The sequence below is a fragment of the Amycolatopsis sp. NPDC051372 genome (assembly GCF_040682095.1).
Lineage (GTDB): Bacteria > Actinomycetota > Actinomycetes > Mycobacteriales > Pseudonocardiaceae > Amycolatopsis.
On sequence record NZ_JBFBAF010000022.1, the window covers coordinates 73415 to 181600 of the forward strand.

Here is a 108186-nt window from a genome sequence, read left to right on the forward strand (position 1 = left end):
TTGACGCTGGCCTCGTGCTCGTACGCGCTGGCGCTCACGTTGAAGAGCGAGGAGTCGTTCCCCGCGCTGCTCAACGCCGTGCTCATGCCGCTGCTCCTGCTGTCCGGGATCCTCATCCCGATCACGGCCGGGCTGGCGCCGAAGTGGCTGTACACGATTTCGCAGATCAACCCGTTCCGGCACGTGGTGGACGTGGAGCGCAACAGCTTCCGCGGCGACTACTCCATGGACGCGTTGTTCACGGGCAGCGTGGTGGTGCTCGTGATGGCCGTGCTCGCGATCTGGTGGGGCACACGCACGTTCCAGCGGGAAAACGCCTGATCGGAGGCTGGACACGCCGGGGTTTCTTCGGTGCGGCGTCGCGTTTGCCGACGTAGGGTGGCCTTTCACTTCACCGGACGTGGGGCTGGCGCAGCGTGACCGAACCGGAGAGCGAGCGTGGGCTCACCCTCACCCATCGCGAGCAGGTGCTCGATTGGGCGGCGGTGCGCGCCGCCGACGTCCGCTTCGCGTCGGTCACGATCAGCGAGAACGTGAACTGGCGCGACCCGGGCGCCGAACGGATGCTCACCGCGGCCCAGCACGCCGGCCTCCACACGGGCGCGCGCCACTTCGCGCGGCCGGGCGCCGTGCACGACCAGGCCGACCACTTCGTGCGGACGGCGAGCAAGCTCGGGGCTTTCGCGCCCGGGTCGTTGGCGCCCGCTCTGGAGGTCGACGCCTTGAGTGTCGACGATCGGTTCGTGAAGGCGTGGATCAAGCACGTGCGCCACGCGGCCCGGATCCGCCGCGTGCTCGTGTACGCCGGCCACGACTGCTGGGCCCACCGCCTGCACCCCGACCGCTGGGCCGACCCCGACGTGGTGCTCTGGCTCGTGCGCCACAACGGCATCCCCGGCCGCGCCGGCTGGTTCCACGCGCGACTGGGGTTGCACCAGCACGCGTTCTCCGCGCTGCCGGGCGTGGCGGGACCGGTGGCGCAGGACGCTGTGGTCTATCCATTCACGATGTCTGACGTACTGCTTTGAATTTCTTGCCGGGGGCGCTTGGCAAGATGTGTGGGTGCGCTTCTCCCGACAGCGGCTGGCGACGGACGTGACACCTTCACGGGCCGTGGTGCTGTTGTCCGCGTTTGCTGCTTCGCGGGGGTTTCCGGAGCCGGCGGCGTTGTGCGGGTCGTGGTTCGGGTCCGCGGCGGTGGTGGCGCCGTTTGTGGGGGTGTCTTCTTCTCCGTTTCCGGTGGGGTTCTCTCTTGATGCACCGGCGGGGGGCGTCGGGGGTGGGTGGTTCGGGTATCTGTCTTACGACTCGGCGGATCCTTCTGGCCGCTCCACGGGGGTGCCTGCTTCTGCGTGGGGGTGGGCGGATCACGTGCTGCGGTGGGATCTTTCCGGCGACTGCTGGTTCGAGTCGTTGGCGGATGATCCTGCGCCGTTGTTGTCCACTGTGGAGCAGGCGTTGGGCGGGCCTGCTTCGCTGTCGTGGGCGGCTTCCACGTTGGAGCGCCCTTCGGCTGCTTCGCATGAGCAGGCGGTGAAGTCGTGCGTTTCCGCGATTGAGGCCGGGGAGCTTTTTCAGGCGAACATCTGCACGCGGTTCACGGGAACTTTTTCGGGCTCTGCCGCAGCTTTGTTCGCGGAGGGCGTACGCCGGTTGTCGCCTACGCGGGCAGCTTTTGTTGCCGGCGACTGGGGTTCCGTGGTGTCACTGTCGCCCGAGCTGTTCCTGGCACGGCACGGACGGCAGGTTGTTTCCGTGCCGATCAAGGGGACTTTGCCGCGTCGGGGCCCGGCTGACGACGGCAACGCCCTGCTGCTGCGGCAGTCGGCCAAGGACGTCGCCGAGAACGTGATGATCACCGACCTGGTGCGCAACGACCTGGGGCGGGTGTGCGCGGTCGGGAGCGTAGTGGTGCCGTCGTTGCTGACGGTGTCGCCGGCGCCCGGGGTGTGGCATCTGGCGTCCACAGTGGAGGGCGTGTTGCCATCCGGTGTTTCGGACTCTGCTTTGTTGGCCGCGACTTTCCCGCCAGGCTCAGTCACGGGGGCGCCGAAGATCCGGGCTCTGGACGAGATCACTTTGCTGGAACCGGCAGCGCGCGGCGTCTACACGGGCGCAGTCGGGATGCTGTCTCCGGTGGCCGGGCTCGAGCTGAACGTCGCCATCCGCACCTTCGAGATTTCGCCGTCCGGGCAGATCTCCCTCGGCGTCGGCGGCGGTATCACGGCCGACTCGGACAGCGCGGCGGAGTGGCAGGAGTGTCTTCACAAGGCTGCGCCTCTGGAAGCTCTCCTGGCCACTCCACCTGCGGTTTAGCTCACTTGCGGGGATCCAGCAGGAGCTTACCGACCGTGCCGCGGGAGCGGAGGGCTTCGTGGGCCGCGCGGGCGTCGGCGAGGGCGTACTCGCCGCCGGCGATGGCTTTGAGCTTGCCGTCCTGAATCAGGGTGAAGAGCTCAGTCAGGGCGGTGCCGAAGACGTTGCCGGGCAGGCGGAAGACGTGTGGCAGCCACATGCCGGTGACGGTGGTGCTGTGGCCGAGCAGGTTGCGCAGCTCGACAGGCTTGGGCTGCTGGCGGCCGGCCATGCCGTAGAACGCGAGACGGCCGAACGGGGCCAGCGCCGCGATGCTCTGATCCGTGGTCGTGCCGCCGACCATGTCGAGGACGATGTCGATGCGCTTGCCGCCGTTGGCCTGCATGAGCGTCTCGGTCATGTTCTCGGCTCGGGAGTCGACCGCGACGTCGGCGCCGAGCTCCAGTGCGAGGTCACGCTTCTCCTCGCTGCTGGCCGTCGCGATGACCCGCCCCGCGCCCCACACCTTCGCCAACTGCACCGCGATCGACCCGACCCCGCCCGCCGCCGCGTGGACGACCACGGACTCACCGGGCTGCAGGTGGGCGTTCTTGCGCAGCAGGATCCACGCGGTCGCACCCTGGACCAGCATGGACAGCGCGTTGAGATCATCGACGCCCTCGGGCACCTCGAACGCCATCGCCTCCTCGGCGACGGCCTTCTCCGCGTACCCACCCCCACCGTTGAGCAGCGCGACGACCCGCTTCCCGTCCTGCGTCCGCCCGACCACCTCGCCGCCCGGCACCAGCGGCAACTTGCTCGGCGCCAGATACGAGTTCTCCGCCTGATGCGTATCCGCGTAGTTCACCCCGACGCGATCCACGTCGATCAGCACCTGCCCGGTTTGGGGCGTCGGCTCCGGCAGCTCGACCGGGGTGAGGACCTCGGGACCGCCGAACTCGGTCACCTGCACAGCACGCATGGCTTCTTCTTTCGTCGTCGGGTGATGAGACATTCTGCCAGATGTCTCATCGGTGCGACACTCCGTGGTAACGTCTCACCTCATCGACACGCCCTTCCCCTCCCGCCCGGACGCGGCTTCCGCGTTTGCCCTGGCGCGCTCGTGGTTCGCCGCGGGCCGCCGCGTCGACATGCGCGAACTGGCCCTGGCGCTCGGCGTCTCCCGCGCCACCCTCCACCGCTGGGTCGGCAGCCGCGACCACCTGCTGGCGGAGATCTTGTGGGCCGAGACTTCCCTGGTGTTCAACGCCGTCACCTTCACCGGCCGCGGCGGGGCCGGAGTGGCGGATGCCATCGGTTCGTTTGTTTCGACGGTCAACTCGTCGCCGGCCTTCCGCGCCTTCTTGCAGCGTGAACCGGAACGGGCGTTGCGACTTTTGACCACCAAGGCGAGCGTGGTCCAGTCGCGAACCATCGCTCAACTCCTCGACCTCCTGACAACGGAAACCTCAGCAGGCCGGTTGACTCCCCCATTGCCGCTGCCGGACCTCGCCTACGTCCTCGTCCGCCTCGGCGAGTCCTTCATCTACACGGACGTGATCACCGGCGAAGAACCCGACGCAGAGAAGGCGCGGGCTGCGGTGTCCGCGTTACTCAGCTGACCGGCGCCGGTCACAACTGGCCCTTTTGCCGCCAACGACCGAAGCCTTTGGCCAGTCGACCTTCGAGCTTCCCGTCTTCATCGGCACTTCGACCAAGACCGGCTTCGGCCCGAAACACGCGGTCGATTTCGTCCCGCAGCAACGCCGTGAACGACGGCCACCCATAGGACGGCGCCTCTTCACCTTTGATGTACCGGACAACTTCCGAGCCGGCCGCGTGCGGGCCTCCAACGACGTAGAACTCGCAATCCCGGCACGTCCCGACCACAACGAGGTCATCGGCACGCGCGACCCGACCGCGAAGCGACGGGAGCTCGTCAAGCGCTTGTCTCTTGATGCCGAGGATGTGCGGATAGAACAGATCGGCGTCCTCGAACAACAATCCGCCGGCTCGACGCCCCATGAGGGACAGGAACCTCCGCCACTCGCGCGGAAGCTCGGCGACGCTCTGATCGCGCCTGACCTCTTCGACCTCGGCATCTGACAGGCCGACGACGCCGGCATTCCCATACCGATCACGCAGGAGGCGCGCCATAGCATCGACGTCGGTCAACGAACCTCCCCGCACGCCGTGAACTAGTCCATAACCTGCCCGCGAGCCACTGGGAACGAAGCCGATCGCCGCTCGACCGACGTCACTTCCGAGAAGCGACCACAGCGTCATACAGGTCCTTTTTAGACACCCCAGCCCCCTCCGCCACCTCGGCCGCCACCACCTTCAGCCGCTCCCCGGCCGCCACCCGGGCGGAAACTTCGCCCACGAGGTCCGAAACCGACACCTCCGGCGCCACAGCCCCCTCAAGCACCACGGTGATCTCACCCCGCACCCCATCCGCCGCCCACTCAGCCAACTCACCGAGAGTGCCCCGTTTGACCTCTTCGTACGTCTTCGTCAGTTCACGACACACCGCAGCCCGGCGAGAAGGCCCCAAAGCCGCGGCAGCATCAGCCAAAAGAGAACCCACGCGGTGCGGCGACTCGAAGAACACCACCGTCCGCGGCTCCGACGCCAGCGAAGTGAACCACCGCGAACGCTCCCCCGGTTTGCGCGGCGCGAAGCCCTCAAAACAAAACCGGTCACACGGCAAACCGGACAAAGCCAACGCAGTCGTCACCGCAGAAGGGCCAGGCAGACAGGTCACCGGGATGTCCGCCTCGACGCAAGCGGCGACCAGGCGGAAACCAGGGTCCGAGACCGACGGCATGCCGGCGTCCGTGACCAGCAGCACCGTCGACCCCGAGTGCAGTGATTCCAGCAGTTGGGGCAGGCGCGAAGTCTCCACGTCCTCGTAGAACGACACCACGCGGCCGGAAACGGTGGCGCCCAGGGCGGAAGCCAGCGAGCGCAGGCGGCGGGTGTCTTCTGCGGCGATGACGTCGGCGGAGCCCAAGGCGCTGACCAGGCGGGCCGACGCGTCGCCCGGGTCGCCGAGGGGGGTGGCGGCCAGGACGAGCCGGCCGGGCGGAGTGGACATGCACGTGAGCCTAACGGCCGGGGTCGTAGTATCAGGCCCCGTGACCGCGCTGCTGACCCGTCCCGACGACGAGAGCGTGCGGCCGGACCCGGTCGACGCGCTGCGTCCGCCGACCGACCGCGTGGCCACGCTGCTGGGCCGTGGCATGCCGAGCGACCGCTTGCGCGGCTGGCTCGTCACGCTGATCCTCACGGTGATCGGCGGCGTCGTGCGCCTGCAGAACCTCGGGGTGCCCACCGATCACGGCACGCCGGTGTTCGACGAGAAGCACTACGTGCCCCAGGCGGCTCAGATGCTGCGCAACGGCGGGTACGAGGACAACGCCGGCTACGAGCTCATCGTGCACCCGCCGCTGGCGAAGGACTTCATCGCGATCGGCGAGTGGCTGTTCGGATACAACGGCTGGGGCTGGCGCATCATGCCGGCGCTCGCGGGCACGCTGATCATCCTGCTCACCATCCGCATCGCGCGGCGGCTCACGCGCTCGACGCTGCTCGGTGGCATCGCGGGCGTCCTCGTGATCAGCGACGGCGTGCTGCACCTGCAGTCGCGCATGGGGATGCTCGACATCTTCATCGCGCTGTTCGTGCTGGCGGCGTTCGCGTGTGTGCTGTGCGACCGCGACCAGGTGCGGCAGCGGCTGGCGGTCGCGGTGCGTGAGGGCTGGGCCAACGAGTCGGTGTGGGGGCCCAAGCTCGGGTTTCGCTGGTGGCGCTTCGCCGCGGGCCTGATGATCGGGCTGACGTTCGGCGTGAAGTGGTCGGCGCTGTACTACATCGCGGCGTTCGGGCTGCTCACGGTGTTCTTCGACGTCGCGGCGCGGCGGGCGGCGGGTGTCGAGCGGCCGTGGATGGGGACGATCCGGCGGGACGTCGCGCCGGCGTTGTGGGCGATCGTCGCGATCCCGCTGCTGATGTACTTGGCCGCGTTCTGGGCGTGGTTCGCCAGCGAGACGGCCACCGACCGGCACTACACCGAGATCAAGGACATCGACCCCGGCCTGTTCGCCTGGGTGCCGCCCGCGTTGCGCTCACTCGGCGACTACACGCTCAACGTCCTGCACTTCCACGAGACGCTGCTGACCCCCAAGGACAACCCGCACCCGTGGGAGTCGAAGCCGTGGACGTGGCCCATGGGCCTGCGCCCGATGCTCTACTACTACGACGGCGCCGTCACCGGTTGCGGCGAGTCGCGCTGCGTCGGCGCGACGATGCTGATCGGCACGCCCGCGATGTGGTGGCTCGCGCTGCCGATGCTCGGCTGGGGCCTGTGGCGCTGGATTTTCCGCGCCGACTGGCGCTACGCCGCCGTGCTCACGGCCTACTTCGCCGGACTGCTCCCGTGGTTCACGAACATCGACCGGCAGATGTACTTCTTCTACGCCACGCCGATGGCGCCGTTCCTGGTGCTCGGCCTCGTACTGGTGCTGGGCCAGATCCTCGGCGGCGCCCGGCGCGGGTTCGAGCGCCGGGGCACCGGGCTGCTCGTCGTGGCGCTCTACACGGGACTCGTGGTGGCGAACTTCGTGTGGCTGTGGCCGATCCTCAACGGGGTGCCGATCACGACCGCGCAATGGAACGCGGAGATGTGGTTGCCTTCGTGGCGGTGAAGTAGGCGCCTGGCGGCACCCCGACGGCGCGCCGGAACGCCGCGACGAACGCGCTCGCCGTCGCGTACCCCACCCGGTGCGCGACGGTCGTCATCGGCAGGCCTTCGGCGAGCAACGGCAGCGACGCCCGCAGCCGCGCCTGCGTGCGCCAGGTCCCGAACGTCACGCGGCAGTCGCGCACGAACGCACGCGCCAGCGTCCGCTCGCTCGCTCCGACGGCGCGGCCCAGCTCGGCCAGCCCGCGTCGGTCGGCGGGATCGGCGAGCACCATCGCCTCCACGTCACGCGCCCGCGGATCCTCCGGCGACGGCACCACGATCGGCGCGACGTCCACCGGCTCCAGCACGTCGAACACCACGGCCTCGGCGCGTTCACGGGCGTCCGGCTCGGGGTTGCCCGTGAGGTACTCCAGCAGCTCACGCAGCAGCGGTCCCACCGCGACGATCCGCGGCTGCGCCCACGTGACGGGACAGCGCTGTGACCCGCAGGCGAGCGCGGACGGCAGATGGTGGCTCACGCGCCATGGCCCTTTCTCCCGGACGCCGGATAGGCGATACGCCGCTCCCACCACGGCCGGTCCGGCGGTGCGGTCGGGTTTGGCAGGGTTTTGCGCCGGACCTCGTCGTCGATCGGTCGCAGCACTGCCCGCAGTGCGGCTCGGCTGCGCGGCGGCAACGCGCGCAGCGCCTCCTCCAGCGTCCACCGGGTCCCGGGCTCGCAGCAGGGGCAGCCGAGGGTCTCGGACGAGCCGTTGCGGTGGGCGTCGCGTGCGTAACCCCGCAGGTCACGAACGGCCCGGCCGACTGCGCCGGGACGCAATTCCCTCGCCTCAACGCGATGGACGTCGGCAAGAACCCAGGGCGGCAACCCGGGGATCGTCGAGAACTGCCGGCCGCTGCGCGGTCTGACCGGCAGGCCGGCCCGGACGGACGCCGGTGGTCTACGCGCCATGACCACGCGTCCCGCGGGGCCTGCGCCGCCGCCACCAGGGCCACTCAGGCGGGGCCGAGTAGTCGAGCACGGTCCGGCGGCGCAGCTCGGCGTCGAGCGGTCTGATGAGTGAGCGCAGGGCGGCGCGGCTGGGGCGCGGCAGGGCTTGGAGGGCCGATTCCAGCGTCCAGCGGATCAGGTTCTCCCCGCAGGGGCAGTCGTCGACGCGGTGCACCTCGAGGCGCCAGGGGTTGTGGACATGCCGTCGCAGACCGCGGAGCGCGGCGGCGACGTCGCCGGGATGCAGCACCGTCGCTTCGACGCGGTGCACGTCGAGCAAAACCCAGCGCGGTAACCCGGGAATCGTGGAGAACCGGTGACACGGACGAGATCGCACGGGCAAACCGGCCCGGACGGCGGCAGGCGGTCTACGCGCCATGGCCCTTTCGAAGCGTCATGCCCCGATCATCCCACCCACCGCCACCGAATATCAGCGGTGCAGCCGCCGCGGGACGATCTGCGTCACCGGGCCGTCCGGAGACTTCCCGGCACGCGACAGCCAGCCCTCCACCTCCCGGCGCACCGCGTTCAACGTCGGACGACGACGCGGTTCCGGATCCAGCGAAGCACCCAAGATCCGCGCGTGCGCAGACCGCACCGGCAGCCGGGACACAGGCTCCGCCCGCGCAGCCGCCATCAGGGCCGCCATCGGCGTCTCCCGAGTTCCGCGCGGAGGCTGGCCGGTCAACGCATAGCTGATGGTCGCCGCGAGCTGCCAGGCGTCGGAGGCCGGGCTGGCTTGCGCGCCCATGGCCTGTTCCGGGGCGACGAAGTCGGGCGTGCCGATCATCATGCCGGTGGCGGTCATCTTGGAGTCGCCCTGGCTGCGGGCGATGCCGAAGTCGATGAGGTGCGCCAGACCGGCCGGGTCGAGGACGATGTTGGACGGCTTGATGTCGCGGTGCAGCACGCCCTTCTCGTGGGCCGCGACGAGGGCGCCGGCCATCGTGGACCAGAGGCGGCCGGCGGCGACGTCGTCAAGGGGGCCCTGGCCGTCGACGACCTCGGCGAGCGGGCGGCCCTCCAGATACTCCATCACGAGCGCGAGGCCGTCGGGCTCCTCGACGAGGTCGTACACCTTCACGCAGTTCGGGTGGTTCACCGCGGCCAGCGCGCGAGCCTCGCGCTGCATGCGCTCCTCGGTGTCGCGGTCGGGGGCGTGCGCGATCTTCAGCGCGACGGTGCGGTTGAGCTGCGTGTCGACCGCTTCCCAGACCGTGCCGAAACCGCCGTGACCGAGCCGGCGGACGCGTCGATAACGACTCCCGCCCGCGCCGCGCGAGCCGGGTGGCGGTGGGACCGCACCGGGAGCGGCGGCCAGCAACCCGGGCTCGGGTGCGGAAGCCAGCGCTGTGGCCGGGTACGGCTTGTTCATCGGAGGCGGCGGGGGCGGCGGCAGCTGCGGACGCGGCGCGGCCTGCGAAACCTCCGGACGCTCCGGCTCCCGCCGCGGCTCCGGACGCGGCTCCGGCCGGTTGATCACCGACCACGGCGGCGGCCCGACCAGGCCGACGGGGATCAACCCCAGCACGCTGAACGGCAGGAACCCGAGCCAGAAGTGCACGGCCACGTTGGCCGTCATCCCGACGCTCGCCACCGCCATCACCACGAACGGGATCCAGAAGAACCGCGACGGCCACTTCGGCCCGCGCCGGAACGCCGTGCGCGCCTGCAGCATCACGAACAGCAGCGAGCCCGCGGGCAGCACCGTGAACGCGAGCAGGTAGATCCCGAACGACAGCTTGAGGCCCTGGTTGTAGAACAGCGCCTCGTAGACGTTGCTGCCCCCACCCAGGTACGTCTTCTGCACGCCGGCGAAGCAGTAGTTGGTGCTCAGCGACGCGGCTTCGGCGTGCGACAGACCGCCGCTGCCACCAGCGTTGATCGCACGGAACGTCTCGGAGATGCCGTTGGACAGCAGCCACGGCAGCACCAGCACGGTGACCACGCCGATCAACCCGAACACGGTGAGCGTCGTCGCGTCGTAGCGGTTGCCCGTGCCCTTGCGGACGATGGCCACCACCAGCGCCCCCAGCGCGGGGAACAGCGCGACGAGCGCACCGGCTGTGGTCGTCGCCCAAACCCAGTCACCCGGGCAGAACCCCGGGCCGAACAGGGTGTGGGCGAACGAGAGCAGCGCGCTCGCGAATCCGCTCACCGCCTGGTTCCCCTCACTCTCGGTGGTCACGTGGTACCGCCACGCGGCCGAACTCCGTAGTCCAGCTTAGGACGCACGCCACCTTCGCGGGGTTGCCGGGTCAGTGGGTCGTGACCGTCGTGAAACCTGCGCGACACCCTCGCCAGGGCCATCATGAGTGACGGGTCCGGCCGACCGGATCGAGTGACGCTGTCGAGGGAGACACCGTGGGCGCTTATTCCGAGACCTACCGGCGCAGCCTGGACGATCCCGAGGGATTCTGGCTGGACGCGGCGAGGGCGATCGACTGGACGAAGCCACCGACGAAGGCCCTGGACGCCTCACGGGAACCCTTCTACCGCTGGTTCCCCGACGGCGAGCTGAACACGGCGTACAACGCGCTCGACCGCCACGCCGACGGCGGCCGCGGCGGACAGCCCGCGTTGATCTGGGACTCCCCGGTCACGGGGCAGAAGCGGCGCTACACCTACGCCGAGCTGCGCGACGAGGTGGCGGTGTTCGCGGGGGCCCTCAAGGCGCTCGGCGTGACGCGGGGCGACCGCGTGATCCTGTACCTGCCGATGATCCCCGAGGCGGTCGTCGCGATGCTGGCGTGCGCGCGGATCGGGGCGGTGCACTCGGTGGTGTTCGGCGGTTTCGCGCCGAAGGAGCTGGCGGCGCGCATCGAGGACGCGAAGCCCAAGCTCGTGCTCGCCGCGTCGTGCGGGATCGAGCCGACGCGGGTGGTCGAGTACAAGCCGATCATCGACGCGGCGCTGGAGCTGACCGAGCACCAGCCCGACCACGTCGTGGTGTTCCAGCGCGAGCAGGCGCCCGCGGAGCTCTCGGGCACGGACCTGGACTGGGTGGACCTCGTCGAGACCGCGCAGCCGGCCGATCCCGTGCCGGTGAAGGCGACGGATCCGCTCTACATCCTCTACACGTCCGGCACCACCGGGAAGCCGAAGGGCGTGGTGCGCGACGCGGGCGGCCACGCCGTCGCCCTGGCCTGGTCGATGGGTGCGGTCTACGACGTCCACGCGGGCGACACGTGGTGGACGGCGTCCGACGTCGGGTGGGTCGTCGGGCACTCCTACATCGTCTACGCACCGCTGCTGATCGGGGCGACAACCGTCCTGTACGAAGGCAAGCCCGTCGGCACGCCCGACGCTGGCGCGTTCTGGCGCGTCATCGCCGAGCACGGCGTGGAGGCGCTGTTCACCGCGCCGACGGCGTTGCGCGCGGTGAAGAAGATCGACCCGGGCGCGGCGGAGCTCAAGAAGTACGACCTGGCCAAGTTCCGCACGCTCTTCATGGCCGGCGAGCGCCTCGACCCCGAGACCTACCACTGGGCGAGCGACATCCTCGGCACGCCCGTGATCGACCACTGGTGGCAGACGGAAACGGGCTGGCCGATCGCCGCCAACCCGCGCGGCCTCGAGCCGATGCCCGTGAAGCCCGGGTCGGCGACGAAGCCCGTGCCGGGCTGGGACGTGCGGGTGCTCGACCAGGGCGGCGACGAGCTGCCCGCCGGCCGCGAAGGCGCGATCGTGATCAAGCTGCCGCTGCCGCCCGGCTCACTGCCGACGTTGTGGGGCGACGACGAGCGCTACCGCGAGGCCTACCTGTCGCGCTTCCCCGGCTACTACCTCACCGGCGACTCCGGTTACCTCGACGAAGACGGCTACCTCTTCGTGATGGGCCGCACCGACGACGTGATCAACGTGGCCGGCCACCGCCTGTCGACGGGATCGATGGAGGCCGCGCTCGCGTCGCACCCGGCCGTGGCGGAGTGCGCGGTGATCGGGGTCGCCGACGAGCTCAAAGGCCAGGTGCCGCGCGGGTTCGTCGTGCTGAAGGCGGGCGTGGACGTCGACGAAGGGCAGCTGCGCGACGAGCTCGTGGCCGTGGTGCGCCGCGACGTCGGGCCGGTGGCGGCGTTCCGCGACGTCGCCGTGGTCGAGGCGCTGCCGAAGACGCGTTCGGGGAAGATCCTGCGCAAGACCATGCGCGGGATCGCCAACCGGCGCGAGGAGCCGGTGCCCTCGACGATCGAGGACCCGGCGGTGCTCGACGCCCTGCGGGCCGTGCTGCAGCGCTGACATTTCTCCAAGACGGGCGGCGGTGCGCGGGCGCATCGTCGCCGGCATGAACGACTACCTCCACGTGGTCCACGACGGCCCGGCCGACGCGCCGCCGCTGCTGCTCATCCACGGCTCGGGAGCCACGAGCGGCTCCTGGAGCAAGGTGGTGCCGGCGTTGGCCGAGCACCACCACGTCATCCGCGTCGATCTGCCCGGCTGCGGGCGCTCGACGCCACCACCGTCGTTCGCCGTGCCGCGGCAGGCGAGCCGGCTGGCGGCGGTGCTCGACGAGCTGGGCCTCGCCCGCGTAGACGTCGCCGGGCATTCGAGCGGCGGCTACGTCGCCACCTCGCTCGCGGAACAGCGGCCCGACCTGGTGGGCTCGCTCGCGTTGATCAGCACCGGCCCGCGGCTCGACGCACTCCTGCCGCAGCCGCTCATCCTGCGGCTGCTGCTGGCGCCGCCGTTCGGCCCATTGTTGTGGCGGAGGCGTTCGGACGCGGTCATCCGACGCGGAATCGGGGCGACGATGGCCCGCCCCGTGGCCATCCCGGACGACATGGTCACCGAACTTCGCGGGACCACCTATCGCGCGTTCCGGCAGGTGCTGCACCACAACGGCGCGTACCTCGCCGAGCGGACCATGTCCGAGCGGCTGGCCGCGCTCGACGTGCCGGCGCTGGTGGTCTTCGGCGCGGCGGACCCGCGGTGGGACCCGTCGTCGGCGCACGACTACGACGCCGTGGCGCGCGTCGAGTACCTGCCGGGCGTCGGGCACGTGCCGCTCGTCGAGGAGCCCGCGAAGACCGGCGAGCTGCTGCTGGCCTTCGCGGCAACCCGCCTGTGACCCGCGACGCCTAGCGTGGTCACGTGCAGGCCTTCGACTGGACGGGCGTGGACATCGCGGGCCCGACGCGACGGCTGCCGGGCATCCGCATGGCCGGGTTCCGGCAGGCGGTGCCGGCGCCCGTCGACATCACGATGGTGGCGCACCCGGCCGTCACGGTGCTCGTGGACCTGAGCGACGGCCTCGGCTACGAGGCTTTCGGACGGCGTGGGCGCGGCAGCGTCGTCGTCGGGCTGTGTCCCGGCGAGCTTCGGGCCGCCGGCCGGATCGGCGAGTGCTTGCAGATCCGGCTCGACCCGGCCGTGGCCGCGGCGGTGCTCGGGGACACGCTGAGTGGGGCGGTCTCGCTCGAGGACGTCGTGGGCCGCGACGCCGTGCGCTGGGAGGATCGGCTGCGCGCGGCGGCGTCGTGGGACGACCGGTTCGCACTCGCGGCCGAGTTGCTGAGGCGGCGGCTGGGGTCCCGCCGCGTCGATCCGGAGGTGGCCCAGAGCTGGCGGCAGACGTTGGCGGCTCGGGGGCTCGCGCGTGTCGAGGGGCTGGCGGACGAGGTCGGGTGGAGCCGCAAACGGCTGTGGGCGCGGTTCCGGACGCAGCTCGGCATCACGCCGAAACGCGCCGCTCGCCTGGTGCGGTTCGACCATGCCGCGCATTTGCTGGCGTCGGGGCGGGCGCCTGCCGAGGTTGCCGCGGAGAGCGGGTTCTCCGACCAGTCGCACCTGCACCACGAGGTGAGGGCGTTTTCGGGACTGACGCCCGCGGCCGTCGCGGTGGCGCCGTGGCTGGCGATCGACGACGTCGCGTGGCCGGCCGCGCCGAACCGTTCGCGACGGGCGTGACGGGCGTGACGGGCGGGCAACCGGGTGCGGGAGGTCCGGGCGATCCTTTCGGCTGTTGTCCGCGGCCTGCCTAGTGGTCTATACCTCTTAAGGTCTGTCTTCTCCCCGACCGGAGGTAGTCCGTGAGGAAGAGCTTGTCCAGAGCCGTGCTGGGGGCGACCGTGCTGAGCCTCGCGGCGCTCGGCCTGCCGGCGTCGGCGACGGCCGCGACCGCCGCACCCGAACGCAGCGTCACCGACATCGTCCCACTGCCCGTGCAGGCCAAGGCCGACCCGAAGGCGAACTTCACACTGTCCCCGCTGACCGTGATCCGCGCGGGCAAGGGCACGAACCAGGTGGCCGACTACCTGCGCGGCCTGCTGCGCCCCGCCACCGGATACCCGCTGCCGGTCGTGCCGGTGAACGCCGGCCTGCCCGCCATCTCGCTCGACCTTGGTCACGCCGACAGCCGCGTGGGCACCGAGGGTTACCAGCTGTCCGTGGCGAAATCGGGCGTGACGCTGAAGGCCAACACCGCCGACGGCCTGTTCGAGGGTGTGCAGTCGCTGCGGCAGCTGCTGCCGTCGGCGATCGAGGCGAAGAGCGTGCAGTTCCGCAAGTGGACGATCGCGGGCGGCACCGTGCTCGACTACCCGCGCTTCGGCACGCGCGGCGCGATGCTCGACGTCGCGCGGCACTTCTTCAACCCGGCGCAGGTGAAGACGTACATCGACCAGCTGGCGCAGTACAAGATCAACACGCTGCACCTGCACCTGGCCGACGACCAGGGCTGGCGCATCGAGATCAAGAGCTGGCCGCGCCTGGCGACCGAGGGCGGCAAGGGCGCCGCGGACGGCGACCCCGGCGGCTACTACACGCAGGCGCAGTACAAGGACATCGTCGCCTACGCGGCGTCGCGGCACATCACGATCGTGCCGGAGATCGACATGCCCGGTCACACGAACGCGGCCCAGTCGGTGTACGCGGAGCTCAACTGCGACGGCGTCGCGGTCCCGCCGCGCACCGACACCGAGGTCGGCTACAGCTCGCTGTGCATCGACTCGCCGACGACGTACAAGTTCGTGGAAGACGTGATCCGCGAGCTGGCCGCCATCACGCCCGGCAAGTACCTCGGCATCGGCGGCGACGAGGCACACTCGACGTCCGACCCGGACTACAAAGCCTTCTACGCCAAGGTGAACCCGCTCGTCGCGAAGTACGGCAAGCTCATCACGGGCTGGCACGAGATCACGAAGTCGGACCTGCCCGCCACGGCCATGCCGGAGTACTGGGACCAGGGCGGCGCGAACCCCGACCTCGCCGCGTTCGCCGCGCGCGGCGGCAAGGTGCTGATGGCGCCGTCGAACCACGCGTACCTCGACATGAAGTACACCGAGGACACGCCGCTGGGCCAGGACTGGGCCGGTCTCGTGGAGGTCAAGGACTCCTACGACTGGGATCCCGCGACGCTCGTGCCGGGCGTCGGCGAGAGCTCCGTCTCCGGTGTCGAGGCTCCACTCTGGACGGAGACCATCCGCACCAACGACAACATCGAGTACATGGCGTTCCCGCGCCTGCCTGGCCTGGCCGAGATCGGCTGGTCGCAGCAGTCCGGACGCGACTGGGACACCTACCGCGTCCGGCTGGCGAAGCAGGCGCCGCGCTGGGTGGCGCAGGGGATCGACTTCTACCGCTCCCCGCAGGTGGACTGGAAGTAGTTCTTTGCCGAAGGGCCCCTTCCCTGGGTTCTCAGGGGAGGGGCCCTTTTTCAGCCCGCGTTGCGCATCCGCCAGCGCTTCACCGACGAGCGGATGCCGCCCGAGTACGACGACGAAAGCGCCGGCGTCGCCAGGATCTTCTCCGCGCGTTGGACTCCCGCTTCCGCGATGCGCGGCTCGAGCTGCGCGAAATTGGCGAACGCGATCAGGTGCACCTCGGCCACGGTCGGCGCCTGGGCGTCGGACTCGACCACGCGCACGGCCCCGGACGTCGGTACGCGACCCGGCCGCAGCACCCGCAGGTACCAGCCGCACCGCCCGGAGTCGATCATCGCCGGCACGAGGTCCTTGCGTCCCGTCCGCATGGCCAGCTTGAAACACGGCTGCCGCGGCTGCGACACCTGCAGCCGCGCGTCGCCCCACTCCCAGACATCGCCGATTCGCACGCGCGTCTCGTCCGCGCCGCTCACCGCGAGGTTCTCCCCGAACGTCCCGAGCTCGACGTCGAACCCATCGGCCGCCCACGCCGCGTAGTGCTGCGCGGGGTAGACGTAAACGGCTTTGTCGATCGCGCCGTGCACGCGCAGGTCGGCCTGCTCATCGCCGTCGAGGTTCAGCCGCGTGAGCTCCAGCTCGCGCGCGGCCACGCGGTCCTTGACGATCGCGCTGAGCACCGGGCGCTCCCGTCGCTGCCCGAGCACGGCGGGCCGTCCGACGAAAACACCGGCGAGTTCGAGTGTGGTCACGTTCGCGAAGCTAGCACGCGGCCCGCTGCAGGTCAGGTGCTTTTGGCCGCCGCTGAAGCCGGACCGCGAAGCGTGCCGACGCAGTGGTCGCAAACGCTTGCGCCGAGCGTCGCAGAACCTCGTCGGCACGGTCGGCACACGACCTGGCCCGACTGGTGCGATCGGCAGAATTCGGTCGTTTTGGTGGCGACACGAGCCGATTGATCTTGATTCGGGGAGTCCTGCGGTGTGGTCTGGAGCACTACTGCACGCCGGAAGGAGGGTTCCGACGATGAGACTGTGGCCCCGGCGCCGCGCCTCCCGATCTTCGCGGCGCGCCCGCGACGACATCGCAGCGCTGATGCCCTACGGCCCGTATTCCTCCGTGCGCGTCCGCGACGACTCCCTCGAGCCTGGTGCCGAAGGGCGAAACGTCGCGTATTGCTGTTTCACCGACCCCGACGAGGCAACGCGGTGCCACGCCGCGTGGCAGCAGCACGCTCCCACTCTGACGAGCGTGCTCCTCCACGACCGCCGCAGCGCTTTCGAGCCGGATGTCGAGGGCTCCTACCTCCACGCGGACGGAACACGGCACGTCGGGCTGCCGCCCGAGATCACGGCGCTGATGGCCGAGCTGGCCCCGCCGAGCGCCAAGGATCTGGCGGCCCGCCACGCCCTCGAGGCCGAGCAGGTCCTCGAAGCGGTGCGAGCGGAGAAAGCCGCGTGGGAAGCGCGGCAGCCGAAGGAAGTCGTGCTGGCCGAAGCGGGCGACGACTCCCCGATCGCGCACCACGACAAGTTCATCAAGGCCACCCGGATGACGGCCGGTGGGCAGCCCGTCGATCGGGTGAAGTTCCACTTCGCCGAGTTCACCGGCGACGAACCGGAACCGGCCATGCCCGAGCGCGGCGACACCGATGACGAGCGGCGGCGCCTGGTCTGCGACGAGTTCGACGTGGCTCGCGCGTTGTGGGCGAAGGCGGTCTACCGGCGTGAGGCCACGCCGGTGCTGCGCGCCGCCGCGTCGGCCTGGCCCGAGGTCGCCGAGGCCTTCGCCCGGATCGGCCAGGCCTGGTCGGACCTCGACGACCCACCGCACAGCTGGGAAGTCGCGGTCAAGCGCCTGCTCGATGCCCATGACCACGCGAGGCCCATCGTGGAGAACTGGGAGCACGTCCACGCCCGCAAACTGGTCACTGTCGGCGCCGAGCTGACCTACAGCTGCGGTGAGCTGACCGAGCTTCGCAAACAGCTGAGCGTCGAGCTGGGTATCGACAACATCGAGGAGTGGCACATCGGCCGCGTCGAGGACGACGCCACTGATCCGCTCAACGCCGATATCCGGGACGGGGCGAGCGTGCAGCTCGAAAACCTCATCCAGCCCCAGCGCGACCGGCTCGCCCTGATCGCCGACGTCGCGGGCCGCCTGACGGCGTGAGCACAGCGGCATCCGCGGCCGCACCGGTCCGAACCGGTGGATTCGGGAGATGGGCGGAGGGCGTCTCACCGGAATCGTTTCCTCCCACGGGAAACGGCACCGGCGCACCGGGTGTGGCCCGGACCCCGGCTTCTTCGCCGGATCCGGGCCACGCCTGCCCCCTCGGGCTCAGCCGTTGAGTGCCGCCGACTCCGCGTCACTAGCGTGCGCAGGACTTCACCGAGGCCTCGGTGAAGTCCACTCGGGAGACATCCATCAGAAGAATCCCAGCGCCTGATCGGAGTACGACACGAGCATGTTCTTCGTCTGCTGGGGATGTCGCGGCCTCGGCCTTGTTCCGGCGTTGTGTCAGGCTTTCGCCGTCTCCCGGATGGCCTCGTCGACCGAGCGGTGGACGGGCGGGTCGACGAACAGCTCGCGCAGGAACAGCCCGTCGAGGTGCTCGATGGTGAGACCGGGCTGCTTGCCGGTGAGGCCGTTCACGCGACCGCCGAGGCGGAACATCGCCCGGACGACGCCGGCGGGCACCGTGCGAACCGAGCGAGGCTTTCCGGCGGCGCCGGCCATGCGGGTGAGCATGTCCGTCCAGCGCAGGTTTTCCTCGACCACGGGGAGGTCCGCGCCCGAGCAGTCCTCGAGAGCGTCGACGGTCACGACGCCGACGCCCCGCGCACTCGTCGCCGCGCTGCCGCCCCGGGGCGCGAACAGCGGTGCCGACGACCGCACCCACTTCACCACCGGCACCGACCACTCCGGCACCCGCCCGGGCGCGACGCCGAACACGTACGGCACCTCGATGATCGCCACCGGCAGATCCGGCCCGGCCGTCTCGCGGGCGAGCTTCGCCTGCTCGATCCGGCTGCGCACGTACGGGTGCTTCGCCGCCAGGCCCCACTCGGGGTGCACGCGGTCGAAGTACGTGTAGTACGACGCGAGCACCGCCGCCCTGGTGCACCCGACCTCGCGCGCCGCCTTCAGCAGCGCGACCACCGGCGCGACGTTGCCCGCGTGCAGCCGCGGCGCGACCGGTCCCTTGTCGACCCTCCGGTCGTCGCTGCCGCCGGCGAACACCACGCCGTCGTGGCCGGCGAGGAGCTTACGCAGGTCGTCTTCCGAGGCCGTCGTGACGTCGAGAACTCGGTCGACGCCTTCGCGGGGCGTGCGGGCCACCGTGGTCGCCTCGTGCCCGCGCAGCCTCAGCTGCTCCAGCACGTGGTGCCCCAGCAAGCCGCTTCCACCCACCACCAGGATTTTCATGGCAAAGATCATCGCGGACGGGCCCGCCATGGTCCAGCGGCCTTCACCCCACCCTCACGCCGGGTCGCGGCCGCGATGCCTCTCCAGCTTCATCACCGGCGGACCGCCTCGGCCCGACGGCACGGCCACGCAAGTCGCCTTCCGACGCATCGCCGGCACCCACGCGGCGGCCGGCCACGCCCTCGGACGACGGCTGCCTCAATTCGGGTGCCGAACCGGTCTCGTCGCCTTTTTCGCCTGCGGCCACGCCCCTTCCGGGTGCAGCCGCACGACCGCGTATCCCTGCCCCGGCCGAACCGCTCTCCGAAGTTTCGCCCGCCAGGCCGCTCGGCAGAGCCCCCGGCAACCCGGCGTCCGGGTCGTTTTGCCCGGGCTCACAGAACTCCCAGCGCCTCGCCCCGGCTCATGTCCACCGAAACCAGGCGCCCCGGCGGCCTCGCCGTCTGCCAATTCCTCCGCAGCCAAGCCGTTTCCGGCCACACCCCTCGCCCCAGCGCGGTCGACCCAGCCGACACCGCCACCGGTGGTTTCCCCGCCACTACAACGTTTCCACCAGAACCGACCCCGACCCGCCCCAGCTCCCCCGCCAGAAAGGTCGCGACCATGTCCTCCTCCCAGCGCTCCCGGTACCACCGCGGCAACAGCCGCAGGACGGCTCGGTACCGTCTCTCCAGTTCCGTCACTTTCCCTCCCCGGCTACGAAGTTCACGCGTGTCTTGTCTGCCGGCCGCGCAGGCGGGCCGTCGCCGCCTCGGCGTTGGCGTGTTGGCGGGCGGCCTCGGTTGCGACCGCGTCGCCGCCTGAGCGGGTCAGGCGGTAGTAGCGGCGCAGCCTGCCCTGCAGGACCTCTTCGCGGTCGTGCTCCACGAGGCCCTCCGCGGTGAGGCGGTCGAGGGCGCCGTAGAGCGTGCCGACCTTGAGCCTCACACGCCCCTCCGACGGTTCCGCGACTTCGCCGACGATGCCGTAGCCGTGCCGCGGCTCGCCGACCAGCGCGGTGAGGATGAAGAAGACCTGCTCGGACATCGCCATGGACCCAATGTATCGCCGGACGATATATGTCGGCAAAACTGATCCGGGTGAAACTCCGGAACCCCGTGAAGAAGTGAACCTCACGTAGACACCGTCTACTAGAGTTTGATAGACAGTGTCTACAAGGTGAACCACGGGTTACGGAGATCGACATGAGCTTTCAGAAATTCGTCGCCGTCGGCGACAGCTGCGCCGAAGGGCTCGACGATCCGTACCCGGACCACAGCCAGTACCGCGGCTGGGCGGACTTCGTCGCGGGCCGCCTCGCGCAGGATGAGCCCGATTTCCGCTACGCCAACCTCGCGGTGCGCGGCCGGCGCCTCGACCAGATCATCGTCGAGCAGCTGCCGGCCGCGGAGCGCCACGCGCCCGACCTGATCGCCCTGTTCGGCGGTGGCAACGACGTGATGAGTGGCGGCTGGGACCCCCGCACCGTCGCGCGCCGCGTCGACGCCGCGATCCGCCGGTGCACGCACATCGCGCCTACGGTGATCACCTTCACCTTGAGCGACATCGCCCACCGGATGCCCTTCGGCGCCCGCATGCACCCGCGCGTGACCGCCCTCAACGACGCCATCCGCGAAGCGTCCGTGAGCTACGGCGCCAAGCTTGTGGACCTGTGGCCCGACCACGCCGCCCACGACTCGCGCTACTTCGGCCCCGACCGCCTGCACCTGTCCGAAGCGGGCCACCTGCGGGTGGCCGGCCACGTCCTGAACCGCCTCCACATCGGCCACAACGACGGCTGGCTCCAGCCGCTCCCCGGCTTCCCCGCGCGCCCGAGCCTGCGCGCGGACCTGCAGTGGTTTTGGCAGGAGGTCATGCCGGTCGCCTTCACCCGTCTGCACAACCGCCTGATCGGCCGCTCGCCCGGCGACGGCTTTTTCCCCAAGCGCCCCGACCTGCTGCCCGTCGCGTTCTCCGAAGCGCAGCTATGAGCGCCCGCCAGCGGCTGATCACCACCGCCGAGACCCTGCTCGCCGACGAAGGCGTGGACGCGGTGACGCTGCGGGGCATCGCGAAGGCCGCCGGCGTCTCCCACGGCGCGCCCCTGCGGCACTTCTCCGGCCGCGCCGAACTGCTGTCGGCCGTCGCGACGCTCGGCTTCGCGCAGCTGCTCGAACGCGGCGCGAAGCTGCCCGAAGGCAACCCGCGTGAGCGCGTGACGGCCGCCTGCCACGCGTACGTGGCCTTCGCGCTGGCCAACCCCGCGATGTTCGAGCTGATGTTCCGCCGCGACCTCATCGACCCGGCCGAACCCGGGCTTGTGGCCGCGAGCAGCGCCGTCTTCGACTACTTCGCCGACCTCGTGCGCCTCGACCGCGAAGCCGCGTACGACGACCGGCTCAAGCCCGGCACCGACCCGCGGCTCGTCGCAGCTTCGCTGTGGGCAGCGCTGCACGGGCTCGCGCAGCTGTGGCTGTGGGGCGGCCTGGCCGGCGCCAGCTTCGCACCGTCTCCGGAATCGGCCCTCGCGGTGACGCTCGACGCATACCTGGGCTGATGCTCGGCGGGGAGCAGCTCCGGGGACCTCCCCGGCCTCGGGCGCTCCCCGCCGAGCAACGCCGAATGGGTGACCATTCGCGCCAGACGCTATCCGGACGAACCGCCCGCTCGAATCCCTCTTCCGCCGCAGCCGGCGGTAAACCTTGGCGGTACGCGCCGCGCCGTACTCCGCGCCGGTCGTAGCCGACTGGGTTTCCGCCGGTCAGGCCGGTAGCTTCGCCTCCGTGCCGGTGTACGGGGTGGGGGTGGTGCGCGGGCTTCGCATGCACCCGGTGCTGGCGGACAACCTGCTCGCGGCCGCGGTCGCGGTGTTCCTGCTGGCGGGCGCGGCCGTGCGCGGCGGCGAGCTGGGCGACCGGCCGGGCGCGTTCGGGCTGGTCCTCGCGGCCGTCGGCGCCGCGCCGCTACTCGTCCGCCGCCGGTTCCCGATCGGCTCGCTGCTGGCCGTCACGGCGCTGATGGGCGCGTTCTACCTCTGCGGTTGACGCGCGACACTCGGCCAGCCCGGCATCTTGATCGCCGCGTACACGGTGTGGGCGCGCTACCCGGCGAGCAAGGCATGGCCGTCTTCGGCGCTCGCGATGGCCGCGTACGAGGCGACAATGATCGCCGGCGGCGCGTCGCACCCCGTCGGCGATTCGGTGATCGCCCTGCTGCAGGCGTCCGCGACCATCCTGATCGGACACTCCGCCCACGTCCGCGCGAACCGCTTGCGCGCCACCGCCGAACGCGCCGATCGGGCCGAACGCGAGATCGAGCTGGAGGCGCAGCAGGCCGTCGCCGAGGAACGCATCCGCATCGCGCGCGAGCTGCACGACGTCGTCTCGCACCACCTTTCGGTGATTTCCGTCCAGGCCAATCTCGCGAAGTACGTCTTCGAAACTGCGCCGGACACGGCTCGTGGCGCGCTCGACACGATCACCGGAACCACCACCGAAGCCCTCGACGAGCTGCGCCGCCTGCTCAGCGTGCTTCAGCCGCCGCGGTACGAACCCGGCGAGTACCGCCCGCAACCGGGTCTCGCCGACCTGCCCGCGCTCGTCGCGAGGCTGAGCGACGCCGGCCTTACGCTCGGGCTGCGCGTCACCGGCACGCCGCGGCCGTTGCCGCCCGGCCAGCAGTTGTGCGCGTACCGCGTGGCGCAAGAGGCCCTCACCGACGTGCTCAAGCACGCCGCCGACGCCACCGCAGAGCTCACGCCGGACTACCGCGACGAGGGCCTGCGCGTGCTGGTCGTCGACTCCGGCGGCGGGCCGCCGCCGCGCGTCAACCACGCTGACAACGGGCTGGTGGGGATGCGGGAACGCGCGCGTATGTACGGTGGCGTGATCGAGATCGGACCGCGCGAACCCGCGGGGTTCGCCATCGAGCTGACCCTGCCCTACCCGGCCACCGGGCGGACACCGGAGAACCGTCGTGACCAGTGTGCTCGTGGTGGACGACCAGGATCTCGTCCGCGCGGGCTTCGTCGCGCTGCTCGGTGCGGTGCCCGGCATCGACGTGCTCGGCGAAGCGCGCGACGGGCTCGAAGCCGTGGACAAGGCGTTGCGGCTGAAGCCCGAAGTGATCCTGATGGACATCCGCCTGCCCGGGCTCGACGGTGTCACCGCCACGGGACGCATCCTCGCCGCGGCCGGGCCGGAGAAGCCGCGCGTGCTGATCCTGACCGTGCTCGACCTCGACGAGTACGTCTACGCGGCCCTGCGCGCGGGGGCGGCCGGGTTCCTGCTCAAGGACAGCCCGCCGGAGACGTGAGGTGCCTGACCGAGCGCGAGCTGGAGGTGCTCTGGTTCGTCGGCACCGGCGCGACCAACGCGGACATCGCGGCCGAGCTGCTGGTGAGCGAGGCGACCGTGAAGACGCACCTCAACCGGCTGATGACGAAGCTCGGCGTTTCGAGCCGCGCGCAGGCCGTGGTCGTGGCGTACGAGACGGGCATGGTGCGGCCGCGCGGCTGATCACCAGCCGGCGGGCAGCGCGAGGCCGAACTCTCTGCGCAGCGCGGCTTTCGCGGCGTGCAGGCCGGCCATGCCGTGCACACCGGGGCCCGGCGGGGTCGCGCCGGAGCAGAGGTAGACACCGCTCAACGGGGTTGTGTGGGGATTCCAGCGGATGACCGGGCGGGCGAGCAGCTGCCGCAGGGTCACGGCGGCGCCGGAGATGTCGCCGCCGACGTAGTTCGCGTTGTAGTTCTCCAATTCGACCGCGGGAACCCCGCGTGACGCGAGGATCGTGTCGCCGAACCCCGGGGCGAAGCGTTCGATGCGGCGGCGGACGACGTCGGTGGCGTCGAGCGGATCGCCGTTGGGCACGTGCGCGTAGGCCCAGATCGGCTGCTTGTGCGGAAGTCCGCGGGAGGGGTCGGCTGCCATCGGCTGGGCGAGCAGCACGTACGGCTCCTCGGCGCGCTGCCCGCCGGCCACGGTGTTCTCGCCGGCGCGGACCTGCGCGGCCGTCCCTCCGATGTGGACGGTCGCGGCCCTGGCCAGCTCCGGCTCGCGCCACGGGATCGGCTCCGACACGAGGAAGTCGACCTTCGCCGCGCCCGGTCCGTAGCGCACGTTCTCGAGCGCACGACGGTAGCCGGGTGGCGCGAAGGGACCCGCGAGTTCAAGCAGGCCACGCGGGCTGACGTCGAGCAGCACGGCGCGCGTTTTCGCGAACTCCCGCAGGTCCGTGACGCGGCTGGAGGTGTGGACGCGGCCGCCGTGTGCGACGAAATCGGCGGCGAGCACGTCGGTGAGCACCTGCGTGCCTCCGCGCGGGACCGGCCAGCCGCCCGCGTGCGCGAGGTGGCCGAGCAGCACGGCGGTGCCCCCGCCGGCCAACGACGGCAGCCGACCCATCGGGTGCGCGGCGACGCCGGCGAGCAACGCGGGGGCTTCGGGACCGCGGAACAGGACCTCGTCGATGCCGGTGCCGAGTGCGACGATCCGCGGCGCGAGCAGAGCGGCGACGGACGGCCGCGGTGGCCGTCTCAGGTCGCCCAGCAGCAGGTCGGTGATCTCGGCGGTGTGCTCGACGAGCGGTCCCATCAGGCGGCGCCAGCGCTCGCTGTCGGCGCCGAGGCGGGCGCAGGTGCGGTCGAGGTCCGCGTAGGCGAGGCCGGTGCGGCGTTCGTCGACGGGGTGCCCGTACGCGACTTCAGGCCGGCACAGCTCGACGCCGTGCGCGGCGAGGTCGAAGCCCTGGAAGAACGGCGAAGCGACGGCCATCGGGTGCACAGCCGAGCAGACGTCGTGGACGACGTCGGCGTCGAACAGCCGCGCCGACCGCGCGCCCCCGCCGAGCTCCGCCGCGGTTTCGTGCAGGTCGACCGCGAGACCGGCGCGGGCCAGCAGCACGGCGGCGGCCAGGCCGTTGGGGCCGGAGCCGACGACCACGGCATCAGGGACGTCCGCGGGCGAATCCACTCACGGATCGTATCGACACGCGGGCACCCTGCCACTTGCCCGAACACCTGATCGAATATTGTCGTACCCCGCGCCTACCTTGGACCCCACGCCGGCCCGTCCGGGCCCGGCCCAGCAGGAGAGGGGGATCATGCCCGCCCACGACACGCAGCTGGAGCGCATCCGCAAGCTGCTCGCCAAGGCCGAAGACCCGGCGGTGACCGCGGAAGAAGCCGAGCTGTACAACACGAAGGCGGCCGAGCTGATCGCCCGGTACGGCATCGACAACGCGATGCTCGCCGCCGCGGGGCAGGGCTCGGACGACATCGCCGTGCTGAAGATCCCCATCGAAAACCCGTACAGCCGTGACAAGGCGAGCCTGCTCACGAACATCGCGTACCCGTTGCGCTGCCGCACGTTGCTGCACCGCGTGGGCCAGGGCGTGGACGCGGTCACGGTGTTCGGCTTCAAGTCTGATCTCGGGCGCGTGGAGCTGCTGTTCACAAGCCTGTTGCTGCAGGCGAGCACCCAGCTCACGCGCGTGCGACCCGACGACCGGGTGTTCCGAGAATCGCTCGCCGCCTACCGCCGCACCTGGCTGCACGGTTTCGCGCGCGCCGTCCACGATCGGCTGGTGCGCGCGGAGGACACGGCGGCGCGCGAGCACCCGGGTTCGGGCGGGCAGTCGGCCGAGCTGGTGGTGCGCGACCGGAACACGCTCGTGCAAAGTGCGTTCGACCGCGAATACGGCGACTTGCGCGCGGCCGCGCCGCGCCGGCTCTCCGGTTCGGGGTACCGCGAAGGCCATCAGGCGGGCACGCGCGCCACGCTCGACCCGGCCGCGCTGGCCCGGCGCAGGCAGGCCCTGCCGGTGCGTTGATCAAATTCTGGGGCTGTCCCGAGGCTTCGCGGTTTACCCTGTGAGCCATGAATGTTGCCGGTCACCTCGTCCCTCGTTCGGAGCCGCCCTCGGCTTCCGGCCGGAGAAGCGGTGCCCGGTCGTGAGCGGCGAGCCGGCCGTGCGAGTCGAAGACCTCGCGACGCGTCCGGATCTGCGCCGGCCCGCGCTGAAGCTGGGTGTGGTCGGCGGAGAGTTCCTGGCGCACGACGTGATCGGCGACCTCGCGGCGTCCGCAAGGCTGGCGGCACGCTGGCCGGAGTTCTTCTTGGTGCTGCTGGAAGACGACGTGCCGGTCGCCCGTGCGGCGGCGGTTCCCGTGGCGTATCCGACGGACGAGCGCACCGAGCTGCCCGACCACGGGTGGGACGGCGCGCTGTTGTGGGCCGCGCAGGACGTGATGGACGACCGCGAGCCGACCACGCTGGTGGCGCTGGAGGTCAACGTCGCCGAGCGCGCGCGGGGCCAGGGCGTCGCGGCGCTGGCGCTCACGGAGCTGAAGAACCGCGCCCGGCGCGCGGGGCTGTCGCGACTCGTGGTGCCGGTGCGGCCGACGGGCAAGGCGGACCACGCCGTCGAGTCCATTGTGGACTACGTGGCGCGGCGAGACGAGCGGGGCCGGCCGGCGGACCCGTGGCTGCGCAACCACGAACGGCTGGGCGCGCGGCTGGTGAAGATCGCGCCGTTCGCGATGACCGTGATCGGCACGCTGGACCAGTGGGAGGAGTGGACCGGCGTGCGGCCCGGCGACGGCCTCACGACCGTGCCCGGCGGGATCGCGCCCGTACTGGGGTCGGTGGCGCAAGACCTCGGTGTGTACGTGGAGCCGAACGTGTGGCTGGAGCACCCGCTCTGACCTCGGTTATCGTGGTGGCGTGTGCACTCGTCGGCAGGAGCTCGTGACGCCGATCTTCGGCGACCACTCCTACCGGTGTGACTTCTACGGCTGACGACGTCTTCCGTCCCCGTTCGAAGGTCACCACAACCGAAGAGGAACACAGTCATGCCTGAAACCCATCCCGCCACGGCCTGGGCTCTCAAGCACATGCCCCTCACCGCGCAGGCGGTCGCCGAACTGACCCCGGTGCTCGCCGGGAAGCGGCTGGCGATGTGCCTGCACGTCGAGCCGAAGACCGCTGCGCTCGTGACGCTGCTCGTGCGCGCCGGCGTCGACGTGCGGCTCACCGGCTCGCCCGGCACCACCCACGACGACGTCGCCGACGCGCTTGGCGAGCTGGGCGTCGCCGTGTTCACCCGCCGGGGCGACGGCGAGGCCGAACACATCCGCAACATCGAGCGTGTGCTCGACGTCGAGCCCGACCTCACGCTGGACAACGGCGGTGACCTCACCGTTTCACTCCTCGGCTCCGGCACGCCGGCGGGTTACCTCGGCGGCACCGAGGAGACCACCACCGGCGGAATCCGGCTGCGCGAAACAAAAGTACGGCTCGGCAAACCCGTGGTCGTGATCAACGACTCGCGGCTGAAGCTCCTGGTGGAGAACGAGTTCGGTGTCGGCCAGAGCGTGGTGCAGGGCTTCCTCAACGCCACCAACCTCATGGTGCCGGGAACGCGGGCCGCGGTGCTCGGCTACGGCCCGTGTGGCAAGGGCGTCGCCGACACGTTGAGCCGCCTCGGCGCGCGCGTTTCGGTCTGCGACACCGACCCGATGCGGGCGCTCGAGGCGATCCTCAACGGCCACCGCGTCGGCACTGCCACCGAGGTCGTGGTCGAAGCGCAGCTGGTGTTCACCGCCACCGGCCACCCCGGCGTGCTGGGCGCGGCCGAGCTCGCGGCGTTGCGCGACGGCGCGGTGCTCGCCGGCGTCGGGCACTTCGCGTGGGAGATCGACCGGGCGGAGCTCGACGCGCGGACCGTCCGCACCGTCGAGTACGGCGCGCCTTCGCGACGCACGGGCCACGTCCTCGACGACGGCCGCGAGATCGTGCTGCTCGACCAGGGCCGGATGCTCAACCTCACGGCCGCCAACGGGAACTCCATCCAGGCCATGGACCTCGGCCTCACGCTGCAGGCCCGCAGCCTCGCCGCCGTCGCCGCGGGTGGGCTGGCCGACGAGGTGCAGCCCGTGCCCGCGGATGTGGAGCACCGCATCGCGACCGATCTGGTCGCCGCGTTGCGCTAGCTACTTCTCCAGGCCTGGCGGCAGGAAACCGTGCTCGGACAGGTCGAACCAGTTGCCTTCCGGATCGATCGCGCGGTACTCGGCGAACGGGCGGTCCCCGCCGCGCAGCACCGGTCGGGGCACGCCCGCTTCGGCGAGCTTCTCCGCGATCGGCGGGATTTCCGGGACCTGGAAACCGAAGTGGTTGAAGCCGGTGGCGACGTCGCCGTCGAGCTGCTGCTGGATCAACGCCAGGTTGAGGTAGCCGTCGGTCACGAAGTGGCTGCCGTCGGGGTCGGTGTGAAACAGCTCCATGCCGAACTGCTCGCAGTAGAACGCGGCCATGCGCTTCGCGTCCTGCACGACGAAGGCGAGGTGACGCAGGCGAGGGCGGGTCATGCGGTGGGTCCCTTCGGGATCATGTTGTGAAAAGCGGCGATCGTCGGCTCGCCGTCGTGGCGAACCACAGCTTGCGCGTGCGTCACCACGCCGGCGGGCCCGATCTCCGACGTCGCGTGCACGAGCGAAAGCTCCGGCGAAAGGCGGCGGATCAACGTGACCTCGGCGGACAACGTGGTGCCGCGGTACGCCGCGGCGAACAGCTGCGCGTGGCCCGTCTCCACGGCTTCGCGCCCGACGAGCGCTTCGCCGCGCACGTTGACGAAGTCGACGTCGGACGCGAAGACGGAAGCGAACTGCGTTGCGTCGCCGCGGGCCCAGCCGTCGGCCATGGTGCGCCAGAGCGCGCGAATCGACTCGTTCACGCCGTCACCATCCCGACGCGCAGCGGGAGCGATTCGCAGTCGCCATTCCACGCGGCCAGCGAGTAGTAGAACTCGCCGTGCTGCCGTTCGAGATAACACACGACGTTGAGCGGCCAGCCCGCGCTGTGGAAGACGTACGCGTCCATCGGCGTCGGGCGTTCGCTGAGCGGGCGGCCGCGTTCGCATTCAGGCCCGAGGCGATGCCAGTCCGGGTGCAGGTGGACGGACCCGAGCACGTCCAGACCACGCGCGTCGGCCTCGCGGGTGATGCGCAGCAGATCGGCGGGATCCAGCCACCACGCGCGCACCGAATTCTCATACGCGGAGCCGAATTTCGGCACGATCGTGGTCGCGAACTCTTCACGCGCGCTGGGGTCGGTGACCCGCGCGTTGCGGCCGAACGCGAGGTCCGAGACGATCAGCGCGTCCTCGGCGAAGGTGCCGAGCAGCACAGCGAAGCACGGTCTCGGTTCCTCGGGCGTGATGAACGCGTATTCGATGGCTGCCGCGTCGAGGAACCGCTGCAGCACTTCGTCGGAGAACAGCACGGGAAGCGTTGTTTTCCCGATGAGCGGAACGGAGACCAGAGATGTCACGCCGGGCACCGTAACCAGGCGCGATGCGGTGTGGCCATGATCATCACGGGATCGGCCCTATTGCATCCGGCGATAATGTTTTCCCCATGCGCCTGGAAATCCGGCACCTCGAACTCGTGGTCGCGATCGCCGAGGCCGGCAGCCTGCGCAGAGCCGCGGCCCGCCTGCACCTCACGCAGCCGGCGGTGACCACGCAGCTCAAACGGATCGAGCAGTTCCTCGGCGGGCCGCTGTTCGTCCGTTCGGCCGAAGGTGTGCTGCCCACCCACACCGGCACCGAACTGGTGCGCGACGCGCAGAAAGTGCTGCACGGCTTCGACACCCTGCAACGCGCCGCGCGCCTCAACGCGCAACACGAAGCGGGCGCGCCGGTGCGCGTCGGCGGGATTCCGGCGCAGCAGTTCAGCCTGCTGGTGAACGCGTTGACGACCATGCTGCCCCGGCGCGACGTCACCAGCCGCACGATCCGCGAAACCAGCGCGCTGACGGCGTTGCTGCGCTCGGGTGAGCTCGACGTCGCCGTGATGCGCGCGTTCCCCGGCTTCCCGCTGATCCCGCCCGACGGCGTCGAGTACCGCGTGCTGCTGCGGGAACCGTTTTTCATCGGCGTCGCGGACCACCACGCCTTGGCCGCGCGCGGCGAGGTCGCGCTGGCCGACCTGGCGGGCGAGAAGTGGGTGATGCCCGACCCGGACGACAGCGGGATGAACGAGTTCTTCGCCCGCACCTGCACGTCGGCCGGCTTCGACCAGCGCATCACGCACCTGACGAACGAGGCGCACGTCGCGTTCGCCCTCACCGCCGAGGGCCGCGCGATCTGCCTGCTCTACCCCATCGGCACCGACCGCACGGGCATCTCGACGGTGTCGCTGACCGGCACCCCGCTCTACCGCGAGCTCGTCCTCGCGTGGCGCACCGACTCCCCGATCGCTTCACTGGTGGACGAGATGTGTGCCAAGATCGACGCCGGGTACCTCGCCCTGGTCGAGGACTCGCAGTTCTACCGGAAGTGGTGGCACGACGGCGGTTCCGCGTTCGCGCTGCCGCTGTGAAAATTGCCCGCAGGGAAGTTGCCACTGTGAAGTCGTCGCTGTGAAGGAGTCGCCATGCCGATCCGCGGCCTGAACCACGCCGTCCTCTGGGTCCGCGACGCCGCCCGCAGCAGCGCCTTCTACGTCGACGTCCTGGGCTTCCGCGCGGTGCACACCTCGGACCGCGCCGTCTTCCTCCAGGCCCCCGACTCCCACAACGACCACGACCTGGGCCTTTTCACCCTCCCCGACGCCACCGCGGCCCCTTCCGGTTCCGTCGGCCTCTACCACCTGGCCTGGGAAGTCCCCACCCTCGCGGACCTCCAGACCTACCTCGACGCTTTGCGGGCCGCCGGCGCCCTCGTCGGCTCTACCGACCACGGCACCACGAAAGCCCTCTACGCCAAGGACCCGGACGGCCTGGAGTTCGAGATCTGCTGGCTGGTCCCGCAGTCGCAAATCACGGACGCCGATCGCGCCCACAACGGACCTCTGGACCTCGCCACGGACGTCGCCCGCTTCGGCGCTGACACACCTGGTGAATCGGCCCGCATCCCGGCGTAAGTTCAGGCAGCCGGCGCGAGTACGTAGGAGAACCGGGGGATCACCGGAACCCACTTCTGGAAGTTGGCGAGACCGTCGACCTCCAGCGCGGCCGACACCTGCGCAAGTCCTCCTCGCCCGGGACTCCGCCGACCGTCCACTTCGGACCCGTCTTCGATGTCCGAAACGGTTTGCTGCGTAACGGTCGACCGGGGCGGCGACTCGGGGAGGGATCGGTCTTCGGTGGTCTGTTCCGGCACGAGTGAGCGCAGCAACCGGCGCAGGCTGCCCGACGACATGCCGGGCAGGACCAGCGGCAGGCTGATGATCTTCTCCAGGTCGTACTGTCGCGGCGAAGTACGGATTCACAGCCCAGCCACAACGCATGCACGATGCCCAGGCTCGCACGACACCTTCTTCCACAACCAGACCGACGCCGGCTGCATCCAGTTCGGCACCGACAAACAAACCCTCGTCGGGATCACCATCGGCTGCCATCTCACCGCCGCAACCAAGAACCTCGCTGGGGGGTCCGGGGGGGCGAAGCCCTCCCCGGGCGGGGCCTGGGGGATTGCACCCCCAGAAAACAAAACGGAGCGAGCCAGTTCGCGCTTTCAGCGAACATAACCCGCCCCGAGTGACGGTGGAGCTGAGGGGAATCGAACCCCTGACCTTCTCGATGCGAACGAGACGCGCTACCAACTGCGCTACAGCCCCCAAGGAGCGTGAGCCCCTTGTTCAGTGCTCGCAGAGCGTATCAGCTACCCCAAGAGCACCGAACTTCGGGGGTCACTCCCCGACCGCCCGGCGGTACGGGCTGGTCCCCGGCTCGTCGAGCTCCTCGAAGGCCGGGTCTTCGTCGTCCAGGTCGACCACGACGGCCTGGCGGCGGATGCGGGACATGGGCGACGGCTTGCGTTCCACGATCTCGCGGGGCGTCGGGGAGACGACCTCCAAGTCGTCGTCTTCCTCGGCGACCGGAGCCGCGGCGGAGGTCGAAGCAGCGGGGCGTTCCGTGCGGCGCGGCGCCGGGAGCGGCTCGCGAGCTTCTCGAGAGCCCTCCCGCGCATACCGCGCCATCCGCCGCTGACGGATGTCGTCTTCGATGCGGACCTGGCGGCGCAGGTAGGCGAGGTACCCGACCAGGATCACGTCGACCACGGCGTTGCCCCACCACACCACGGACATCACGAAGCCCGCGAAAGCGGCCGACGCGACGGCGAGGATCAGCAGGATCACGACGATCCGCTGGCGGAACGCGTACTTCGCCCGCGCGGCGATCTCCGCCGCCTCCGGGTCGAAGCCGCCGCGGCCCGGGCGGTAGCCGGAGGACCGGGCGCGCGATGGCTCGTCGCGCACGTCGGCGGCCGGCTGGGGCAGCGGCTCGGGTTCCGGTTCTTCCTCTTCGAGGTCGGCGTCGAGCTCCGCCTCTAGTTCGGCGAGGTCGTCCTCCACCGAAGGTTTCGCACTTTCGGACACGGCGAACTCCTCCTGTCCTTCATTGCGAGCTCCCCCGCTGCGCACGACGCGCGCTGCGAGCGCGGACGACGGCGTCCGTGCCACCTGCTGGCGCTTGCGAGCCACCATGGGCACGAGAACGACGAGCCATGCCGCGGCGAGCGCCACGATGATCAGCGAGCTGGGCATCCCCCGCACCTCCCCCGATCCTCTGCTGTAGTCACGCTAGCCACAACAGTCACACACAGGACGCAGACTCGCCGGGTTCGATCACGAAATTGCCTCACCGGATTAGGTGAATCTCACAGTATGTGGTAACGCGTGATCGGAACCGGACCCGTAGTCACCATCAGAGCAGGTCGGCGCGTCCCATGGCCACGAGCCGGGAGACGAGGCCGTCGCCGATCTCCTCTTTCGTCACGGCGAAGCAGAGGTGGTCGCGCCAGGCGCCGGCGACGTCGAGGTAGCGCTCGAAGAGGCCCTCCTGCCGGTAGCCGGCCTTGGTGAGGACACGGATGCTCGCGTTGTTCTCCGGCCGCACGGTCGCCTCGAGCCGGTGCAGGCCGGACGCTTCGAAGGCGTGATCCGTCACGAGCGCCACAGCCGCTGTCGCGACCCCGCCGCGCACGATGTCCGACGACACCCAGTACCCGATCCAGGCCGATCGCAGCGAGGCGCGGATGACGTTACCCACCGTGATCTGGCCCGCGAACTTTCCGTCGACCGTGATCGTGAACGGCAGGCACTGCCCGCGCCGCGCGAGACCCCTCAGGGCCGCCCACTGCGAGGGCCACGACCAGAACGCGTTGCGGTCGGGCCACGGCCCGATCCCCGTCGGCTCCCACTGCTCGAGGTGGTCGCGGTCGCGCAGGCGGATGCGGCTCCACTCGCCGGCGTCGCGCAGCCGCACGGGCCGCACGCTGACGACGCCGGCCGGCACGCGCAGTCCGCCGAGCTTCGCGGGCCAGCCCGGGTGGCGGCTCTCGACCGGGTACGAGTACGAGCCCACTACGCCCGCTGCGCGAGGAACGTGACCTTCACCTGTTCGCCCGCGGCCACCTCGGTGAGTTCCTCGTCCACCGTGATCAGGCAGTTCGCCTCCGCCAGCGACGCCAGCAGGTGCGCGCCCGACGTGCCGAGCGGCTGCACGAGGTACTCGCCGTTCGCCTCGTCGCGCAGCAGCTGGCCGCGCAGGTAGCCGCGCCGTCCCTTCGTCGACGTGATCGGCGACAGCAGGCGCGCGCCGACGATCCGCCGGTGCGGGTTGCGCGTGCCGCGCGCGGCGCGGATCAGCGGCCTGACGAGGACCTCGAACACCACCAGGGCGCTCATCGGGTTGCCGGGAATGAGGAACGTCGGCACGGAGTCCGGGCCGAGCCGTCCGAAGCCCTGCACCGAGCCCGGGTGCATCCCCACTCGCGTCATGTCGATGTGGCCGAGGTCGGACAGCGCGGCGTGCACCTCGTCGCCGGAAGCGCCGCCGGCGCCGCCCGCGACCACCACGATCTCCGACATCAGCAGCCGGCCCTCGACGATCTCGCGAAGCCGCTTCGGGTCGCTCGGCACGATGCCGACGCGGCTCACCTCGGCCCCGGCGTCGCGCGCGGCCGCGGCCAGTGCGTAGGAGTTGACGTCGTAGACCTGCCCCACCGACGGCGTGCGGTCGACGTCGACGAGCTCGTCGCCCACAGACACGATCGACACGCGCGGACGCGGGTAGACCAGCACCTTCGCGCGTCCGACGGCGGCCAGCAGGCCCACCTGCGCGGACCCGATGGTGTCGCCCTTGCGCACGGCGACGTCGCCGATCTGCACGTCTTCGCCCGCGCGGCGCACGTACGCGGCCGAAGGCACGGACTTGTGCACGGTGAGCTTGGCCTGGTGCCCGTCGGTGTACGCGGTGGGCACGACGGCATCGGCGAGCGTCGGCAGCGGCGCGCCGGTATCCACGCGCACCGCCTGCCCCGGCTGCAGCCGCCGCGGCTGGCGGGAGCCGGCCTGGATCTCGCCGACCACCGGCAGCTGCACCGGCTCCTCGCCGGCGGCGCGGACGTCGACGCTGCGCACCGCGTAACCGTCCACGGCGGCCTGGTCGAAGCCGGGCAGGGCGTGCTCGGCGACCACCTCCTCCGCGCACAGCAGGCCCTGCGCCTCGGAGATCGCCACGCGGACCGGCCGCGGCCGGACGGCGGCGTCCAGCGTCAGCGCGATCTGCGCGTCGACAGAGCGCAGCTCCGCCTCCACGGGTTCCGGGGCCTCTTCGGCCGGGGCAGCGTCGAGGGAGTCCGTCATGGGCGTTCGGTCCCGATCCGTTCGGTCAGCCACGTCCGTAACGATGGCCCGTATTCGGGCGTTTCAAGCGCGAAATCGACGGCGGCGCGCAGGAAACCACCCGGATTCCCCAGGTCGTGTCGTCCGCCGCGGTGCACGACCACGTGAACGGGGTGGCCTTCCTTGATCAGCAGGGCCACGGCGTCGGTCAGCTGGAGCTCGCCGCCCGAGCCCGGCTCGATCCGGCGCAGCGCGTCGAAGATCGCCCGGTCGAGCAGGTAACGTCCGGCCGCCGCGTACGTCGACGGCGCGTCTTCCGGCCGCGGCTTCTCGACCATGCCGTGAACCTGCTTCACGTCCGGGTCGTCGGTGTCGGAGACGTCGAACACGCCGTAGGGCGAGATCTGCTCCTTGGGGATGTCGAACGCGCAGAGCACGCTGCCGCCGTGCTGCGCGCGCACGGCCGACATGCGGTCGAGCACGCCGGTGGGCAGCACAAGGTCGTCGGGCAGCAGCACGGCGACGGCCTTGTCCGCGTCGGTCAGGTTCGGCTCGGCCTGCGCGACGGCGTGGCCCAGCCCCAGGGCCTGCTCCTGGATCGCGACCTCGACTTCGAGCAGCCCCGGCCCGCGGCGCACCTTCTCGAGCAGCTCGGTCTTGCCCTTGGCCTCGAGCGTCTTCTCCAGCTCGGGCTGCGTTTCGAAGTACTTGACCACGGCGTCCTTGCCGGGCGAGGTCACGATCACCAGGCGTTTCGCCCCCGCAGCCGCGGCTTCGCTCGCGACGAGCTCGATCCCCGGTGTGTCGACCACGGGCAGCAGCTCTTTCGGCACCGCCTTCGTGGTCGGCAGGAACCGGGTCCCGAGGCCGGCCGCAGGCACGATGGCTGTTCTGAACGTCTGGGAGGTTGAGGCGCCCGTCATGGGCGCAAAGCCTAACGTGGTCGCATGCTGGCACCGGGCAATGAGCACCTGAGCAAGGCGGAGTGGCGTGCGCGAGTTCTTCAGGCGCGCGCCTCAGTGAGCCGTTCGGAGCACGCGGCGGAGGCCGAGGCGCTAGCTTCTGCGGCTGCTTCGGTGGCGGCGGGAACCGTATGCGCGTATGTGCCCTTCGAAACCGAGCCTGGGTCCGTTTCGCTGCTCAACGCCCTGGTCAAGGCGGGTTCACGCGTATTGCTGCCGGTGATCCCGGACGTCGTCGGACCGCTGGATTGGGCCGTCTACACGGACGAGTCGACGCTCGTGCCCGGTCGGCTGCGCGGCATCCTCGAGCCGTCGGGGCCGAGGTTGGGGGTCGACGCCGTGTCGGAGGCCGATGTGGTGCTCGTGCCCGCGCTCGCCGTGGACCGCCACGGGGTACGGCTCGGACGTGGCGCTGGTCACTACGACCGGTCGCTCACTTCGGGCCACGCGGACCGGTTCGCCGTGGTCCGGGCCGAGGAGCTGGTGGATTCGCTCCCAGGTGAGGCCCACGATGTCCCGATGACCGGGGCACTGACCCCTGCGGGCCTGGTTCGGTTGCCCACTGCCACAGTGATGTGAGCCAGGGGGAATTGCGCACGGGGAATGCCGTCCAGCACAATTGGGTTGGCACTCTTGTCTCACGAGTGCCAGTTGCATGAAGGAGCTCCAGTGCCCACGTACCAGTACGCCTGCAAGGAATGCGACCACCGCTTCGAGGCGGTGCAATCCTTTTCCGACGCCAGCCTGACCGTCTGCCCCCAGTGCTCCGGTCCGCTGCGCAAGGTCTTCAGCTCGGTCGGCGTGGTCTTCAAGGGCAGCGGGTTCTACCGCACCGACTCGCGCGACGCGTCGAAGTCCTCGACCACGGCCGCCACCCCGGCGAAGTCCGAGACCAAGACGGAGACCAAGAGCGAGTCGAAGACGGACTCTTCATCGTCCTCCTCGACCACGACGAAAACGGCTTCGACCGCCTCCTGACCCCGGAGTTATCCACAAGGGGGTAGTTGTCCACAGGTCGCGGAAGTTCCTCTTTCCGCTGGTCATCACCGTCTCTAACGTCGGTTTCGTGCGGCATCGCGCCGCACGGGAACCGACGAGGGGACGACCGTGGACACCTTGCTCAACCGCCTGACCGATCTGCACTTGCTGCGCGGCAGGCGCGCCCGGCTGCTTCGCCGGTTCCTGGCCGCGGCCCTGATGCTGGCCGGCTTGCTCGTCCTTCTGCACCCCGCTTCCGCGCGTGGTGCACCTTCCACCGCCACCGTCGTAGCCGCGCGGGATCTGCCCGCGGGCGCGGTGCTGCGCGCCGCCGATCTCCGGCTGGCCGACCTTCCCGACGACGTCCGGCCGGCCGGCGCGCTCGGCGACGTCGGCGCGGCCGTGGGCCGGCTGCTGTCCGGTGCCGCTCGTGCGGGTGAGCCGCTCACAGACGTCCGCCTACTGGGAACAACGCCGGCTGCCAAGGGTGAATCCGGCACGGTCACGGTCGCCGTCCGGCTCGCCGACGCGGGCGTGGCGGAGCTGCTGCAGCCCGGGCAGCACGTGGCCGTCGTGGCGGCTCCCGACGCCACGCACACCGCCGCCGAGCTGGTGAAGGACGCCATGGTGGTCACCGTGCACCGTCCCGAAGGCGGGGGTCAGGGGGTGATCGCGCCCGACAAAGGCCCGTTGGTGCTCCTCGCGCTCCCTGTGAGCGTTGCCACCGAGGTCGCTGCGACGTCGCTGGAACGACCGGTTACGGTTACTCTCCGCTAACCCGTCCCTGTTCCGATGGGCGACGGCACCCCCATCTGAACCTCTCGAGGAGTGGCACATGCTGAAGGGCTTCAAAGACTTCCTGATGCGCGGAAACGTCGTGGACCTCGCGGTCGCGGTCGTGATCGGCGCCGCGTTCACCGCGATCGTCACCGCGTTCACCACGGGTCTGATCAAGCCGCTGATCAACGCGATCGGGGGCAGCGACGCCGCTCAGGGTCTCGGCTTCTACATCTTCGAGTCGAACAAGGGCACGTTCCTGGACTTCGGCTCGGTGATCAACGCGGCGATCAACTTCGTGATCGTCGCCGCGATCGTGTACTTCCTGTTCGTGCTGCCGGTGAAGCACCTGCAGGAGCGCCGCAAGCGCGGTCAGGAGCCGGGTCCGGCGGAGCCCACCGATGTCGAGCTGCTCAAGGAGATCCGCGACCTGCTGCGCGCGCAGACCACCAGGTCGGGCGACTGAGGGTCAGCGGTCGTGGTGCGGTGGCCGGTTCTCCAAGTACCAGGAGTCAGGGGTGTCCCCGCTCAGGCCTCGCTCGTCCGAGGTGGTCTCGGGCAGCACGTCACCGAAGATCTCGTCGACCCGGCGGCGCTCGGCCGCGGTGTCGGAGGGACGGGGTTCTTCGCGTGGCATGACCCCATCGTCCCACTCGCTGTTTGACAACTGCACAGAGAGACGCGAATCGCCTGGCCCTCGTGGTGACGGGCCAGGCGCGGCGGCCGGTACGAGAGGGGTTCAGACCTCTTCGAGGCCGGAGAGCTCGTCGATCACGTGTGGCACGAGCGACGACAGGGTGGCCATGCCGTCGCGCACCGCGGCGCGCGAGCCGGCGAGGTTGACCACCAGCGTGCTGCCCGAGACGCCCGCGAGGCCCCGGGAGATGCCGGCATCGACCGCGCCCGCGGCAAGGCCGGAGGCGCGCAGCGCCTCGCCGATGCCCGGGATCGGCCGGTCGAGCACGCCGGCCGTGGCGTCGGGCGTGCGGTCGCGCGGCGAAACGCCGGTGCCGCCGACGGTGATCACGAGGTCGGCACCGCCGATCACCGCGGTGTTGAGCGCGTTGCGGATGCCGGCGGTCTCGGCCTCGACCACCACGACGCCGTCGACTATGAAGCCGGCCTCTTCGAGCAGCTCGGTGACGAGCGGTCCGGTGTTGTCCTCGTGCTCCCCGTGGGCGACCCGGTCGTCCACGATCACCACGAGGGCCCGGCCCAGCCGCTGTGCGCTCCGTTCCATGCCGACACCGTATCCGGTGACGGCACCCGCCCGCCGCCGTGGGCGGGTGATTCCTGACGATTCGGTGACGTGGTCCGGTTGAACCGGGCGTGGTCCGGTCCGCGCGCCCTAGCGTCGGCAGGGTGCGAGTACTGATCACCGGTGGAGCCGGGTTCATCGGGTCCCACGTCGCGGACCAATTGGCCGACGCGGGCGACGAGGTCGTGGTGCTGGACACCCTCCTGCCCACTGCCCACGGCACGGCCACGCCGCCGGAGTACACGGGCCGCCACCGGTTCGTGCGCGGCGACGTCACGGACCCGGACGAGGTCGCCGAGTTGCTTGTCGGCGTCGATGCGGTGTGCCACCAGGCGGCCGTCGTCGGGCACGGCGTGGATCCGTCGGACGCGCCGTCGTACGCGCTGAACAACGACTACGGCACAGCGGTGCTGCTCGCCGGGATGCACGCGGCCGGCGTCCGCAAGCTCGTGCTGGCCTCGTCGATGGTGGTCTACGGCGAGGGCCGCTACTCGTGCCCGCGCCACGGGATCGTGCCGCCTTCGCCACGGCGGCAGTCCGATGTGGACGCCGGCCGTTTCGAGCCCACGTGCGGTGACTGTGACGTGGAGCTGCACTGGCAACTTGTGCCCGAAGGTGCACCACTTCTGCCCAGAAGTACCTACGCCGCAACGAAACTGGCGCAGGAGCACCTCGCCGGCGCGTGGGCGCGCCAAACAGGCAGCACGGTATGGGCGTTGCGTTACCACAACGTATACGGCCCGCGAATGCCGCAGAACACGCCGTACGCAGGGGTGGCGTCGCTGTTCCGTTCGTCGCTCGAGCGCGGTGAGGCGCCGACCGTGCTGGAGGACGGGCGGCAGCAACGGGATTTCGTCCACGTCCACGACGTCGCGCGCATCAACGCCATGGCGCTGCACGCCGAAGGGCCGAGCGGGGACATCACGCCGCTGAACGTCTGCTCGGGTGATCCGCACACGGTGGGCGACCTCGCGCGAGAACTGGCGCGTGCGTACGGCGGACCGGAGCCGCGCATCGTCGGCGGCGCGCGGCCCGCGGACGTCCGGCACGTGGTCGCCGATCCCGCTCTGGCCAGGAAATTGCTGGGGTTCACGGCGGAAACGACGTTCGAGGACGGCATCACCTCGTTCGCCACGGCGGAGTTGCGCGCGCCCGTCGGCGCCTGAGACGCGCTTGAGATGAAGGTCACTTCCCGGAATTATTTCCGGGCACTGTGATCTTGGTCGTGTGCATGCGGTCCATCGAGGTGGGGAACATCGAGATCCATGCGCTGGCCGACGGCCGGATCCGGCTGCCGGCGCCGTTCTTCCCGGGACTCGACGCGGGGAGGCATCCCGGCGCGTTCGCGGAAGACGGCACCGTCCACGTGCCCACCGGTGCGTTCCTCGTCCGCGGCAACGGCCGGACGATCCTCGTCGACGCGGGGCTCGGCCCGCGTGAGATCGAGTTCCCGGAGGGCCTGCGGCCCGACGACGGCGACATGGGCGCGGGCGGCGGCCTGCCCGTCGCGCTCGCCGAGGCCGGGTGCTCGCCGGCCGACATCGACACGGTTCTGTTGACGCACTTGCATTCCGACCACGTCGGTTGGCTGGCGCCGCTGGGGAAGCCGTACTTCCCGAACGCCACGGTGCTCTACGGCGTGCAGGACTGGGCCGCGCTCGTCGAGCCGGTCGGGCGCCACGACTGGACGCGGATCGGCCTGGAAACCGTGCGCAGCCACGGACACCTGCGCGCGCTGAACGGGGACGCGGAGATCGCGCCGGGTGTCACCGCGCGGCACGCGCCCGGGCACACGCCGGGCCACTACGTCGTGGACATCACCGCGGACGACCGTCGCGTGGTGCTGCTCGGCGACGTGCTCCACACACCGGCGCAGCTGGTCGACTCGAACATCCGGTTCATCAGCGACAGCGATCCGTCGCTCGCGCTGCTCACGCGCCAGCAGTGGCTGCGCCAGGTCGCGGGCACCGACACGATCGTCGCGCCCGCGCACTTCCCGGGGATGCAGTTCTTCCGCGTGACCGCGGACCGGGTGGCGGAGCCGGTGGAGGCTGTCACCGTCGGCTGATCGCGCGCGTCCACTGTGGCCGGTCGGTCACACGGACGCGGCAACCTTGGCCAGCGGCAGCCGGACCTCGAACCGGCAGCCGGGGCCGTGGTTGTGCACGCCGATGTGACCGCTGTGGGCTTCCACGAGGCCCTTGGCGATCGCCAGGCCGAGGCCACCACCGGAGGTCGTGCCGCTGCGGTCGGGGGTGCGGGCCTGGGTGCCGCGGAAGGCGACGTCGAAGACCCGGCCGATCTCGTCGTCCGGGATTCCGCCGCAGGAGTCGTCGACGGCGAGGATGGCCTGATCGCCGTCGATGTCGAGCTGCACGGCGACCGTGCCGTCCGGCGGGGTGTGGCGGATGGCGTTGGAGACGAGGTTCCGCACGATCCGCGCGAGCTCCGGGTCGCTGCCGGACACGACCGGCCAGGCCTCGGCGTTTTCCAGCACTCGCACGCGTTTGCGCTCGGCCACGGGTGACTGCGCGGCGACCGCGTCGCTCACGACGTCGCGCAGCGGCACGGCGGACATGGTGAGTTCGAGCGCGCCCGCGGTGATGCGGGAGAGCTCGAACAGGTCGCCCACCATGCCCGAGAGCCGGGTGGTCTCGCCGCTGATGCGCTGGGCGTAGTCGGCGACCTCGTGACGTTCGGAGACCACGCCGTCGGCCAGCGCCTCGGCCATGGCCTGGATGCCGGCGAGCGGGCTGCGCAGGTCGTGGCTGATCCAGGCGACGAGCTCGCGCCGGGACGCTTCGGCGGCGCGTTCGCGTTCGCGCGCCTCGCGCTCCCATACGCTGCGGCGCGCGATCACGCGGCCGAGCACGATCGCGGCGGGCACCGTGACGAGGGCGACGAGCAGGCAGACGAGCAGCTCCGTCATCAGAGCCTCGGTGAACATGAAGCCGCTGATGCCGATGACGCCGACGAGCAGGGCGATCACGGGGATGAGTACCAGCACCGTCATCGTGGTGGCAAGCGAGCGGTTGCGCAGCTTGTAGAGCACCAGCCCGCCCACCGCGGCCACCGGAAGCGCGAACAGGAGCGCGAACGGCAGGATGTGCAGGACGTGGGTGAGCATGTCCAGGGCGGATTCACCGGTGTTGATCATGACTGCTCCCGGTCGTAGCGGTAGCCGACGCCCCAGACGGTGGCGACCCGCGTCGGCTTGGCCGGGTCGCGTTCGATCTTTTCGCGCAGCCGTCGCACGTGGACGGTCACCGTGGACTGGTCGCCGAAGTCCCAGCCCCACACCTTCTCGAGCAGGTCGGCGCGGGAGAAGGCCACTCCGGGGTGGCCGAGGAAGAACGCGAGCAGGTCGAACTCGCGTGTGGTCAACGGCAGCTCGGCGCCGCCGAGGGTGGCCTGGCGGGCGGTCATCTGCAGGCGCAGGTCGCCGTCGACGAGCTCAGGCGCGGGAGGCGCGGCGCGCGGCATGCGGGCGCGGCGCAGCACCGAGGCCACGCGCAGCGCCAGCTCCTTGGGGCTGAAGGGTTTGGTGACGTAATCGTCGGCGCCCAGCTGGAGGCCCGCAATGCGGTTCTCCTCCTCGCCGAGGGCGGTGAGCATCACGATGGGTACGTGGCTCACCTGGCGCAGGCGGCGGCAGACCTCGAGGCCGTTGATGCCCGGCATCATCACGTCGAGCACCACCAGGTCGGGGTCGCGTTCGGCGAACAGCGCGAGGCCCGCGGCGCCGTCACCCGCGACGTCGACCGTGAAACCGGCGACTTCGAGGTAGCGGCGGACGACGTCGCGCACCGTCTCGTCGTCGTCGACCACGAGCACGCGCCCGGCCTGGTCCTCCATGCCTCACCTCACCAGCTCGTCAGAAGAAGATGGTTGACCGCCAAGGCGGTCACTGCCTGCCCGGCCAGCCACCAGCGGCGGCCGGGTGCGGGCAACAGGGCCGTCATCGGCAGCAGCCACGCGCCGAACGGTAACCAGATGCGTTCCACCTCCGCCTTCGACAGGCCGGACACGTCGGCGAACACGATCGTGACCACGGCGGCGATGCCGAGCAGCAGCACCGGGTCGCGCAGCAGGCCGCGGCGCGACTCGGGCAGGAACGCCCCCGTGACCCCGCGGCGAGCGGCGGCCACCACCGCCGGGCCGGCAGCGACGGCGACGGCGGCCAGGTCGGCCCACACCCAGTACGAGTATGGCCGAAGCGTGGCGATGCCCTGGTAGTAGCGCTCGACAACGAGGTGGTAACCGTCGAGCCACCAGAAGCCGGCCAGCGCGAAGGCGGCCACCACGCCCAGTGCGCCGACCACGGCGAGGGCGGCGGCGCGCCACTGGCGGCCGAGCACGGCGACAGCGAGCGCGACGAGGCCGAGCAGCACGAGGCCGTAGGAGAGAAAGGCGCCGTAGCCGAGGAGCACGCCCGAGGCCAGCGCGGTCGGCACGGCGTAGCGGCGGGCGTGGGTGAAGCCGACGGCGGCCAGGGCGAGCAGGGCGATGCCGGTGGCCGTGACGCCGGCGAATAGGCCGTCGGCGGAGACGCCCAGCCACACCGCGCCCGGCGAGAGCACGGCGAAGGGCAGCACGGCGCGGGCGGCGCTCTGGCGGCCGAGGAGGGCGACGGTGGCCGGCACGGCGACGGCGATGAGCGCGGCAACCAGGACCACGGCCGTGGAGGCCCAGGCGCCGCCGTGCAGGCCCAGATGGTCGAGCCAGACGAACACCAGCGTCGCGCCCGGCGGGTGGCCAGAGACGTGCGTGGTCCACGAGTTCGGCTGGAAGTCGAGGATGCGGGAGCTGAACTCGCGCAGGAAACGCGGGATGTCCGTGATGCCGGGCACCTCGTGGAGGTACTCCTGCGGGGTGGTCAGGCGGCCGGTGAAGCCGCGCGACCAGCCGTCGATCATGGCGAGGGAGAAGATCCAGGCGAGTGACGTCGCGTACCCGGCGGCGAGGGCCCGTCGCCAGGACAGCCGGGCCGCGACCGCGGGGCCCCACAGGACCACGGCGGCCGCGACCAGCACGGCGAACACCGAGCCCGGGCCCACGTGGGGCAGCCAGTGGGCGAAGATCGGCGCGGTGGGCGCGTAGATCACCACGCCGGAGTTCGGACGGTTGTAATAGACCCCGACGGCGGCCGCGGCGGCGACCAGCACGAGGGCGGCGCCGACCGCGATCACGTCGCCGCGCGTGTCGGCACGGCGGGGCTCGGGTGGTGGCGCGGGCGGCTCGGCGAGCCGGGCAGCCGAAGTCGACTCGCTCATCGACCGCACGATAACCCCGGCCGAGGTGTCTCACGGGCCTGGAAGGGGCAGCTGTGAGAACTCGGTAAGAACTGGCCACGCGTCATGATTCGGTAAGCACCGCAAGGGTTCTCGACCGTCCTTTACGGACCTACCGTACGCCGTGTGAGCGATCTTCAGGTAGACGTCGTGCTCCCGTGCCTCGACGAGGCGGGCGCGCTGCCCGGTGTGCTGGCCGCGCTGCCGGCGGGATTCCGCGCGATCGTGGTGGACAACGGCTCGTCGGACGGCTCGCCCGACGTGGCGGCCGCGCTAGGCGCGAAGGTGGTGGACGAGCCCCGCCGCGGGTACGGCGCGGCCGTGCACACCGGGCTCGAGGCCGCGACGGCGGACATCGTGTGCTTCGCCGACGCCGACGGCTCCCTCGACCTCGGTGACCTGCCGCGCCTGGTGGCCGCGGTGGAAGGCGGCGCCGACCTCGCGGTGGGGCGCCGGGTGCCGACGCACGCGGGTGTGTGGCCGTGGCACGCGCGGGCGGGCAATGCCGTGCTCTCGCTGTTGCTGCGCAGCCGGGGGCTGCCCGTACGGGACATCGCGCCGCTGCGGGCGGTGCGGCGGGACGCGTTGCTGGGGCTGGGCGTCACCGATCGCGCCTTCGGTTATCCGCTGGAGCTGCTGATCCGTGCGCAACGCGCGGGCTGGCGGGTGCGGGAGTTCGACGTGACCTACGGGGAGCGCGCGAAGGGCACGAAGTCGAAGGTGTCCGGGTCGGTGCGGGGCACGCTGCGCGCCGTCCGCGACTTCGGGCGGGTGCTGGCCCGATGACCTCCCGGTTCTGCGTGCTCGTGGTCGCCAAGGCGCCCGTGCCCGGCTTCGCGAAGACCCGCCTGTGCCCGCCGGCGACGGCGCGGCAGGCCGCGGAAATCGCCGCGGCGGCGTTGCTCGACACGCTCGACGCGGTGTGCGCGACGCCGGGCGCGCTGCCCGTGGTCGCGATGACCGGTGATCTCGGCTCGGCCGCGCGCGGAAGCGAGATCGGCCGGTCGCTGCGGCGGGCGACGGTGATCGCCCAGCGCGGCTGGGACTTCGGGGCGCGGCTGGCCAACGCACACGCCGACACAGCGTCGGTGCACGCCGCGCTGCCGGTGCTGCAGATCGGCATGGACACACCGCAGGTGACGCCGGAGCTGCTGGGCGCGTCGATCGAGCCCGTGCTGCACGGGGTGCACGACGCGGTGCTGGGGCCGGCCGAAGACGGCGGTTGGTGGGGGCTCGGGCTCAGGGACCCGCACCACGCGCAGGTGCTGGCGGGCGTGCCGATGTCGCAAGAGGACACGGGCGTTCGCACGCTTCGGGCGCTGGCCGCGGTCGGCCTGGTGGCCGGGCCGCTGCCAGAGCTGTCCGATGTGGACACAATGGGTGACGCCGTGCGAGTGGCCGCGGAGGCGCCACGCGGGCGGTTCGCGGTGGCCGTGCGCGCGGTCGAAGGACGGGAAGTGGCGTGAGAAAACTGAGTACCGGCACGGAGTTCGACCGCGGGCTGCTGGGGCAGCACTGCTGGCTGGAGCTCGCCAACGGCGACCGGGTCGACCTGCCCGTCGACCGCTGGACCGACGGGTGCGACCTGGGCGACACCGTGCTGCTCGACGCGTGCGACGGCCCGACGCTCGACATCGGCTGCGGCCCAGGCCGGCTCACGGCGGCGCTGGCGAAGCGCGGTGTGGTGGCGCTGGGAGTGGACAGCTCGCCCACGGCCGTGCGGCTGACGCAGGAGCGGGGCGCGGTGGCGTTGCGGCGCGACGTCTTCCAGCCACTGCCCGGCGAGGGGCGCTGGCACCACGCGTTGCTGGCCGACGGGAACATCGGCATCGGGGGCGACCCGCGCTTGCTGCTGGACCGGATGCGGGAGCTGATCGCGCCCGACGGGGACGTGCTGGTGGAACTGGAGCCGCCGGGGCGGGGCATACGGCGGGAGGCGGTGCGGCTGCTGCCGGGCTCGTCCGGGCCGTGGTTCGGCTGGGCGTGGGTCGGGGCCGACGCGATCGCGGAAGTCGCCATGCGCGCGGGATTCCGCGTGGACTGGACCACGAGCCGGGGCCACCGCTGGTTCGCAAGGCTGGAGCGGGCATGACCGAAGAGAAGCCCACCGGCCGGGGTTTGGCCGACGAAACTCCCGCGGACGAGGCACGAGCCGAGGGCGCCGTAAATACCGCAGTAGAACCCGAGCCGTCACGGGAACACCGGCTCGGCGCGGCGTGGAGGCGCTTCGACGTGCGCGTGTCCGAGGCGCAGGTGCGGTTCGGCGAGCGGGCCGCACAGGCGCGGGCGGGTGCTGCGCGCGCGAAAGTCCGTGCGGAGCACGCGAAAGCGCGCGTCGACGAGCGGATCGAGAAGCTGCCGATCCCGCGTGAGGAGCAGTTCAAAGGCGGGGCGCACGGCGAGCGCGTGACGGCGCGGATCGGCTCGCTGCTGGGGCTGGCGTTCCTCATCTGCTTCGTCACGGGCCTGCTCAGCCACCTGATCCAGCACCCGCCGGAGTGGTTCTTCTGGCCCAGCCGTCCGGTGTGGCTCTACCGCGTGACACAGGGCGCGCACGTGATCTCGGGCATTGCGGCGATCCCGTTGCTGCTGGCGAAGCTGTGGAGCGTCTTCCCGAAGCTGTTCGAGCGGCCGTTGGTGAAGTCGTTGCCGCACGCGCTGGAGCGGGTGTCGATCCTGGTGCTGTCGGGGTCGGCGTTCTTCGAGCTGAGCTCGGGGTTGCTGAACGTCGCGCAGAACTACCCGTGGAACTTCTACTTCCCGGAAGTGCACTACGCGGTGGCGTGGGTGGCGATCGGGTCGGTGGTGGTGCATGTGGCGGTCAAGCTGCCGATCGTGCGGCGGGCGCTGACCCGCGAGACCGAGCCGGAAGCTCAGCCCGAGGAACAGCCGGCGAAGAAAATCGAGAAAAAGCCGGTCTACGGGTTCACCCGCCGCGGTTTCCTGCGGACCACTTGGATCGCGACGGGTGTGGCGGTGCTGTCCACCGCGGGCGCGACGGTGCCGTGGCTGAAGGACGTCTCCGGGCTGTCGTGGAAGACCGACAAGGGCCTGCAGAAGCTGCCGGTGAACCGCACGGCCGTCGCGGCGCGCGTCACGCGGACGGCGGTCGATCCGAGCTGGCGGCTGTCGGTGGTGACGCGGGGCGGGACGAAGCAGTTCACGCTGGCCGACCTGCGAGCGCTGCCCCAGGTGAGCGCGGACCTGCCGATCGCGTGCGTCGAGGGCTGGAGCCAGATGGCGAGCTGGCGCGGGATCTCCTTCCCGACGCTGCTGCGCGCGGTCGGGGCCGAGCCGGGCGCGGAAGTGCGTGTGTCGTCGCTCGACAAGACCGGCCTGTACGGCGCCAGCACGCTCCCGGGCGAGCACACGGCCGACGACCTGACCCTGCTGGCGCTGGAACTCAACGGCGAAGTGCTCGACGTCGACCACGGCTATCCGTGCCGTGTGATCGCGCCAAGCCGCCCGGGCGTGCTCCAGACGAAGTGGGTCGAAAAGCTGGAGGTGCTGTGAAGGTCATCCGGATCCTGCTCGCGCTCATGGGCCTGGCGGCGCTGGGCTTCGGCGCGTCGCTGTTCGTCGACTACGCAGCGCCCGCGTGGCCGGAGAGCTTCAAGACCGTGCTGTGGATCGGCGGCGGCCCGATCGTGAACGACGCTGTGTTCGCGCCCGTGGCGGGCGTCCTCGGGCTGCTGCTTTCGCGTGTGCTGCCCACGGCGTGGCGGGCACCGGTTCAGGTGGGCGCGGTGCTGACGGCCGTGCTCGGGTTCATCGCGTTCCCGTTGCTGTGGCGCACGTACGGCGTCATCCCCAAGCCGGGCCTGCACGACGGCAACACGTGGGCGGGGCTGCTGCTGACGCTGGCGGTGGTGTGGGCCGTCGTGCTCCTCACCGGGGCGGCCCGCATGGTGCTCGCGCACCGGAAGCCGCGTCGCCCCGCGGCGAAGAGCGTTGCCGCGCAATAACCCCGAGAAGACGCCGAAGACCTCTCCGTACCGCCTCCGACTCGGTACGGAGAGGTCTCCGTGCGGGGTGTGAGGTGCCCACCGGTTGCGCGGGCTAAACATCGATTGCCGACTAATTTTCCTTACCGGGCAAAGACCCTGGTCACAGTCCTGGGAACCACCGAGCAATCTTCCGGACAACGCAGCCGGCCACACCTGACGCGCCCACGAGCCCGGTCCCTCCATGCCGCACGAGGCGACCGAACGGCGAGACGGCCGAGGAATCGGCGAGCCGCCAAGCGCACCCGGCCCGCGGCGACCCTGGCCCGGCTCGCGAGTTGCCGTCGCGAGCAGCCGTTGCTGAGCGTCGGCGGCAACCTTCGACCGCCGCGAGGCCGTGGGAGCGCGAAACGGCGAGCCGAACTCCCAGCAACGCAGACGGCCACGCGCGACCGGCATCGAGTGCCCGGTCGCGCGTGGCCTTCAAGGGTCCGGCCCCTGCCCAGGGGGTCGAGCCGTGGTTGGTCTCGGTCGCGCCCGGCGACCGAGCGATCAGTTGGCCGGTACGGGCTGGCCGCCGAGGGTCACCTGCAGGGTGCGGCCGTCGGAGAGGGTGAACGTCGCCTTCTCGTCGGGGGCGCGGGTGCGGATGGCCGCGATGAGCGTGTCGGCGCTGTCGATGGTGCGGTCGTCGATCTTCGTGACGATGTCGCCCGACTTGAGGCCGGCCTTCTCGGCGGGGCTGCCCGGCGTGATGTCGCCGAGCTGAGCGCCGCCCTGCGGGGCGTCGGCGACCTTGGCGCCGATGAACGTCTGCGTGGCGTGGCCGGTCTTGATGATGTCGTTGGCCGTGCGGCGTGCCTGGTCGATCGGGATGGCGAAACCGATGCCGACGTTGCCGCCCTGCGCCTGGCCGCCCTGGCCACCCTGCCCGCTGTTCGGGCTGTAGATGGCGGAGTTGATGCCGATGACCTGGCCGTTCATGTTGGCGAGCGGGCCACCGGAGTTGCCGGGGTTGATCGCGGCGTCGGTCTGGATGGCGTCCATGACCGTGGTCTGGTCGGTCTCGTCGCCGCCGGCCTGCACCGGCCGGTGCAGGGAGCTGACGATGCCGGAGGTGACGGTGCCGCTGAGCTCGAACGGCGAGCCGATGGCGACCACCGGCTGGCCGACGCGCAGGTCGTCGGACCGGCCGAGCTCGACCGGGGTCAGGCCGCTGACGTTGTTGACCTTCACCACGGCGATGTCGGTCGTCGGGTCGCGCCCGACCACGCTCGCGGCGGCCTTCTTGCCGTCCTGGAACACGGCCTGGATCTGGCCGCCGTTGGCGGCGACCTCGACCACGTGGTTGTTGGTGAGGATGTAGCCGTCGGTGCTGAGCACGAACCCGGAGCCCTCGCCCGCGGCCGTGCGGCCGGAAACCTGCAGCTCGACGACGCTCGGCGACAGCTTCTGCGCGACGGACTCGATGGATCCGGCCGGTGCGTTGCCCGTCTGCTGCGCGGGCTTCGGCTGGTCGAGCGCGTTGACCGACGGGCCGGACGAGCCGCCCGTGAGGTAGCCGACGGTGCCGCCCGCCACGCCGCCGATCACGAGCGCGATCGCAGCGACGGCCGCGAGCAGCTTGCCCGGGCCTGACTTCTTGGGCGCGGGCGCCGGGGGAACGCTGTAGGTCCCTGGGGCGGCGTACTGCTGCTGCGTCGTGCCACCAGTGGGCGGGTACGGGTTGTTGTAGCCCATCGGACCGGTCTGCGCGCCCTGCGCGGACCACGGGTTCGGCGTGGCGTACCCGGGGTTCTGCTGCTGCGCCTGCTCGCTGTACGTGGGCTGCTCACCGGACGCGGGCGCGGGTGGCGCGCCGGGGGCGGTGGGCTGGCTCCAGGCCGCCTGACCCTCGGTGCCCGGCTGGGCACCCGGGTTCTGGCGACCCGCCGCGGAGTCGTGCGCGTGGGGGTCGTTCTCGGTCATGTCCTCACCTAAGCGGCCGGGCCTGAGAGGTTCCTGAGCCGAACCTGTGTTTCGGAGATGAGTATGCCGCGCCCGGTACTCAGCCCGCCGCGCGAAGGCGCTCCGCGATCTGCTCGGGCGTCGCGTCGTTGATCCACACGGCCATGCCGGACTCGGAACCCGCGAGGTACTTGAGCTTGTCCTTGGCCCGCAACACCGAGAACAGCTCGAGGTGCAGCCACGCCAGGTCGCGGTCGCGGCGCACGGGTGCCTGGTGCCACGCGGCGATGTAGGGCAACGGGCGGTCGTACAGCGCGTCGCAGCGGCGCAGCACGTCGAGGTACACGCGGGCGAAGTCGTCGCGCTCGTCGTCGGTGAGCGCGGGAATGTCGGGCACCTGGCGGTGTGGCACGACCTGGATGTGCACCGGCCAGCGCGCGGCCGGCGGCACGAACGCCGTCCAGTGCTCACCTTCCACGAGCACGCGCGCGCCGGACTTCTGCTCGGCCGCCAGCACATCGCCCATCACCGCGCGGCCGTGTTCTTCGCGGTATGCGCGCGCGACGTCGAGCATCCGCTCGGTTTTGGGCGTGACGAAGGGGTAGCCGTAGATCTGGCCGTGGGGGTGCGAGAGCGTCACGCCGATCTCTTCGCCGCGGTTTTCGAACGGATAGACCTGCTCGACGCCCGGGGTCTCACCCAGTGCGAGCGTGCGGTCGGCCCAGGCGTCCACGACGAGGCGCACGCGTTCGGGGCTCAGCTGGGAGAACGAGCCGCCGTGGTCGCTGGAGAAGCACACGACCTCGCAGCGCGCGCGGCCCGGCGCCGTCGGCACGAGGCCGAGCTCGTCCACAGTGGACGGATCGCCGTGCGCGTTCTGGGAGAAGGACGGGAACCGGTTCTCGAACACGACCACGTCATAGTCGGGCTCCGGGATCTCCGTGGGGCGTCCCGGCGTCGTCGGATCGAGCGGGCACAGGTCGGCCGGCGGCTTGTACGTGCGCGTCTGCCGGTGCGCGGCCATGGCGACCCACTCGCGGGTCAGCGGGTCGAGGCGGATCTCCGACGCCGCGGCCACCGGCGGGAGGTCGCGGGTGTCCTCGGCGGTGCGCTCGTGGTCGCCGTCGTGGTCGAAGTAGATGATCTCCCGGCCGTCGGCCAGGTGTCGCAAGGTGCGTTTCACGCGTCTTCTGCCTCGAGGTTCTCCGCCGTTTCGGCGATCATCAGTTCTCCGACCCGCTCGGCGAGGCTCTCCCTCGCCGAGTCGGGAAGTCCGTCGTCGGTCACCACCACGTGGGCCTCTTCGAGGTCGGCGATCGTGGAGATGCCGACGGTGCCCCACTTCGTGTGGTCGGCGAGCACCACCAGCCGCCGGCCGGCCTCGACGAGCGCGCGGTCGGTCTCGCTCTCGGTGAGGTTCGGGGTGGTGAACCCGGCGCCCTCGGCCATGCCGTGCACGCCGAGGAAAACGAGGTCCAGGTGCAGCGAACGCAGGCTGTGCACGGCGACCGGGCCGACGAGCGCGTCGGACGGTGTGCGCACGCCGCCGGTGAGCACCACCGTGCGGTCGGGTTGCGTGGACGCGCGCAGCACGTCGGCGACCTGGATGGAGTTGGTGACGATCGTCAGCCCCGGGATGGGATCGAGCGCGCGGGCCAGCGTCCACGTGGTGGTTCCGGCGGACAGGCCGATCGCGGTGCCGGGCTTGACCAGGCCGGCGGCGAGCTCGGCAATGGCCTCTTTCTGGGCGCGCTGGCGCACGGACTTCGCCTCGAAGCCGGGCTCGTCGGTACTCTTGCCGACCACCGACGTCGCGCCGCCGTAGACCTTCTCGACCAGGCCGCGGCCGGCGAGCACGTCGAGGTCGCGGCGCACCGTCATGTCGGACACGCCGAGCCGCGCGACGAGGTCACTGACCCGGACCGCACCGGTCCGGCGTGCCTCCTCGAGGATCACCGCCTGTCGCTGACGTGCGAGCACCACCACTCCTCAAACACGAACCATCAACCACACAAAATCCTACACGATTAAACATGTGGTGTGCGGGACGTGCTTCGCGGGGCGTCCCCCGGACGGGCGAGGAGTCAGCCGGGAGCGCCCGGCAGCCGGATCGTGAGCAGCGCCCCACCTCCCGGGGCGTGCATGGCGTAGACCGCGCCGCCGTGACGTTCGGCGGCCTGCTTCACGATCGACAGGCCGAGGCCGGAACCCGGCAGCGTACGGGCTTCAGAGGAGCGGTAGAAGCGGTCGAACACCTTGGGCAGGTCCTCCTCGGCGATGCCCGGGCCGGAGTCGGCGACCTCGACCACGGCCGTGCCGTCGCCGAGGGGCCGCAGCATCACCCGCACGCGCGAACCGGACGGCGAGAACTTGACGGCGTTGTCCAGCAGGTTGAGCACGGCCCGTTCGAGGGAGCTGTTGTCGCCGGTGAGGACCCACGGCTGCAGGTCCACTTCAAACTCGATGTCCCCGGCGCGGCGGCGGGCGCGGTCGAGCGCGCGCTCGACGACGTCGACCAGCTCGACGCGTTCGGTCTGCTCGCGCGGCTCGTCCTGGCGGGCGAGCTCCACGAGGTCGCCGATGAGCTGGGTGAGCTCGTCGAGCTGCCCGCGGATGTCGGCCTCGATGTCGGCGCGGTCCTCCTCCGGCAGCGATCGGGCGCCCGGCCGGCTGGCTGAGAGCAGCAGCTCCAGGTTGGTGCGCAAGGAAGTCAGCGGCGTCCGTAGCTCATGGCCGGCGTCGGCGACGAGCTGGCGTTGCCGTTCTTGGGAATCGGCGACCGTGCCGAGCATCGTGTTGAAGCTCTGGGTGAGGCGGGCGAGCTCGTCGTCACCGCTCACGGGGATCGGCCGCAGGTCGCCGGTGGCGGCGACGCGCTCGGCGGCCGACGTCAGCCGGTCGACCGGCCGCAGCCCGGTGCGCGCGACGGCCGTGCCGGCGCCCGCGGCGACCACGATCCCGGCGCCGCCCACGAGGAAGAGGACGACGGCCAGCTCATTGAGCGTGCGTTTCGTCGGCTCCATCGACTGTGCGAGAACCATGGCCTCGCCGTGCCCGGACGGCAGCGCGACCACGCGCGTGTCCGTGGATACGTCGGTGCGCAGCGAGCGCGGCGACTCACCCGTGGCCACCGCCAGCTCCAACGGCCCGTACGGCGGCGGCGAGCCGGCCTGCGGGTAGATCAGCTTGTTGCTGTACGCGTTGAGCTGGCCGATCTGCAGGTCGGCGCTCGCCAGGAACGCGCCGGGCACCTGTTCGAGCTGCGTCTGCACCGGCGGCGAGTTCACGGCCGCTTGGGCGCGCGCGAGCAGATTGTCGTCGAGCTGCTGGTAGAGGTTGCTCGACACGATCATGTACGCGCCCAGCGACACGAGCGCCACGGCGCCGGCCACGCAGGCGGCGGCCAGCAGCGTCACGCGGCCGCGCAGCGAGAAGCGGCGCGTGCCCCAGCGGTCGCCGCGCGGGTCGCTGACGTCGACGGTCGGAACGGCGGTGCTCGGGGGGGCGTCGGTCACGGCGGGGTTTCGCGCAGGACGTAGCCCACTCCCCGCACCGTGTGGATCAGCCTCGGTTCGTTGCCGGCTTCCGTCTTTCGACGCAAATAGCCGACGTAGACCTCCAGCGCGTTGCCCGACGTCGGGAAGTCGTAACCCCATACTTCCTCCAGAATCCTTCCGCGGGTCAGCACGTGCTTGGGGTACGAGAGGAACAACTCGAGCAGCGCGAACTCGGTACGGGTGAGGCTGATCTCGCGGCCGCCGCGGCGGACTTCGCGAGTGCCGGGGTCCAGCGTGAGGTCGGCGAAAGACAGCACCTCGCTCGTCTCGCCCTGCTGGGGGTCCGGCACGGCGCGGCGCAGCAGGGCGCGCAGGCGGGCCAGCAGTTCTTCGAGGGCGAACGGTTTGGGCAGGTAGTCGTCGGCGCCGGCGTCGAGGCCGGAGACCCGGTCGGAGACGGTGTCGCGGGCGGTCAGCACGAGAATGGGCAGGTCGTCGCCGGTGCTGCGCAGGCGGCGGGCCACCTCGAGCCCGTCGAGGCGCGGCATCATCACGTCCAGCACCATCGCGTCCGGCCGGTTGGCGATGATCGTCTCCAGGGCCTGCGCACCGTCGCTGGCGAGCTCGACGGTGTACCCGTTGAACTCCAGGGACCGCCTGAGCGACTCACGGACGGCTCGATCGTCGTCCACCACAAGGATGCGCATGACGTCAGTCTTACGCAGAGTGCTGAGACCCGCCTAAGAACACACGCAGAACTCACAAAGAGTCGGTATCACCAGGCCTGGCCACGGGCGCGTTCCAGTGCCGCCACAGAGCCACCAGCCGAATCGTTACCACCACGGCCGCCGCGACGACCGTGACTGCGCCCGACGGCAGTGGCAGAGCGTGACCGATCGCGACGAGCACCGCCCCGGCGAGCGCGGCGACGGCGTAGATCTCCTTGCGGAGGACCAACGGGATCTCCCGCAGCAGCAGGTCACGCAGTGCGCCGCCACCGATGCCGCTGGTCATGCCGATCAAGCACGCGGCGTAGGCGGTGGCGCCGGCGTTGAGCGCGATCGTCGTGCCGGCCGTCGCGAAGACGCCCAGGCCCAGCGCGTCGGCGAGCAGCACCGCGCGCCTCAGCCGCGCGACCTGGGGGTGGAACGCGAACACGACGAGCGCCGTCGCCGCGCAGACGGCGAGGTACGGCCAGTTCCGCAACGTCGTGGGCGGGTGGATGCCGAGCAAGACGTCGCGGATGATGCCGCCGCCCAGCGCCGTGGTGAGGCCGACGACGATCACGCCGAACACGTCGAGGCGCGCCCGGACGGCGGCCAGCGCCCCGGACGCCGCGAACGCCACCAGCCCGAGCAGCTCGAGCGCGGTCAGGACCATCCGCTACTGGTCGAGCAGCCCGCCGCGGTAGGCCAGCAGCGCGGCCTGCACGCGGTTGGCGGCGCCGATCTTGGAGAGCACCGCGGACACGTACCCCTTCACCGTGGCCTCCGACAGGTGCAGCCGCCCGCCGATCTCCGCATTGGAGAGCCCCTGCCCGATCAGCGCGACGACCTCGCGCTCGCGTTCGGACAGACTCGCGAGGAGCTTGCGCGCCGGTTGCGCGGCCCGCTGCTCGTCGCGATGGGACTGGACCATGCGCGCCGCCACGCCCGGGTCCAGCACGGCGCCGCCTTTGGCCAGGTCGCGGATGGCGCGCAGGAGAGCCGACGGGTCGATGTCCTTCAGCAGGAAGCCATTGGCTCCGAGCCGCAGCGCGAGGCTCACGTACTCGTCGATGTCGAACGTCGTCAGCATCGCGACCATCGGCGGGTCCGGCAGCGCGAGGATGGCCCGCAGCGCGCGGATCCCGTCGTCGGGCGCCCGCATCTTGATGTCGAGCAACGCCACGTCGGGGTGGTAGCGCCGCGCCACCTCCACCGCGGATCTGCCGTCGCTCGCCTCACCCACGATCTCGATGTCCGCGGCCCCGGACATCATGGCGCGCAGGCCCGAACGAACCAGTTCCTCGTCGTCCGCGAACATGAGCTTGATCAACGAAGCCCTCCGGCAGCCGGTGGTCGAAGCGGTTCCCCGCTTCCCGTTAAGGAAGATTACCTACTGTTGTTCAAGGTTTCGAAACCAGACACGACCAGGTGACGCGACTGGTCCGGCCGGGTCCCTGATCGTGCTGGTCCCCGCCTACCGGGGTCACCCACACGGGCCACGCCATCGGTCGGGCGCGCAGGTGGTTCCGGACCCGCGGCCACCCGGCTTGCGAGGTGGGCGTCCGGACTCGACAGAAAAGGCAGAAAGAGTGATCACTCTTCCTGCCACTCCCAACGTATAGCGCACCCCCGGCCTTGCGGCAAGACCCCGGTGGTCCTGCAAAATCGTCGGCTCGGCCGGAATTCGCGGAGCTCTTCGCGCCGGCGACCATCGAAGTACGGGGGAACCAATAGTGAGCGGGACCGAGCTCGTGCTGGATTTCCGGGAGATCGACCGGGACCAGGTCGACCTCGTCGGGGGCAAGGGCGCACATCTGGGGGAGCTTTCACGGATCGACGGCGTCCGGGTACCGCCCGGGTACTGCGTGACGACGCACGCTTTCCGCCGGGTGCTGGCGGGCGTACCGGACCTCGGCCGCGGTCTGGACCGCTTGGCCCGGCTGGACCCCGACGACCGGGGCAAGATCGCCACGCTGAGCGGCGAGGTGCGCGAGGCCGTTGCCACGGCCGCGATTCCGGACGACCTCGCGGCGGCCTTGCTCGCGCCGCTGAGCCGGCTGGACGAAAGCGCGGCCTACGCCGTGCGTTCCAGCGCGACGGCCGAAGACCTGCCGACGGCCTCGTTCGCCGGCCAGCAGGACACGTACCTCAACGTTGTCGGGCCGGCGGCGGTCCTCGAGCACATCCGGCTGTGCTGGGCCTCGCTGTTCACCGACCGGGCCGTGACCTACCGGCTGCGCAATGGTTTCGACCACCGCCGGGTCCTTATGGCCGTGGTGGTTCAGCGGATGGTGCTGTCGGAGGCGTCCGGGATCCTGTTCACGGCCGACCCCATCACGTCGAACCGGAAGGTCACGACCATCGACGCGGGTTTCGGGCTCGGCGAGGCGCTCGTTTCCGGGCTGGTGAACGCCGACAGCTACCGGGTGCGCGAAGGGGAAATCGTCGAGAAGACGGTGTCGGCCAAGCAGCTCGCCATCCACGCGTTGCCCGGCGGCGGCACCCGGGAGGACGCACTCGCCCCAGAAGTGCAGGAACGGCCGGCGCTGACCGACGAGCAGGTGCTGGAGTTGGAGCGGCTCGGCCGCCGGATCGAGGCGCACTTCGGCCGGCCCCAGGACATCGAGTGGTGCCTGGCCGACGGTGAGTTCCAGGTCGTGCAGAGCCGACCGATCACCACGCTGTTCCCGATCCCGCCCGCCGTCGACGACGGCAATCACGTCTACCTCTCGGTCGGGCACCAGCAGATGATGACCGACGCGATGCGGCCGCTCGGGCTGTCCGTGTGGCAGCTGACCACGCCACGGCCCATGGCGGAGGCGGGAAGCCGGCTGTTCGTCGACGCGACCCCGGGCCTCGCGACGAAGGCCGGGCGCGCCGGGTACCTGGAGATGATGGGGGCGTCGGACCCGCTGATGCGCGACGCGCTGCAGACGGTGCTCGACCGGGGTTTCCTGCCGGAGCCGACCGACGGCGGCGCCGCCCCGCTGCCGTTCGGCGTCGCACCCGAGCCGATCGAGGCGGACCCCGCGATCGCCCGCGGGCTGATCGCGGAGAGCAAGGCGTCGCTGGCCGCGCTGGAGCGTGACATCCGCGAGAAACGCGGCGCGGAGTTGTTCGACTTCATCCTCGCGGATCTGCAGGAACTGCGGCGCCTGTTGTTCAATCCGCGCAGCCACCAGGCGATCATGGCCGGAATGGACGCGACGACGTGGCTGAACAAGCAGCTGCGCGAATGGCTGGCCGAGGAGAACGCCGCCGACACGCTTTCGCAGTCCGCGCCCGATAACGTCTCGTCGGAAATGGGCCTCGCCCTGCTGGACGTCGCCGACGTCGTCCGCCCCCACGCGGAAGTGGTGGCGTTTCTCCGGACCGTGCGGGACGAGGGCTTCCTGGACGAACTGCCCGCGCTGCCGGGCGGAAGTGAAGCGCGAGAGGCGATCCGGGGCTATCTGGACACCTACGGCATGCGTTGTGTCGGCGAAATCGACATCACGCGGCCACGGTGGAGCGAACGGCCCAGCACGCTGCTGCCCGTGCTGCTCGGCAACGTCGACAACTTCGAACCCGGCGCGGCGCGACGGCGCTTCGACCAAGGGCTGCGGGAAGCCGCGCAGAAAGAACAGGAACTGCTGGAGCGTTTGCGGGTTCTGCCCGACGGCGCGCGGAAAGCCGAAGAGACCAAGGCGATGATCAACCGGCTGCGCACCTTCGTCGGCTACCGCGAATACCCCAAGTACGGGATGATCAGCCGCTATTTCCAGTACAAGAAGGCGCTGCTGGCCGAGGCCGAGCGGCTCGTGGCGGCCGGCGTGCTCGATGCTCCGGAGGACATCTACTCGCTGCGGTTCCAGGAACTGCACGAGGTCGCGCGCACCGGAGTCGCCGACGTCGACCTCATCCGGCGACGCACGGAACAGTTCGCGGCGGACCAGGCGCTCACCCCGCAGCGGGTGCTCACCTCCGAGGGCGAGACCGTCTCCGGGAGCTACCGACGTTCGGACGCACCCGCCGGCGCACTGCCCGGCCTGCCGGTGTCCGCCGGGATCGTCGAGGGCCGCGCCCGCGTCGTCCTGGACCTCGCCGAGGCCGACCTGGACACGGGCGACATCCTCGTGACTGCCTACACCGACCCCAGCTGGTCACCGGTGTTCGTCACCATCGCCGGCCTGATCACGGAGGTGGGCGGCCTGATGACCCACGGCGCGGTGGTCGCCCGCGAATACGGCCTGCCCGCCGTCGTCGGCGTCAACCAGGCCACGCGGCTGATCCGAGACGGGCAGCGGATCCGCGTGAACGGCACCAACGGCTACGTCGAGTTCCTCGACTGACGCCTGGCCGTCGGGGATCACCCGATCCCCGACGGCCCTACGGCTTGATCAGCGGTTCTGCACGTTGTCGCTGAACTGCTGCCGGCAGCTCTGGATCTGGGACTGGTCGGTGCCCGCCTTCTGCAGGCAGTCCTGCAGGTCGCCGATCTGGCTGCCGAACGTCGCGAAGATCGAGCCGACCAGGATGGCGAGCAGCAAGCCGATGACCAGGCCGATGCTGCCGGTGACGATGCCGGCGATGGAGGCGCCCTTGTTCGTCGCCTGTCCGCGGTTGGCGCGCTTCACGCCGAGGATGCCGAAGACCAGCGCGAGGACGCCGAGGATGATGCCGCCCCACACCGTCCAGCACAGGACGAGGGCGATGATGCCCAGCACGAGGGCCGTGACGCCGAACCCGTTGCGCGGCGCGCCCACGGGCTGCTGCTGCCCGTAACCGGCGCCAACCGGCGGCGCGGCGAACGGGGCGCTCTGGCCGGCCGGGTACTGCTGGTACTGCTCAGGGTTGTCGGGCGTGCTCACGTGCTTCCTTTCAACGATGGGAACCGGAACTTTACGACCCGGCGCACGCCTTATCGGGCGGATGGCCTGATCGTTACCAATCGTGCGTATGTTGTTTGACCTGGTCGCCCGGAACCCGTCACGGTCTCCCCTGCGGGTCGGCCCCGAGCAGCCACCAGATCTGGTCCCCGGTGCGCCGGTTCCCCGCCGATCGGGTCCCCCGCCTGGCCGACGCCACCTGTCAGGCAGGTAGGTGCTTGTCAGAGTGTCCGGGACCGGTAAGCTGCTGGCTGACTACACATGCCCTCGTAGCTCAGGGGATAGAGCACCGCTCTCCTAAAGCGGGTGTCGCAGGTTCGAATCCTGCCGGGGGCACAAAACCCCTGGTCGGAGATGCGACCAGGGGTTTCGTGATTCACCGGCCCATGCTTAACCCTCGCAGTGACCACAGCCTACGAACGGCTCATCAACGCTGGCTATACCGACCGGCTCATCCAAACGTCCTGAGCCCGGCGACGGCGTGGGCCGTGTGTTCAGAGTTTCTTTTCTTGTTCAAGGCGGCCCCTCCGGGGCCGCGCCGCTATCGGCCGGCACGCGCGGGGCCCGCCTCCGGCACCCCACGCGACCGGCCGGCGGCTGCACCGGGGCCGACGACAAGAAGAAAGAAGATGTCCTCGCCGGACGGGCAGGTCTCCGAGATGGTCGAGAAGCGCAGGCACGTCACGTTCGTGAGTGACCTGTCGCCATCTCGCCGACCTCCCCGAGGGCTATCACGCCGAGTCAAGGGGGCAGTTCGGACGGCACGCTCCGGACCGCACGAAGGGGCCCCCTTGACACGGCATGATCGGGCTACGCCAGGTCGACGAGATGGCGAAGAGGCCACCCACTTGCCGGTATCCACCAAACAAAATAAGCCGATTCAGGCACTTTCGCTCCTGTCGCTAAAAGGCGGCCCTGTCCTCACTTCCGCAAGCCACGGGAACAAGGCAAGAATTCCATCCCCTACTGACTCAGCAGTTATCAATCGGCCCAACTCAAAGCCCTTGTCAGTCAGTTCCAACATGGTTGACATCTCTTCTTTATCACTGAGTCTGACCCGCCCAGCCGGCTTAGCTAGCCCATTAGACCTAAGTTCATCGATTCCAGCATGTCCTTCGTCGACAATGAGCTGACCAGATAAACTGCCCCCACCCTTCATGTAGCGTCTAACCATCCTGGCGAGCAACATAGCCGCGTCTGTGCTTAGCCTACCTAGGCCATCGCGTTCGAGGTGGCGAATAACAGAAGCCGTCGGCGCTTCCTTAAGCCTTTGCCGCCTTGTACGCCACGCTAAGCGTGAATCAGATACGACATTCATATCGACGCTTCGCGGAGAGTGGTTAACCTCTCGTTTCACGTCGGTCAGCGCAGACCGCATCTCCTGAAGGAACGATTCGAATACCTCAGAAGAATTAGAGCCCGGACTTTCGGCCGCACTCTCCGATTCACGCGTTACATCGAGCATCTTGTCTAGAAGCTTATTGAATTGTCCATTGAGGGTTTCGTTTGTTGCCTGAGTCCTAGCTCGCAGCTCACTCAGTATCGATTTAGTTTCAGAGTTGATTTCCAATGTTGACTTACTCTGCTCGGTGGCGGCCGCTGTCTGCGCTACAAATATCATAATCTGAATCGCAAAAGCCAGAATTGCGAGAACTAAAGCCACCGTGGAGAGAGTGTCAATATCTTTAATACTGACGACCGTAATTAAGACTCCGAGGCAGCCAACGCCGGCCAGTGCGCCCACAAGACCAATGGTCTTCCACTTTATCAACAACCGGCCATCGCCGTTCGCGCCTGGCAAATCACCGTTCGGCATTACTGTGTCAACCCTCCCGATCGCCTCATTGCAGCTACCCGTGACAGTCGTTGATCTCCAGGCCGACACATCCTGTTACGAATGAAGTCGGATCGTTACCAACCCCATCAATGGTCGGGTCGACCGAACCAGCGCCAGCACCTTCAGCAGGTACCGAGCGGCCACGTGCGACGCGCTAATCTCTAGGTAGTAGGGCTGCGCCAGCACGTACCGCTCGCAACGACCAACGACGACCGAGCCCCCGCAGGTCAGCCAGCATCTTGGTCGTATCCCCCGTGGTCCCAGCAGTGCCGAATAAGGTCAAGTGTCCGTCCGGTCAAGGCGGAAGCCGGCCGCCACGTGGCCAGCGCACCTGCCCATGCTTTACCCTCGCCAAACAACAGCCAATGACCGGCAAGGCTGCCCGGCAATGTCCGATTGCTTTTGCGAACATGCCCGGTAGTGACCCACATTGATCACCAACGCCCAACGTCGCACACCATGATCCACAAAAGCGGGTGTCGCAGGTTCGAATCCTGCCGGGGGCACACGATTCGGCGATCTGTGTCCGCGGAGAGCGCGGACCTTGATCGTGTGTTGAGTTTTTTTGGGGGCCGAGCCCCCAGGCCCCCGCCGGGGGCGAGCCCCCGGACCCCCAAGGTGGTTGGGTTGGGTTGGGGCGGTGGCAGCCGTGCGCCCCAGGATCTGCTGCCGCCTTCGCGGTCGGCTCGGTTCAGGGGGACTGCGTTTCGCGAGAATGAAGGGCGCCGTCCGCGCGGGCTTTCTCGGCGATGGACTGGAGGGCGGAGATGTGGTCGGCGAGGGTGGTGCGACCGACGGGGGTGAGGTTGAGCCAGGTGCGCGGCCGCTTGCCGACGTAGCCTTTGCGGACTTCGACGTAGTCGTTCTTGGACAGTGTGGTGACCTGTTTGGACAGTGCGGAATCGGAGAGCTGCACCGAGTCCCGGACGAATCCGAACTCGGCCCATTCCGCGGCGGCGAGCAGGGAGACGATGGCCAGTCTGGTGGGATCCAGCAGGAGCTGGTCGAAGTCGGCCACCGGTTCAGTACCTCTCCTGCCGGCGCAGCAGCCACAGCTTGAACGCGGGGTCCAGGAACACGATGTAGAGCCCGGTCAGCGCGCCGTAGTAGACCTTGCTGTGCGGCAGATCGAGCGTTCCGGTGACCACGGCGACGGCGATCCCGATGCCGAGGATGGGCGCGATGCGCAGCAGGCGCGCGGCGACGGACAAGCTCCGGTCCGACACCAGCACCGGGCGGCCGAGCAAGGTGCCGCCCGACCGGGTGGTCAGGCCGAGGGCCAGTGCGACGACGAGCCCCAAAATCGCCCAGCCCACCCAGGTTTGCGCGGGCGGGAGCAGGTCACTGGCCGCGCAGCCGAGGAAGACGGCCACGCCGACGGTGATCGACAGCCACCGGGAGCCCGCGATGGAGGCGATCACCTGCTCGCGGCTCTCGTGGATCGAGCGAAGCGCTGCCACCGCCTCGTCCGGTGTGGGTTCGTTCACCATTGCCGCGCCATTGTCGGTTCTGTCCACTTCACGTTCCGCCTCCCCTGGGCAAGTACTTTCCTGAAGAGAAAGATAGTCTCTACTTTCCAGTCAGGCAAGTACTTGCCTCAGGAGTGATGCAGCGGCGAAGGGGAACTGGGGTACACCGGCGACTGTCCACTAGAGACGGGATCGAGCGAGCCGGACAAGGCAGTGCGGGCCGCCCCGTGAGTGGGACGGCCCGCACCGTTTACCGGGGAGGGGTCAGAACTTGCCGGCGCGAACCTGCGCCAGCGTGACGCGCGAGGACTTGTAGGTGGCGGACACGTCCTTCCACGCGGAGATGAGCGGGAGGCCCGTGTGGGCGTCGATGGTGAGGACCTGGGCGTCGGTGCCGCCGAAGAGGGACGGGCCGGCGGTCAGGGTGAGGGTGGGGCGGCCGCCGGTGGTGGAGTTGGCGACGGCGACGGCCGGAATGGTGGAGAGCAGGCGGAGGACGCCCGCGCGGACGTCCGGGTTCTCGGCGCCGCGGAAGAGGGCGTCGGTGGCGTTGGTCCAGAGGTTGTTGTCGATGCGGTTCTGCAGGTCCTGGCCGGTGGGGCGCGGCAGGGGCGTCTTGATGCCCTTCGCCTTGAAGATCGGCTCGTCCTTGGCCATGGCCTCGTCCCACGCGCGCTGCGCGTCGGCGGGGCTGAGGCCCAGGCCCCAGGCGTTGGGGACGGCGTTGACCATCCGCATGCGGGCCTCGGTGAGGTCACCGGTCGCCGCGAAGCGGGCGGCGGCGACCTTGGCGGCGTCGATGGGCTCGGCGAGGTTGTCGTGGTGCGCGATGGCCGAGGAGAGCTGCTGCGCGGTTTCCGCGAAGTAGGCGTCGCCGCTGTCGGTGTAGAGGTTGTAGGTGACGTAGGGACTTCCGTCGGGGGCGGTCGTGGTCCGGATGACCAGCGACGCGTCGCCCTGCACGGAGGTGCTGCTCGCCTTCACCGACGCGGCCAGGGTCACGAGGCGAGACTCAGGAGCCGACGCGGCGGGCGCCTGGGCCGGGGACTGCGGTGCAGGCGCCGCGACGGACACGACGAGGGCCGCCACCGCGGCCGCGCCGACGGCGCCGAGGCCGATCTTGCCCGGCACGCCCAGGCGGAAACCTCGGGCCCAGGCGAACTTCGCGCGCCGGACCGGAGCAGCGACCGTTGTGGCCGGGGATTCCGCCATTGCCGCGCCGAGCGTCGCCCGCGCCCGTTCGTAGGCCTGGGGGCGAAGCGGCGCGACGTCCTTCAGACGGCCGACCAGTTCCAACTCGTCCATGATCACAAGCCTTCCTTCACAGTGGTGAGATTCGTCAAGAGCGCGGCCACTTCCGGCGCGTTCCGCAGCGTCTTCCGGGCCTGGTGCAACAGGCGGCGCGCGGTCCCGGCCGGCAGGCCGAGCACCCGCGCCGCGTCGGCGACGGTCAGGTCCTCCCAGGCGACCAGGGTCAGGACCTCGCGTTCCTCCGGTTTGAGCTCCGCCAGGGCCGTCCGCAGCCCCGCCTGCGTGTCGACCCGCGCGTCGACCGCCGACCAGGGGTCCCAGCCGTTGGCGAAATCCCCTGCGTCCGGCACGAGGTCTTCGGCCGGCCGCGAGCGCCAGTGCCGGCGCAGGGTGTTGAGCGCGACGCCGTAGAGCCACGGGCGCGCCTCGGGGAACGACCGGTCGTACGTGCTCCGGGACGCGAAGGCCGCCACCCACACTTCGCCGAGCAGGTCCTCCGCCGTGTCGCGGCCGACCCGCCGGGCGAGGTACGCGCCGATCGCGCCTTCGTGCCGGGTGATCACCTCCACGAAGGCTTCCCCGTCGCCGTCGAGCGACCTGCCGATCAGTTCCGCGTCCGACGTCATGCCGCTCCTCGTCTTTGCTCTGACCTTCCACCCGGGGATTGCCGGCTCGTCCCCAAAGTGTTCAGAACCTCCTCCCGAGAGCGCCGACGAACGCCGGTGTCGGCGCGCCGAGGCCGGTCACGTCGTCGTAGCGGGGGGTGGCGGTGAGCGCGTCGTCCTCGCCGAAAGTGGTCAGCCGGCCGGGGTCGATCTCGGTGAAGTCCTGCGCGCCGAGCGCGATCGGCGGGTCGGCCGGGTCCACGGGCAGGATGTCGCGCAGCGCATTGCCGCCGGACAGCCGGTAGAGCACGGCGTTGGCGAACCCGAGCGGGTGCCCGGCGGCCTGCATCGCGTCGGCCTCGAGGCCCGCGACCAGCGGCGCCGACGCGCTCGTGCCGCCGCCCTCGGGGAGTTCCTCGTAGCCGGCGTCGGGGTCGGACAGGCCGGTCGCGCCGATGAGCCAGCCGTTGCCGGCGCCGGCCGAGATGTCGGGGATGACGCGGCCCGCCACGGCGGTGCGGCCGTGCGTGGCGAGGCTGTCGGGCACGACGTGCTTCTGGTAGGCGGGTTCGGGGAACTTCCGGCTGACGCCGCCGCCGGAACCGTCCCGGAACGTACCGGGCGGCGGCGCGTCGTAGCCTGTGCCGGCCGCGTTGATCGACGTGAGGCGGTCGCCCCACGGGTAGTCGGCGACCACGGAGCCGTCCGCGCCGATGGCGAGGCTCGTCCCGCCGACGGCCGTGCTCCACGGGTCCGACGCCGGGAACAGCGGGTCGTCGTCGACACCCCCACCGCCGCCGTCGCCGCTGGAGAAGTCGAACCCGATGCCCTCCAGCGCGCCCTGCTGCAGGATCGGGTCCCACGGCGCCATCGACGCCGGCGAAAAGCCCAGCTCCGGCAGGCCGAACGAACCGGACGCGACGTCGGCCAGGTGCTCGTCGACGATCCGCGTCACCCCGTCCAGCCAGCTCGGCAGCAGGTCCACGTCGAAGTCGGCGCAATCGATGCCGAGGTACACGATGTGCGCGTCGGGCGCCGCGAGGTGCGCCGACTGAACGTCGATGGCCTCCTCTTCCGTCGGCGCGCCGCCCTTCGCCTCGCACGTGCTGTCCGCGTCCGGGCCGATGTTCTCGGTGTACTGCCCCGGCGCGAAGACAGGCTCACCGTGCGCGGCGAAGAAGCGGTTCGAGTCGGCCTCCAGCGTGGGCGTGTGACCGCTGAGCAGGACGGCGATGGTCGCGCCCTTGCCGGTGTACGGGCTCGAGGTCAGGCCGTACGCGTGGCGCACCTGGTCGGGGGTGTAGCCGCAGAGCTGGGTGGGTGCGGTGGTGTGGCCGAAGGCCGGCGGGATCGGCCGGGTGTGCTGGCCCCAGTACTGGGAGCAGGGGAAGTCCGTGGCTTTTGCGGTGGTTGCTCGGGGTGCGGCCGCGCTCGTGCTCGTGGTTCCGAGGGCGAGCTGGTCGATCCCCGTCACGCTGACGATGTCGGCCGCCACCGCAGCCGGCACCGAAAACCCGCCCACGACACCGGCTTCGCGGATCGTGGTCGAGCCCTTCGGCCCGCTGATGACCGTGTCGAACTCACTGATCTGCGTGGCGAACGCGGCATCGGCCTGCGCGACGGTCGCGCTCACCGCGAGGTAGTGCTGGTTGGTGGCGGTGACCGTCATCCCCTGCGCCCTCACCCACGCGCTGACGGCGGAGACCTGCGCCGTGGTCGGACCGAACTCGTGGTTGACCTGGGCGGGGGTGAGGAAGTGGCCGTAGCGGGCGTCGGCCGGGTCGGACACCGCCCGCGCGGCGGCCGCCAGCTCCGGCCGGTCGGCCAGGTACACGCGCAGCGCCACCTGCCGGCCGGCGTCGAGCGGGTGCGGCGTGCCACCGAGGTCCCCGGGATTCGGGCTGGGCAACTCGACGCGCCCGGACGTCCCCGCGGAGGCCGGCATCGCCGTGACCGTCATGACGCCCACGGCGGCCGCCGCGGCGAGCACAGCGCTTCGGCGGAAGAACCTCTTGTGTGTCTTCACATCCGGCTGTTGCCGGGAGGGGTGCGGAGTGTTCAGACCGGGCGGCGAGTTGATCTCGACGAGGTGCCGGACGGATCCGCGCGGCCGGAGTTGGTGCGGTTGGCAGTGGTCGTGGCGCCGGCTGCGGTCCCCCATTTTCCCGAGTTCGGGTTCCTCGCTGGACGGGCCGACGAGCTGGTGTTGTGGCGGTGCGGGTTGCCGACGGCGAAGTTCCGGATGCCGGCGCCGGTGCCGGCCGCGACCTGTGTGTCGAACTCGTCGTTCGAGTCGCTGGTCGCGCTGGTCGAGGTCGACCGCGAGCTGGTGGTGCACATCGAGGGCGATCAGGACACCGACCTGCGCAAGCTGCACACGCCGATCGACTTCCGCGTGGCCGGGGAGGACCGACTGGACCTTTCGCCGCTGTACCTCTGGCGCGGTCGTCGAGTTCCCCGGCCGGTGGTGCGCCACTACGACCTGCCCTGGCTCGCGGTGCGGCGCTCGGCTCACCTGATCGAGGGACTGGACATCGCGACCGCAGTGGTTCTGCACCACGTCGAAACCGGTAGCTGACCAGGCCGAACGTCGACCCGAGCCGGCTCTACGGCGACGACGGCAGGAACTTGACTTGGAGTCAAGTCAGGCTTTAGCTTCAGAGACCGAAACGGCCTTGGAGGAGGAAGACATGGCTTCACCGGCGAAGCTTTCCCACGTCGTCCTGTACAGCAGGCAGGTGCCTGCGATGCGGGACTGGTACGTGAAAACCCTCGATGGCCGGGTGGTGCACGAGACGCCCGGCATGGTGTTCGTGACCTACGACGACGAGCACCACCGCATCGCGGTCGCGGATCCGACGTCGGCGATGCCCGACGAGGACGTTGCGGCGCTGCTGGGCGGCCCGAAAACCGATCTCTCGGCCGAAGAGCTGGCAGCGCTGCCGTTGCACGGCCTGGCCCACGTGGCGTTCACCTACGGCAGCCTGCGGGAGCTGCTCGAGACGTGGGAACGCCTCGACGCCGACGGGGTGCGGCCGCTGCAAGCCGTGAACCACGGGCCGACGACCTCGGTGTACTACGCCGACCCCGACGGCAACCAGATCGAGCTGCAGATCGACAACTTCCCGACCACCGAGGAGGGCACGGCCTTCATGCAGTCCGAAAGCTTCGCGCGCAATCCGTTCGGGGTGGTGTTCGACCCCGCGGCGCTGCTCACCGAGCTGCGCGCCGGGAAGACCGAAGCCGAGCTGACGGTGCCGACGTGGTGAGCGAGGCGCGGTTCGCGTGCGAGGACGTGGTGCGCACGTCGTTCCGGCTCATCGACGAGGGCCACGCGAGCGCGTCGACCGAGTGCTACACCGCCGACGCGACGCTGGTCATGGCCGGCACCAAGGAGATCCGTGCGGAGGGTGAGCAGATCCGCGAGGCCATGTGTCGCCGGGAGCAGGAGGACCGGCCGACGCTGCACGTGGTGTCGCCGTCGTGGTTCGACCTCGACGGCGACCGCGCCGAATGCCGCTGCGACCTGCAGGTGTACGCCCTCGGCGACCCGGCCGCGCCGCCGCACCTGCGGACGGTGAGCCGCGTCCACGACGTCCTGACTCGCGAAGCAGGACGCTGGCGCATCGCCGAGCGCCGCATCACCGTGCTGGCCGGGGCCGGCTGATGCGCCTCTACCGGACGACGCAGGGGCTGGCCCGCGGGGACGGCGAGGAGTTGCTGCTGCTCGACGTGCCGCACCACGACGTCGCCGAGCTGCTGGCGGACAACGCGCAGGACGCCGCCGTGCGAGGGCGGTTGCCGCTCGCGGAAGCCACGTTGCTGACGCCCGTCGCGCGGCCGAAGACGGTGGTGATCGTCGGGGCCAACTACGCCGGGCACATCGCGGAGGCCGGGCTGAAAGTCCCGATCACGCCCGCGTTTTTCCCGATCACGCCGGGGCCGGAGCTGTTCGTCAGGACCGGGAAGCCGATCGTCCTGCCCGCCGAGGCACCGGATCGGGTCGACTACGAAGCCGAGCTGGCCGTCGTCCTCGGGGCACCGGCCGCCGACGTCAAAGTCGAGGACGCCGCTCGCTATATCGCGGGTTTCACCGTCGCCAACGACGTGTCGGCGCGCGACGTCCAGTTCCGCGGGATGCGCGACGGCGCCGTCGTCGACTTGTCACTTCTCCAGCGCGCCAAGGGGTTTCCGACGTTCAAGCCCCTCGGCCCCGCGCTCGTAACGCCGGACGAGCTCGGCGACGACCTCACCGTCACCACCCGGGTGAACGGTTTGCTCAGGCAACAAGGGCGCACGAGTGAGATGCTGTTCCCGGTGGCCGAGCTCGTCGCGGCTGTTTCGGCGAAGATCCCGCTGGCGGCGGGAGACGTCATCCTCACCGGAACGCCCGCCGGCGTCGCACTCGCGTCGGGTGAGTACCTGCGGGCGGGTGACGTCGTCGAGGTGAGTGTCGAAGGGATCGGCAGCCTGCGCAACGAGGTGAGCACAGGAGGCAGCTGACATGAGTTCCGAGAAGCGCACGGCGCCGCCCCGCGGGCAGCGGCGCGCGGCGCTGATCGAGGTGGCCGCCGACCTGTTCGCCCTCAAGCCCTACGACGAGATCTACATCAGCGAGATCGCCGAAGCCGCGGGCGTCGCGCACGGACTGTTGTTCTACCACTTCAAGGACAAGCGCGGCCTGTACCTCGCGGTGCTGGAGCAGGCGCTCGACGAGCTCATCGAGCTGCACCGGCCGCGCGACGACGAGCACACGCGCGAACAACGCATGCGTGGCCTGCTGCGCCGCCACATCGAGTACCGGCGCGCGCACGTCCACACCATGCTCGCGTTCATCCGCGCCGGCGGCCAGGACCCGGAGGTGGACGAGCTCTTCGAACGCGCCCGCCGCGCCGGCGCCGAGTTCGTGGTCGACCTGCTGGGCCTCACCACAGAGCCGCCGCCGCGCGTTCGCGTCGCGATCCGCGGCATCATGGGCATGCTCGACGAAACCACGCTCGACTGGCTCACCCACGACTGCGACGTCCCCGCCGCCGAACTCGAAAACCTCGTGTACGACGCGGTTGTCGCCATCCTCGCCACGGTGTCGTCGGCGCACCCCGAGCTGGGCGAGGCGGTCGCGGAGCTGCACGCGGCGGCGTGATGCGAGCCGCGGCGGTAAGTTCTCGATGGACCGCACCGGAATCGGGTTAGGGGAAGCATGAAAGCCATCACCGTCCAGGATCGAGCCGCCGGTGTCGGCGGGATGTCTCTTGTGGACCGGCCCCATCCGCACGCCGCCGAGAACGATGTAGTCGTGCGGGTGCACGCGGCCGGCTTCACGCCTGGCGAGCTCGAGTGGCCCGGCACGTGGACCGACCGGGCCGGGCGGGACCGGACGCCGAGCGTGCCCGGGCACGAGCTGTCCGGGGTGGTGGCCGAGCTCGGGTACGGCACGACCGGGCTCACAGTGGGACAACGCGTGTTCGGACTCGCGGACTGGACGCGGGACGGGTCGCTCGCCGAGTTCGCGGCCTTGGAGGCGCGCAATCTGGCGCCGCTGCCCGCGGACATCGACTACACGGTGGGTGCGGCGTTGCCGATCTCGGGACTGACGGCGTGGCAGGCGCTGTTCGACCACGGCGGGCTCGAGCCCGGGCAGACGGTGCTGGTCCACGGCGCGGCAGGGGGCGTCGGGTCGATCGCGGTGCAGCTCGCCCGGGAGGCGGGGGCGACGGTGATCGGGACCGGGCGGGGGCACAACCGTGAGGCGGCCCTCGACCTCGGCGTGCATTCCTTCGTTGACTTGGAGGCCGACCGGCTGGAGGACGTCGGTGAGGTCGACCTGGTGCTGGACGTGTTCGGCGGAGAAATCGGGGACCGTTCGGCCGGGGTCGTCCGCGCCGGTGGGACTTTGGTGACCATCGCGGGGCCGCCGAACGCGTGGCCGCGGGACGGGCGCGCCATCTTCTTCGTGGTCGAAGCCGACCGGGCGCGGCTGGCCGACCTGGCGCAGCGGGTTCGCGACGGGCGGCTGCGGGTGCTGGTCGGGGCCGTTCATCCGCTGGAGGAAGCCGCCGCGGCTTTCGCGCCGGGCCGGCGCAGTCAGGGAAAGACGATCATCCGCACGATCTGAACCGGCGTGAACGCGCGGGATCGAGCGCGTTCACGCCGACTTGCAATCGTTTGCAACCCTACCCAAAAGCCGTCACGCACTCTGAGCCAGCAACGAATGCGTCCCGAACGTCCGTGAGTGGTACGTCAGCGGAGCCGCCGTGACCGTCGAAGCGGAGACGACCTGTCCGAAAAGGACGATGTGGTCCCCGCCCTCGACTTCCTGGCTCACCGTGCACGCCAGCCACCCGGGAACACCCGCCAGCCGAGGCAGCTCGTTGTCGTGCTGCCAGTCGACGCCGGCGAACTTCTCCCCCATCTCGAGCTTCTTCGCGAACGAGCGCGCCGTCTCGGCCTGCGCCGCGCCGAGTACGTTCACCCCAAAGCGCCGCGACTTCCGGACCAACCCCAGGAGCCGAGACGTTTTGTCCAGCGACACCAGCACCATCGGCGGATCCATGGAAAGTGACGTGAAGGCGCTGACCGTCGTCCCGTGCGGCGAGCCCTCGTGGAACGCGGTCACCACCGAGACCGGCGTGGCGACTCCGGCCATGACGTCGCGAAAGTCGTTCTGCAACTGCGTGAGCATGCTACCTCCTTGTGGCATGGCTGACGTCGGTCGAAAAAATCCACAATGGACCCGGTGAGGTCACTGGCCGGGTCGGCGAGTGCATCGAGTTCGTCGAAGTGGGTGAAGCCGGGCCGCGGCGAGATGCCGTAGTTCTCGGCCCAGCGCGTGGCCAGCGCCATCGCGACCCCGTGCCCGCCCGCCGAATGTCCGGCGACCGCCGCGCGCTCCTGCCGGACGATCTCGTCGAGCGACACCGCCGGGCACAGTGAATACATCGGAATGTCGAGGAAACACTTCAGGCGGTGACGGGTTTCGGCACTACGGGCGAGGCGCCGGTTCGGCGCGAGGTAGAGCGTTTCGCCGGTCGACGGGACACCCGGCGGCGCACCGAGGTCGAGTGGACCGTCCACAAGACACCATCCCTTCGTCAGAAAACGAATTCCCGTTCCCGCGGGTCGAGGCCGCGTGCGTTGGTGCTCTGGGTGAATTCCGCGAAGTCGGACAGGAACCGGCGAAGCAGGGACCGGACCTCTTCGTCCTTCAGGTTTCCCTCGTCGTCGAACTTCATCTTGCCCAGGCTGACCGCCACTTCCGGCCGGCCCATCAGCATCGCGTCGAAGAACAGCAGGGCACCGCGCAACGCCGACTGGCCGCGCAGCGTGCCGCCGGTGCCGATGCTCGCGCCGACCAAGCCGATCGGCTTGAACCGCAGGCAGTTGAACGGCGGCGGGAACGACAGCCAGTCGAGCAGGTTCTTGAACGCGCCCGGCACGCTGTTGCAGTACTCCGGCGTCGCGAGCACGAGGCCGTCTGCCGCACGCACCTTTTCGGCGATGGCCCGCACCACCGCGGGCGGCTGCCCGTCTTCGGGGAGGTCGACGTTGAGGTTCGGCACCTCGCTCCAGTCGTCGAGGAGATCGAGCGTGACGTCGGCGGGCGCCTCGTCAGCGAGAGCCTTCAGCAGGCCGTGGTTGTAGGAGCCCGAACGAAGGCTTCCGCAAATTCCGAGAAGACGAAGATCTTTGGTCATGAGAATCAGCCGCTCTGATCCAGGACCACGGGACCAGAACGAGCTGGCACGGCCGCGATCGCGTTGACTTCGAAATGAAGACCCCTGGGCACGAGACGGGAAACCTCGACTGTGGTCGAAGTAGGCATCGCGGGGAACAGTTCGCGCATCACGGTCGTGACGATCGCGTTGTCCCGTTCGACATCGGTCAGGAACTTGGTGAGGGAAACTACGTGCTCCAGGCCCGCTCCCGCAAGCGCCAGAACCCGTGTGAGATAGCGGAAAGGGTTTTGTTTCCCTGTCCCGCGACACGGCGTTCTCACCACGCTCGGGACGACGTCTCTCGACGACGTGCAGTCCCTTGTGGACTCCACTTCACCGGTGTCTACTTCCTCATCCAGCAGCTCGCTCCCCGCATCGCCGACGGCGGCTCGATCGTGAACATCTCCAGTGTGCTCGCGCGATCCGCCGGCGAAGGGTGGTCGATCTACGGGGCGATGAAGGGCGCGGTCGAGGTGCTCACCCGCTACCACACCCAGGAGCTCGGCAAGCGCGGCATTCGCGTCAACGTGGTCGCGCCGGGCCCTGTCGCCACCGGCTTCCTCGACGGCACGATCCGCGACAACGCCGCCGTGCGGGAAATGCTCGGCGGGCAGGCCGCCCTGGGCCGCGTCGCGGGGCGAAATCTCTCGTGAGATTCGCCCCGGCGGTCGCGGTGGTCGGGCGTGGTCAGTGACCTCGTCTGACGTGCTGCACAGCCGCTGTTTCCTCCGGTGGGTCCGGGGTCAGGAGTGAGCCAGGCACGGCGTGGCCGGCGGCGCCGAGTTTGTTCATCTTCTTGGGGACCGTCGCGCCTTGGTAGTCGAGCGGGACGGGGTGGCCGTGGCTGTCCACGGTGCCGAGAGGCTGGTGGATTTCCAGGTAGCCGCCCGAGGGCGAGCGGGTGATGATGCCCGTCTCGATGCCGTGTTCGAGCACTTCCCGGTCCGCGCGTTGCAGGCCCAGGCACACGCGGTAGGTGATGAAGTACGCCAACGGCGGCACGACCAGCACACCGATGCGCCCGGCCCACGTCGTGGCGTTGAGGGAAATGTCGAACTGGTCGGCGATGATGTCGTTGAAGCCGGACAGCTCGATCACCAGGAAGAAACCCAGCCCCATCATGCCCAGCGACGTGCGCACGGGCGCGTCACGCGGGCGTTGCAGGATGTTGTGGTGCGCGGTGTCCTTCGACAGCCGCCGCTCGATCCACGGATAGGACAGCAACAACGTGAACAGGACCCCCATCCCGACCGCCCCGGCGAAGAAGACCGCCGGAACCGTGTAGTCGCCCAAATACAGCTCCCACGCCGGCCAGATCCGCAGCAGGCCGTCGGCCCACGCCAGGTAGAAGTCGGGCTGCGAACCCGCCGAGACCTGCGACGGGTTGTACGGGCCGATGTTCCAGATCGCGTTGATCTGGAACAGCCCGGCCAGCAACGCGATCACACCGGTGACGATCGTGAAGAACGCACCCGCCTTCAGCGCGAACGCCGGGAAGATCCGGATACCGACGACGTTCGTTTCTTTGCGCTTCACCCCGGGGAACTGGGTGTGTTTCTGGTACCACACGATCGCCAGATGCGCGGCGATCAACGCCAGCATGATCCCCGGGATGATCAGAATGTGCACCGTGTAGAGCCGCGGAATGATCTGGTTCCCGGGGAACTCGCTGCCGAACACCGCCCAGTGGATCCACGTGCCGATCACCGGGACCGACAGGATGATCCCCGACAACGTCGCCCGAATCCCCGTACCCGACAGCAAATCGTCGGGCAGCGAGTAGCCAAAAAAGCCTTCGAACATACCCAGGATCAGCAGCGTCGCACCGATCAGCCACGTCGCCTCCCGCGGCCGGCGGAACGCGCCGGTGAAGAACACCCGGCACATGTGCACCATCATCGCGGCGATGAAGATCAACGCCGCCCAATGGTGCACCTGCCGCACGAACAACCCGCCACGGACCTCCATCGAGATGTCCAGCGTGCTGGCAAACGCCCGCGACATCTCCAGACCCTGCATGTTCGTGTACACACCGTGATAGGCGACCTCCTGCATGGAGGGATCGAAAAACAACGTCAGATAAACACCGCTGAGCAGCAGCACGATGAACGCGTACAGCCCTATCTCGCCCAGCAGGAACGACCAGTGCGTCGGGAACACCTTGTTCATCTGGTGCCGCAGACCCTTGGACACGTGATAGCGGTCATCGACCGCCTTCGCCACCACGCCGGCGGCCTTGAGCGCGCCCGGGTCGGACTTGGTCGGACTGGTCAGTGAGCTCATGTGATCCTCACTCGCCTACGCAGGACGGCCACCGCGAACACGGCGCCCAAAACTTCGACGACGGACAGCACCCCATTTGTGACAACTCCCGGCCCCAACCACGCTCCGAACACGAACGACAACACCATCGAGACGCCGAGCAACACCGCGCCCGACCGCCCGCGCGTGCGGAAGTGCCACCAGATCCCCACCGCCGACAGCCCCAGGATCCCGATGGCCACACCCACCGACGCCACGCTCGGGTGCACCACCGCGCGGGCCACCACGCCGGCGCAGTGCAGCGCGACGATCACCGCCAGCACCCGATCGATCCGCACCACCAGCGGGGGGTCCTTCACCACGGCATGGCCATTCACCCGCCGCGCGACCTCCGGCCCCGGCGTCATCGCTGCTCACCCGGAGTCGTGGTGGCCGAGGGAACCGAGGCCGACTGGACCAGGCCCAGCTGCACGGACTGGCGAGGCGACAGCGCGTCCAGCAGCCAGTCGACCGCCGCGCACAGGCGGTTGCCCGGCAGGGCAAGCAGGTGGTAACCGCGCGTGACGAGCTTCGCGACCCAGCCGGCCAGCGGGATGTGCAGCGGGTTGGCGGCCGCCTGCGCACCACCGAGGTCGACCACGAACCCCAGGTCGTGGTGCTTGTACTCGCGCGCGATGCCGAAGCCGAGGGAGGCGGCGACGTTGCGGCCGGCGAGGGCGCCCTGGCGGGTGGCGGGTTGGGCAGTCATGGCGGTGACCTCGCCGGGGCGGGTGAGGTCGGGGACGGCGGACGCGTCGCCGCAGGCGAAGATGCGGGGGTGGCCGGGGATGGCGAGGGTGGTGTCGACGACGAGGCGCCCGCGTTGCGTCTCGAAGCCGGCGCCGGCGACCAGCGGGTGCGGGCTGACACCGACGCACCAGGCGATGGTGCGCGTCGGCACGAACTCGCCCGAGGTGAGCCAGACACCGTCGTTGGTGGCCTCGCGGACGGAGGTGCCCGTGAGCACCTCGACGCCACGCTTGCGGAGGACCCGATCCGCGGCCCGGGAAAGCCGCGGATCGAGCTCCGGCAGCACCTGGGGAGCGAGGTCGAGCAGCAGCCAGCGCGTCCGCTGCCCCTCGAGCTCCCGGTGCCGCCGCTGGATGGCTTGGGTGAACAGCGGGCCCTGGGCAGCCACCTCGGTCCCGGTGTAGCCGGCGCCGACCACGACGAACGTGCACCGCGCGTCACGCTCCTCCGGTGAATCGCCGGCGGCGGCCAGCTCAACCTGGCGGATCACGTGGTCGCGGAGGTACCAGGCTTCGGCGACACCGCGGGAACCGTGCGCGTGTTCGGCGACGCCGGGGATCGGCAGGAGTTTGGTGACACTGCCCGCCGCGAGGATCAGGCGGTCGTAACGAAGCTCGTGGACCGCGCCCTCGGGGTCCGTATAGGACAGTCGATCTTTCTCCGGCGCGAGCGCCGTCACCGTGCCGAGAGCCAAACGGACGCCAGGCAAGGCGGCCGGGAGCGACACCGTCACCCGCCGAGGGTCGACGACGACGGCGGCGGCCACTTCCGGGAGCAGCGGCAGGTACAGGAAGTAGTCCGTCTCGTTGACGATCACGATCTCGATCCCCGCCGCCTTGAGCAAAGACCGCCGCAACGCGCGGGCGGCGCGGTAGCCGGCGAACCCGCCGCCGACGATGACGACTCTGGTCGGATCCCCGTCCATGCGTCCTGGCCTTTCTCCACGAGAGCCTGACTCGGGTCAGCCTGCCATCGCGTGCCCGATTTGTAGCTTCAGTCGCCCGACCACACAGGACACTGCGAAATCTGGATGCTCAATATCCAGATTCAAGCCACAAGCTATCGACAACTGCCCTTTGACTCCTCATAACCAGGACACTAATCATCCCGATTAACCGTGTCAAGACGGGCGCGCGAGCCGGACGAACCGGCCCGCGCGCCCGAGAACTCTCAGCCCACCAACGCAGATGGGTGCTGCGCCAACGGCGTCACACTGACACTCATGTACTTGAACAACGGCAGGTTCCACAGCAGGTCGTGCAGCTCGCCGTTGTCCGAGACGTCGAACACACTCAGGTTCGAGTACTCACCCACGACCCGCCACAGATGGACCCACTTCCCCTCCCGCTGCAGCTTCTGGCTGTACGCCTTCTCCGTCGCCAGCAGCTCGTCCCGGAATTCGGGGTCGAGGTCCAGCGGCAACGAGACGTCCATCCGCACCGCGAACAACATGCCGGCCTCAGGCGGGGTCGAGCACGAAGTCGTACCTGACCTCTTCGCCGGCGCCCGACGAAGCCGCAGTCGGTGCGAGGATCAGCGCGTCCTTCACCGCCGTGGCGATGTCGTCGCCGACGTGCTCACCACCGTCGAAGTACAGCTGCGTCGTGATCACCTGGTGCCCCGGCGCGTAAACCTTGATGTGCAGGTGCGCCGGACGCCACGCGTGCCAGCCGGCTGCGGCGATCAACGCGCCCGTCGCGCCGTCGGTCGGGATCTGGTACGGCGCTGGGTGGATCGTGTGGATCGAGAAATTGCCCTCGGCGTCCGTGGTGAAGCGGCCGCGCAGGTTCCACTCCGGGATGCCGGGCGCGAACTGCGAGTACAGACCGTCGTCGTCGGCCTGCCAGAAGTCCACCACCGCACCCGCGAGCGGTTCGCCCGCCACCGAGCGCGCCTGGCCGAAGAAGCGCAAGGGCTGCCCGCCCTCGCCTTCGCGCATCGGCAGGGTGCCTTCCGCGCCGAACTCCGGCGCACCCTCCACGTAGTACGGACCTTCGATGCTCCCGGCGGTCCCCTCGCGGCTGGCGTTCGCCACCTTCTCCACCTCGTGCTCGATGAACACGTCGAGGAACAGCGGCCACTCACCGTCTTCGCCGACCCGGATCAGCCACGCCTTGAAGGCGTTGTACTCGTCGTAGGTCAGCTGGTGCTTGCGGACGACCTCGTGCAGCGCGGCCAGCGCGTCCGTCGCGATCGCGTCCACGCGGGCCGCGTCCGCCGCGGCGGAACCCTTGGCCCGCTCCTGGAAACGCTCGGTCGCCGACGCACCCGAAGCTGCGGCTGTGGGCGAAACGACTTCAGTCATGGCAAATACCTCTCTTCGTGGTGGGAATCAGTCCTGGCGGTAACGCGCGAGCTTTCCGTCGTCCAGCTGGATGCCGATGCCGTGGCCTTGCGGCACGCGCAGCTCGCCGTGCTCGATGCGCAGGGGTTCGGCGAGCAGGTCGTCGGTCATGTCGAGGAAGTTCGACAGCTCACCCGCCCGCCGCGAGGTGAGCTCGAACGCGGCCCCGAACGTCGCCGCGCACAGCGAGCCGATCTGCCCGTCGATCTGGTTGCCGAGCACGACCTCGACGCCGAGCCCGGAACACTGGCTGAGCACCCGCTGCGAGTACGTGAAGCCGGTGCGCGCCGTTTTGATGCTGACGCCGTGGGCCGCGCCGGCCAGCAGCTCGCGCGTGACCTCGCCGGGCCGCGTCGCGCTTTCGTCGGCGTAGAGCGGGATCCGGCTCTGCGTGGCGAGCCACCGGCGACCGAGCACGTCGTCGGCCGGGCACAGCTCCTCGGCGAACAGCAGGCCGACGTCCTCGAGCGCCCGCAACGCGGCGGCCGACTCCGAGGCCGTCCAGCCGCGGTTGCCGTCGATATAGAGCTCGACGTCGTCGCCGAGCCCGGCCCGCAGTGCGCGACAGACGTCCACGTCGAGGCGGATCGGCTTGCGGCCCACCTTCACCTTGAACGTGGTGATGCCGTGGAGGTCGCGCACGCGCTCGGCCTCGTCCACCATCTCGCCCGGCTGCGCGAACCCGACCATGTGGCACACGCGCATGCGGTCGGTGTAGCCGCCGAGCAGCTCGGTCACGGACACGCCGAGGCTCTGTCCGATGAGGTCCCACAGCGCCATGTCGATCGCGCTCTTCGCGGCCGGGTTCCCCACCGTACGGTCGAGTTTGGCGTGCACGGCCTCACGGGCCAGCGGCGACATCCCCAGCAGCTGAGGCGCGAAAACCGAGTCGATGACGGCCTTGATCGAGCCCTGGGTCTCCCCGTAGGTGAACGGCCGGGGCGGCGCTTCGGCGGTCCCCACCAGACCCTCGTCGGTGTGCACCCGCACGAGGATGTGCGCGGCCGTGTCCACCTCGCCGCTCGCGAACCGCAGGGGTTTGCGGTACGGGATGGCGAACGGGATCGCCTCGATTTCGGTGACTTTCATCGCGATCCTTTCACAGGGGCCGGATCAGCGCCTGATCAGCGGACTGCGCACCACGTGGGTGCCCGCGGCGCGGTCGGCGGAGTCGAAGAAGTCCTCGCGGTAGATGTCCCGGGGGAACAACCGCGCCTTCATCAGCGCCTTCATGGTGTCCGAGACCATGTCCGGGCTGCCGCAGATGTAGGCGACGTTCCCGCCCGCCCGGGGGAAGTCCTCGGCCAGCAGCGCCGGAACCCGTCCGGAGCGGCCGTTCCAGTCGTCGCGCGAGAGCGCCGGCCGGTAGGTGAACCAGTCCGTGCGCGCTTCGAGCTCCTCGAAGTACTCCCGGTCGTACAGATCGTCCTTGGTGGCCACTCCGTGGTACAGCGTGACCTGGTGCTCGCCACCCTCCTCGTCGATGTGGCGGATCATCGCCTTCAGCGGCGCCAGGCCCGTGCCCGAGCCCAGCAGCAGGATCGGCTGCGTCCGAAGTGGACGGAACGAGAACCGGCCGTACGGGCCGGACAGGGTGACCTCGTCGCCGGCCTTCAGGCTGGAGAAGACCCAGCCGTCGGTGGCGACGCCGTTTTCGGAGCGCTTCAGGTGCAGCTCGATCAGCGACCCGTTCGACGGCGTGCTGGCGATCGAGTACGGCCGCTGGTGCCCGCCCGGCACGTCGAGCAGCACGTACTGCCCGGGGTTGAACCGCATCGGTTCCTCGAGGGCGAGCACCAGCCGACGGACGTCGGGCGCGATCTCCTCGAGGCTGTCCACCCGGGCGCGGAAGTCGCGCACCGGGTGGACACCGACGCCCTCGTCCATGTCGACTTCACCCTCGAGCACCACGTCGCCGCGCGGCTGGGCCACGCAGATCAACGCGGCGCCCTCGTCGCGCTCGCTTTCCAGCAACGCGTACGGCGACGCGTCGCCCAGATCGACCTCACCGTCGAGGATCTGGGCCTTGCAGGTGCCGCACGTGCCGTGGGTGCACGCGTGCGGCAGCCAGATGCCCTCGCGCAGGCACGCGTCGAGCACGGTCTGGTCCTCCCGGCACTGAATCTCGGCGCCGATCGGTTCCACGCGGATGGTGTGCGTCGTCAAGACGAATTCTCCGTTCAGGCGGTGAACTGCAGCAGCGCCTTGTGGCCGATGCCGAGTTCGGTGAGCGGGGCTTCGGTGGAGCCGTCGAGTGGCCGGCCGTTCACCCGCCAGTCGCGCACCGTCGTCGGGTCGAAGTCCGGGTCGGACGCGGCCCAGGGGCCGACGACCGTCTCCACGAACTCGCCGAAGCCCAATGCCTTCGGCACGCGGAAGCAGGCAGCCGAGCAGAACAGGGGGTTGCCTTCCCAATGCACGTAGACGAGCTGGTCGTCGCCGAACAGCTCGGCGCGGTCGGCCGACGGGAAGTCGTAGTCGTAAAGAGCTTTCACCGCCATGTCAGGCTCCCTGTTCCACGTCGCCGTTGTGCCAGCCGATCCACGACTTGTGGTCGGGCGACCCCTTGTACTCGCCGTTGTCGCCTTCCTGGATCCCGTACCACTCCAGGACTTCCGGCACTGACGGGCCACCGCAGTTGCCCTGGTAGATCTGGTGCACGGGCAGCCACGCCTGCACGAACTTCTCCGGCTCGCGCTCGAAGATCCACTGGCAGCCGTCGCTGCAGGTGTGGAACCGCTCGCCGCGGAACTCGCTGGAGCGGAAGGAAGTCTTGGCCGGGTCGTCCTTTTCGGTGAACACCATGGGGATCTGGCAGACCTGGCACAGCTGCGGCAGGCCCTGGAAGAACATCCGGCCACCTTCGGCCTCGATGCGGTGGTGCTTCTCCCACACGGGCCGGTAGTGCTGGTCGAACGTCTCCGGGTACTGTTCGGCCAGCCACTTCATGTGCTGCTCGTTCGGCGCCTGCGTGGTGAACGAAGCGGCGAACGAGAAGTTGTGCAGGACCTTGTAAACCTCGTGCGACAGCTTGTCCTTCTCCGCGATCGCGTCCTGCACGTGGCGCGGCGGGCGGATGCCGTAGAACTCCAGGTCCGGGAAGAGGCCGCCGAGCATCTGGTCCTCGAAGTAGAGCTCGAACGCCTCCTTCCAGCTCATCACCGGCTTCGGAAGCATGTAGTCCATCATCCCGGCGACCAGCGCGGACATCCGGTACGCGCGCCAGAACCACTTGTCGATCCAGTCCTGGATGATCGGCACGTTGCCCTCGTCCTGCTCCAGCAGGAACTTGATGGCCTCCAGGCCGAGCGTCATGTGCCGGCTTTCGTCGGACTGCGCCGAGAACCCGAACGACATCGTCGGCATGTCACCGTTGAAGCTCGCGCCACTCATGAACGGCACGAACAGCAGGTTGGTGAGCAGGTACTCGAAGCTGAACGAGATCGAGATCAGGAACTCGAACGGCCCGGCCGTCATGGCGTCGTCGAACAGCGACTTCGGCACCGACAGGTACCACACGCGGTCGTGCATCTTGGACCAGCTGTGGAAGCCGCCGTAGTACTTGTTGTAGTTGCTGATGGTGTGGATCTGCGTCTGGCAGTGGCGCAGCTCGTCCACGCTCTGGCACAGCGCGGCGAACCGCGGCGCCGGGCCTTCGAGGTAGCGCCCGAGGTAGGCGAAGTGCCGGTGCGCGGCGTACTCCAGCGGCGTCACGCCCTGGATGAACAGCTTGATCGCGTTGAGGTAGCTGGCGTCCGCGAGGCCCAGGTGGCCCTGGCTCTGCGCGAACCCGTCGAGGACGGCGTAGAGCCGCTTGTCCTTTTCGGCCTGGTACTTGTAGTACGCGTCCACGGTGAGGCGGAACGGGTCTTCCCAGCCGTCCCAGTCGTGGACCTTGATGCCCTCGTAGCTGGTGTAGGGGAACAGCTGTTCCTTGGTGACGTAGCTGGGATCCCAGTCCAGGTCACGGGTGAGCAGCGCGTAGCGCTCCTTGAGCGGCAGCTTGCGGCGCGGTGCGGTCTGAGTCATGTCCTAGTGCTCCCACTTCACGATGATCCGGTCGTCGTCCCACTCGGAGAGGTTCCCGGCGAACGAGACGATGGCCAGCTGGAACTCGCCGGTCTCCCATTCGCGCCCGAGCTCGCGTTCCACCGACTCCCGGTTGATCACGATCTGGCCCGCGGCCTGGATCTTCACCAGACCCGGCAGGTGGCGGACGGTCAGCTCCGGGTTGTCGGCCCGGATGGCGGCGACGAGGCCGCGGTTCTCTTCGGATTCCTGGATGTCGATGCCGACCTGGCGCAGGGTGTCGCTCACGCCGCACCTCCGGTGACCTGGGCCCAGCGCTGTTCGGCGGCGGCTGTGGTGCGCGCGAGCGCGGCGACCGTTCCGGCGTCGGGCAGCTGGTGGTCGACGACGCGCGCCAGCTCCGTGGCGGCCTCGTGCGCGAGCGGGTTCCACGTCGCGACGATGCGGGACAGGTGCTCGCGGTTGTCCGCGCCGTGTTCCTCGTCGGCGGCCCACGCCTTGATCAGCGCGTCGAGCCACTTGCGCTGGTCCTTGAACCAGGTGTGCAGGTACTGCGTGAACAGGCTGTACGCGCCGGCGCCGCTGGTGAGCGCGATCTCGTCGAGCTCGCGGTAGAGCACCGGGTAGATCAGCGAGTCTACGAGGTCGACCGCGACCAGGCCCTCGGCCCAGTCGGGCGTGACCATGGCTTCTTCGGTGAACCGGCGCAGCGGCTGCAGGTGCTCGCTGTCCAGCCACTCGCGCTTGGCGACCTGCAGCAGGTCACCGGTGCCCGCGCCCAGCGCGATGCCGACGCGCGAGAGCATCTGCGCGTTGCCGATGCGGTCGAACGCCGCGTAGGTGCAGCACTGCTCCAGCGAGGTGCCGTACGCGAACCGCGCACCGCCGACGCTCACCATCTGCGCGCCGGATTCGTAGTGGCGCAAAGGAAGGATGGCCGTGGTGAGCACCGTCCGCCACGCCGTGGGCAGCTTCGCCAGCAGCTCGCGCTCTTCGAGGTACGCCATCTGCTTGGTGAACTCGTCGTGCAGGTTCGCCCGGTTGGTGACGTAGGGCGTGTAGTAGAACTGGCGCGGATCCGTGTAGCTGTAAGGATCCGTCAGCTTCAGCGCGGTGTAGTCCGCGTCGTAGAGCTCACGGTGCTGGTCCCACGTGGGCCGGTAGTGGAAGTTCTCGCGCGGTTCGACGTCGAGCGTCGCCTCGAGGTAGCGGCTGGCCGGCTGGTCGCCGAACCGGTCGATCACGTTCTGGTAGGTCTGCCTCTTCGGCTCGATGACCTGATACCGCAGTTCGTATTGCATCAGTCCTCTTCCAGGTCAGTGGTGGGCGGGGAGGGGGTCCAGCCTCAGCAGGCTCAGCAGCAGCGCCCGGAGCTCCTCGTCGCCGGCCAGGCGCCGCGGGACCTCGTCGGCTTCACCGGCGATCACGAGCTGCACGGTCGCTTCCCGGCCGGACATCGCGGTGCGGATGCGCGCGCTGCGGTCGGAAAAGCCCACGGTGAAGGCGAGTTCGCCGTCGTTGCTGTCGTCGACGAGGCTGAACACCGGCCCGTGCTCGCGGAGGATCGCGTTGGCTTCGCACACCAGCTGCTCGGCGAGGGAACGGATGATCACCTGCTCGTCGGTGGCCACGGCCACCGATCTCGGGGCGGCCGGTTCGGTGGCCGGCACGGGGGCTTCCTCCCCGTCCAGCAACGACTGGACAGCCAGCATGAACGGGGTCACGGCTCCTCCTTGAGTCCGGAAAACCTCGACCAGGGAATACCTGGCATTTCACGATTGTTTCCGACGGATTCGGAAATGAGAAATACTTACAACTTCACGATCGATAGATGCGGTTTATCAATCGCGCTGGCTCAGCGCGGTCCGCCGAGCAGCGAGTGGGCGCGCGAGAGCACCTTGGCGACGTGCGGCGACAGGTCGTCGGCACGCGTCGCGGCGGCCAGCTGGACCTCACGGGTCGTGCCCGCCAGCGGCCGGTACTGCGAGCCGGTGATCTGCAGGTGCCGCACCGACGCGGGCACCAGGGCGACGCCCAGCCCACCCGCGACGAACGAGACCAAAGTGGACGTCTCGCCGACTTCCTGCACCACGGACGGCACGAACCCGGCCTGCTGGCACGCGTCGAACACGGCGTCGTAGACCACCGAACGGTGCCGCGACGGATAGCAGATGAACGGCTCGTCGCGCAGGTCCGCGAGCCGCACCGTGTCACGGTCGGTGAGCGGGTGACTGGCGGGCAGCACCGCGATCAGCGGCTCGCGGCGCAGCACCTGCACCACCAGCCCCGGCTCGCGGACGGGCGGGCGGAGGAAACCGATGTCGAGGGTCTCCTCCACCAGCGCCGTCACCTGGTCGGGGGTGAGCATCTCGCCCTTGAGGTCCAGCTCGATGCCCGGGAAGTCGCGGCGCAGCACCCGCGCGAGCGAGGGCAGCAGCTCGTAGGTGGCCGAGCCGGTGAAGCCGATGGCCACCCGGCCGACGTCGCCCCGGGCGACCCGGCCGGCCTCGACGCTCGCGGCGTCCACCGAGGCCAGCACGGCGCGCGCCCGGTCGAGGTACCGCTGCCCGGCGGGCGTGAGCTGCACCTTGCGCGTGGTGCGCGTCAGCAGTTCGACGCCGAGCTCGGCCTCGAGCTGCTTGATCTGGTGAGACAACGCGGGCTGGGCGATGTGCAGCCGGTCGGCGGCGTGGCCGAAGTGGCACTCCTCGGCGACGGCGACGAAGTACCGCAGGTGCCGCAGCTCCATCCGGACCTCACCTCCGACCGACCTCGGCTCACACTGCGAGCGACTCCACTGTTCCAGCCGGCTCGTACTCCGGCCAGGCCGCGTACGGACCGGCCTGGTTCAGCAATTCTGCCGGGTCGTCGACCGGAGGGTAGATCCACTGCTCGTTGATCGTGTGCTTGAGGTCCTTCGCGATGTGCTCGGTCATCTGCACCTCACGGTCCCAGCCCGACGTGACGACCGCGCCCGCCGGGCCCAGTGAGAGGCAGGTGACGTAGGGCGCCGGCTCGAACCGGACCAGGGCCTCGTCCAGCAGGTCCGCGGCGACGTTGTGCCCCGCGAACTTCCCCTGGGGAAGGGCGTGCTGGCAGCTCTGCATCACCACGCGGCCCTCGGCCGGCGACAGCGCGGCGGCCGTGTCACCGGCCGCGTACACGTCGGGGACACCGCGAACGCGCAGGAACTCGTCCACGTCCAGGCGGCCGAGGTGGTCCTTCTCCGCCGCGATGAACGACGTGAGCGGGCTGGCCGTCATGCCGGCCGTCCACACGACCGTCGACGTCGGGATCACCGTGCCGTCGGACAGGCGCACCTTGTCGTGGGCGAGCTCCTTTAGGCTGACGCCGAGCCGGACCTCGACGCCGAGGTCGGCCAAGGCCTTCTCGATCGCCGGCCGCGGGCCCTCGCCCAGCTCCGGCCCGACGGCGTCGAGCCGCTCCACGAGCACGACGCGGACGTCGTCGGCCAGCTCCTTCAGCCGTCCGACGAGCTCCGTCGCGATCTCCAACCCGGTGAACCCGGCGCCGACGACCACGGCCGTGAACCTGCCTGCCCCGGCTTCGCGGTCCGGCAGCCGGCGCAGGTGCGAGTCGAGCGTGGCCGCACCGGCGAGGGTGTCGATGTCGAAGAGGTGCTCGGCGCCGGGCAGGGCGGGCCGCACGACCTGGCTGCCCGAGGCGAGCACGAGTCGGTCGTAGTCCAGCGTGGCGGTGGTCCCGTCGCGGCGGACCGCGGAGACCGTGCGCGCGTCGGTGTCGATGCCGACGACAGTGCCGGCGACGCGGCGCACGCCGATCGGGCCGAGCACCCGGTCGAGCGGAACGCGCATGCGGTCGGGATCCGCCTCGTAGAGCCGCGGCCGGATCACCATGTCGTCACCGGCGTTCACCACGGTGACCTGAAGGTCCTTTTCGGACAGTCCGCGTTCCTGGCGGAGCTTCACCGCGCTCGCGGCGCTCCACACCCCGGCGAAGCCACCGCCTACGATCAGGATCCTTGACATCCGGATTCTCCTCCTGCACGACACTGTGTCGACCACCGTCGGTCAGCGGTCGGTGACGTCGAACGATACGAATCTGGATATATACTGTCAAGGTTCCACGTGCCCGAACACCGACTGATACACGGGAACGACAGATCCATACCTTCGCCGTCCGAATGTCGCCGGGCCACCCCGGCGTCCCACTGACCCGGACGTCACCCGCGCGAACCTTCCAGGAGGCTCGGCATGAAACTGACCACGATCCGCACGAGCGGCGGCACGCGCGCGGCGCGGGCCGAAGACGACGGCACGCTCGTCGAACTGCCGTACCCGGACGTCGGTGCGCTGCTTCTTGATCCACAATGGCCGGTCGCCGCGGCCGGCCGGGCGCACGAGGCGATGTTCTGCGACCGGGCGCCACTGTTGGCGCGCCCGGGGAAGGTGGTCCGGGTCGACCTGGGCCGGCGGTCTTTCCACGTGACCCGGCCGGAGTCGCTCGCCGGGCCGCGAGACGCGATCGTGCTGTCTCGAGAATCCGTGGCCGCCACGTGGAAGGCCGAGCCGGCGGTGGTCATGGGGCGACTCGGCACCATCGCGGGATTCTCGATCCTGAACGAGGTCACCGTGCCGTGGCTGTCACTCGGCCCGGCGCTGGTGACTCCCGACGAGCTGCCGGGAGGTCTGCGACCCCGGCTCGCCCTGCACAGCTTCGTCGACGGCCGGCCGGTACAGAAGACCGACACCGCAGATCTGGACTTCGTCGCGTTGGTCCACCGCGTTTCGCAACACGTGCGGCTCGAGCCGGGTGACGTCGTCGCGGCGGGGTGCGAGGAGGTTCCGCTGTTGCTGAGCGAAGGTTCCGTCCTCGAAACGGAGATCGACGAGATCGGTTTCCACGAGAACGTCCTGGCGCGGGTTATGTGAGCGTCGCCGTCGCCCGGAAGGTGCCGAGGCGGTCGGCGATGCGGTGGCTGATGGCGAGGCCGGCCTCGGTGACGTTGCGCGCGGCCTCCGCGACGGCTTTGCGCGTGAACGTCTCGCTCAACCCGGCGATGGAGACCGCGCCCACCGGGGTGCCGGTGAGGTCGGTGATCGCGGCGGCGACCGATGTGGTGCCGCGCTGGAACGAGTGGCTGACGACGAACCCGTCGCGCCTCGCCGTCGTCAGCACGGCATTCAGCTCGGTGAAATCGGGCGCGGGCAACCGTTCCGCTTCACAGGTCAGCGAGACGAGCCGCTCCACCACCTCCGGCTCCAGCGCGCTGAGCGCGGCCTTGCCGCAGCCCGTGCGGTGCGCGGGCGCGCGAAGGCCGACGCGGTTGCGCATCGGCCGTGGCTCCCGGCCGGTGATGCGGTCGAGGTACACGACCCAGCCGTCGACGAACTGCGCGAGGTGCGTTTCCTGGCAGTGCGCAACGGCAGCCGCCGCAGCAGCCCTTCCGATGCGGTGGCCAGGCCGGTGCGGTCGATCACCTGGCCGCCGAGCCCGACCAGCGCGGACCCGAGCCGGTACCCGCGGCGCGGCACCTGTTCGAGCATCCCGGCCTGGCACAGGGCCAGGCACAACGAGTGCGTGGTGCTGCGCGGAAGCTGCGTGCGTTCGGCGAGCTGCCGCACGCTGAGTGTCGGCTGAACGGGGCTGAACGCGTTGAGCACGACCATCGCCTTCGCGACGGACGCGTTCCCTTTCGACGCGACGACCATGGCGTGCCTCCGTTCGACCCGATGCGGAAAATACGCCTCCCCGGCCGGATCGGCGATCCGGTGTCCGGCTGTACCGGACGCGAGAATTGCGCTTGCGGTGCGGAAAAAGGAGTCCGGTCAGGCCGGACGCTTCGGCTGTGTTCCGCCGTTGCGGCCTCTAGCGTGCCGAGGATGTCCAGCGTGTTCCGGATGTCCCCCGAGAGGAGCGCCCGCGTGCCTGGTGCGACGCCGGAAGAACGGTTGCGAGCCACCGGTCTGACCCTGCCCGCGCTGCGGCCGGTCGCGGGCAACTACGTCGGCGCATACCAGGAAGGCTCCCTCGTCTACCTGGCCGGGCAAGGCTCCGAGGGCTGGCTCGGCCGGGTCGGCGAGACCCTCACGGCCGAAGACGGCTACGCAGCGGCGCGTGAGTGCATGCTGCACTTGCTGGCACAGCTGCGTCAGACGCTGGGCAGCCTCGACCGGGTGCGCGGCATCGCGAGGGTCGTCGGCTACGTCTCGTGCGCCGACGATTTCACCGGCGTGGCGCAGGTCCTCAACGGTGCGTCCGACCTGCTGGTCGAGGTCTTCGGCGACGCCGGGCGCCATCCCCGCTCGGTCGTCGGCGCGAAGGCGCTGCCCAAGGGCATCGCCGTCGAAGTGGACCTGATCGCTGTCGTGGAGCCCGCCGGCCGCTGACCGGCGGGCCCACGCGGTCACGGGATGATGGCGGTGACCACGCCACCGTCGACCCGCAGCGCGCCACCGGTCGTCGCCGCGGCCTGGTCGGAGGCGACGTAGGTGATCATGTTCGCCACCTCCTCGGGACGGATCAGGCGGCCGAGCAGCGATGTCGGCCGCTCGCGGGTCATGAACTGCCGCTCCGCACCGGCGAAATCGAGGTCCGGGTACAGGCCCTGCACGAACTCGCGCACGCCTTCCGTCAACGTCGGTCCTGGCAGGACACTGTTCACGGTGACGCCCGTGCCCGCCACTTCCTGCGCCATGCCACGGGAAATGGCCAGCTGCGCGGTCTTCGTCATGCCGTAGTGGACCATCTCGGTCGGATTCTGGATCGCCGACTCACTGCTGACGAAGATCACCCGGCCCCACCCGCGCGTGACCATCCGCGGTGTGTAGTGCCGGGCCAGGCGCACGCCCGAAAGCACGTTGACCTCGTAGATCCGCAGCCAGTCCGCGTCGGGGATCTCGAACACGGACACCGGCGCGAAATAGCCCGCGTTGTTCACGAGCACGTCCACGTCGGGCAGCTGTTCCACGAGGGTCGCCACGCCCTCGGCCGTGCCGACGTCGGCCGCGATCCCGCGTACGCCAAGGCGTTTGGCGACCTCGTCGACCCGGTCGGCATTACGGCCGTTCACCACCACGTCGGCACCGGCGGCGGCGAGCGCGGCGGCCGTGGCCGCGCCGATCCCGGCCGTCGACCCGGTGACCAGCGCGGTCCTGCCGTTGAAGTCGAGCTTCACTTGGTCCTCCGATCAGGCCAGGCCGAGCTGCTGGTTGAAGGTCTGGTTGTCCCAGAACAGGAATTCCTCGTCCATCGTGCCGCGGCGGTTCCAGATGCCGACGGTCGCCATGTTGATCGCGTACTTCCGGCCGGTCGGCTGGATGAAGCCGCCCTTGCCGTCGGGCATCGGCCGGGTGAAGGTGCCCTGCATCACGCCGGTGACGGCGGTGAGCTCGTTTTTGGCCACGCGCAAGGGATGCGAGTGGATACGCGTGTCGGGCGCCCAGACGAACATCGCGGCGAGGTCGGCGATGTGCTGATCGATGCCGTCGGTGTAGTGCCCGTCGGGCCAGTGGACGCGGATGGTGTGGGCGTGGCTTTCGTCGAGGCGCTTCCAGTCGGCGTGGGAGAAGACGTCGAAGTCGAGCTCGTCGAACGTCTCCAAGTGCTTGCGCTCGTCGTGCGTCAGGTTGCGCGGATAAGGCGGGTTCGGCACGGGGTGGGCGGCCGGGTCCGGCAGCAGCGGCTGTCCGGCGGCCTCGGCCACGTTGCCGCTCGCGACGGCGGTGAGGGCGAAAGCACCGAACGCGGCGGCGGCTCCGCCTTTGAGCGCGGTACGGCGATCCATGATTGCTCGCTTTCAGCTGACAGAGGGGAGTTCACGCCCGGTCGCCCAGGCATGGCTGGTGGAGACGATGGCGGTGACGACGTCCAGCTCGGTCTCGTCGCGGGGCCCGTAGACGAGGACCATGCCCGGCGTGAGCCGGATCCCGGCGAGCGGATGGGCGACGGCCCAGCCACGTTCGATCGCTTCCGCGGCAAGGGAAACCGGCAGGGCGACGTGCAGGGAACCGTCGGAGCGCGGGTGCAGGTGGGCGAACTCGCCGGCCTGCGGCACGAGGAACGCGTCCGCCGGCCCCGCCTGGCCGTCGGCGAGCATGAACCCGCGCGCGCCCGGCACGGAGATGGCCGACTGCGTGCTGTGCACCCCGGGCAGCGCGTCGATGCGGGCGAACAGCTTTTCCTGCAGCTCGGCCGAGGCGTTGTCGGTGAGCTGCTGCTGGGGGATGGTGACGCTGACGTCCGACCGCTTTCCCGTTCGCGGTGGCAGCTCCTCGAGCCCGTCCCACCTCGTCGGATGAGGCCCGGGCACGCGGCGCCGCTCGAGAAAGTCCGCGCGCTCGGCGAGCCAGCCGCCGAGGGAGGCCAGCGCGTCGGGCGCGAAGCCGTGACCCACCGGGTCGCGCCGCGCGATGGTGGGCGCTCCGGACTCGGCCGTGAGATAACGCCAGGTCCGGTCCTGCAGGTCGCGCGGAATGACCTGGTCGTGCTCACCGTGCGCGAGGAACACGGGCAGGCCGGCCAGGCGCGCCGGGCCGGTCGGCACGCCCGCGTCGAACGGCAAAGTGCCGTACAGGATGGCGGCGCCGGCGAACCGGTCCGGATCGTCCAGGACCAGGCCGCCCGCGAACGCGGCCCCGCCGCTGAACCCGATCAGCAGCACGGGCCCGCGTTGCCGGTCGAGCCAGGCGAGGAACCAGTCCATGGTGATCCGGAGCGACTCCGGCGTCGGGCGGCCGATGCCGCGGTTGGCGAACCACGCGAAGCCGCCACCTTCCGCGATCGGTGCTCGCACTGCTGCGTAACGGAAACCCTTGGGCAACGCGTCGGCGAGCCCGATGATCTCGCTCTCGCGCGAGCCGCGGCCGTGCAGCAGCACGACCAACGGCCCTTCGGCACCTCGGGTTTCGACGACGGGGGTTTCGACGACGGGGGTTTCGACGACCGGCTCGTTCATCGAAGTGTCGGCGTTCAGACGGTCGGGCCGAGCAGCGCCCAGCCCGACTGCCAGGGCCAGTTGTTGCCGGCGTTGAGGGCGATGTTGAGGAACGCCATCTCCTCCAGCGCGCGGGCCATGCGCAGGCCGCCGGCGTCGATCGGGCGGAAACCCAGCGAGGTGAGCAGCTCCGCGACGACCTTCTTGGCGTCGGTGTCGTCACCGGCGTAGAAGGCGTCGAGCCGGTGGCCGCTCTCGGTGGGAGTGCCGAGTCGGCCGGCGAAGATCGTGTTGAAGGCCTTGACCACGGCAGCGTCGTTGACCAAGCGCTGCAGCGTCTGCACGGCGGCGGTCTCTTCGATGTCGAGGTCGGTGAACGTCGCGTTGAGCGGGTTGGTGGCGTCGACCACGACCTTGCCGCGCACGGCGGGCGCGATTTCCTGGGCGACGGCACCGACGGCGCTGCCCGGCACGGCCAGCACCACGACGTCGGCGTCGGCCACCGCGTCGAGGTTGCTCGCCGCGGCCCGCGCGCCCGTCTCGGCGGCGACCTTGGCGGCCTTCTCCGGACTGGTCGCGGTCAGGGTCACCGCGTGCCCGGCGTCGACGGCGGCCTTGCTGAGAGCCGAGCCGACGTTGCCGGCTCCGATGATGGCGATCCGCATGATTACCTGCTCCTTCAATATCTGACTGTTCAGATACTGACACGGTAACCACAAGATGCCTTCCAGTGCAATAGCTGACGCGTCAACCTTCTCCGCGTACACTCGGGACATGGACCCGATCGACGACCGCCTGATCACGACGTTCGGCAGGCTGGTCGAGGCCAGCAGCCAGCTGGAACGCCGGCTCGGGCCCGCCATGCAGGCCGAGACCGGGCTGCAGCACACGTGGTTCGAGGTGCTGATCCGGCTCGCCCGCTCCGACGGCGGGCAGCTGACGATGAGCGCGCTCGCCGGCGAAGTGGCACTCACCACAGGCGGCATCACGCGGCTGATCGACCGCATCGAGGCGGCCGGCTACGTCGAGCGCCGCCCGTGCCCGACCGACCGCCGCGTCGCCTACGCCGGTATCACCGACGCGGGGCGCAAGGTGCTCGACCAGGCCGCGACCGTCCACGCGCGCAACTTGCGCGCCGCGTTCTCCGCGTTCTCCGAGACCGACCTGGACACCCTCGACGGACTACTGGACCGGGTCCGGTGCGGTTTTGAGATTGCTTGAAGGTTCAAGTCGAGCGGCGTAGCGTTTTGGCTGAACGTTCAACGGCCCACGCTTGGAGACGTCCGTGCGATTCCAGCTGCTCGACATCCTGCCGCACCTGCAGAACCCGGTCACCGGGCGAATCGTCAGCACGTCTGATCGGTACGCGCAGGCGTTGAACACCGCGCAGCGCGCCGAGCAGATCGGCTTCGACGCGGTGGCGCTCGGCGAGCGGCACGCGGGCCCGTTCCTGTCCGCCGGCGTGACCGTGCTGCTGGGCGCGATCGCCGCGACCACGAGCCGCGTCCGGATCCAGACCGGCGTCACCGTGCTGTCCATTTCGGACCCGGTGCGCATCGCCGAGGACTTCGCCACGATCGACCAGCTCTCGCGCGGCCGCGTCGAGATCGTGATCGGCAAGGGCAACGAGGCCCGAAAGCTGCCGATGTTCGGCGTCGAGCCCGGGCAGCAGTGGGACCAGCTGGCGGAGAAGTATGAGCTGCTGCGCCGGCTGTGGCGCGAGGAAAACGTGACGTGGGAAGGAAAGTTCCGCGGCGCGCTCGACGGCGTGACCACCCTGCCCCGCCCGTACGCCGGCGCACCCCGCGTCTGGCACGGCTCCGCGACCACCCTGACGTCCGCCGAACTCGCCGCGAAGTGGGGCGACCCGCTTTTCAGCGCCAACGCCATCCAGCCGCGCGACAACTACAAGATCCTCATCGACCACTACCGCGCCGAGTACGACCGTCACGGCCACGACCCCCGCTACGCCTTCGTCGGCGCCGGGGCGGGCTTCCTGTACCTGGCCGATTCCACACAGGACGCTCGCGAGCACTTCGGCCCGGTGTACGAGAAGATGGTCGAGTTCTTCAACAAGCCGGGCAACCACACGCCCGGCAACGAAATGGTCTTCCGCGACATCGACCACGCCATCGCCGAAGGTCCCGTGCTCGTCGGCAGCCCGCAACAGATCATCGAAAAGATCCTGTACTTCCACGCCGGCTTCGGCCACGACCTCCAGTCGTTCAGCCTGCCCACGATGCTCCCGCACGAACAGCAGCTCGAAATGCTGGAACGCTTCGCCGCCGAGGTGATCCCCGTGGTGCGCAAGGAAGCCCCCACGACACTGTGGACAGACGCCGACCCGTACGGCGCCCGCCCCGCCTTCGCCGGCAAGCAGGTCCCCGACGCCGCCGCCCTCGTCGACGGCCGCTGACTTTCCCTGTCCCGCCAGGCAGGACGCGGGTTTCGATCACCCCGATGGAGGCATCCGTTTCGGGCGGGCTTGCCGGTACCGTGAGCGCCGACTCGACGGCCGAAAGGTGCCCAGCAGGTGTCGGACTCAGATCTCGCGGCGGGCGTCAGCTCCACCGCCCTCATGGTCGCCGCCGCGCGCGCCATCGAAACCCACCACCCGCACAGCCTGCTGCGCGACGAGTACGCCGAGCACTTCGTCCGCTCGGCCAACTCCCCCGTCGCCCTGCCCACCCGCATCGAGGACGTCCCCCTCGGCGACGCGGACCCCTTCTGGGGCCACCTGGGCCGCTTCTTCGCCGTCCGCGCCCGCACCTTCGACGACTTCCTGGCGGACTCCGCACCGCACACCCCGCAAATCGCCATCCTCGGCGCCGGCCTGGACACCCGCGCGCTGCGCCTTGATCTGCCCCCTTCGGCGACCTGCTACGAGATCGACCGCCACGACGTCCTCACCTTCAAATCGAAGGTCCTGGGCTCCCTGGGCGCTCTTACGCCCGCGTCCCACCACCTCCTCACCGCCGACTTGGCCGACGACTGGCCCACTGTCCTGCTGTCCGCGGGCTTCAACCCCTCCGTGCCTACCACCTGGATCGCCGAAGGCCTCCTCCTCTACCTCCCCGCACCGGCCGAGACCTCCCTCATCGACACCCTCGACACCCTCTCGGCCCCCGGCAGCCGCGTCGGCCTGGAAACCCTCCCCGGCCAGGACTCCCTCCGGGACCACACGCTCTTCGACACCAGCACTTCGGAGACGGGGTCGCACCTGGGCAGCCTCTTCGATCCTGACCCTCGTCCCGATACGCCCGCTGCTCTGCGCGCTGCCGGCTGGACCCTCACGACCTCACCGGTGGACACCTTCACCAGGCGGTACGGGCGAGGCCCGGACCCGTCGATTCCGGGGCCGATCCTTCAGTCCCGCTTCACCTTCGGCGAGAAAGACGCCTGAACGCCCGCGACGACACCGAGTCAGAGCCGAGCCGTCGGCCGGTATTCGACGCTTCCCTCTCGGACGGTCACCGGTCGCGCCAGTGACACCGCGGCACCCGCGACGACGCCGATGACCAGCACTCCCAAAGCCGCCAACGTGAGCACGTCGGGGTGGATGATCGACTGCCCGCGTTCGGCTTGCCAGGTCACCAATCCGACCAAGCCCGCGTAGCCGGCCGCGGCGACCACGACCAGGCGAGCCTGCACGACCGCGGACCGCAGCCGTGGCACGCGCGGTGCGAAAAGAACCAGCAGACCGAGGACGATCGGCAACGCCTGGAGCGCGTGCATGCCGACGAAGTGCGGGATGCGGAGGTCGCCACCGATGGCACTCCAGCCCGTGACGGGCATGGTCGCGCCGCCGTCTTCGACGCCGACGCTGTGCGCACCGATCATGCCGGCGAAAGCGCCGCTCTGCATGGACTTCACCTGCGTCGCCGTGGGGGTGACCATGAGCGCACCCAGGCTGATGCCCGCCAGGGAGATCAAGACGCCCAGCCGCAGCGACCAGCGGACGGCAACGTCGGCGATCGGTGCGCGGAGGACGAGGATCGTCAGGATCAGCGCGCCGGTCCACAGGACGCCGACCGATACACCCATCACGGAATAGATGATCGAGTCGGCCGGCGTGGAGAAGTTGAAGTGGCTGGGCCGTCCGCGCAGGACCTGGACCAGAATCAGCGCGTACTCGACGTAGATCACCGCCACCAGCACGTTCGTCGTGCCATTGGCGAGCACGCGGTTCTTCGCCCAAGCGGCCCGGCTCGACCTGGCGACCCTGCGGAACCTGACCACGCCCGAGTCCATAGTGGAGAGTGCCGTGGTCGGCACTGTGCTGGGCGACGCATTGTTCAGCGCCCTGCGCAAGCTCGGGCAGCAGAACGAGTCGAAGAGGCTCTACGGCTCATCGCGGGCCTGAGCAACCTTTGTCCTCCGCAGAGTGGGCCGGCCCTACTCCTTCAAGGCGCCTTTGACTTCGCCCGCAGCCCATTCGGCCCATTCGCGCTGCATCGTGGAGTACCGCTTCCCGAACTCGAGCGCGAGGCGGCCATAGACGGACGGATCGTCCTCGTCCCAGTCGATCGACGTCTCCAGAGCCGCGAGGTGCTCGCCGCGCCGCGCCGCCGTCTCGCCGACCTGCTCGAGGTAACCCCGCGCCTGGGCCGGGTCGAGCGAGCCGAGGAAGTACACGCGCAGCAACATCTCACTGCGCGGCGGCGCGGCGAGCGGCGACAGCAGCCAGTCCCTCAACTCCGCACGACCGGTCTCGGTGATCTCGTATTCCTTGCGACCCCGCGGCCCCTCGTCGGTGACCTTGATCAGCCCCGTCTTCTCGAGCTTCGCGAGCTCGCCGTACAGCTGGCTCTGGGTCGCCGACCACACGTTGGCCATCGCCGTCTGGAAGCGTTTCAGCAGGTCATAGCCACTGCCGGATTGATCGGCCAGCAACCCGAGCGCAGCGTGTCGGAGACTCATGACCTCAGTCTACCCTCCACTCTTGACATGTCTAGTCAGAACGTTTTAGCTATGACATGTCATAAGTGGAACGTCGAAGGATGTGCGCCCTGAACTACCTCAAAAGCTTCGTCCCGTGGATCGGTTTCGCGATCGTGTCGACGCAGGCCGACTGGCGGTACTCCGGCCTCGTCGGGCTGCTGCTCGCCGGCGGCCTGTTGCTGCTCGAACGTCTCCGTGGCAAGGCCTGGGACACCTTGATCATCGAGCTGAGCGCCACGGGGTTCTTCGCTCTGCTGTCGGCCTACTCGTTCGCCGACCCGACTTCGCCGCTGCACCTACGTCGGCACGCTGTCCGACGCCTGGCTGGCTCTCACGGCGTGGGGGTCCGTCCTGATCCGCCGGCCGTTCACACTCGGCATCGCCCGCACGATGGCCCCGCGCGAGGTGTGGGACCACCCGCTGTTTCGCCGGATCAACGTCGTCATCACCACGGTGTGGGCGGCGAGCTTCACGGCTTCCGCACTGGCCGGCGGGTTGCTGCTGCACTACGCGCCGCACGCCACCGTCGCGTTGATCGTGATCAAGGTGCTCGGCTTTTTCGTCCCGGTCGCCTTCACCGTGCGCTACACGCGGATGTCCAGGGCCCGAGCGCAGCAGGCCGCCTGACTTGTCAGCGCATTTCCTGGTGGTAGAAGCTGCTGAAGGTGCCGTTCTCCAGGGCGGCGTGCTCGCGGAACAACCGGTCGCGAGGACGGCTGCTGCCAAGGCGACGATGGCGATTCGGATGTGCATGGCCACCTTGGGCGAAGACGCCGGGGACGACGATCGTGGTCTCGATGTCGAAGCGGGCGAGCTCGGCGGCGTAGGAGACGGCGAACGCGTCCATGGCCGCTTTGGCCGCGAAGTATGGCGCGAGGTAGGGCGCGAGGTAGGGCGGGGTGCCGCCCTTGGTGCTGGAGGAGTCGATCCACACCACCAGGCCGTGGCGGCGCTCGCGGAACTGCGGCAGCACGGCACGGTTGACGCGTTGGGGGCCGGAGACGTTGGTGTTCATGACCTCCGCGATGTCATCCGGGGTGAAGGCTTCGACCGGGCCCATGGCGAGGTGGGCGGCGTTGTGGACGACGACGTCCAGCGGCTCGGGGATCGAGGCGACGGCGCTGTCCACCGAATCCTGTGAGCGGACGTCGAGTTCCACTGCGGACAGGGCCACCGACCGGGAGGACGCGTAGGTCGCCAGCGCGGCTGCCGCGGGGGCGTTGCGGCCGGCGAGGTCGCGGATGCCCGCGTAGACGGTGTGGCCGGCGTCGGCGAGCGCGCGCACGATCAGCGCGCCGAAGCCGAAGCCCGCGCCGGTGACGAGGACGGTCTTGCCCATGGCACTCCCTTGGTTCAGCGTGGGCAGCCGTCGAAAGGGCTGCCGAATGGTCGAACCATGGAGCGGGCGGAAACCATTGCCCGGTAACGAACTTCGGCGTGATCCGTGGAGTTGGCGGGATCCGTGCACCGATAAAAATGGCCCTCCCCCGCCGAAAACCCGGCGAGAGAGGGCCGCGAGAAGAAGAACTCAGCCGCCGTACTTACTGGTGCACGTGGCAACAGTCGGCGAAGTGAACCCGTCACGGAAGGCCTCCACCCGGGCAAACCCGGAGGGCACCGTCGTACCGGAAGGGTCGGAAGCGATGACACTCTTCGGCGACAACAGCTCCGCGATGGCCTCGTCCAGGTCACCCGGCGAAAGCTCCAGCGAAGCCTTCTTGTCCGGCGTCAACGTTCCCGCCCACATGCCCGTCAGGCAGGCGGTGAGCTGGCCCGTCGAAGCCGTGTCCAAGCGCAGGCCGTAGGCCTTTTCGACCGCCAACGCGTACCGGGAGGCCACCTCGGCGAACGCGGCGAAGTCGCCGAAGCCGTCGGAGGTGCCGCGTGCCGGTGGGGTGCCGACGCGGCGCAGGGAGTTCAGGTCGACGGACACGGTGTCGGTCGACGGGCAGTACGCGGCGGGGCTGGTCACGCTAGCGTCCGAGCAGGGCTCGGGGTCGGAGGTGAGCTTGGGGGCGCCCTTGGGGAAAGCTGCGCGCAGGGTGGACTCCAGGTCCTGCAGGTTCGCCGGGTCGACGACGTCCAGGTTGCCCTTGCCGTCGCCCGTGTCGAGGTCCTTGGAGGAGAACGGCAGCTGGCTGGTGCGGCTCACGACCTCGGCGTTGTCGATGGCGGCGCAGCGCTTCGGGCCGTCGGTGAAGCCGAACTGGAAGGCGGACACGCGGTCGAACGCGCTGCCGTGGGCGCCGGCGGTGTCGAAGCTGGAGCCGGCGGAATCGCGGATGAAGAAGAGCGTCGCCATGATTTGGTTGAGGCCCGTGCCGGTCGACACCTGGAAGTGCGGCGAATTGCCTTCCGCGACCCAGCGGAAGAAGGTGCCCGCGTAGCAGTCGGCCTGCTGTTCCTTCACGATCGACGGGGTGTTGGGGCTCAGGCCCAGGCGCGTCTGGACGGCGTGGCCCAGTTCGTGCGCCAGGACGGCGACCACGGACATCGGGCCGAAGGAGTCGTTCAGCATGGGCAGGAGCTCGCCGCGGTCCCACGCGACCAGGTCGCCGGAGGGGCAGTAGAACGCGTTCACGAGGCCGGCGGTGCTGGAGCCGCAGAGGTTAAGGCCCTGGCCGCGCGAGTCGTAGGAAATGAGCTGGCCGACGGGCTTGTAGTCCTTGCCGAAGTTCTCCGGCAGCTGCTCGGTCCAGTACTGCTGCACGTCGGCGACGGCGTTGGTGGCGAGCTTGTCGATCGCGCCGCCGTCGGTGTTGGCGACGGGCAGGTCGGTGTCCGCGACGCCGGCCTTAGGGCCGCTCGGACCGTCGGTGATGGCGAGGCCGGCGACCTTGGCCGGGTCGGGCCGGTCGACGCCCGCGCTGCCCTGGACGGCCGTGGTGCACCCGGCCAGCAGCACGGCGCCCGCGACCAGCGTCGCCACCCACGTGAACCGCGAAGTCATAGCTCCTCCAAGGAAAAGAGCCGGTGCGACCGAGGGGGCCGCACCGGCTCGAAGTAGATCAGGCGCCGAAGTGGACAGACTGGATAGCGTCGTCGAAGCCGATCGTGGAGAGGTCCTTCACGTCGCTGTCGACGACCGTCGACTTGCCGGTGCAGTTCGGGCCGGTCCACAGCTTGAGCGTGCCGTCGGTGGTCAGCGAAGACGTGACGCCGGGGCGGGCCAGATTCTGGCAGGCGTTGTCACCGGAACCGAAGGACAGGCCCTGCGAAGCGCCGTTGTCGCTGAAGAACGCGTCGTCGAACAGGATCGTGCTGGTGGCAGCCTTCGAGTCGCCGGACGGGGTCGGGTCGTCCGAGGGCGGGGTCGTGGTGCCGGAGCCCGAACCGTCGAGCACCTTGCCACCGGTGGGGCTCATGCCGAACCAGGTGCCGCCGACGCCTTCACCGTTGGTGTCGCCCGGGTTCTTGTCGCCGGAGAACGTGTACGCGGGCCAGTTGCCGATCGTCAGCTGCAGCGAGCCGTCGTCGCGCTTCACGACACCGATCGCGGACTTCTTGATGCCGGCGATGAAGACCTTGGTGCCCTTGGTGACCTTGACCGGCGGCCACTTCTTCTCGCAGTCGGCGTTGCAAGTGGACTTCGGCGGCTTCGGGGAGTCGTTGTCGAAGCGGTAGATCGTCATCCCGGCGCCGTTGATCACGACCGGGTTCAGGTTGCCCGCCTTGCCGGCTCGCAGCGACACCCACTTGGTGCGCACGTCCGCGGGCGCGCTGGCCGGGGCGAGGTCGCCGGTGTCACGAGCGGCGTTGTTGCTTCGGGCGGTGCCGCTCAGCAGGTCGAGGCCACCGGCGTCCCCGGCGTTCACCGCGGCGCCGGCCGGGGCCGCGCTCGGGGTGCCGTCATTCTGGCCGCCGCAGGCCGACAGCAGGGCCGCGCCCGCCGTCACGAAGGCAGCGAAAAACAGGGCGTGCTTGCGAAACATGGGGGAACTCCAGGGGGGTTCGACCGGGGCTCCTGGACCGTCCGGAGCCGCTCTTGCCCGTGACACGGGGCCGGGGTCGTGTTCGGTTCACGCGAGTTCGAAAGTTTTTTGAGGAATCGGGAACTCGCAGGTCACGCCGGATTCCCGGTCGCACACCCCGGCCCGGTTGCGGTAAGCATGGGCCATGACCAAGGTCCGGTTCGGCTTGCTCGGCCCCGTGGAGGCGCACGTCGCCGGCGAGCCCGTCGACCTCGGGCACGCGCGGCAGCGCTGGGTGCTGGCCGCGCTGCTCGCCGACGCCAACCGGCCCGTGTCCACGGAACGGCTCGTCGAACGCGTGTGGGCGGACGAGCCGCCGTACCGCGCGCACCGGCTGCTCGCCAGCTACCTCTCCCGGCTGCGCCGCACGCTCGCCACGGCCGAGGGCGTCGCGATCAAGCACGGCCCGAGCGGTTACGTGCTGACCACGCCGCCCGGGAGCGTCGACGTGCTGCGGTTCCGTGCACTCGTCGCGCAGGCGCGCGCGCAACGGGAGCCGGAGCTGTTCGACGAGGCCCTCGCCCTGTGGCGCGACGACGCCTTCGCCGGCCTCGACACCCCGTGGGCCGACGCGGTGCGCGACAAGCTCGCCGCCGAACGCTTGTCCGCGCAGCTCGATCGCACGGACCTCGCGCTGCAACTCGGCGAGCACAACGCCGTGCTCGCCGACACGGCCCAGCGCGCCGCGGCTTTCCCGCTCGACGAGCGCATCGCCGGCCAGCTGATGCTCGCCCGCTACCGCGCCGGGCGGCAGGCGGGCGCGCTCGAGGAGTACGACCGGATCCGCCGCCGGCTCGCCGACGAGTTCGGCGCCGACCCCGGACCCGCGCTGCGCGAGCTGCACCAGCGCATCCTCACCACCGACCCGGAGCTCAGCCCGCCGCGCGAGACGCCCGTGCCGCGTCAGCTGCCCGCGCCACCGCGGTGGTTCGTCGGGCGCGACGCGGAGCTGGGCGAACTCGACGCCGCGATGGCCGGCGGCTCGGGTACGGTCGCGATCTCCGCGATCGGCGGCGCCGGCGGCATCGGCAAGACGTCGCTCGCCCTGCGGTGGGCGCACCGCAACGTCGCACGGTTCCCCGATGGCCAGCTGTACGTGAACCTCCGCGGCTTCGACCCGGCCGGTTCGCCGCTGCGCCCCGAGGCCGTGGTGCGCCACTTCCTCGACGCGTTCGGCGTCGCGCCCGCGGCCGTGCCCGCCGACCCCGAAGGCGGCTTCGCGCTGTACCGCAGCCTCGTCGCGGGCCGGCGCCTGCTCGTGCTGCTGGACAACGCGCGCGACGCGGCGCAGGTCGAACCGCTGCTGCCGGGCAGCGAGACGTGCACCGTGATGATCACCAGCCGGCACCGGCTCGGCGGCCTCGGCGTGCGCGGCGCGCAGCTGCTCGACCTGGGCGAGCTGGCCGAACGTGAGGCGCGCGAGCTGCTCACGCGCCGCCTCGGCGACCAGCGCGTGGCCGCGGAGCCCGCGGCCGTCAACGACCTCGTGCGCTGGTGCGGCGGCCTGCCGCTGGCGATCAGCGTTGTCGCGAGCCGGGCCGGGGCGAACCCGCGCTTCCGCCTGGAGGTGCTGGCGCGCGAGCTCGCGGACGCCTCGGCGCGGCTCGACGCGCTGGACGCCGGCGACCTGGCCACGAACGTCCGCGCGGTGTTCTCGTGGTCCTACGAAGCCCTCGACGCGGGCGCCCAGCGCGTGTTCCGGCTGCTCGGCGCGGTGCCGGGACCGGACGTGAGCCTCGCGGGCGCGGGCGCGCTGGCCGGTCTCGAGCGGCCCCGGGCGCTGCTGCGCCGCCTCGTCGACGCGCACCTGCTGCAGGAGCACCTGCCCGGCCGCTACCGGATGCACGACCTGCTGCGGCTGTACGCGGATGAGCTCGTCGCCCCGATGGAGCGCGCCGAAGCACTGCGGCGCTTCACCGACTTCTTGTTGCACACGGCCGGCGTCGCGAACCGGTTGCTGCGGCCGGAACGCCAGTCGATCGACCTCCCGGCGGCGAGCGCGCCCCCGCTGGCCGACCGCCGCGCCGCGACGCGCTGGTTCGACGACGAACAGCACAGCCTCCGCGCGACGCTGGATTCCGCGGTGCGGCGTGGCGCGCACGAGGACGTGTGGCGGCTCGCGTGGAGCGTCAGCGGTTACCAGGTGATCCACGGCCAGCTCGTCGAAGACCTCACGGCGTGGCAGGCCGGGCTCGCGGCCGCCCGCGTCCTCGACGACCCCGAACCGCAGGCCATCGCGGCGATGTACCTCGGCACCGCCTACACGCGCACCGGATCCCACGACCTCGCCCTCCGACACCTGCGTGAAGCGCTTTCCCTTGCACAGCAAGCGGATCTGGCCGCCGACGCCGCCCGCGCGCTCGGCTGGGCGCTCGGGCAGAGCGGCGACTTCGACGGCGCCCTGCACCACACCGCCGTCGCGCTGAAGCACTACCGCGCCACCGACAACGGCCTGCGCCAGGCCGACGCGTTGAACACCCTCGGCTGGTACTCCGCGCAGCTCGGGTTCCTCGCCGAAGCCCGCGAGCACTGCGAACAGGCGCTCGTGCTGTGCCGCAAGCACAACCACCACCGCGCGGAGACCGTGACGCTCGACAGCCTGGGGTACATCGCCTCGGCGATGGGCGAGCGCGAGGAGGCGCTGGCGCACTACACCGCCGCCCTCGCGCTCGCCCGCGACACCGAGGACGCCTACGACGAGCCCGTGATCCTCGCCAACCTCGGCGACACCCACGCCGCTCTCGGCGACCTGGCCGCCGCCCGCGACGAGTGGGCCCGGGCGCGCGAGCTGTTCCAGGCGCACGGCCGCACCGGCGACGTCGAGCGGATCGCGGCGAAGCTCGCGTCAGCGGAGCAGTGACGCGAGGTTGTCCAGCGCCGCTTGGAAAGTCGCCTCGACGTACGGGCGCACGGCGTCGGGAGCGGTGAAGGTGCCGGTGTACTCCAGGACGGCGCCACCGTCGGGGGCGGCGCGGACGACGAACGTGCCGACGTAGTCGCGGATCGGCCCGTTGTCGCCGAGCACGCGCCAGCGCAGCGTGCGCGTGTCGGCGGAGGACTCCATGAGCTCTTCGAACGCGACGGCACCGGTTTCGGTGGTCACGCGGCGCGTGTCGATGAGACCCGGTGCCGGTTCGCTGAACTCGGTGGCAGGGAACCAGGTGTGGACGTTGTGGAAGTCCGCGATCCGCTCCCACACCACGGCCGGATCGGCGGTCATCCGCGTGCGCAGCTGCACGGTGGTCATGGGCTGTCCCTTCAGTACTTCGAGACGAACTCGGCCAGCTTGTCCAGCTCCGCCAGCGACTCGTCGCGCGAGAGCGTGGGCAGGATCAGGGCGACGCGCTCGACGCCGAGGTCCTCGTAGGCGTGGATCACGCCGGCGTCGGTCGGGGTGTAGGTGACGGTGACGGGCACCGGGCGGCCCGCGCGTTCGCGCAGGTCTTCGGTGTAGGCGCGCATGGCGTCGACGGGCAGGGGCGGCGCGAGCCAGCCGTCGCCGCGCTCGACGGTGCGGCGCGCGGCCGCGTTGCTCCAGCCGCCGATGTAGATCGGCGGGTGCGGCCGTTGCACGGGCTTGGGCCAGCTGTAGATCGGGTCGAAGTCGACGTATTCACCGTGGTACTCGGCCTTTTCCTGCGTCCACATCGCCTTCACGGCGTCGATGCGCTCGTCGAGGACCTTGCCGCGCTCGGCCGGGGCGACGCCGTGGTTCTGCAGCTCGTCGAGCACGTTGCCCGCGCCGACGCCGACGATCAGGCGGCTGCCGGACAGCTCGTCGAGCGTCGCGGCTTCCTTCGCGAAGACGATCGGTTCGCGCTGCACCAGCAGCGTCACGGCGAGGATGAGCTTGAGCCGCTCCGTCACCGCGGCCACCGCGCCGAGGGAGACGAACGGGTCGGGCATGCGGAACCACGTCGGGTCCATCTCGGCGCCGAGCTCGACGAGCCGCGGGCCATCGGTGACCGGAATGTGAGTGTGCTCGGGGATCGTTCGTGATCAACGCTGACACGAGGGGCCACCCCGGACCTGCCCCTGAGGTGGGTACCCGCAAGGCCCTGGCACGAGGGAAAACCGGGCAACCCGGGCGCGTGATCCCCGTCTCTTCGGCTACGGGTTGCGGGTCGCCAGGTGGCGCCGGCGACGCAGGGTCGAGCGGGGCCGGACGACGCACGTCGCGTGGGCGACTCGGGGTGCCGGGCGAGCGGCGGCGCGGTGGGCGCGGTGCGCGCTGTGCAGCCACAGGACGTCGCGGCCGAAGGACCACACGAGTGAGACCAGGGCGGCCATCGTGACGGCCAGGCCCGCCGGGTGCGGCAGCAGGCCCGAGCCTGCGGCCACCAGCAGCACACCCTGCAGCGCGGCGACGACCTTGCGCGCCCGGCTGGGCGGCAGCGCGCCGTTGAGCCACGGCAGGGTCCAGGACGCCGCGACGAACGCGTAACGCATCAGGCCGATGGCGAGGACCCAGTAGCCGAACGTCTCCGCGGCCAGCACGCTGAGCACCAGGATGAGGAACGCGTCGGACTCCATGTCGAACCGCGCGCCGAGCGCCGAGGACGTGCCAGTGCGGCGCGCGACCTGCCCGTCGACGGCGTCCAGCGCCAGTGCGAGGGACGCCAGCGGCACGAGCACCGCGAGCGGCACTCCCCCGTTCAGGTGGTCTACGACCAGCGCCGTGACGCCGCCGATGAGGATGGCGCGCGTGAGCGTGACGTGGTCGGCGGGGCCCAGTGACCGGGCTCCGGCTTTGCGCGCGGCGCCCGCGAGCAGGGCCCACAGGCCGACGGTGTACGCCAGGCCCGCGGCCCAGCCGGCGGCACCGAGGCCGACGGTCAGGGCGAGCACGCCCAGCAGCGCCACCTGGGCTCCGGCACCCGCGGCCTGCTGCCGAACGAGTGAACCCACGGTGGAACGTGATCGTGTAGTGGTGGTGACAGCCATATCGCCTCGATCTCGCGGCAGAGGAGGACCACCATGACACGTACGGGACAGGCCTTCTGGTTCAAATCCGCCGGAACCGGTGAGATCCGGGCGGCGGAGATTCCGGCGCCGGGACCGGACGAAGTGCTGGTCAGGACCCTGTTTTCCGGCATGAGCCGCGGTACCGAAAGTTTGGTACTGCGCGGTGGCGTGCCCGAGAACCAGCGCGAGGTGATGCGCGCGCCGTTCCAGGAGGGCGACTTCCCGTTCCCGGTGAAGTATGGCTATCTGAACGTCGGGCGCGTCGAAGCCGGGCCGGATGAGCTGGTGGGGCAAACGGTGTTCAGTCTGTTCCCACACCAGACCGAGTTCGTGGTGCCGGCCTCGGCGGTCACGGTGGTGCCGGACGACGTGCCGGCCGCGCGGGCCATCCTCGCGGGCACCGTGGAGACGGCCGTGAACGCGCTGTGGGACGCCGCGCCGCTGGTCGGCGACCGGATCGCCGTGGTGGGGGCCGGGATGGTCGGCAGCAGCGTCGCGGGGCTGCTTTCCCGCTTTCCCGGAGTGGACGTCCAGCTCGTGGACACCGATCCGGCTCGGGAGAAGGTCGCGGCGGCGTTCGGCATCCGCTACGTGCGGCCGGAGGACGCCGAGGGCGATCTCGACCTCGTGGTGCACGCCAGCGCGACCGACGGCGGGCTCGCGCGGTCGCTGGAGCTGCTGGGCCGCGAGGCGACGGTGGTGGACCTGAGCTGGTACGGCGACCGGCGCGTGAGCGTGCCGCTGGGCGAGAACTTCCACTCGCGGCGGCTGACGATCCGCAGCAGCCAGGTGGGCACGGTCTCCCCCGCTCGCTCCGCGCGGCGCACCTACGGTGACCGCATGGCCACGGCGCTGCGGTTGCTGGCCGATCCGTCGTTCGACGTGCTCGTGACCGACGAGACCGCGTTCGAAGATCTGCCGGACCTGATCTCCCGCCTGGCCGGCGGGGACCTGCCGGGGCTCGCGCACCGGATCGTTTATCCGTAAGTTCTTGTGATTCCTAAGGAGAAAACTTTGTTCAGCGTCACCGTCCGCGACCACATCATGGTCGCCCACAGCTTCCGCGGCGAGGTGTTCGGCCCGGCGCAGAAGCTGCACGGCGCCACGTTCGTCGTCGACGCCACGTTCCGCCGGACCGACCTCGACGCCGACAACATCGTGGTCGACATCGGCCTCGCGACGCAGAAGCTGGGGTCCGTGCTGGCCGACCTCAACTACCGCAACCTCGACGACGACCCGGCGTTCGAGGGCATCAACACTTCCACGGAGTACCTGGCGAAGGTGATCGCCGACCGGCTGGCCGACGCCGTGCACGCCGGGGAGCTCGGCGAAGGCGCACACGGGCTTTCGGGGATTTCGGTGACGCTGCACGAGTCGCACGTCGCTTCGGCCGGGTACGAGCGTTCGCTTTGACCGAGGTGGATCCGTCCGGCTACGCGCCGGAATGGTTGCGGCTGCGGGAAGGCGCTGATTCCGTCGCGCGTGCTGCGTCCCTTGTGGACTCGCTCGCGTTGGCCGCTCCGGTCGTGGTCCGTGATCTGGGCTGTGGCACCGGTTCCATGAGCCGCTGGCTCACGGACCGGTTGCCGCAGCCGCAGCGGTGGATCTTGCACGACCAGGATCCGGAGCTGGTGCGGCTGGCTGTCGCGGCTGTTCAGAATGCGACAGGCGAGGTTCGAGATGTCACACGGCTGACGGCGGCGGATCTCTCGGGCACTTCGTTGGTGACCGCGTCGGCGTTGCTGGACCTGTTCACGGCCGAGGAGATCCGGCGGTTGGTCGACGCTTGTGCGGGAGCGCGGGTGCCCGCGTTGCTGACGTTGTCGGTGGTCGGGCGGGTCGCGCTCACTCCGGCGGACCCGCGCGACGAGGCGGTGGGTGCGGCGTTCAACGCGCACCAGCGCCGGGAGGACCGGCTGGGGCCGGAGGCGGTGGCGTTCGCGGCGGCCGAGTTCGCTGCGCGCGGGTTCACGGTGCGGCGGGTGGTGACGCCGTGGCGGCTGGAGGCCGGGGATGCGGCGTTGATGGAGACGTGGTTCTCGGGCTGGGTTTCCGCGGCGGCGGAGGAGAACCCGTCGTTGGATTTGTCGGGGTATCGCCGGGCGCTCGACGCGGTGGTTGTGGAGCACGAGGATTTGCTGGCTCTGCCTTAGCTGGCTTAGCTGCCTGGCTGCCTCAGCTGTCGGCTTCTCGGCGGGCTTTGGCTCGCCGTTTGCCCTCGTGCATCGCGGCGACGCGGGCGATAGGGATGGTGTGGCCTTCGGCGACGAGGTCGTCCGGAAGTGCCTGCGGTGCAGGCATTTCCGTCGCCCACGGGTCGGTGTCGCCGAGGCTGTCGAGTGCCGTGTGGACGGTGAAGTCGCGCGGGGTCACGTCGTCGGCCGCGGCCCACGGGATCGGGAACGACACGGTCAGACCGGGCCGCACGCGCGGGCTGTAGGCGGCGACCACGGTGGCGCCGCCGGCGCGGGTGGAGTCGAGGAACACCTTGCCGTGGCGGTCTTCGCGGATGAACGCGGTGGTGGCGAGCTCCGGGTCGAGGCGTTCGGCGCGGGCGGCGATCGCGCGGGTGGCGGCGGCGACGTCTTCGTGGGCCTGGCCGGGTTTGAGGGGCACGAAGACGTGGACGCCTTTGGAACCGCTGGTTTTCAACGCGCCGGCCAGCCCTGCGTCGGTGAGGGCTTGGCGGACCAGGCGCGCACCCGCGACGGCCAGTCCGAACTTCGCGCCCTCGGGCGGGTCCAGGTCCATGATCAGGTGGGTCGGGCCCTGGGTGTGTTCGAAAAGCGTCAACGTGGGGTGGTATTCGATCGCGCGCTGGTTGCCGAACCACAGAAGCGTGGGGCGATCGTTGCACAACGCGTAGGAAACTTCCCGCTTCGAACTCTCGGCCCACAGCTTCACGCGCGGCACCCACTCGGGCGTGTACTTCGGCAGGTTCTTCTGCATGAACGCGTCCTGCCCGCGCAGCACGCGCACGACCGACAGCGGCCGGTCGTGCAGCACCGGCAGCAGCCGCTCCGAGATGCCGTCGAGGTAGTCGAGCAGATCGCGTTTGGTCGCGCCGGCGTCGGCGAACAGCGGCTGGTCGAGATTGGTCAGTTTGACACCCTCGCGTTCGTCGTCGCTGCTCATCGCCCTACCTTCGCCCACCACGCGGGCGCCGGTCAACCGCTTCACACGAGCGGACGGCCCTCGCGGCGGCGCTTGCGGAGGTCGCGCAGGTACGCGTTGTAGGGGAACCGCTGCACGCTGCGCGGGAGGCGCCGCACGACGTGTCCGATACCGCGCATGAGACGTTCGAATGTGCGCTGATCGCGTTCGGTCCACGACAGCCGCATGTGCTCGCGGAAACACGCGGGCAGGAACCCGGTCGTCACGAACCGGTGGAACCGCCCGAACACCAGCGCGAACGGCCACGGCAGGAACCGCAGGTCGACGAGGTCCCCGAGGTACGCGCGGGTGCGGTCATCGATGGTGACGCGCTGTTGCCGCTCGGCCCAGTACTTCGCGAACGCCTCGCGGTCCTCGGGCCACATCTCCGGCCGCACCTGCAACGTCGTGCCGAGCACCGCGGCCTCCGCGTACAACTCCTCGGGCGCGGCGCCACCGAAGAATGCCACGTGGACGTCCTCCAGCCCCTTGTACAGACACGCGGCAACCCACAGCTGCAACTCGGGATCGAAGGCGTTGTACTCGACGGCGCTGTCCTTTGTGGACTTCACGTACCGGTGAGACCCGTTGACCGCCTCGCGGTACGCCTCGCGCTCCTCGTCCGTCCCGAACGTCGCCACCGCCAGGTAAGTCCCCGTGGTGCGCGCGCGTTTGACCGGGTGCCGGAACAGATTCCCGCTCTCGACGCCACTCTCCATCACCCCGTACCCCACCGGGGCCCACCCGAGCTGCATGATCACGTTGGCACTGCCGGCCATCAGCCCGATTCCCACCATGGCCTTCTTGAGCGCGTCACCCATGGCACCTCCCGTCGGATCAAGAAAACGCCACTGTTTACGCCGAGTCAAGAGCCACCCGAGCCGCGCCCACCCTCCCCACCGCCACCCAGCGAACCCTGCACCCAGGCCCCGTCCACCCCCGCAACCGCCGCCCACCCACGCAACCCAACCTGCACCCAGACCCGCCCCCGCACCCCGATCCGAAGCCTCCTTGCGGCCGGCGACGTGTTGTCAAGGCACGCTTTCCCGCCTTGACAACACGTCACCGGCCGTCAACACAA

The 108186-nt window shown here is 70.0% G+C and carries 116 protein-coding genes, 2 tRNA genes and 4 pseudogenes (1 of these 122 running past the window's edge); 51 read left to right on the forward strand and 71 right to left on the reverse strand.

The genetic code is table 11. The features are described from left to right. The 3 genes from AB0M56_RS30285 to AB0M56_RS30295 form a co-directional block, all read left to right on the forward strand. Nucleotides 1-321 carry the 3' end of an ABC transporter permease gene (locus AB0M56_RS30285; protein WP_364182024.1) on the forward strand. 444 nt of this gene lie to the left of the window's left edge, so 321 of the gene's 765 nt are visible here — the last part of the coding sequence; its start codon lies off the left edge, out of view; its stop codon occupies nt 319-321. Between the two features lie 95 nt (nt 322-416). Then, nucleotides 417-1028 carry a GH25 family lysozyme gene (locus AB0M56_RS30290; protein ID WP_364182027.1) on the forward strand — a complete coding sequence of 204 codons (612 nt, stop codon included), beginning with the start codon at nt 417-419 and terminating at the stop codon, nt 1026-1028. Nucleotides 1029-1062: 34 nt separating this feature from the next. Beyond that, nucleotides 1063-2316, forward strand: a complete 1254-nt coding sequence (locus tag AB0M56_RS30295) for an aminodeoxychorismate synthase component I (protein ID WP_364182029.1) — start codon at nt 1063-1065, stop codon at nt 2314-2316. 1 nt (nt 2317) lies between these two features. Here AB0M56_RS30295 and AB0M56_RS30300 read toward each other — a convergent pair whose 3' ends face one another. Continuing rightward, complete coding sequence (locus AB0M56_RS30300; protein WP_364182032.1) at nt 2318-3277, reverse strand: NADPH:quinone oxidoreductase family protein; 960 nt, start codon at nt 3275-3277, stop codon at nt 2318-2320. Between the two features lie 169 nt (nt 3278-3446). Here AB0M56_RS30300 and AB0M56_RS30305 point away from each other — a divergent pair, with 169 nt between their 5' ends. Then, nucleotides 3447-3917 carry a QsdR family transcriptional regulator gene (locus AB0M56_RS30305; RefSeq protein WP_364182035.1) on the forward strand — a complete coding sequence of 157 codons (471 nt, stop codon included), beginning with the start codon at nt 3447-3449 and terminating at the stop codon, nt 3915-3917. A 10-nt stretch (nt 3918-3927) separates the two neighbouring features. Here the strand turns inward: AB0M56_RS30305 and AB0M56_RS30310 are convergent, their stop codons facing one another. Together AB0M56_RS30310 and rsmI are read right to left on the reverse strand one after the other, a co-directional pair. Continuing rightward, complete coding sequence (locus AB0M56_RS30310) at nt 3928-4470, reverse strand: hypothetical protein (RefSeq protein ID WP_364182037.1); 543 nt, start codon at nt 4468-4470, stop codon at nt 3928-3930. An 82-nt stretch (nt 4471-4552) separates the two neighbouring features. Beyond that, nucleotides 4553-5392: a 16S rRNA (cytidine(1402)-2'-O)-methyltransferase gene (gene rsmI, locus AB0M56_RS30315; protein ID WP_364182040.1), complete on the reverse strand. Its 840-nt coding sequence runs from the start codon at nt 5390-5392 to the stop codon at nt 4553-4555. Nucleotides 5393-5432: 40 nt separating this feature from the next. Here rsmI and AB0M56_RS30320 point away from each other — a divergent pair, with 40 nt between their 5' ends. Continuing rightward, nucleotides 5433-7001 (forward strand): phospholipid carrier-dependent glycosyltransferase, encoded by a 1569-nt coding sequence (locus AB0M56_RS30320; RefSeq protein ID WP_364182043.1) that lies wholly within the window; start codon nt 5433-5435, stop codon nt 6999-7001. On the opposite strand, the pseudogene AB0M56_RS30325 reads toward AB0M56_RS30320, so the two are convergent. From AB0M56_RS30325 to AB0M56_RS30335, 3 genes and pseudogenes are all read right to left on the reverse strand, one after another. Beyond that, nucleotides 6952-7476: pseudogene (locus AB0M56_RS30325) on the reverse strand (AraC family transcriptional regulator); the annotation flags it as partial. The gene AB0M56_RS30320 and the pseudogene AB0M56_RS30325 overlap by 50 nt on opposite strands. Nucleotides 7477-7941: 465 nt before the next feature. Further along, nucleotides 7942-8271 (reverse strand): hypothetical protein, encoded by a 330-nt coding sequence (locus AB0M56_RS30330; protein ID WP_364182045.1) that lies wholly within the window; start codon nt 8269-8271, stop codon nt 7942-7944. A 150-nt stretch (nt 8272-8421) separates the two neighbouring features. Next, nucleotides 8422-10149, reverse strand: a complete 1728-nt coding sequence (locus AB0M56_RS30335; protein ID WP_364182047.1) for a serine/threonine-protein kinase — start codon at nt 10147-10149, stop codon at nt 8422-8424. 206 nt (nt 10150-10355) lie between these two features. Here AB0M56_RS30335 and AB0M56_RS30340 point away from each other — a divergent pair, with 206 nt between their 5' ends. The 4 genes from AB0M56_RS30340 to AB0M56_RS30355 all read left to right on the forward strand — a co-directional run bounded on the left by AB0M56_RS30340 (nt 10356) and on the right by AB0M56_RS30355 (nt 15595). After that, complete coding sequence (locus tag AB0M56_RS30340; RefSeq protein ID WP_364182050.1) at nt 10356-12230, forward strand: propionyl-CoA synthetase; 1875 nt, start codon at nt 10356-10358, stop codon at nt 12228-12230. A 46-nt stretch (nt 12231-12276) separates the two neighbouring features. Next, on the forward strand, nt 12277-13059 hold the full coding sequence (locus AB0M56_RS30345) for an alpha/beta fold hydrolase (RefSeq protein ID WP_364182052.1): 783 nt from the start codon (nt 12277-12279) through the stop codon (nt 13057-13059). A 23-nt stretch (nt 13060-13082) separates the two neighbouring features. Continuing rightward, nucleotides 13083-13898 (forward strand): helix-turn-helix domain-containing protein, encoded by an 816-nt coding sequence (locus AB0M56_RS30350; RefSeq protein ID WP_364182055.1) that lies wholly within the window; start codon nt 13083-13085, stop codon nt 13896-13898. Nucleotides 13899-14020: 122 nt separating this feature from the next. Beyond that, nucleotides 14021-15595, forward strand: coding sequence for a beta-N-acetylhexosaminidase (locus AB0M56_RS30355; protein WP_364182058.1), 1575 nt, complete (start codon nt 14021-14023; stop codon nt 15593-15595). 50 nt (nt 15596-15645) lie between these two features. Here AB0M56_RS30355 and AB0M56_RS30360 read toward each other — a convergent pair whose 3' ends face one another. Then, nucleotides 15646-16341 (reverse strand): MOSC domain-containing protein, encoded by a 696-nt coding sequence (locus AB0M56_RS30360; protein ID WP_364182060.1) that lies wholly within the window; start codon nt 16339-16341, stop codon nt 15646-15648. Between the two features lie 271 nt (nt 16342-16612). On the opposite strand from AB0M56_RS30360, the gene AB0M56_RS30365 reads away from it, so the two are divergent. Next, complete coding sequence (locus AB0M56_RS30365; RefSeq protein ID WP_364182062.1) at nt 16613-17758, forward strand: hypothetical protein; 1146 nt, start codon at nt 16613-16615, stop codon at nt 17756-17758. Between the two features lie 348 nt (nt 17759-18106). Here the strand turns inward: AB0M56_RS30365 and AB0M56_RS30370 are convergent, their stop codons facing one another. Both AB0M56_RS30370 and AB0M56_RS30375 read right to left on the reverse strand, forming a co-directional pair. Continuing rightward, nucleotides 18107-19015, reverse strand: a complete 909-nt coding sequence (locus AB0M56_RS30370) for an NAD(P)H-binding protein (protein WP_364182065.1) — start codon at nt 19013-19015, stop codon at nt 18107-18109. 705 nt (nt 19016-19720) lie between these two features. Next, nucleotides 19721-20047, reverse strand: coding sequence for a helix-turn-helix transcriptional regulator (locus AB0M56_RS30375; RefSeq protein ID WP_364182068.1), 327 nt, complete (start codon nt 20045-20047; stop codon nt 19721-19723). A 152-nt stretch (nt 20048-20199) separates the two neighbouring features. Here AB0M56_RS30375 and AB0M56_RS30380 point away from each other — a divergent pair, with 152 nt between their 5' ends. The 5 genes and pseudogenes from AB0M56_RS30380 (at nt 20200) to AB0M56_RS30400 (ending at nt 23511) form a co-directional block, all read left to right on the forward strand. Then, the gene (locus tag AB0M56_RS30380; protein WP_364182071.1) at nt 20200-20985 is read left to right on the forward strand and encodes an SGNH/GDSL hydrolase family protein; all 786 of its coding nucleotides are present in this window, start codon (nt 20200-20202) and stop codon (nt 20983-20985) included. Beyond that, nucleotides 20982-21551 carry a TetR/AcrR family transcriptional regulator gene (locus AB0M56_RS30385; RefSeq protein ID WP_364182074.1) on the forward strand — a complete coding sequence of 190 codons (570 nt, stop codon included), beginning with the start codon at nt 20982-20984 and terminating at the stop codon, nt 21549-21551. The genes AB0M56_RS30380 and AB0M56_RS30385 overlap by 4 nt, the downstream gene beginning before the upstream one ends. Before the next feature lie 226 nt (nt 21552-21777). Then, the gene (locus AB0M56_RS30390; protein WP_364182077.1) at nt 21778-22038 is read left to right on the forward strand and encodes a hypothetical protein; all 261 of its coding nucleotides are present in this window, start codon (nt 21778-21780) and stop codon (nt 22036-22038) included. A gap of 117 nt (nt 22039-22155) precedes the next feature. Continuing rightward, nucleotides 22156-22476, forward strand: a pseudogene (locus tag AB0M56_RS30395) (histidine kinase dimerization/phosphoacceptor domain-containing protein); the annotation flags it as partial. A gap of 493 nt (nt 22477-22969) precedes the next feature. Continuing rightward, nucleotides 22970-23511 (forward strand): annotated as a pseudogene (locus tag AB0M56_RS30400) (response regulator transcription factor). Here the strand turns inward: AB0M56_RS30400 and AB0M56_RS30405 are convergent. Next, nucleotides 23512-24966 carry an NAD(P)/FAD-dependent oxidoreductase gene (locus AB0M56_RS30405; RefSeq protein WP_364182079.1) on the reverse strand — a complete coding sequence of 485 codons (1455 nt, stop codon included), beginning with the start codon at nt 24964-24966 and terminating at the stop codon, nt 23512-23514. A gap of 130 nt (nt 24967-25096) precedes the next feature. Here AB0M56_RS30405 and AB0M56_RS30410 point away from each other — a divergent pair, with 130 nt between their 5' ends. The 3 genes from AB0M56_RS30410 to AB0M56_RS30420 all read left to right on the forward strand — a co-directional run bounded on the left by AB0M56_RS30410 (nt 25097) and on the right by AB0M56_RS30420 (nt 27986). Continuing rightward, on the forward strand, nt 25097-25825 hold the full coding sequence (locus AB0M56_RS30410; RefSeq protein ID WP_364182082.1) for a DUF2786 domain-containing protein: 729 nt from the start codon (nt 25097-25099) through the stop codon (nt 25823-25825). Nucleotides 25826-25964: 139 nt separating this feature from the next. Then, entirely contained in the window at nt 25965-26699 is a 735-nt protein-coding gene (locus AB0M56_RS30415) for a GNAT family N-acetyltransferase (RefSeq protein WP_364182306.1), read from the forward strand. A gap of 147 nt (nt 26700-26846) precedes the next feature. Continuing rightward, entirely contained in the window at nt 26847-27986 is a 1140-nt protein-coding gene (locus AB0M56_RS30420; RefSeq protein WP_364182085.1) for an adenosylhomocysteinase, read from the forward strand. On the opposite strand, the gene AB0M56_RS30425 is transcribed toward AB0M56_RS30420, so the two are convergent. Genes AB0M56_RS30425 through AB0M56_RS30435 form a run of 3 tightly spaced genes read right to left on the reverse strand, consistent with a single transcriptional unit; the run spans nt 27987 to nt 29325 of the window. Continuing rightward, nucleotides 27987-28364, reverse strand: coding sequence for a VOC family protein (locus tag AB0M56_RS30425; protein ID WP_354875029.1), 378 nt, complete (start codon nt 28362-28364; stop codon nt 27987-27989). Then, nucleotides 28361-28729 (reverse strand): SgcJ/EcaC family oxidoreductase, encoded by a 369-nt coding sequence (locus AB0M56_RS30430; protein WP_364182089.1) that lies wholly within the window; start codon nt 28727-28729, stop codon nt 28361-28363. The genes AB0M56_RS30425 and AB0M56_RS30430 overlap by 4 nt, the downstream gene beginning before the upstream one ends. Continuing rightward, on the reverse strand, nt 28726-29325 hold the full coding sequence (locus AB0M56_RS30435; RefSeq protein WP_364182092.1) for a hypothetical protein: 600 nt from the start codon (nt 29323-29325) through the stop codon (nt 28726-28728). Before AB0M56_RS30435 ends, AB0M56_RS30430 begins: the two co-directional genes overlap by 4 nt. Before the next feature lie 86 nt (nt 29326-29411). Between AB0M56_RS30435 and AB0M56_RS30440 the strand changes: the two genes are divergently transcribed. After that, the gene (locus AB0M56_RS30440; protein WP_364182095.1) at nt 29412-30377 is read left to right on the forward strand and encodes a LysR family transcriptional regulator; all 966 of its coding nucleotides are present in this window, start codon (nt 29412-29414) and stop codon (nt 30375-30377) included. 54 nt (nt 30378-30431) lie between these two features. After that, on the forward strand, nt 30432-30920 hold the full coding sequence (locus tag AB0M56_RS30445; RefSeq protein ID WP_364182097.1) for a VOC family protein: 489 nt from the start codon (nt 30432-30434) through the stop codon (nt 30918-30920). A 623-nt stretch (nt 30921-31543) separates the two neighbouring features. On the opposite strand, the gene AB0M56_RS30450 is transcribed toward AB0M56_RS30445, so the two are convergent. The 5 genes from AB0M56_RS30450 to AB0M56_RS30470 form a co-directional block, all read right to left on the reverse strand. Further along, nucleotides 31544-31616, reverse strand: a tRNA-Ala gene (locus AB0M56_RS30450). A gap of 72 nt (nt 31617-31688) precedes the next feature. After that, complete coding sequence (gene glpR / locus AB0M56_RS30455; protein WP_364182100.1) at nt 31689-32546, reverse strand: gephyrin-like molybdotransferase receptor GlpR; 858 nt, start codon at nt 32544-32546, stop codon at nt 31689-31691. 160 nt (nt 32547-32706) lie between these two features. Further along, nucleotides 32707-33366 carry a GNAT family protein gene (locus AB0M56_RS30460; protein WP_364182103.1) on the reverse strand — a complete coding sequence of 220 codons (660 nt, stop codon included), beginning with the start codon at nt 33364-33366 and terminating at the stop codon, nt 32707-32709. Continuing rightward, nucleotides 33366-34649, reverse strand: coding sequence for a gephyrin-like molybdotransferase Glp (glp, locus tag AB0M56_RS30465; RefSeq protein WP_364182105.1), 1284 nt, complete (start codon nt 34647-34649; stop codon nt 33366-33368). Before glp ends, AB0M56_RS30460 begins: the two co-directional genes overlap by 1 nt. Beyond that, on the reverse strand, nt 34646-35551 hold the full coding sequence (locus AB0M56_RS30470) for a UTP--glucose-1-phosphate uridylyltransferase (protein WP_364182108.1): 906 nt from the start codon (nt 35549-35551) through the stop codon (nt 34646-34648). The genes glp and AB0M56_RS30470 overlap by 4 nt, the downstream gene beginning before the upstream one ends. A gap of 24 nt (nt 35552-35575) precedes the next feature. Between AB0M56_RS30470 and AB0M56_RS30475 the strand changes: the two genes are divergently transcribed. The 4 genes from AB0M56_RS30475 to mscL all read left to right on the forward strand — a co-directional run bounded on the left by AB0M56_RS30475 (nt 35576) and on the right by mscL (nt 37811). Then, nucleotides 35576-36169, forward strand: a complete 594-nt coding sequence (locus AB0M56_RS30475; protein ID WP_364182111.1) for a 5-formyltetrahydrofolate cyclo-ligase — start codon at nt 35576-35578, stop codon at nt 36167-36169. 90 nt (nt 36170-36259) lie between these two features. Further along, a complete protein-coding gene (locus AB0M56_RS30480) occupies nt 36260-36568 on the forward strand; it encodes an FmdB family zinc ribbon protein (protein WP_354875013.1) in 309 nt (102 codons plus the stop codon). A 129-nt stretch (nt 36569-36697) separates the two neighbouring features. Then, on the forward strand, nt 36698-37345 hold the full coding sequence (locus tag AB0M56_RS30485) for an SAF domain-containing protein (RefSeq protein ID WP_364182114.1): 648 nt from the start codon (nt 36698-36700) through the stop codon (nt 37343-37345). Nucleotides 37346-37403: 58 nt separating this feature from the next. Then, nucleotides 37404-37811 carry a large-conductance mechanosensitive channel protein MscL gene (gene mscL / locus AB0M56_RS30490; RefSeq protein WP_364182117.1) on the forward strand — a complete coding sequence of 136 codons (408 nt, stop codon included), beginning with the start codon at nt 37404-37406 and terminating at the stop codon, nt 37809-37811. A 3-nt stretch (nt 37812-37814) separates the two neighbouring features. Here the strand turns inward: mscL and AB0M56_RS30495 are convergent, their stop codons facing one another. Both AB0M56_RS30495 and AB0M56_RS30500 read right to left on the reverse strand, forming a co-directional pair. After that, nucleotides 37815-37982 (reverse strand): hypothetical protein, encoded by a 168-nt coding sequence (locus AB0M56_RS30495; RefSeq protein ID WP_285972276.1) that lies wholly within the window; start codon nt 37980-37982, stop codon nt 37815-37817. Nucleotides 37983-38084: 102 nt separating this feature from the next. Next, entirely contained in the window at nt 38085-38585 is a 501-nt protein-coding gene (locus AB0M56_RS30500) for a MogA/MoaB family molybdenum cofactor biosynthesis protein (protein ID WP_328604492.1), read from the reverse strand. A 122-nt stretch (nt 38586-38707) separates the two neighbouring features. Between AB0M56_RS30500 and AB0M56_RS30505 the strand changes: the two genes are divergently transcribed. Next, nucleotides 38708-39769, forward strand: coding sequence for an NAD-dependent epimerase/dehydratase family protein (locus AB0M56_RS30505; RefSeq protein ID WP_364182121.1), 1062 nt, complete (start codon nt 38708-38710; stop codon nt 39767-39769). A gap of 65 nt (nt 39770-39834) precedes the next feature. Beyond that, nucleotides 39835-40671, forward strand: a complete 837-nt coding sequence (locus AB0M56_RS30510; protein ID WP_364182123.1) for an MBL fold metallo-hydrolase — start codon at nt 39835-39837, stop codon at nt 40669-40671. Nucleotides 40672-40698: 27 nt separating this feature from the next. On the opposite strand, the gene AB0M56_RS30515 is transcribed toward AB0M56_RS30510, so the two are convergent. From AB0M56_RS30515 to AB0M56_RS30525, 3 genes are read right to left on the reverse strand one after another with little or no spacing between them, the layout of a single operon-like run. Beyond that, nucleotides 40699-41760, reverse strand: a complete 1062-nt coding sequence (locus tag AB0M56_RS30515; RefSeq protein WP_220244412.1) for a HAMP domain-containing sensor histidine kinase — start codon at nt 41758-41760, stop codon at nt 40699-40701. After that, the gene (locus tag AB0M56_RS30520) at nt 41757-42458 is read right to left on the reverse strand and encodes a response regulator transcription factor (RefSeq protein ID WP_220244413.1); all 702 of its coding nucleotides are present in this window, start codon (nt 42456-42458) and stop codon (nt 41757-41759) included. The genes AB0M56_RS30515 and AB0M56_RS30520 overlap by 4 nt, the downstream gene beginning before the upstream one ends. Nucleotides 42459-42466: 8 nt before the next feature. Then, nucleotides 42467-43876: a hypothetical protein gene (locus AB0M56_RS30525; protein ID WP_364182128.1), complete on the reverse strand. Its 1410-nt coding sequence runs from the start codon at nt 43874-43876 to the stop codon at nt 42467-42469. 144 nt (nt 43877-44020) lie between these two features. On the opposite strand from AB0M56_RS30525, the gene AB0M56_RS30530 reads away from it, so the two are divergent. The 5 genes from AB0M56_RS30530 (at nt 44021) to AB0M56_RS30550 (ending at nt 47859) form a co-directional block, all read left to right on the forward strand. Beyond that, nucleotides 44021-44680: a glycosyltransferase family 2 protein gene (locus AB0M56_RS30530; RefSeq protein WP_364182131.1), complete on the forward strand. Its 660-nt coding sequence runs from the start codon at nt 44021-44023 to the stop codon at nt 44678-44680. Then, nucleotides 44677-45360, forward strand: coding sequence for a DUF2064 domain-containing protein (locus tag AB0M56_RS30535; protein WP_364182134.1), 684 nt, complete (start codon nt 44677-44679; stop codon nt 45358-45360). Before AB0M56_RS30530 ends, AB0M56_RS30535 begins: the two co-directional genes overlap by 4 nt. Continuing rightward, nucleotides 45357-45986 (forward strand): class I SAM-dependent methyltransferase, encoded by a 630-nt coding sequence (locus AB0M56_RS30540; RefSeq protein WP_364182136.1) that lies wholly within the window; start codon nt 45357-45359, stop codon nt 45984-45986. The genes AB0M56_RS30535 and AB0M56_RS30540 overlap by 4 nt, the downstream gene beginning before the upstream one ends. Before the next feature lie 254 nt (nt 45987-46240). Further along, entirely contained in the window at nt 46241-47407 is a 1167-nt protein-coding gene (locus AB0M56_RS30545; RefSeq protein WP_364182309.1) for a molybdopterin-dependent oxidoreductase, read from the forward strand. Next, nucleotides 47404-47859, forward strand: coding sequence for a hypothetical protein (locus AB0M56_RS30550; RefSeq protein WP_364182139.1), 456 nt, complete (start codon nt 47404-47406; stop codon nt 47857-47859). The genes AB0M56_RS30545 and AB0M56_RS30550 overlap by 4 nt, the downstream gene beginning before the upstream one ends. Before the next feature lie 531 nt (nt 47860-48390). On the opposite strand, the gene AB0M56_RS30555 is transcribed toward AB0M56_RS30550, so the two are convergent. The 7 genes from AB0M56_RS30555 to AB0M56_RS30585 form a co-directional block, all read right to left on the reverse strand. Next, a complete protein-coding gene (locus AB0M56_RS30555) occupies nt 48391-49806 on the reverse strand; it encodes a trypsin-like peptidase domain-containing protein (RefSeq protein WP_364182142.1) in 1416 nt (471 codons plus the stop codon). Between the two features lie 79 nt (nt 49807-49885). Then, nucleotides 49886-50968, reverse strand: a complete 1083-nt coding sequence (gene galT, locus AB0M56_RS30560; protein ID WP_364182145.1) for a galactose-1-phosphate uridylyltransferase — start codon at nt 50966-50968, stop codon at nt 49886-49888. After that, the gene (locus tag AB0M56_RS30565) at nt 50965-51765 is read right to left on the reverse strand and encodes a DeoR/GlpR family DNA-binding transcription regulator (protein WP_364182146.1); all 801 of its coding nucleotides are present in this window, start codon (nt 51763-51765) and stop codon (nt 50965-50967) included. The genes galT and AB0M56_RS30565 overlap by 4 nt, the downstream gene beginning before the upstream one ends. A gap of 104 nt (nt 51766-51869) precedes the next feature. Beyond that, the gene (locus AB0M56_RS30570) at nt 51870-53300 is read right to left on the reverse strand and encodes a HAMP domain-containing sensor histidine kinase (protein WP_364182149.1); all 1431 of its coding nucleotides are present in this window, start codon (nt 53298-53300) and stop codon (nt 51870-51872) included. Continuing rightward, the gene (locus AB0M56_RS30575) at nt 53297-53989 is read right to left on the reverse strand and encodes a response regulator transcription factor (protein ID WP_220244423.1); all 693 of its coding nucleotides are present in this window, start codon (nt 53987-53989) and stop codon (nt 53297-53299) included. The genes AB0M56_RS30570 and AB0M56_RS30575 overlap by 4 nt, the downstream gene beginning before the upstream one ends. Before the next feature lie 52 nt (nt 53990-54041). Next, entirely contained in the window at nt 54042-54662 is a 621-nt protein-coding gene (locus AB0M56_RS30580; protein WP_364182150.1) for a trimeric intracellular cation channel family protein, read from the reverse strand. A gap of 3 nt (nt 54663-54665) precedes the next feature. Next, nucleotides 54666-55319 (reverse strand): response regulator transcription factor, encoded by a 654-nt coding sequence (locus AB0M56_RS30585; RefSeq protein WP_220244425.1) that lies wholly within the window; start codon nt 55317-55319, stop codon nt 54666-54668. Nucleotides 55320-55722: 403 nt separating this feature from the next. Here AB0M56_RS30585 and rph point away from each other — a divergent pair, with 403 nt between their 5' ends. Continuing rightward, a complete protein-coding gene (rph, locus tag AB0M56_RS30590; protein ID WP_364182152.1) occupies nt 55723-58320 on the forward strand; it encodes a rifamycin-inactivating phosphotransferase in 2598 nt (865 codons plus the stop codon). 48 nt (nt 58321-58368) lie between these two features. Here rph and AB0M56_RS30595 read toward each other — a convergent pair whose 3' ends face one another. Further along, on the reverse strand, nt 58369-58839 hold the full coding sequence (locus AB0M56_RS30595; protein ID WP_364182155.1) for a DUF4190 domain-containing protein: 471 nt from the start codon (nt 58837-58839) through the stop codon (nt 58369-58371). Nucleotides 58840-59120: 281 nt separating this feature from the next. On the opposite strand from AB0M56_RS30595, the gene AB0M56_RS30600 reads away from it, so the two are divergent. After that, a tRNA-Arg gene (locus AB0M56_RS30600) sits at nt 59121-59193 on the forward strand. A gap of 544 nt (nt 59194-59737) precedes the next feature. On the opposite strand, the gene AB0M56_RS30605 is transcribed toward AB0M56_RS30600, so the two are convergent. The 6 genes from AB0M56_RS30605 to AB0M56_RS30630 all read right to left on the reverse strand — a co-directional run bounded on the left by AB0M56_RS30605 (nt 59738) and on the right by AB0M56_RS30630 (nt 66045). Continuing rightward, on the reverse strand, nt 59738-60673 hold the full coding sequence (locus AB0M56_RS30605) for a hypothetical protein (RefSeq protein WP_364182158.1): 936 nt from the start codon (nt 60671-60673) through the stop codon (nt 59738-59740). A gap of 712 nt (nt 60674-61385) precedes the next feature. Continuing rightward, entirely contained in the window at nt 61386-61712 is a 327-nt protein-coding gene (locus tag AB0M56_RS30610) for a transcriptional regulator (protein WP_364182161.1), read from the reverse strand. Between the two features lie 4 nt (nt 61713-61716). Next, entirely contained in the window at nt 61717-62184 is a 468-nt protein-coding gene (locus AB0M56_RS30615; RefSeq protein ID WP_364182163.1) for a hypothetical protein, read from the reverse strand. A gap of 243 nt (nt 62185-62427) precedes the next feature. Next, nucleotides 62428-63468, reverse strand: a complete 1041-nt coding sequence (locus AB0M56_RS30620) for a hypothetical protein (protein ID WP_364182166.1) — start codon at nt 63466-63468, stop codon at nt 62428-62430. Nucleotides 63469-63470: 2 nt separating this feature from the next. Beyond that, entirely contained in the window at nt 63471-64040 is a 570-nt protein-coding gene (locus AB0M56_RS30625) for an RNA polymerase sigma factor (protein WP_364182169.1), read from the reverse strand. Nucleotides 64041-64101: 61 nt separating this feature from the next. Further along, entirely contained in the window at nt 64102-66045 is a 1944-nt protein-coding gene (locus AB0M56_RS30630) for a S53 family serine peptidase (RefSeq protein ID WP_364182171.1), read from the reverse strand. 21 nt (nt 66046-66066) lie between these two features. Here AB0M56_RS30630 and AB0M56_RS30635 point away from each other — a divergent pair, with 21 nt between their 5' ends. The 6 genes from AB0M56_RS30635 (at nt 66067) to AB0M56_RS30660 (ending at nt 70134) form a co-directional block, all read left to right on the forward strand. Further along, nucleotides 66067-66597, forward strand: coding sequence for a hypothetical protein (locus AB0M56_RS30635; RefSeq protein ID WP_364182174.1), 531 nt, complete (start codon nt 66067-66069; stop codon nt 66595-66597). 112 nt (nt 66598-66709) lie between these two features. After that, on the forward strand, nt 66710-67288 hold the full coding sequence (locus tag AB0M56_RS30640; protein ID WP_364182177.1) for a VOC family protein: 579 nt from the start codon (nt 66710-66712) through the stop codon (nt 67286-67288). Beyond that, the gene (locus AB0M56_RS30645; protein WP_364182180.1) at nt 67285-67686 is read left to right on the forward strand and encodes a nuclear transport factor 2 family protein; all 402 of its coding nucleotides are present in this window, start codon (nt 67285-67287) and stop codon (nt 67684-67686) included. Before AB0M56_RS30640 ends, AB0M56_RS30645 begins: the two co-directional genes overlap by 4 nt. After that, nucleotides 67686-68522: a fumarylacetoacetate hydrolase family protein gene (locus AB0M56_RS30650; RefSeq protein ID WP_364182183.1), complete on the forward strand. Its 837-nt coding sequence runs from the start codon at nt 67686-67688 to the stop codon at nt 68520-68522. Before AB0M56_RS30645 ends, AB0M56_RS30650 begins: the two co-directional genes overlap by 1 nt. Nucleotide 68523: 1 nt before the next feature. Further along, a complete protein-coding gene (locus AB0M56_RS30655; RefSeq protein WP_364182185.1) occupies nt 68524-69162 on the forward strand; it encodes a TetR/AcrR family transcriptional regulator in 639 nt (212 codons plus the stop codon). A gap of 57 nt (nt 69163-69219) precedes the next feature. Next, nucleotides 69220-70134: an NADP-dependent oxidoreductase gene (locus tag AB0M56_RS30660; protein ID WP_364182188.1), complete on the forward strand. Its 915-nt coding sequence runs from the start codon at nt 69220-69222 to the stop codon at nt 70132-70134. 72 nt (nt 70135-70206) lie between these two features. Here the strand turns inward: AB0M56_RS30660 and AB0M56_RS30665 are convergent, their stop codons facing one another. From AB0M56_RS30665 to AB0M56_RS30680, 4 genes are read right to left on the reverse strand one after another with little or no spacing between them, the layout of a single operon-like run. Then, entirely contained in the window at nt 70207-70701 is a 495-nt protein-coding gene (locus AB0M56_RS30665; protein ID WP_364182191.1) for a flavin reductase family protein, read from the reverse strand. Beyond that, complete coding sequence (locus tag AB0M56_RS30670) at nt 70632-71093, reverse strand: hypothetical protein (RefSeq protein WP_364182194.1); 462 nt, start codon at nt 71091-71093, stop codon at nt 70632-70634. Before AB0M56_RS30670 ends, AB0M56_RS30665 begins: the two co-directional genes overlap by 70 nt. Nucleotides 71094-71110: 17 nt before the next feature. Then, entirely contained in the window at nt 71111-71713 is a 603-nt protein-coding gene (locus AB0M56_RS30675; RefSeq protein WP_364182197.1) for an NADPH-dependent FMN reductase, read from the reverse strand. 5 nt (nt 71714-71718) lie between these two features. Next, complete coding sequence (locus AB0M56_RS30680; protein WP_364182199.1) at nt 71719-72018, reverse strand: Rid family hydrolase; 300 nt, start codon at nt 72016-72018, stop codon at nt 71719-71721. On the opposite strand from AB0M56_RS30680, the gene AB0M56_RS30685 reads away from it, so the two are divergent. Beyond that, nucleotides 71926-72387, forward strand: coding sequence for an SDR family oxidoreductase (locus AB0M56_RS30685; RefSeq protein ID WP_364182202.1), 462 nt, complete (start codon nt 71926-71928; stop codon nt 72385-72387). The two genes, AB0M56_RS30680 and AB0M56_RS30685, sit on opposite strands and share 93 nt — an antisense overlap. Before the next feature lie 34 nt (nt 72388-72421). Here the strand turns inward: AB0M56_RS30685 and AB0M56_RS30690 are convergent, their stop codons facing one another. The 14 genes from AB0M56_RS30690 to AB0M56_RS30755 form a co-directional block, all read right to left on the reverse strand. Continuing rightward, nucleotides 72422-74017: a ubiquinol-cytochrome c reductase cytochrome b subunit gene (locus tag AB0M56_RS30690; RefSeq protein WP_364182205.1), complete on the reverse strand. Its 1596-nt coding sequence runs from the start codon at nt 74015-74017 to the stop codon at nt 72422-72424. Next, entirely contained in the window at nt 74014-74403 is a 390-nt protein-coding gene (locus tag AB0M56_RS30695) for a hypothetical protein (protein ID WP_364182208.1), read from the reverse strand. Before AB0M56_RS30695 ends, AB0M56_RS30690 begins: the two co-directional genes overlap by 4 nt. After that, nucleotides 74400-75710 (reverse strand): FAD-dependent oxidoreductase, encoded by a 1311-nt coding sequence (locus AB0M56_RS30700; RefSeq protein ID WP_364182211.1) that lies wholly within the window; start codon nt 75708-75710, stop codon nt 74400-74402. The genes AB0M56_RS30695 and AB0M56_RS30700 overlap by 4 nt, the downstream gene beginning before the upstream one ends. Before the next feature lie 245 nt (nt 75711-75955). Next, on the reverse strand, nt 75956-76237 hold the full coding sequence (gene catC, locus AB0M56_RS30705; protein WP_364182213.1) for a muconolactone Delta-isomerase: 282 nt from the start codon (nt 76235-76237) through the stop codon (nt 75956-75958). 7 nt (nt 76238-76244) lie between these two features. Next, nucleotides 76245-77090 (reverse strand): catechol 1,2-dioxygenase, encoded by an 846-nt coding sequence (gene catA / locus AB0M56_RS30710; RefSeq protein WP_220244467.1) that lies wholly within the window; start codon nt 77088-77090, stop codon nt 76245-76247. A gap of 27 nt (nt 77091-77117) precedes the next feature. After that, complete coding sequence (locus AB0M56_RS30715) at nt 77118-78218, reverse strand: enolase C-terminal domain-like protein (protein ID WP_364182218.1); 1101 nt, start codon at nt 78216-78218, stop codon at nt 77118-77120. A 24-nt stretch (nt 78219-78242) separates the two neighbouring features. After that, entirely contained in the window at nt 78243-79295 is a 1053-nt protein-coding gene (locus AB0M56_RS30720) for a 2Fe-2S iron-sulfur cluster-binding protein (protein ID WP_364182220.1), read from the reverse strand. A gap of 14 nt (nt 79296-79309) precedes the next feature. Continuing rightward, complete coding sequence (locus AB0M56_RS30725; RefSeq protein ID WP_364182222.1) at nt 79310-79630, reverse strand: phenol hydroxylase subunit P4; 321 nt, start codon at nt 79628-79630, stop codon at nt 79310-79312. A 1-nt stretch (nt 79631) separates the two neighbouring features. Beyond that, nucleotides 79632-81158: a YHS domain-containing protein gene (locus tag AB0M56_RS30730; RefSeq protein ID WP_364182225.1), complete on the reverse strand. Its 1527-nt coding sequence runs from the start codon at nt 81156-81158 to the stop codon at nt 79632-79634. Between the two features lie 3 nt (nt 81159-81161). Next, nucleotides 81162-81446 carry an MmoB/DmpM family protein gene (locus AB0M56_RS30735; protein WP_220244472.1) on the reverse strand — a complete coding sequence of 95 codons (285 nt, stop codon included), beginning with the start codon at nt 81444-81446 and terminating at the stop codon, nt 81162-81164. After that, complete coding sequence (locus AB0M56_RS30740) at nt 81443-82459, reverse strand: phenol 2-monooxygenase (protein WP_364182228.1); 1017 nt, start codon at nt 82457-82459, stop codon at nt 81443-81445. Before AB0M56_RS30740 ends, AB0M56_RS30735 begins: the two co-directional genes overlap by 4 nt. Before the next feature lie 15 nt (nt 82460-82474). Further along, nucleotides 82475-82882 carry a hypothetical protein gene (locus tag AB0M56_RS30745; RefSeq protein WP_220244474.1) on the reverse strand — a complete coding sequence of 136 codons (408 nt, stop codon included), beginning with the start codon at nt 82880-82882 and terminating at the stop codon, nt 82475-82477. Between the two features lie 131 nt (nt 82883-83013). Continuing rightward, complete coding sequence (locus tag AB0M56_RS30750; protein WP_364182231.1) at nt 83014-83907, reverse strand: LysR family transcriptional regulator; 894 nt, start codon at nt 83905-83907, stop codon at nt 83014-83016. Between the two features lie 28 nt (nt 83908-83935). Continuing rightward, nucleotides 83936-85168, reverse strand: a complete 1233-nt coding sequence (locus AB0M56_RS30755) for an FAD-dependent oxidoreductase (protein ID WP_364182234.1) — start codon at nt 85166-85168, stop codon at nt 83936-83938. Between the two features lie 225 nt (nt 85169-85393). On the opposite strand from AB0M56_RS30755, the gene AB0M56_RS30760 reads away from it, so the two are divergent. Continuing rightward, nucleotides 85394-86071, forward strand: a complete 678-nt coding sequence (locus tag AB0M56_RS30760) for a fumarylacetoacetate hydrolase family protein (RefSeq protein ID WP_364182237.1) — start codon at nt 85394-85396, stop codon at nt 86069-86071. On the opposite strand, the gene AB0M56_RS30765 is transcribed toward AB0M56_RS30760, so the two are convergent. Both AB0M56_RS30765 and AB0M56_RS30770 read right to left on the reverse strand, forming a co-directional pair. Continuing rightward, entirely contained in the window at nt 86064-86513 is a 450-nt protein-coding gene (locus AB0M56_RS30765) for an IclR family transcriptional regulator C-terminal domain-containing protein (protein ID WP_364182239.1), read from the reverse strand. The two genes, AB0M56_RS30760 and AB0M56_RS30765, sit on opposite strands and share 8 nt — an antisense overlap. Nucleotides 86514-86680: 167 nt before the next feature. After that, nucleotides 86681-86851 (reverse strand): annotated as a pseudogene (locus AB0M56_RS30770) (helix-turn-helix domain-containing protein); the annotation flags it as partial. Nucleotides 86852-87022: 171 nt separating this feature from the next. On the opposite strand from AB0M56_RS30770, the gene AB0M56_RS30775 reads away from it, so the two are divergent. Further along, a complete protein-coding gene (locus tag AB0M56_RS30775; protein ID WP_364182241.1) occupies nt 87023-87529 on the forward strand; it encodes a RidA family protein in 507 nt (168 codons plus the stop codon). A 17-nt stretch (nt 87530-87546) separates the two neighbouring features. Here the strand turns inward: AB0M56_RS30775 and AB0M56_RS30780 are convergent, their stop codons facing one another. Genes AB0M56_RS30780 through AB0M56_RS30795 form a run of 4 tightly spaced genes read right to left on the reverse strand, consistent with a single transcriptional unit; the run spans nt 87547 to nt 90740 of the window. Continuing rightward, a complete protein-coding gene (locus AB0M56_RS30780) occupies nt 87547-88317 on the reverse strand; it encodes an SDR family oxidoreductase (protein WP_364182243.1) in 771 nt (256 codons plus the stop codon). Between the two features lie 12 nt (nt 88318-88329). Further along, nucleotides 88330-88926, reverse strand: a complete 597-nt coding sequence (locus tag AB0M56_RS30785; RefSeq protein WP_364182245.1) for an ester cyclase — start codon at nt 88924-88926, stop codon at nt 88330-88332. 12 nt (nt 88927-88938) lie between these two features. Further along, nucleotides 88939-90096, reverse strand: coding sequence for a dienelactone hydrolase family protein (locus AB0M56_RS30790; RefSeq protein WP_364182247.1), 1158 nt, complete (start codon nt 90094-90096; stop codon nt 88939-88941). Nucleotides 90097-90110: 14 nt separating this feature from the next. Further along, the gene (locus tag AB0M56_RS30795) at nt 90111-90740 is read right to left on the reverse strand and encodes a prephenate dehydrogenase/arogenate dehydrogenase family protein (protein WP_364182250.1); all 630 of its coding nucleotides are present in this window, start codon (nt 90738-90740) and stop codon (nt 90111-90113) included. 109 nt (nt 90741-90849) lie between these two features. Here AB0M56_RS30795 and AB0M56_RS30800 point away from each other — a divergent pair, with 109 nt between their 5' ends. The 3 genes from AB0M56_RS30800 (at nt 90850) to AB0M56_RS30810 (ending at nt 93478) form a co-directional block, all read left to right on the forward strand. Further along, nucleotides 90850-91296 (forward strand): MarR family transcriptional regulator, encoded by a 447-nt coding sequence (locus AB0M56_RS30800; RefSeq protein WP_364182252.1) that lies wholly within the window; start codon nt 90850-90852, stop codon nt 91294-91296. A gap of 64 nt (nt 91297-91360) precedes the next feature. After that, a complete protein-coding gene (locus AB0M56_RS30805; protein ID WP_364182254.1) occupies nt 91361-92491 on the forward strand; it encodes an LLM class flavin-dependent oxidoreductase in 1131 nt (376 codons plus the stop codon). A 117-nt stretch (nt 92492-92608) separates the two neighbouring features. Continuing rightward, nucleotides 92609-93478: an SAM-dependent methyltransferase gene (locus AB0M56_RS30810; protein ID WP_364182257.1), complete on the forward strand. Its 870-nt coding sequence runs from the start codon at nt 92609-92611 to the stop codon at nt 93476-93478. A gap of 20 nt (nt 93479-93498) precedes the next feature. On the opposite strand, the gene AB0M56_RS30815 is transcribed toward AB0M56_RS30810, so the two are convergent. Then, nucleotides 93499-94257, reverse strand: a complete 759-nt coding sequence (locus AB0M56_RS30815; RefSeq protein WP_364182260.1) for a hypothetical protein — start codon at nt 94255-94257, stop codon at nt 93499-93501. Between AB0M56_RS30815 and AB0M56_RS30820 the strand changes: the two genes are divergently transcribed. Then, on the forward strand, nt 94241-94438 hold the full coding sequence (locus AB0M56_RS30820) for a hypothetical protein (RefSeq protein ID WP_364182263.1): 198 nt from the start codon (nt 94241-94243) through the stop codon (nt 94436-94438). The two genes, AB0M56_RS30815 and AB0M56_RS30820, sit on opposite strands and share 17 nt — an antisense overlap. Before the next feature lie 32 nt (nt 94439-94470). Here the strand turns inward: AB0M56_RS30820 and AB0M56_RS30825 are convergent, their stop codons facing one another. Beyond that, nucleotides 94471-94995, reverse strand: a complete 525-nt coding sequence (locus AB0M56_RS30825; protein ID WP_364182266.1) for a PadR family transcriptional regulator — start codon at nt 94993-94995, stop codon at nt 94471-94473. 411 nt (nt 94996-95406) lie between these two features. Between AB0M56_RS30825 and AB0M56_RS30830 the strand changes: the two genes are divergently transcribed. Continuing rightward, nucleotides 95407-95643, forward strand: a complete 237-nt coding sequence (locus AB0M56_RS30830) for a hypothetical protein (RefSeq protein WP_364182269.1) — start codon at nt 95407-95409, stop codon at nt 95641-95643. 4 nt (nt 95644-95647) lie between these two features. Here the strand turns inward: AB0M56_RS30830 and AB0M56_RS30835 are convergent, their stop codons facing one another. From AB0M56_RS30835 to AB0M56_RS30845, 3 genes are all read right to left on the reverse strand, one after another. Further along, nucleotides 95648-96355, reverse strand: coding sequence for an SDR family NAD(P)-dependent oxidoreductase (locus AB0M56_RS30835; protein WP_364182271.1), 708 nt, complete (start codon nt 96353-96355; stop codon nt 95648-95650). 189 nt (nt 96356-96544) lie between these two features. Beyond that, the gene (locus tag AB0M56_RS30840; protein WP_364182273.1) at nt 96545-97966 is read right to left on the reverse strand and encodes a neutral zinc metallopeptidase; all 1422 of its coding nucleotides are present in this window, start codon (nt 97964-97966) and stop codon (nt 96545-96547) included. Nucleotides 97967-98024: 58 nt separating this feature from the next. Further along, a complete protein-coding gene (locus tag AB0M56_RS30845; protein WP_364182276.1) occupies nt 98025-98948 on the reverse strand; it encodes a hypothetical protein in 924 nt (307 codons plus the stop codon). A gap of 184 nt (nt 98949-99132) precedes the next feature. Between AB0M56_RS30845 and AB0M56_RS30850 the strand changes: the two genes are divergently transcribed. Next, nucleotides 99133-101847, forward strand: a complete 2715-nt coding sequence (locus AB0M56_RS30850; RefSeq protein WP_364182279.1) for a BTAD domain-containing putative transcriptional regulator — start codon at nt 99133-99135, stop codon at nt 101845-101847. Here AB0M56_RS30850 and AB0M56_RS30855 read toward each other — a convergent pair. From AB0M56_RS30855 to AB0M56_RS30865, 3 genes are all read right to left on the reverse strand, one after another. After that, entirely contained in the window at nt 101833-102234 is a 402-nt protein-coding gene (locus tag AB0M56_RS30855) for an SRPBCC family protein (RefSeq protein WP_364182282.1), read from the reverse strand. The two genes, AB0M56_RS30850 and AB0M56_RS30855, sit on opposite strands and share 15 nt — an antisense overlap. A gap of 11 nt (nt 102235-102245) precedes the next feature. Further along, nucleotides 102246-102977, reverse strand: coding sequence for an LLM class F420-dependent oxidoreductase (locus AB0M56_RS30860; protein WP_364182312.1), 732 nt, complete (start codon nt 102975-102977; stop codon nt 102246-102248). 120 nt (nt 102978-103097) lie between these two features. Next, a complete protein-coding gene (locus AB0M56_RS30865; RefSeq protein ID WP_364182285.1) occupies nt 103098-103895 on the reverse strand; it encodes a CDP-alcohol phosphatidyltransferase family protein in 798 nt (265 codons plus the stop codon). A gap of 69 nt (nt 103896-103964) precedes the next feature. Between AB0M56_RS30865 and AB0M56_RS30870 the strand changes: the two genes are divergently transcribed. Genes AB0M56_RS30870 through AB0M56_RS30880 form a run of 3 tightly spaced genes read left to right on the forward strand, consistent with a single transcriptional unit; the run spans nt 103965 to nt 106105 of the window. Continuing rightward, complete coding sequence (locus AB0M56_RS30870; protein WP_364182288.1) at nt 103965-104939, forward strand: zinc-binding alcohol dehydrogenase; 975 nt, start codon at nt 103965-103967, stop codon at nt 104937-104939. Between the two features lie 27 nt (nt 104940-104966). Next, a complete protein-coding gene (locus AB0M56_RS30875) occupies nt 104967-105365 on the forward strand; it encodes a 6-carboxytetrahydropterin synthase (RefSeq protein WP_354874893.1) in 399 nt (132 codons plus the stop codon). Nucleotides 105366-105370: 5 nt separating this feature from the next. After that, complete coding sequence (locus AB0M56_RS30880) at nt 105371-106105, forward strand: class I SAM-dependent methyltransferase (RefSeq protein WP_364182315.1); 735 nt, start codon at nt 105371-105373, stop codon at nt 106103-106105. A 22-nt stretch (nt 106106-106127) separates the two neighbouring features. Here the strand turns inward: AB0M56_RS30880 and ligD are convergent, their stop codons facing one another. After that, entirely contained in the window at nt 106128-107087 is a 960-nt protein-coding gene (ligD, locus tag AB0M56_RS30885) for a non-homologous end-joining DNA ligase (protein WP_364182291.1), read from the reverse strand. Nucleotides 107088-107128: 41 nt separating this feature from the next. Further along, complete coding sequence (locus tag AB0M56_RS30890) at nt 107129-107926, reverse strand: oxygenase MpaB family protein (RefSeq protein WP_364182293.1); 798 nt, start codon at nt 107924-107926, stop codon at nt 107129-107131. Nucleotides 107927-108186 lie beyond the last annotated feature (260 nt).

Bases quoted from the DNA above. Each gene is read 5' to 3' on its own strand.
- AB0M56_RS30845 (WP_364182276.1), bottom strand. From the start codon at position 98,948: ATGTTTCGCAAGCACGCCCTGTTTTTCGCTGCCTTCGTGACGGCGGGC.
- AB0M56_RS30520 (WP_220244413.1), bottom strand. From the start codon at position 42,458: ATGGAGGACCAGGCCGGGCGCGTGCTCGTGGTCGACGACGACGAGACG.
- AB0M56_RS30515 (WP_220244412.1), bottom strand. From the start codon at position 41,760: ATGATCAACACCGGTGAATCCGCCCTGGACATGCTCACCCACGTCCTG.
- AB0M56_RS30655 (WP_364182185.1), top strand. From the start codon at position 68,524: ATGAGTTCCGAGAAGCGCACGGCGCCGCCCCGCGGGCAGCGGCGCGCG.
- AB0M56_RS30790 (WP_364182247.1), bottom strand. From the start codon at position 90,096: ATGAACGAGCCGGTCGTCGAAACCCCCGTCGTCGAAACCCCCGTCGTC.
- AB0M56_RS30730 (WP_364182225.1), bottom strand. From the start codon at position 81,158: ATGACTCAGACCGCACCGCGCCGCAAGCTGCCGCTCAAGGAGCGCTAC.
- AB0M56_RS30345 (WP_364182052.1), top strand. From the start codon at position 12,277: ATGAACGACTACCTCCACGTGGTCCACGACGGCCCGGCCGACGCGCCG.
- AB0M56_RS30775 (WP_364182241.1), top strand. From the start codon at position 87,023: ATGTCCAGCGTGTTCCGGATGTCCCCCGAGAGGAGCGCCCGCGTGCCT.
- AB0M56_RS30695 (WP_364182208.1), bottom strand. From the start codon at position 74,403: ATGACGCCGGGGCCGGAGGTCGCGCGGCGGGTGAATGGCCATGCCGTG.
- AB0M56_RS30750 (WP_364182231.1), bottom strand. From the start codon at position 83,907: ATGGAGCTGCGGCACCTGCGGTACTTCGTCGCCGTCGCCGAGGAGTGC.
- AB0M56_RS30410 (WP_364182082.1), top strand. From the start codon at position 25,097: ATGCCCGCCCACGACACGCAGCTGGAGCGCATCCGCAAGCTGCTCGCC.
- AB0M56_RS30535 (WP_364182134.1), top strand. From the start codon at position 44,677: ATGACCTCCCGGTTCTGCGTGCTCGTGGTCGCCAAGGCGCCCGTGCCC.
- AB0M56_RS30420 (WP_364182085.1), top strand. From the start codon at position 26,847: ATGCCTGAAACCCATCCCGCCACGGCCTGGGCTCTCAAGCACATGCCC.
- AB0M56_RS30855 (WP_364182282.1), bottom strand. From the start codon at position 102,234: ATGACCACCGTGCAGCTGCGCACGCGGATGACCGCCGATCCGGCCGTG.
- AB0M56_RS30620 (WP_364182166.1), bottom strand. From the start codon at position 63,468: ATGGACGAGTTGGAACTGGTCGGCCGTCTGAAGGACGTCGCGCCGCTT.
- AB0M56_RS30850 (WP_364182279.1), top strand. From the start codon at position 99,133: ATGACCAAGGTCCGGTTCGGCTTGCTCGGCCCCGTGGAGGCGCACGTC.
- AB0M56_RS30575 (WP_220244423.1), bottom strand. From the start codon at position 53,989: ATGCGCATCCTTGTGGTGGACGACGATCGAGCCGTCCGTGAGTCGCTC.
- AB0M56_RS30660 (WP_364182188.1), top strand. From the start codon at position 69,220: ATGAAAGCCATCACCGTCCAGGATCGAGCCGCCGGTGTCGGCGGGATG.
- AB0M56_RS30615 (WP_364182163.1), bottom strand. From the start codon at position 62,184: ATGGTGAACGAACCCACACCGGACGAGGCGGTGGCAGCGCTTCGCTCG.
- AB0M56_RS30825 (WP_364182266.1), bottom strand. From the start codon at position 94,995: ATGAGTCTCCGACACGCTGCGCTCGGGTTGCTGGCCGATCAATCCGGC.
- AB0M56_RS30785 (WP_364182245.1), bottom strand. From the start codon at position 88,926: ATGGATCGCCGTACCGCGCTCAAAGGCGGAGCCGCCGCCGCGTTCGGT.
- glp (WP_364182105.1), bottom strand. From the start codon at position 34,649: ATGACGGACTCCCTCGACGCTGCCCCGGCCGAAGAGGCCCCGGAACCC.
- AB0M56_RS30445 (WP_364182097.1), top strand. From the start codon at position 30,432: ATGCCGATCCGCGGCCTGAACCACGCCGTCCTCTGGGTCCGCGACGCC.
- AB0M56_RS30365 (WP_364182062.1), top strand. From the start codon at position 16,613: ATGAGACTGTGGCCCCGGCGCCGCGCCTCCCGATCTTCGCGGCGCGCC.
- AB0M56_RS30625 (WP_364182169.1), bottom strand. From the start codon at position 64,040: ATGACGTCGGACGCGGAACTGATCGGCAGGTCGCTCGACGGCGACGGG.
- AB0M56_RS30495 (WP_285972276.1), bottom strand. From the start codon at position 37,982: ATGCCACGCGAAGAACCCCGTCCCTCCGACACCGCGGCCGAGCGCCGC.
- ligD (WP_364182291.1), bottom strand. From the start codon at position 107,087: ATGAGCAGCGACGACGAACGCGAGGGTGTCAAACTGACCAATCTCGAC.
- AB0M56_RS30510 (WP_364182123.1), top strand. From the start codon at position 39,835: ATGCGGTCCATCGAGGTGGGGAACATCGAGATCCATGCGCTGGCCGAC.
- catA (WP_220244467.1), bottom strand. From the start codon at position 77,090: ATGACTGAAGTCGTTTCGCCCACAGCCGCAGCTTCGGGTGCGTCGGCG.
- AB0M56_RS30760 (WP_364182237.1), top strand. From the start codon at position 85,394: ATGAAACTGACCACGATCCGCACGAGCGGCGGCACGCGCGCGGCGCGG.
- rsmI (WP_364182040.1), bottom strand. From the start codon at position 5,392: ATGTCCACTCCGCCCGGCCGGCTCGTCCTGGCCGCCACCCCCCTCGGC.
- AB0M56_RS30305 (WP_364182035.1), top strand. From the start codon at position 3,447: ATGCGCGAACTGGCCCTGGCGCTCGGCGTCTCCCGCGCCACCCTCCAC.
- AB0M56_RS30700 (WP_364182211.1), bottom strand. From the start codon at position 75,710: ATGGACGGGGATCCGACCAGAGTCGTCATCGTCGGCGGCGGGTTCGCC.
- AB0M56_RS30800 (WP_364182252.1), top strand. From the start codon at position 90,850: ATGGACCCGATCGACGACCGCCTGATCACGACGTTCGGCAGGCTGGTC.
- AB0M56_RS30675 (WP_364182197.1), bottom strand. From the start codon at position 71,713: ATGACCAAAGATCTTCGTCTTCTCGGAATTTGCGGAAGCCTTCGTTCG.
- AB0M56_RS30440 (WP_364182095.1), top strand. From the start codon at position 29,412: ATGCGCCTGGAAATCCGGCACCTCGAACTCGTGGTCGCGATCGCCGAG.
- AB0M56_RS30835 (WP_364182271.1), bottom strand. From the start codon at position 96,355: ATGGGCAAGACCGTCCTCGTCACCGGCGCGGGCTTCGGCTTCGGCGCG.
- AB0M56_RS30870 (WP_364182288.1), top strand. From the start codon at position 103,965: ATGACACGTACGGGACAGGCCTTCTGGTTCAAATCCGCCGGAACCGGT.
- AB0M56_RS30890 (WP_364182293.1), bottom strand. From the start codon at position 107,926: ATGGGTGACGCGCTCAAGAAGGCCATGGTGGGAATCGGGCTGATGGCC.
- mscL (WP_364182117.1), top strand. From the start codon at position 37,404: ATGCTGAAGGGCTTCAAAGACTTCCTGATGCGCGGAAACGTCGTGGAC.
- AB0M56_RS30375 (WP_364182068.1), bottom strand. From the start codon at position 20,047: ATGGCGATGTCCGAGCAGGTCTTCTTCATCCTCACCGCGCTGGTCGGC.
- AB0M56_RS30475 (WP_364182111.1), top strand. From the start codon at position 35,576: ATGCTGGCACCGGGCAATGAGCACCTGAGCAAGGCGGAGTGGCGTGCG.
- AB0M56_RS30640 (WP_364182177.1), top strand. From the start codon at position 66,710: ATGGCTTCACCGGCGAAGCTTTCCCACGTCGTCCTGTACAGCAGGCAG.
- AB0M56_RS30665 (WP_364182191.1), bottom strand. From the start codon at position 70,701: ATGCTCACGCAGTTGCAGAACGACTTTCGCGACGTCATGGCCGGAGTC.
- AB0M56_RS30725 (WP_364182222.1), bottom strand. From the start codon at position 79,630: ATGGCGGTGAAAGCTCTTTACGACTACGACTTCCCGTCGGCCGACCGC.
- AB0M56_RS30425 (WP_354875029.1), bottom strand. From the start codon at position 28,364: ATGACCCGCCCTCGCCTGCGTCACCTCGCCTTCGTCGTGCAGGACGCG.
- AB0M56_RS30555 (WP_364182142.1), bottom strand. From the start codon at position 49,806: ATGACCGAGAACGACCCCCACGCGCACGACTCCGCGGCGGGTCGCCAG.
- AB0M56_RS30740 (WP_364182228.1), bottom strand. From the start codon at position 82,459: ATGCAATACGAACTGCGGTATCAGGTCATCGAGCCGAAGAGGCAGACC.
- AB0M56_RS30715 (WP_364182218.1), bottom strand. From the start codon at position 78,218: ATGAAAGTCACCGAAATCGAGGCGATCCCGTTCGCCATCCCGTACCGC.
- AB0M56_RS30300 (WP_364182032.1), bottom strand. From the start codon at position 3,277: ATGCGTGCTGTGCAGGTGACCGAGTTCGGCGGTCCCGAGGTCCTCACC.
- AB0M56_RS30580 (WP_364182150.1), bottom strand. From the start codon at position 54,662: ATGGTCCTGACCGCGCTCGAGCTGCTCGGGCTGGTGGCGTTCGCGGCG.
- AB0M56_RS30830 (WP_364182269.1), top strand. From the start codon at position 95,407: ATGGCCCCGCGCGAGGTGTGGGACCACCCGCTGTTTCGCCGGATCAAC.
- AB0M56_RS30755 (WP_364182234.1), bottom strand. From the start codon at position 85,168: ATGTCAAGGATCCTGATCGTAGGCGGTGGCTTCGCCGGGGTGTGGAGC.
- AB0M56_RS30500 (WP_328604492.1), bottom strand. From the start codon at position 38,585: ATGGAACGGAGCGCACAGCGGCTGGGCCGGGCCCTCGTGGTGATCGTG.
- AB0M56_RS30385 (WP_364182074.1), top strand. From the start codon at position 20,982: ATGAGCGCCCGCCAGCGGCTGATCACCACCGCCGAGACCCTGCTCGCC.
- AB0M56_RS30380 (WP_364182071.1), top strand. From the start codon at position 20,200: ATGAGCTTTCAGAAATTCGTCGCCGTCGGCGACAGCTGCGCCGAAGGG.
- glpR (WP_364182100.1), bottom strand. From the start codon at position 32,546: ATGCCCAGCTCGCTGATCATCGTGGCGCTCGCCGCGGCATGGCTCGTC.
- AB0M56_RS30605 (WP_364182158.1), bottom strand. From the start codon at position 60,673: ATGCCGAACGGTGATTTGCCAGGCGCGAACGGCGATGGCCGGTTGTTG.
- AB0M56_RS30525 (WP_364182128.1), bottom strand. From the start codon at position 43,876: ATGAGCGAGTCGACTTCGGCTGCCCGGCTCGCCGAGCCGCCCGCGCCA.
- AB0M56_RS30795 (WP_364182250.1), bottom strand. From the start codon at position 90,740: ATGCGGATCGCCATCATCGGAGCCGGCAACGTCGGCTCGGCTCTCAGC.
- catC (WP_364182213.1), bottom strand. From the start codon at position 76,237: ATGTTGTTCGCGGTGCGGATGGACGTCTCGTTGCCGCTGGACCTCGAC.
- AB0M56_RS30840 (WP_364182273.1), bottom strand. From the start codon at position 97,966: ATGACTTCGCGGTTCACGTGGGTGGCGACGCTGGTCGCGGGCGCCGTG.
- AB0M56_RS30370 (WP_364182065.1), bottom strand. From the start codon at position 19,015: ATGAAAATCCTGGTGGTGGGTGGAAGCGGCTTGCTGGGGCACCACGTG.
- AB0M56_RS30690 (WP_364182205.1), bottom strand. From the start codon at position 74,017: ATGAGCTCACTGACCAGTCCGACCAAGTCCGACCCGGGCGCGCTCAAG.
- AB0M56_RS30650 (WP_364182183.1), top strand. From the start codon at position 67,686: ATGCGCCTCTACCGGACGACGCAGGGGCTGGCCCGCGGGGACGGCGAG.
- AB0M56_RS30470 (WP_364182108.1), bottom strand. From the start codon at position 35,551: ATGACGGGCGCCTCAACCTCCCAGACGTTCAGAACAGCCATCGTGCCT.